This window comes from Pseudomonas luteola NBRC 103146 (assembly GCF_002091675.1).
Taxonomy (GTDB): domain Bacteria; phylum Pseudomonadota; class Gammaproteobacteria; order Pseudomonadales; family Pseudomonadaceae; genus Chryseomonas; species Chryseomonas luteola.
This window is the reverse complement of the sequence record NZ_BDAE01000009.1, coordinates 1-115,343: the sequence shown is the minus strand read 5'-3', so window position 1 is coordinate 115,343 and position 115,343 is coordinate 1. Positions and strand designations below refer to the sequence as shown.

Sequence of the window (115,343 nt, the reverse complement as noted above, 5' to 3'; positions counted from 1 at the left end):
GAGGCACTTTGAAAAAGAGTCAACTTCCAGTCAAAACTTGCCCAGTGTGTGGTTTACCATTTGCCTGGCGCAAAAAGTGGGAGCGCTGCTGGGAGGACGTACGCTACTGCTCAGAGCGTTGTAGGAGGCATAAGCGTTCGGAGCACTAAGCCGCTGAGCCGGACAGTTGAGGTTGTGGTGGTTTAAACACATCTTCAAAAGGCACGACAGCCAGACAAATCGCTTTTCATAGAAGCTTAGCAAACTAACGCAGGGGAGAGCGTTTAAGAGCTTAAATCAAAAGACCAGCGCTATTTCGAGCGCTGGCGGTATGGCTTAGCGCTGAATAATGGTAGCCGCGTTATTGTTACCAGACTGGGTCACGACTGCCGATGCACCATTTAGCTCACTACCTTGGGTAATGTTTGCGTGATTGGCAACACCCAACTGGGTCGCGTTTGCAGTGAAATTGTCAACAAAACCTTGCTGCGCGATATTTAGAATATTCTCATCACCAGACTGAGCGAATATAGCGCTTCCGGTTTCAACTGACTGATCGATATCCACAGTATTATTGTTGCCAAGGGTTGAACCCGAGAGGGTAATTGAGCGCCCACTGGAATAAATATCAGCTTGGTTACCCAAGCCATCCTGTGTCAGTGTGATCTTGCCGAACTGACTGCCCATATATGTGTTGGCGTGATTGCCGTCACCGCTTTGCGTCAGCTCAGTACTGTTATTTCCCATCCTGTACGAGGAGCCTGAAACACTGGCAGTGTTGTTATTACCTGCCTGATTAACTGAGGCGTACGATGACGATCCAAGGTTGACATCAATACCGTTATTATTACCCACCTGGCTCAACGTGGCGCCAGAAATACCACCGGTTACTTCACCGCGAATTGAGTTGTTGTCACCAACCGAAGACGTCGTTACACCTGCTGCATAGCCAGTCACCGTAATATCAAGCGTGTTTGCGTTGCCTTCCTGGTAGGTACTGACACTTGAGCCGAATGTATTCCCACCTCCGTTTTCGCCAATACGGACAGTGGCGTTATTGCTATCACCCCGCTGAGTTATATCAGCGTTGTTATCGGAACCCTGTAGCTGATAAACCGATCCACTATTGCTAGTGCCGTTCTGAAAGATCTCAGCCTGGCTATTCTCTTGGCTGTCCTGTTGAAGATAGGCGTAATTTCCGCTGCCCTGCTGCTCTAGCGAACCTGTATTGTTAGTACCGACTTGCTGTACTTCGGCAGTATTCATCTCCGCGAAAGCTTGGGAGCTGATTATGATCAGGATGGCAGCAGCAAGAGGTTTGATGGTAAGCATATGTTCAGCCTTTTCCTTGACTTAGCAAGCGTGAGAGGTGCGTTTTTGTGATGATTTAAGGTTATGTTCCACCAAGTAAAAGACTGCCGGCACTCCCAAGCTCTAGACGAACATCCACTAATTTTTTAAAAAAGCAATGGCATATAGAGGTGAGGGTGGGTCTTTAGCCTGCTCTTATTTAGCGGTCTAAGCATTGTTAGACACGCTTGATCGCAGCGCTACTAGCTGAAGGATTGATTCTAGAAAAAATAAAGGATTAATTCTGAGGATATTAAGGATTTTATTAGTAATCAGATTGATCTGAGTGCAACCTAAAACTCTTTTTGCTTAGATGTTACTGCTCCATCAAATCTTAAATTGGCTAAAAAAGGGTTTTAGCCAATTTAATCATTAACCAGATGTTCTCGAACCGTCATAGATGGTCCTGGCGCCACCTTCGGCCTAGCTATCTCGCCAACGCTTCAAACATCAGCACGACATAGGACATACGAGAAAGCCTGTCAGTGTTCCTTAGTAAGGATGTCATGGATGACCGGTATACCTTGATTCATACACCATTGATTAAGGTTATTTGATGCCTCGAATTATCGTTGCAACCACGCCCCAGGTAGGTCATGTACTTCCCGTTTTGTCATTGTTGCCGCGCCTGAAAGAGCAGGGGTACGACATCACTTTTATTACGGGGTCTGCATCAAAAGAACGTGTTGAGCAGGAAGGTATCCGGCATGTTACGTTACAAGGTACAGCGGATTATGATGCGCGGGATGTCAACCAAACCTTTCCTGACCGTAAAAAGCTGCGGCCTGGTCCTCAGCTGCTTGACTTCGATTTCCGCGTCCTATTTATCCAGCCATTGGTCGACCAGACCAAGACAGTTCAAGCTGTACTAGGCGAAAGCGATGAGCCTGCTGTGCTCATAACCAATCATATGTTTGCAGGAGGATGGCCATTCCAGCTGCGATCCTCTGGCGCACGACCTGCCGGCTTGATCTCACTCGGGATAACACCTCTAATGCTTAGTGCAGACCATCTGGCACCCTTTGGTAAAGGACTTCCTCCTGCTACTACCGAACACGAAAGACAACGTTATGTACAGTTAAGTCGTGATTTTGGCAGGGAGATGCGGGGCTCAAAAGCAGCCCTTGATGCCGCCCTGGGCACATTCGGTACAAGGCCTATGCCTTATTCCTTTATGGATGCCACCACGCTACTTCCGGACATATTTCTGCAGATGACTGTTCCAGGACTGGAATATGCCGGAGCCTGTCTTCCTCCCTCTGTAAAATTGATAGGTACTGCGCCAAGCCAAGTACAAGCCTATTCTTTACCAGCTTGGTGGGGTGAAGTCGATGCAGCGAAAGCAGAGGGTCGGCCTGTTATTTTTGTCACTCAAGGCACCGTAGCTCGTAACCTGGAGAACCTGGTATATCCAACGCTTGATGCTCTTGCAGCTAGTAACGCGCTGGTAATTGCTACAGCCGGTAAACCAGGGGAGCACACCAAGCCATTTGTTACCCAAAATGCCTACATGGCTGACTATTTGCCTTATGAGCAGATGCTTCCGTACGTCGATGTCATGGTTACCAACGGCGGGTACGGTGGCGTACAACAGGCATTGCGACATGGCGTTCCGCTTGTGATTGCAGGCACCTCGGAAGACAAGGCAGAAGTTGCAGCACGGGTAGCGTGGGCAGGTGCAGGTATCAACCTCAAAACAGATCGTCCCGCCACGCAGGATTTATCAGAGGCCGTCGCAACGGTTTTGAGGGAGGCGCGATTCAAAAGGGCCGCGATGACATTGAGTCAACAGTATAGGGAACTCGATCCTGCCTTAGCACTTAAACAGGCGGTTGATTCTTTTTTCCAGTCTGAGTTATCACTTTCAAGCCCATGACTGATCGAGATCTTTAAACCTAAAAGCTTATCGAAAGAGATAAGGTGGTCAGAGCACTAACAGGGAACGTTACCAACCTTATGTCTGCAGTTGTACGAGGCTCAACCCGCAGAAATTATCAAAAAACCGTTTCGCTGATGTTTACTGTACAGAGATATCAGGTAGAGACCATGGCGAGGTTGATCAGTCGTGAACCTTGGTGGGCAAAACCACCTGAGCAAGAACAAGATGAATTGAGTCTGGAGTGGGGATATCTTGAAATCTATGACAATCTTGAATTCAGGTTTGTCTCGATTAGACCCTCTGACGAAGAGATTCGCCTGCGTAAAGGCTGCCGAGTTATTAGCGAGGCACCATCAGGCTCATCCTAAAAACGTCAGTCATTCATCTTTATGAAGCAGAAATTGATCGCAGGAGTAAGACCTGAATAGTTTGTACTGCAGGTAATGAATTTCCGATTAGTGCTTTAATCGGAAATGAAACACCGGGGAAATGTGTCGATTATGCTCCTATGAGACTTATTCTTAGATTCGCATAATATATCTTATGTTAAATGGAGTATTAGAATTATCAGTAGTACCGGACCTGCGTATAGAGCCCATGTCCGGGAACCCCTCTCACGTCTCCTCTGCTAATCACGTATGACTACTCTCAGTCGCCACCATCCGGTTTCGCCCATTACGTTTGGCTTCATATAAAGCACTGTCTGCACACTCAATCAATGTTTGTCCAGTCAGGACGCCGTCCTCGCCGGGCATATATGTATGAATACCACCGCTGACAGTGACCATGCCGAATGGACTGGTGTGATGCTCAAGCTTTAGCTTACGTATCTGGTCCTGGATACGCTTGGCAACTATCCAGGCGCCTTGCCTGTCGCAGGCTGGCAAGATGGCCGCCATTTCCTCACCACCATACCTTGCCGCAAAATCACCCGATCGTGGGAGACTATGCTTTAGCGCCTGTGCGACCTGTTTCAGGCAATAGTCGCCTGCAGGGTGTCCGTAATGGTCGTTGTAGCCCTTGAAAAAGTCGATATCCAGCATGATCAGGCTTAGCGGTTGCCCCGAGCGTTCTGCCCGCTTGAGTTCCTGATGCAATGCCATATCGAAATAGCGACGATTGGCCAATTCAGTCAGTCCGTCAGACAAGGCCTGCCTTTCCAGCGCACGGTGCGCCTCGATCAGTTCAGCCTTGACTGTATTGGCATGCCCGATCTGGCGCATCAACACCAAGCCGAACAGCGACATCACGATAATGAGGCTGGCGACAATGATGGCTGAGCGTTGCGTATCACCGGTCCAGTCCGACAAGAGCTCTTTCTTGCTCATTGCCACCATTACCAACAAGGAATATTTATCTATCAGCTGGTAGCCATACAGGCGCTCAACCCCATCAATTACCGCTTTGATAGTCACGATGCCGGAAGGCGCCTGAGCCAATGCTGTGGTAATGACGTAGCTCTGGGCAAGGTGTTTGCCCACCAGATATTCGTCTTTGAAGGGGCGTCGACTCAGAATCGTGCCGTCCGGCATCGCCAGCACAATGGCACCTGAAGGCCCCAATTCGATGTGCCTGTAGAAGTCGAGAAAATACTCCATCCTGACCGTAGCCAGCACTACGCCTGCAAAACGCCCTTGTTTGTCGGTAACACGCCGGGATATCGGGATAATCCAATTGCCTGTAGAACGGGAATGAATGGCACGGCTAATGAAGGGGTCTTCAGTTGTGTTCTGATTGTGAAATCTAAAGTAGCCTCGGTCTGAGTTCTGGCCTTTCCATGGCGTTTCACCTAAAGAGGTTGCCCTCCAATTGCCCTGCTCGTCAAAAACAAAAAGGCCCTCGACCTGCTCTAGGGAGCCCGCATATTTTTCAAGCAGCGTATGCAGCGCTTCTGGTTTAAACGATATCTCATCACCCTGCTCCAGCAAGTGCTGAAGGCTCATGAGCGCTACATCCACTTCTTGGAACGAGTCCTCAGCATGTTGGGCCAACGCGCGAGTCAGGTTGAGCGTTGTGCTCTCGGACTGCTGCAGTTGAACGTCTCGCGCATGCCAGCTTTGCCAGAAATCAAACCCTACCAAGGACACAAACACCAAGCCCAGAAAGGCCATCGTTAACGTTTCCAGAGGTAGGCGTTTGAGTTTCTTCGAAACCATTGAATCGGGATGAGACATAAACCTACCTTAGGGCATGGACTGCAACGAGGGCTTACAAACGCCCTTCCATAAAGGACGCATTTATCACATTCCGTTGCGTTACCTAGCCGAAACGTAGGGCAGAACGATGTCTGTTAATCAGCATCATCCTGCCAGTCGGTCACACTCTGAACCGGCGAACCATCCCGCTTAGGTCTCCAGCCAGGCGAGAAAGCTCCTGGCTGGCTGTATGGGTCTGTTCTGCACCCGCGGACGTCTGGATAGACAGATCACGAATACGAACCAGGTTACGATCCACCTCTCGGGCCACCTGTGCCTGCTCCTCAGCAGCGCTGGCAATGACCAGGTTACGCTCATCGATACCGTTAACCGCATCGTTGATTGTGCCTAGTGCATGGCTTGCCGCCTCAGCCTGCTCCTGGGTTTGCCTGGCCTGATCTGCACTGGTCAGCAAGGCGTCTACGGTATGAGTAGTCCCCTGCTGAATGCTGCCAATCATGGCCTCGATTTCTCGGGTAGAATCACTGGTCCGGTGTGCCAGTGAGCGTACCTCGTCTGCTACAACAGCAAACCCGCGACCCGCGTCCCCTGCTCTGGCCGCCTCGATTGCAGCGTTCAGCGCCAGCAGGTTGGTCTGCTCCGCTACGGACCGGATGACATCCAGCACCTGGCTGATGTTGCGTGTCTGTTCGGCCAGCTGACGTGCCTGCTCAGAAGCGCTCAGAACGTTGTCCGTCAGGACACCAATAGCACTGAGGGTATCGTTAAGCTGACGCTGCCCTTGGCGCGCGGTTTCGGCTGCTGCCTTGGAGGCGACTGACGTCGACGTCGCGTTACCCGCTACTTCTTCAACGGCCTGGCTCATCTCGGTGACTGCAGTAGCTGCCATCTCAATTTCGCTGTTCTGCTGTTGCAGTCCCTGCGTACTTTCGCTCATGACTGCGCTCATTTCTTCAGTCGCAGCAGCCAGCTGCTCAGCCGACCGGTTGATCTGCTCAAGCGTATCGCGCAGATTGCCCTGCATTTTTCCCATAGCTTTGAGCAGCTGAGCGGCCTCATCTGTACCGGTTGTTTCCAGCCGGTGGGTTAGGTCACCCGACGCGATGGCCTCCGCGGCCTGCACAGCTTCGAGAATAGGCTTGGACAGACTTAAGGTCAGACGCCAGGCGAGCAGAATCGTAAGGCCCAAGGCGCAGCCGATAACCGTCAGGGTAATGGATACGGAGCTGCTATACACTGCCTGTGCATCTTCGCCAAAGGCTTTGGCAGCTTGCTGGTTCAGGGTACGCAATTTCTCGGTCTGCTCGTTCATGCTCAAGCCAAGGCTGGCCATGCCACCCGTGACCTGCTTACGGGCATCATCGATCCGGCCGCTGACCATTAATGCTACAAGCTGATCCGTATTGGTCATGTAATCACGGTAGATAGCCTGCAATTGCTGTAGCGCCTTGCCCTCTTCCGGCGTACTGACCAGAGGCTCATAGCGCTTGAAGCCAGCGTCAACCAACTGTCCTAGATCCTTAATTTTCTGCTGAGTCTTCCGCAGTATTTCAGCATCTGGCAAGGCAATCAGGCGCAACGCCTCTATACGAATACGGGCCATTTGCAGGGCCAGATTGTCACTTTCAACAATACTGGGCAATGAGTTCAGTTCCACTTTCCGAGACTGATCCTGGATATGAGACATCTGTGCCAGGCTGAACACCCCCAGCCCGGTCAGGATGACCGCGATAACGCCAAAGCAAAACAGGCTCCGGTATGCAATTTTCAGGGAGCGAAGGCTCATAGACATAACCTTGATAAGGGGGCCAGAGAGGACATGCAAAGTGATACGTATTGAAGCGGCATCAGTGCGGAATTCTTGAGTCAAAAGTTGCCGGATGGTCTGTTGATCCGCCCGGTTGTGCCTCACATCGCCTGAACCGGATTATTTGCTACAGCGGCGAGAACGGAAGCCGATATAAAACAACCTGATAGCAGATTATCGAATCGCCTCCCTGACCATGCCTATTTCTCCGCCCCCGCCAGCCATGAAAAAGGACGAGCCGTTTCGTTCACAAAGCCACACTGAGCTGACCCGTCGCTCTGTGTTGATGTTTACCGTCCTGATGTTGAGCCTGTTCGCCCTGGCAGGCGCCGTCACGAGCTATATCGCCTGGTCGTTAGATAATAAGGCCATTACCAGTGGTGAGCAGGCCTTGCGCAATGCTATCGATACCCGTAAGAAGTCCACAGTGGCGACACTCATGGACTATGCCCGCTGGGAGGAGAATTTCATGCACCTCTATCCTGCGGTCGATACGAAATGGGCGCGTGAAGAAGATAAGCTGGCCGGCTCGCTGCTGTCGCAGTATGGGCTGGACGCCGTCCTGGTTGTCGACGGCTCGCAAAATACCCGTTATGCCTTTTTAAAGGATACGGTCGACCCCAAGGATGCACTCCAGTGGATCGAAGGCGACTTGCCGGCAATGCTGGACCGACTCCGGAGCGAGCCTCCGCTTACGTATGTTCAGGGGTTTTATCAGGTTGATGGCGTACCGGCGATTGTTTCGGCAGCTTTGGTTCAACCCATTCAGGTGGCGTATCTACCCAGGCGAGACCAGCTCCCTATCATGCTCTTTGTTGAACGGCTGGATCAGCAGAAGCTGGCGTCGATGGGTACGGCCTCTGGCATTGTCAATTTAAAAGCCGGGCCGGCAGAAAAGGATAGCGCCAGCCTTATCATAAGTGAGGACTATGGCGTTCCTTTTCTGCTCAGCTGGCAGGCAGAGCGTCCTGGCGGTGTACTGCTAAGCGTAATGCTGCCTCTGCTGGTACTTACAGCATTTGCCCTGTATCTGGTTTTAATCAAACTCAAGCGCCGATCACTGCGCGCGGCTGCATTGATCGACAGCAGCCATGAAGCCCTGGAGCATAGCGAGGCTCGTTTTCGGGATGTTGCCGAGGCTTCTTCAAACTGGATCTGGGAGACGAATGCCCGACGTGAGCTGACCTATCTTTCTGACCGGTTCGCAGTCAGCACCGGCTTTAGTGTTCACGAGTGGCTGGGGAAGCCGCTACAGGAGCTTATTGATTTCAGCGAAACGGACTTCCAGGAAAGCGCCCAACAAGATCAGGAATCAGCAGGTACCCCAAAAGCCCTGGAATGCTTTTACATGGACCGCGAAGGACATAAACGTGTGGGGCATCTTTATCTTCGGTCTGTTTGGACGGAGGGCGTCTTATCCGGATATCGCGGGACCCTTAGCGACATTACAGACGAAATGGAAGCTCAGGCCCATTACGAGCATCTGTCCAAGTATGATCCGCTGACGCAGCTCCCCAACCGGACATACATGTATCGGTATCTCAAGGAGCACTTGGGAAACGGACCGACACCAGAGAGTCCTTTAACCGTTTTTTATCTGGACCTGGATGACTTCAAGCACGTCAACGATACTCAGGGGCATGAGTTTGGTGACAAGGTCCTTATCGAAGTGGCCAACCGATTCAAGCGATGTATGGACAGCAGCGTATTCATTGCCCGGCAGGGCGGCGATGAGTTCGTTCTTGTTCTTACTGGGCCAATGCAGCCAAACACTTCTGTATTGGCAGAGTGTCTGCTGGCCTGTCTTTCTACTCCGATCACGATTGACGGACTTGAGGTTCATGTCAGCGCCAGCATTGGTATCGTGCAGGCGCCTGCACATGGGGTTATCAAGAACGAGCTGCTTCGGTTTGCGGACATTGCACTTTATGAGGCCAAGGGGGCAGGCCGTAATACGTGGCGGCTGTACGACAGCGCGATGAACGAGCGGCTGCTTCAACGCCAGCAGATCGAGGAAGACCTGCGGGCCGCCCTGCAGCGCGATGAGTTACGACTCGTCTTCCAGCCGCGCTTTAGTATCCAGAACGGAAAAATCATTGGCGCAGAGGCACTGGTACGCTGGAGCCACCCTACCCGCGGTTTGCTGAGTCCTGCTGTATTCATACCGGTTGCGGAGCAGAGCGGGCTTGTAGTTCCGCTGAGCGACTGGGTTCTGCGCAAGGCATGTCGCGAGGCGCTCGAATGGAAAGGCCCCATTTTCGTGTCGGTTAATCTGTCCTGTATCGAGTTCCAACGCAATGATCTGGTAGAGCGTATCCGCCAGGTACTGGAAGAAACGCAACTTGAGCCCGCACGGCTTGAGCTGGAAATTACCGAAAGCGTGATGTTGGATAATGCTGAGAGCGCTTTGGCCCTGATGCATGAACTCAAGGCGCTGGGTGTGAAGCTTTCCATGGATGACTTTGGAACAGGCTATTCCTCGCTCAGCTACTTGAGCCAGTATCCATTCGACGGCATCAAGATTGACCGCAGCTTCATTATGAGCTTGAGCGAGGGTGGCCATAGCAATCAGGCCATCATCAAGGCCATTGTTGCTCTGGGCAAAGCGCTCTCGATGTCCGTGACCGCAGAAGGTGTCGAAACAGCCGAGCAGCTTAATGCACTAGGTATCCTGAGCTGTGATCAGGCGCAGGGGTTTCTGTTGGGCAGACCGGTTCCGGTGGAACGCCTGGTTGAGCAGTTGAATGAGCAGCTTACCCCGGAGGGCAAATCTCAAAGCTGATGCGATTCCAGTCGCGCCTCCAGACGGGCGATCTGCCTGATTAGGTCCTTGCCGGTGGCGCGCTCCAGATCGAGTTGACGGGCCAGGTCATCCAGATGCCGGGCCTGTGTGGTATGCAAGGCCTGGAGTCGCTCATTATCCCGAATCAGTTGGATGTTCTGCTCCCGCAAAGAGGCATTCTCGGCCAGAACCGCTTGATGCTGGTTGCGTAAGTCACTGACGGCGGAATCCGACTGCACCTGATCCTGTAGCCGCTGGCGCTGCATCACCTCCTGATAACCTTCCAACGCATCCCGTGCCGTCTTGAGTTCAGCGCTTAGCGTTTCGATACGCTGGGCACGGGCAGCCGACTCACGCTGGCTATGAGTCAGGTCTACCGCCTGCCTGGCTAGCTCGTTATTGGCTGCGTTGTATCGGTTTGCGTAATCTCCTGCGAGTGCTTCGGCTTTCGCTAGTCTGGCTTCCAGGTCCTTGATACGCTCTTGCTGGGCGTTCGCACGCTCATCGGCAAGTTGGAGCTTTTCATTTATCGACTTCGCCTGAACCGCGAGCGTCTGCTCGGCCTCGTCTATTTCCAGCTGGGCCCTCTCCAGCAACTTGCGTTCGAGTTGTTCGATCAGTGCCAGCATGTCCGCCCTGATCCGCCCGCTCGGTCCTGAAAGGCTTTGCTCGTCAGCTTCGATTTCTTTTTTATAACGTTGAATAGTTGTAAACGAGCCTCCTGTCAGCGCCCGGATTTCAGGTACAGAGGCAGACCGGCCCGCTTCCTTTAGCTGCCGAATGGCAGTGGCCACCCTCTCCTTGTCTACACCGTTACGGCTCATGGCTACTCGCTTTACGTAAAGAATAAAAATCGTAAGGCTAATCGTAGCGCAACTCTGTGCTCATCCCAAGCAGGGGATGGCGTAGCCAGAAAAAGGCAGGACTATATTTAACACCTTGATTTACAGCGCTTTTCGCCAGACGGTGCTCTCCTGCGCATCACGATGTCAGCTATGATGGAGTGAAATCAACTCAGGAGCGCCCATGGCTACCAACATTGAACGGTTCGATAATCTGGTCGGTCGGCTTTTTGGTGAGTTGTACGAGGCCTTCCCTATTCCGCGTAATCTCTTTTGTACCGATATGCAAAAGCACATCGAGGCGGCGGGCCTGAATGAAATAGATGACTTTAATCCCTGTGCGGATGAGGCTCGATTCTTTACCGCCTCGGTCAGATGGCTTGGCAATGCAGGCTTGATCGAACATGGCGATGTAGTGGCTGGAACCGCTCATGATTGTGTCCTCACTGCCAAGGGGCTCGAGATCTTGAAGGCAACGCCTGCATGCCTTGAAGGTGCTCTGGGTGATCGCCTTGTTCAGGCAGCGAAACACGACGCTGACGAGGAGCTTCGCCAACTGACCGGGCAGGCCTTGAGCTATGGGATATCCCTCGCGCTTCATAAATTCTGAGCCATTACAAACCTTTGCACGCTTGCAGATAAACCGCTTTCGCTGTGGTCCAAGTAGTAGCGCGTTTGATAACTGAGAAGCCTTTTAAAGGCAGTGTTCATCCGACGAAAGGTCAGGCAGCTCGGGGCTTTCAGCTTGGTTTTAGCCCGCTTGCCCCCATATAGGATGGACTGCCTGAAACACCTCTTTAAACCCTTCTCATCAGTTCTCGACGTTCACCCCTGTCCCGTCGGTAAGGGGTATGTTGCCTTGGAGATATCTGTATGAAAATGTCAGAAAACATCGACGCCCTTGCCAAGGCCCTGGCCGCCGCACAGGCTGAGATTGAAAACGCCACAAAGGGAAGCATTAATCCGCACTTCAGAAGCAAGTATGCGGATCTGGCTGAAGTATTGAATACAACCCGACCGATTCTGAGTAAGTTCGGCCTTTCGATCGTCCAAATGCCGGGCTTTGAAGATGGCAAAGTCAGTGTCGAAACGGTACTGATGCACGAGTCGGGTCAGTGGATCAGCAATACCCTGCTGGGCCCCTGCATGAAAATGGACCCTCAAGGGGTTGGTAGCGCGATTACGTACTATCGCCGTTATTCCCTGGCAGCCTTTGCAGGTATTGCCCAAGAGGATGACGATGCCAATGATGCTTCTCAGACCAATGCCAACCGCCAGCCTGCCGTTTACATTAACAAGAGTCAGCTCAAGCGTATCGAAAATGCGGTAAGCGAGTGCAGCCCGGCCGTTCAGAAGAAGTTTGAAACGGATTACCCGGACGCCAGCAAGATGACCGTTGACGTCTATGACAGCATTGTCAGCAGTCTCGAGTCAGCCGCCAAAAAGTACCAGGAACGCAAGAACCAGGACAACGCGGCATGATTTCCCTCACCTATCCATTGGCAAGCCTGCAGGGACGCTTGGCTTAGCTCTAACACTAAAAAATAGCAGACTGATTTTTACTAGCCCGCATCAAATGCCCTTTTGGCTATCCAATGAGCCAGCACCGCTTAGACGGTATATGCAGCTTCTACGGTAGCCTGTCCGTTTTCCTTGGTTATAGTGATGCTGTTACGAATCCAATCGCGTAGATCCGTATGGCTGATAACCAGGACCGTTCCCTTGTCATGGGACTTTTCCTCCAGCAAAAACATTAATCGCTCAAGACCGGCCTCATCAAGGGCCTGATCAATCTCGTCTGCCATAAACAACCTGATGGGTTTACTGGCTCGCGATGCGACCAGATCTTGCAGTGCCATGGCGGTTGCTAACCTGACTTTACGCTTTTCTCCTCCTGAGAGACTTTTAAAGGTTTCACCCCCGGTTGCGCTGACCACATCGATAGAGAACTTCTCGCGTAACTCTCCCTTGGCCGTTAATGCAATGGTAGACCACACTGCGGTCACGTTTCCGTCCGTCAATGTAGACAAATAGTGAGCCGTCCGAGCATTCAGGTAGGGGGTTACGTTATCCAGAATATGCGCACGAACGCCTGACGGGCTGAATACCCGGGCGGCTTCTTCCGCCAGTGCAAGCCGTTGCTGCGCTGCGCTCAATGTAGCCGTCAAGGCTTCTTGTCTCACCCTTGCCTGTACCAACTGCTCACGTGCACGCTGTATGGCTGAATCGTGCGGATTCTTTGCTGATTCGAGCTGCGCGATGCGCTCCTTCAGCACCTGTAGCTGCCTGGCCTGTTCCTGCCAGGCGTGCTGTTCAGCCTGGGTTTTTCGTCTTTGCTGCTCAAGCGCTTCCAGGGTTGCACTCTGCTCGGAAACATCAGTCATTTGCTGGCGATAATTCCGTAGGCTGTTTTCCAACTGGTCAAGCGCCTCTTTCGCTGTCTTCGCTTGATCTTGTAGCGCAAGTACCTTTTCCTGCTGCGTTTTCACGGATTGCCGGGTCATGTCTCGTGAGGCATCAAGATCCTGTGGTTCGATGACATGACCGCATTGAGAACACGTAGTACCTACTTGATCGTCAATGTGCTCCAACGTGTGAGCGAGCCGCTGGGTCTTGGCTTGTTCACGCTCTAGGGTCTGTTGGATTGCGGCATAAGCAAGCTCCGCCTCCCGAAGCGCCTTGGCATGGATACGCTCCTGCCGGCGTTCCTCATCGGACGCGGTGATCCTGCTACGAACGGCCGCGGCCTGCTCGTCCAGGCTTTTCAAGCGTGCCTGAAGATACTCTCCCAGGCTTGTATCAAACGCATCCCGAACGGCATGGTAGTGCTGGGTAGCGGTCTGGACGGCGGCGCTCTGCTGACGTATCCACGCCTCGCGATCCTGCTCAGCCGCCTCGACATTGGCGGTAAAGGTAGTGATGGCTGTTTCCAAGGCCTTGGCCTGAGTGGTGAGCTCTCCTACCTCGACCTTGCATTGATTAAGTCGGGCCCGAGCGATCTCATAAGCCTGTTGCAACTGATGGATACCTGCGGCCTCCTCTACCAGGAGCTTGAGGTTTCGGTCTGTCATCCCAGGTAGGTCGGGCATAGCCTCCTGACCCAGATAGATCGCGTTAACGAACACTTCGCGCGAACAGCCCATGACCTTATCGACCAGCACCTGGGTCAGCTTATCCGAGCCCTTGGTCAGGTCCTGCCATTCGCCCTCCATGAAATGCTCAAGGCGCAATTGATTCTTGTATTGGCGATGCTTGCGATGACGACTGATGCGATAGCGTGCGCCCGTCTCGTCAAGCAGCTCAAGTCTGACCTCTGTACCCTTTCCTGCGGTACGGTTGATCACCGCATCACCAGACTCCTGACGAGCGGTTTCGCCATACAGGGCCCAGCACAGTGCGTCGGCAATTGACGACTTGCCAGCGCCGTTACTCTTTTGGCTCGTATCATCCAGGTTCTCGCCCTGGATCAGTACCAGACCTTTGTCGTTCAGGGGAAGCGACTCGACATGTCCAATCGCCATGAAGTGAGTAATCGAAAGGCTCTGTATCCTCATGGATCGATCGCCTCGGCTTCGCTGAGTATGTCGTTGCACAGTGCTACCAGCGCGTCACCATGCGTGCTGTTTTCCTCCACCCACCCGCGGATCGATTCGCGTAGTGTCGGTGCGCTGGAGACCGGCGAGCGACGCTGCATAACAGCAGAGCGTGGCAAGGGGATGGCCTGTACCAGGCTTCCCAGCGCACCCCATGTCTTGAGCTGATCACGAAGGTGGGAAATCTCCTCCTCGGTCGCCTCGCCCAGCCGTGCCCGCACATAATTACCTTTGCACTGCTCCCTGGCTTCGTGCTCATCCCAGCGAATATCCAGATCCATGAAGCGGGGCGCAGAAGAGGTACGAAATACCACGTCGGTATCGCTGACCAAGAGATAGCCTGCCCGGGTCCCTATATCGTTCCAAGTCTGATGGGTGGTGGCGCCTACGCTATAGACCTCACCCTTGAAGCGCTTATGGTTATGGTAGTGCCCACTAAAAACGCGCTTGAACCCGTATCGGGCCAACTCTGCTGCGTTAAAGCCATGGTCTGGCAAGCCGGTTAGAACACCATTGACTGGCGCATGAATCATCAGGGTCCATGCGTTGGGGGCTTCCCCTTTTGCATTCAAATCTGTCAGGCAAGCGTCGATATGCCGGCGGACATCATCGAGTCGGTCATACCAAGGCACCATGACAACATGGTCATCCTCGAACAACGTTGGCGTTGAAATCACTTCAATACCAGGAATGGTACGCAAGCTCTCGCAAGCATTGCCCAGCGCGCTACTGTCACGGGACTCAAGGTCATGATTACCTGGTAACACACGAATGTTCAGATCCAGGTCTTTCGTAAGCCGTGTGAACAGGTCGATAGTTGGATTAAGAACCGTGGGCGAAACGGAGCCACGTACATGAAAAAGATCACCTGTAATGTAGAGCGTATGTCCTCCTGCCGCACGAAGGTCATGCGCCGCCACCTGAATCTGATCCAGAATATGACCGAGACGGCTATTGAGCCCATTCTTGTCGACACGGGAAAACGCTGACCAATTATGCAAATGTGCATCCGAGCAGATGCCATAGACGAGGCTCATAGGCTGTCAGATCCTGCTGTAGGCGATAATACGTTTGACGTCGAGAAGAGACAGAGGTTGAACACCTCTACTGTATTACAGCGCCAACGGTGCAACGGCACGCAGCGGTAATGGAATCAAGATGGGGGCAACGGCAAAAAAATAAACGGTAGCAGGTGATCTGATGAGCCTTTAGCGAGACACCTGCCCTACGGGCGTTCCTACCAGGTCGTCTATTTGCAACTGCGCCTTCTGCTTGTTGTGTTTGAGCAGCTCATGCTCTATATCGTCCAGCAGCGTCTGGAACAGCGCACCATTTTTCAAATACCGGGCGGAAAAACGCCAAGTATAAGGCTCGCCTCCATCAAGAGGCTCTGCGGTAATCGTCAGGCTACCCTCTTGGTCGATGATGCCTTTAAGAGCAAATGAGTCAGCAAAAATGTAGGTAAGGCGAGACAGACACTTCATGATGCAAGCAGAACCAGGCAGTAGTGTTTGTTAGAGGCAGCGTTTTGCTATTTATTCGCCACTACAGCGTGCCGTCTGTCTAAAGGGATAAACGGTTAGCAAAAAAATCATCTTTTTTAAAAAGTTGCTCAAGTTATTGATTTGGCAGCCGATGAAATAGGCAGGCAGACAGGATACCCTGCCTAGCTGAGCATGCTGCCCCAGGGACGGGGCCCTTTCTTCCCGCCCAGTCCCTTCATTCCCATGAACATCTTCGGGTTTCGATGTTCAATGTCATCGTGGTGCTATCGCTGCCGTTGCAGTCGATACTGCCTTTTCGGAAAGTCTACCAAGCTAACGCAATGATCTTGGCTACACTTGCCACAAGCCGGAATCGCCCGCTGCGCTGAGGGGCGTCATGGTTGTATCACCTTGTCCCACTGCTACAAGGAAGGCTGTTATGGAATTCAAATGGCTACTCCGTGAGCTACAACGAGATCCCAACGACCAGGACTGGGTCAAAGGCTGGGGAGTTTATCGGAACACTCCATGGCATTTGGCTTGCGTTTACAACAGCGAGGCGGTAGCTGTCTCCGAGGCGGTAAGGCTTGGCCAGGGCTACGCCGTTTCCTGGGGAGCACATAAGCTCGGCACCAATCAATTCATTATTACTGAAAAATCCTGATCTCCCTGCCTGGGTGCGATATGGCTCTGCCCAGTCGCACCGATTCATCTGACAGACAAGCGCTTCATATACCTGCCTATAAATTCCAGATCGTTTCGCAGTGTCATATTTCTGCTACCTGCTACCCGTACAAATATGTAACGAGTTGTTCCGGCTAACCACCTCAGCACGTACAGGGAGCGAACGAGTCATGCCTTCTCTCACCCGCAGAAATCTATTGCAGGCAGCGGCCGTCGGGTCGGCCATCGCCATGCTACCCGCCTCGATCCAACGGGCATTGGCCATTCCCGCCCACAACCGTACCGGTAGTATTCAGGACGTCGAGCATGTAGTCATCCTGATGCAGGAGAACCGATCAATCGACCATTATTTCGGAACGCTGCCGGGCGTACGCGGCTTTGCTGACCGGCTGACGATCCCATTGCCGGGCGGACGCACTGTCTGGCAGCAGCAAGGTCAAGAGCGCGTTATCCTGCCTTATCACCTCGACAGCCGAAAAGGTAACGCCCAGCGTGTGCATGATACGCCACATTCATGGGCAGACACCCAGGCGGCCTGGGACAGCGGTCGTTTGAGTGCATGGCCAACCTATAAGACGCTGACTTCGATGGGATACTACGAGCGTAACGAGGTGCCCTTTCAGTTTGCCCTGGCCAATACCTTCACGCTGTGTGACGCCTACCATTGCTCGCTGTTAGGTGGAACAGCACCAAATCGCCTGTTTCTTTGGACCGGTACCAACGGCCCCACTGGCTCTAACGTCGCAGCGGTTGTCAACGAGTGGGATGCTCCGGGGCCGCCCGATGAGGGATATGACTGGACGACCTATGCAGAGAGACTTGAGGATGCGGGCGTCTCGTGGAAGGTCTATCAGTACCTGCCGGACAACTTTGGTGATAATGCCTATGCAGGCTTTCGCCAATACCGTGCCGCAAGCGTCAAGGTTGGCAACCCCGCCCAGCCCTCTGCAGACTTTAACGACTTCGTCGTCTATCGCGAAGCGTTGGAGGCCGTCGCCCCGTTGTACAAAGGCAACGGTAATACGATGCCAGCAGCGAACAGCAACGACCTTGAAACCATGTTCGAGAGCTTTAGACGCGACATCCGACAAGGCAAGCTGCCTCAGGTGAGCTGGCTGATCGCACCAGCGGAGTATTCGGAGCACCCCGGTCCCTCCAGTCCTGTTCAGGGAGGCTGGTATACCCAGGAAGTCCTTAATGCACTGACTGAAAATCCAGAGACCTGGAGCAAGACGGTACTTCTCGTCAACTATGACGAAAACGATGGCTTCTTCGACCATGTGCCGCCACCTGCCGCTCCTTCCCTACGCGCAGATGGAACACTGGCAGGTAAATCAACCATTGCTTTCGATGCCGAAGTGTTCCAGCACAAAGCACCTCCTGGCTCGAGGGAACAGCCGGCCCCCGATGGACGTGTGTACGGACCAGGGCCCCGTGTCCCGATGTTTATCATTTCGCCGTGGAGCCGAGGCGGCTGGGTGAATTCGCAGGTCTTCGACCATACTTCGGTACTGCAATTCTTGGAAAAGCGCTTCAACGTAAAAGAGCCCAATATCAGTCCTTGGCGGCGAGCGGTATGCGGAGATCTGACGTCTGCCTTTAACTTTGTCGATCCGAATCAGGAGTTGTTGCCGCCCTTGCAGACTACCTCTCGCCGTGCAGCGGATCAGTTGCGGGAAAAACAGGAGCAGCTACCACAGGTCCCTGTTCCGCCTACTGACCAACAACAAGTCCCTGTGCAGCGACGTCTGGCTCGCCCTTCCCGAGCATTGCCGTATCGGATCGAGGTCGAAGCGGAAGCCAGTCCGGAGACGCAACAGCTAACCCTGACCATGCGCAACACAGGCGTGCAAGGTCTCGTGCTGCATGTATACGATCGGCTGCATCTGGAGGATATCCCTCGCCGTTATACCATCGAGGCAGGGAAGCTGTTGAGTGATGTCTGGGTCCCCACTACTACAGATGATGGCACCTACGACCTGTGGTTGTTGGGGCCTAACGGCTTTCATCGAGCACTGCGTGGCAACCTCAAGGCTCCGCAGCCAGAAGTAAGGCTGCAGCGTGACGGTAAAAGCCACAATCTGGTCATGACAATCACCAATACAAGCCTGCAGGCTATGACCGTTCAGATTGATCGGTGTCCCTATACGTTTGAAAAGCCCCACGAGTTTCAGCTTGGTGCGGGTGCCACACATAAACAGCGTATATCGACGCGCGTGAGTGGTGGATGGTACGACATTACGGTTCGGGCTGATCAGGGCAGCTGGGAACGGCGTCTGTCTGGCAGACTTGAAACTGGCCGCCATTCGATTAGCGATCCCTTGATGGGCAATACCTGACCGTCAGAGGCGTCTCACAGGCATCCTTGAGCTGGATGCCTGCCTTCCAAAACCGGTTACGCCTTAAGCTCGGGAGGAACCGTCCCGTCGTGCTCGGCCAGCTTTTGCATAACGGCCTTGTGTAGCCAGTTGTTCATCTGCTCCGAATCTCCAAGCTTATCGGCAGGACACCCAAGCTCGGCGGCCATTTCCTTGCGTGATTCATAACTGCTGTCCAGGTTAAGTACCTTGAGCAGGTCGACGATAGAGGAGCGCCAGTTCAGCTGATCAGTATGATTAGCAGCCATCGCGTCGAGACGCGCCGAAATATCCATCGAATTTTGCACGCCGGTAGCTGCCGGAGCCTGTAGTTGCTCGGCACGAGCGCTGTGGGCAGCGTTGGTTTCTTCAGAATCGGTAACGATACGTGTAGACGTTTTGCTGGCATCGATAACGCCGACATCAGCCTTTCGCTGCTCTTCGTTACTAACGCCGTCCAAACCAAGCTTGTCAAGAATCGAGCTAAACAGTCCCATGATTGACCCTCGTGATTAAACCTAGAGTACTTATGGACCCTCAGAGAGGGCCTGTGATTCAACGCTTTATGCAGCTGTAAGCGAGGCGATCACAAAAAACCATTTTTGCAAAATAATCTCTATAAAAATCAATAGCTTGAAAACATAACCTAATGTTAATCACTAATTTTAACGAGAAATCACTTTAACTCTCTGATCTTTAACGCATTTTCTAAGATGTAGATGGCTTGGCCTCACGATAAACTGAACGAAGATATCTATCACCTATCAGCATGGATTTTTATATTATAAATCAATGACTTATAAGACTGTCATAAGATTTTACTTTTAATGTAGTGGTTCAACTGTGGGTATGGCTGCTGTTCAGCAACGCACCATTACCGTACTTTGACATCGTTGAGTAACAGAGCGGCCTGAGAAGCCTTCCGCCATTATTGCCGCGCTCAATCGCCTACTGCTCCGTATCCACTCGGGTGCAGAAGCGCAGCGCGCCTTTCTCGATAATATGGCGCACCCGTTGCGCACCCCGCTTGTCGGCTTGCATACCCAACGCCAATGGTTATGCGAACGATATGTGAGCGCTCTTGATTGCAGTCGCACGTTGAGCCTGCGAGCGGATGATTCACTAGACCAATCAACTACTGACCTTGGCCCGAGCCTCAACCTCCCACTTGTATACGTTCGCCCTCACCCCGCTGCGCCTGGACTAACAGGTTGAAGAGGCGGTTCCTCACTACCTGGGCGGCAGATGCTAGACGCCTTGACCTGGGGCTTGAACTGCAACAAGGCAATGCCTTTCTGCTGCGTCAATCTGGTCGACAATGCTATCCGCCATATCCCGCCTGAAGGTTGCACCACAATGCGAGGCAAGCTGTCGGACCAGGCGGTCATCCTAGAAGTAGAAAACAGTGGGCCAGGTATTCCACCGGATGAACGTGAGCGTATCTTCGAACGATTCTATCGGCTTGAGTGGGGTATGGTACGGGCGTTGGAATTGCCATCATGCGAGACATCGCCCATGCCCGTATTCAGCTGAGGATGGAAAAGGGCTTATGGTTCATCTGATATTTTCCTTCGCTACATATTTCGGATTTCCGTCTACGCTCATAAGGCCGGATAACACCGGCCCTGTAATAGCAAAGCGTGTACAGGTCATTACTAGATCGTAGGGATATCCGTCATGTTCAGGTTGAAACCACTCGCACTGCTTATCGGACTACTCGGTACCACCCATAGTTACGCCGCGTCAAATACGGCCGACTTGACTCAGAGCGGTGCGCAGAATACGGCCGCGCTGACACAAACCGGGCAAGGCAACCACAGCGTTCAGGTCCAGCTGGGCACCGACACCCGTCAAACGGTGCTGCAAACGGGCGAACTCAATGCGGCATCGATCTACCAGGGAGAAAGAACTCGCGGGACTATTGATATCGATCAGAGTGGTGAAAGCCACCTGGTGGAGATTTATCAGGACACCCGAGGATGGTCTACCGTGGCGGTTACGCAGCGAGGCAGCGTGAACGAGGCGCGTATCGATCAGGGCAGCAATAACGCCGGGCGTGTCACGAGTTACCAGGAGGGTACTCACAACCTGCACGACTTCCGGTTGGAAAACATGAGTGGGACGCCCAGCCTCAGTGCCCGCACCCTGGGCAATGGCAATACCATGAGGGTTGTGCAGGGCGAGGATGCTCAATACTTCATGGATGCAGACCTTGTGCAAAACGGTGACAACAACCTGATCGACCTGCAACAGCAATGGCGTCGTCAGGAGGCCGAGGTCAATCAGCAGGGTAATGGCAATATCGTTCAGGTGCAGCAGAGCGGCTTGGGGCCTATCGAGGGCGAGCTGAGCGGGTCTCTGATGCAGGCCTCCCAGAATGGGAACGACAACGTTATGAACGTCCGTCAGGGAAGTGACGGCAATACTCTCATCTCCAGCCAGAACGGTGACCGTAATACTCTGGATGTGCAGCAATGGGGGTGGTCTGGCTACCTGACCACCAAGATGACCAACCGCCTGGAAGCTACGGTAAACGGCAACGATAACCGCATGACCGTGGTGCAAATGGGGGGTGCGGGTGCCCATGAGATTACGGCCGAGCAGACCGGTAACAACAATGAGATGAACTTAAGTCAACGAAACACGACTGACAGCTCCCTGGATATGGCGCAGCGCGGGGATGGGCTGGTCATGACAGTGACTCAAATGAATACTCAGAATGACCATTTCGCGCTGGTGCAGGAAGGCACCAACCACACCCTAAGCCTTGAGCGCTCAGGCATAGGTAATGAAGCGATCGTTTCTCAACTGGGTACAGCCAATATGGCCTCGATGATTCAGCAATGATCGCCTGAACCAGGCGGGGTATTCTCCCCGCCTTTTGTTTTACAGACCGGATACAGTAGTACCGTCTTTCAACGGATCACGTGGCCTGTTCAACATGAGTTCCTGGTACGAGCGTCGTGTTTTGCCTTATCTGCTCGATATTGCCTGTGGGATTAAACCCGTACGCCTGCAGCGGCAGTCTCTTATACCTCTGGCGTATGGTCAGGTGCTGGAAATTGGCATCGGGACCGGGCTCAACCTTGAGCACTATGACAGGTCTCGGGTAGAGCGTATCGTCGGGCTGGACCCCTCCCTGGATATGCACCGGCTGGCTCGGTCTCGTGCTCAACGCGCAGGCCTTGACGTCGAACTGGTTGGCCTGTCGGCCGAGCGGATTCCCTTTGAGAATCACTCCTTCGACACGGTTGTGGTGACCTATTCGCTGTGCACGATTCCAGATCCGGCCGCTGCACTCAAAGAGATGCATCGCGTACTCAAGCCGCAGGGACAGCTCCTGTTCTGCGAGCATGGACAAGCCCCCGATGAAGCGGTGCGTGTATGGCAAGATCGGATGACGCCGCTCTGGTCCCAAGTAGTGGGCGGCTGCCACCTGAACCGGGAAATAAGCAAACTTATCCATGACGCCAAATTCGAAATGATTGAATTCAAAACGTTTTATTTAACGGGCTTACGCCCATTAACGTACCATTATTGGGGCGTTGCCCGTCCCTTAGCCTGAGTCTTACAACGAGAAAACCTGCTGATCGCTACGGCGTTTGAAGAACAGGCCCAAGTAGCCCGGGCCGTTGACTACAATCTGCTCAGCATCCGTGAATTGTCGATACAGACGTCCGCAGGTGCCAACCAGACCGCTACGGCCAGCGCGGAACTGTCTCGCCTAGCTGTGGATATGAACCGACTTGTGATGCGGTTTGCGACGCAAAGCCAGATAGAGAAAGCCCCGGAACACCGGGGCTTTTCCTTTTCAGTCCACCAGCACAACCTGAAAATGACGCTTCTTGCCCAGGCTCAATCGGCTGCCCTCCAGCGTGGGAGACAAGGGCTCGTCCGGATTCTGGACCTGCACGTCGTCCAGGCGTAGCCCACCGCCGTCCGCGAGTCGGCGCACGGCACTGCGCGAACCCTGTAGTCCGCTAGCCACTAGAAGATCGGTCAGGGTGAGGCCCGTTTGCAGTGCGGCGCGGCTGGCTTCCACTTTGGGTAGTGTGTCGCTCTGGCTGCCCTCACTGAACAACGCCCGTGCCGCTGTCTCCGCGTCACGCTGGGCCGCTTCGCCATGGCACAAACGGGTCGCCTCGTTGGCCAGAACGATTTTCGCCTCGTTAAGCTCTGCACCCTGCAATGCGCCTAGGCGACGTACTTCGTCCATAGGCAGTTCGGTAAACAGTGCCAGGAAACGCTGTACGTCCCGATCATCGCAGTTGCGCCAGAATTGCCAGAAATCATAGGCAGATAGCTTATCGCCGTTGAGCCATACCGCGCCTTGTGCCGACTTGCCCATCTTCTTGCCGTCACTCGTGGTCAACAGCGGCATCGTAAGCCCGTAGAGCTGCGGGCCATTCTGGCGACGTGACAGCTCAACGCCATTGATAATGTTGGCCCACTGGTCAGCGCCGCCCAACTGCAGAGTGCAGCCATACCGATGGGCCAACTCGACGAAATCATAAGCCTGAAGCAAGGTGTAGCCAAATTCCTCGAAGGACAGAGAGTGCTCACGATCCAGGCGATTGCGGATGGCATCGAACGTGAGCAGGCGGTTGATCGAGAAATGCCGTCCTACGGTATTGAGGAAATTCAGGTAACTCAGCCCATCAAGCCACTCGGCATTGTCTACTACCCGGGCTTGCCCGTCCGTATCGCCCACTTCCAGGTAGGTCGTAAATGCCTTGGCAATACCGGACATATTCTGAGCGATCTGGGCGTCGTTCAGCACCGGGCGGCTGCTATCCCGAAAGCTGGGATCGCCAATGCGCGTCGTGGCGCCACCGATCAAAAGCAGGATCGGATGCCCTGCACGCTGCATCCAGCGCATGAGCATGAGACCTTGCAGATGCCCGACGTGCAGGCTATCAGCCGTTGCGTCAAAGCCTAGGTACGCGGTCACTGGTCCGTTATTGAGCGCTTGGCCAAGACCGTCACGGTCGGTGATCTGATGGATGAAACCACGTTCTTCCAACAGGTGAAGCAGGTCTTGCTGGGGCTTGTTCATTGAGTACGTCTCCTTGGCTTTCTGGCCTGCGGAGACTGGGAGAGGTTGCATTCACCGAGCCGCCACAGGCGGTTCGGAATGCAGCGCAGCACCTACCACCCGAAAGAGTTCAGGTAGTAATAATACGCAGCGATGGGTGTAATAAAGGTATTCATGGGCGACAAAGCTAACCGGTTCAGCAGGAAAGTCAAGCGAAACGGCAAATCACTAGAATTCCTTTCTTTCAACAGCCTATGACTTTTTCTCGTTTGTAGTGAGGGAAGCGGCCGACGCATAGTCTTCACATTATGATTAACGGCAAATCTCCCATGCTTACCTTCAACCCTGTCTTCAAATCGCCACAGGGCTCTCCCATACGAGAGTTGTTCAAGTATCTTTCCGTACCCGGCATGATCTCGCTGGCAGGCGGCTACCCTGCCTCCGATCTGTTTGATGCAGCAGGGCTTGCAGAGGCGATGACAGTGGCCTTTCGCAATTCAGTCGGTTGCCTGCAATATTCCAGCAGTGAAGGCTTGCCGGGCCTACGCGAGGCACTTGCTCAGTTGAGCCACCAGCGTGGTATTCCCTGTGATGCGGACGATCTGATCGTCACGTCTGGCTCGCAACAAGGGTTTGATTTGCTGGTTCGTGTCCTGCTGTCGCCGGGTGACGCCGTTCTGGTCGAACAACCTACCTACCCCGCTACGCTTCAAGCCTTACGGTTGGCTCAGGCCAGAATAGAAACCGTCGCCTCGGATCTGGACGGTATCGATCCTGCGCAACTGGATAGTCAGCTGACCCGCTGTACGCAGGAGCAACGACCGAAGTTTCTCTATCTTTCCCCCACATTTGCCAACCCTACCGGACTTACGCTTGGTCTGGAACGCCGCCGCGCCTTGCTGGAGGTGGCGATGCGTCATGACCTGCTGATTATCGAAGATGATCCGTATGGTGATCTACGCTTTACCGGTGTTGCCATTCCTACGCTGGCAGAGCTGGCTCGCACGCAGCCGGAAACCCGAGATCAGGTAGTCTATTTGTCGAGCCTTTCAAAAATCGTGGCGCCTGGGGTTCGTATTGGCTGGATGATAGGGCCTGCCGAGGTACTCAAACGCTGTACGATCGCCAAGCAAACCGCTGACTTGTGTACCTCCGGCTGGATGCAATCCATTGCCGAAGCCTACTTGAAGCAGGGTTTTCTAGAGCGCCATCTACCGGTGCTTACCGCGGCCTACCATGCCAAGTGCCAAGCCCTGGTGAACGGTCTACAGACACACCTTGGCCAACGGTTCGAATGCCAGATACCGGCCGGCGGGCTGTTTGTCTGGGGGCGTTGGTCAGAGGGGCTGGATGCCAAGGTGGTCCTTGAGCAGGCTATTGAGCATAAGGTCATGTACGTTCCAGGCAGCGCCTTCTACGCCGAAGTCCCTGACCACTCTACGGTACGGCTGTCGTTTGCTGCGCCATCGCTCGAGCAGATCGGCCACGCGGTAGAGCGGTTGGCCTTGGCCGTTCAGGCATTCGGGCGTAAAGGCTAACCGACTATACCCGCCTGCCTCCAGGCGTTGACTCTGGCATCGCCGTGGCCCAGAAGATACCGCAACACCTGCTCGGTATGCTCACCGAGCAGCGGTGGAGGACGTCGGTACTCCACGGGCGTTCTGGAAAGACGTATCGGGCTTGCCACCTGCGGAACGGTTTGTCCCAGCGGATGCGCCATCGTAAAGGCCAGACTGCGTGCCGCTACCTGCTTATCGGCAAAAACCTGGGCCACTGAATTGATCGGACCACAGGGCACACCCACCGCTTCGAGCAGGGCGATCCATTCTTCAGTACGCCTGAAAACGGTAACCTGCCGAATCAGCGGAACCAGTTCCATACGATGGACGACCCTCGCCTGGTTGGTGGCAAAACGAGGATCATTCACCCAATCCAGCCGGTCTGCCACCTCGCAGAACCGGCGGAACTGAGCATCATTGCCAATCGTGAGGATCATATCGCCATCAGCTGTTGGAAAGGCTTGATACGGTACGATGTTGGGATGGGCATTGCCAAGGCGCGTTGGCGACTCACCGGAGACCAGATAATTCATGGCCTGGTTGGCCAAGCAGGCCACTTCAACATCGAGCAACGCCATGTCGATATGCTGCCCTTCACCGGTCTGAGTCCGATGGTTCAGCGCAGCCAGAACAGCAACCGTGGCATACAGCCCCGTCAGGATATCTACCAGCGCAACCCCTGTCTTGACCGGGCCACCGCCCTCGTCATCATCCGGATGGCCTGTCAGACTCATAAGGCCGCCAAGCCCCTGTATCAAGAAGTCATAGCCTGCCCGCTGTGCATAAGGGCCGCTCTGACCAAAACCGGTAATCGAGCAGTAGATCATTTCCGGGTTAAGAGCACTGAGCGAGGCGTAGTCCAGGCCATAGGCTGACAAGCCTCCAACCTTGAAATTTTCTAGCACCACATCGGATTTAACAGCCAGATCCCGAAGGATCTGCTGACCGTCGGGCTGGGTGAAGTCTACGGCTATCGACTGTTTGTTGCGATTGGCTGACAGAAAATAGGCCGACTCGCCCGTGTTCGCCCCTAGCGGGTCTTTTAAAAAGGGCGGCCCCCAATGACGTGTATCATCTCCTCGCCCGGGGCGCTCGACTTTGATGACTTCTGCCCCCAGGTCCGCCAGGATTTGTCCGGCCCAAGGCCCGGCAAGAACCCGTGACAGGTCTAGGACTCGTAAGCCTGCAAGTGCTCCAGCCATGAGCCAGCCTCCCTGAGAGTGATCAAAAGAAGGCCTGGATACCGGTCTGTGCCCGTCCCAGGATGAGCGCGTGCACATCATGGGTTCCCTCGTAGGTGTTGACCACCTCAAGATTAACCAGATGCCGCGCAATGCCAAATTCGTCAGAGATACCATTGCCTCCAAGCATGTCCCGGGCCATACGGGCAACGTCCAGTGCCTTGCCACAACTATTGCGTTTCATGATTGAAGTGATCTCCACAGCGGCCGTCCCCTCGTCCTTCATTCGTCCCAGACGCAGGCAGCCTTGCAGGGCCAACGTGATATCGGTTTGCATGTCGGCCAGCTTCTTTTGAATGAGCTGATTTGCAGCAAGAGGTCGACCAAACTGCTTGCGATCAAGGGTGTATTGTCGAGCGGTGTGCCAGCAGAACTCGGCCGCACCCAATGCGCCCCAGCTGATCCCGTACCGGGCGGAATTGAGGCAGGTAAAGGGACCTTTCAGGCCGCGTATTTCTGGAAATCGGTTTTCCTCAGGGACAAAGACGTTATCCATTACGATTTCTCCCGTTACTGAGGCACGCAGTCCCACCTTGCCGTGAATGGCAGGTGCGGTGAGACCTTTCCAGCCTTTTTCCAGAATGAATCCGCGGATATCACCGGCCTCATCCTTGGCCCATACAACAAACACATCGGCAATCGGACTGTTGGTAATCCAGGTCTTGCTACCGGTGAGGCGATAGCCGCCCTCTACCTTTTTTGCCCGGCTAGCCATTGAGCCTGGGTCAGAGCCATGGTCCGGCTCTGTCAGTCCAAAGCAACCAATCCATTCGCCTGAGGCCAACCTTGGCAGGTATTTCTGGCGTTGTGCCTGAGTACCAAATTCATAGATAGGCACCATGACCAGAGACGACTGAACACTCATCATGGAGCGGTATCCTGAGTCGATCCGTTCTACCTCACGGGCGATCAAGCCGTAACACACATAATTAAGTCCACTGCCGCCGTATTCACTAGGGATCGTGGCGCCAAGCAAGCCTGCCTCCCCCATTTCGCGGAAAATCGACGGGTCGGTCTGCTCATGCCGGAACGCCTCCAGGACACGAGGCGCCAGTTGGGCCTGTGCAAATTGCGCGGCGCTGTTGCGTACCATCCGCTCTTCATCGCTGAGCTGTTGCTCAAGCAGGAGAGGATCTTCCCAATTGAACGGTGCATTGGCTGCCATTGCAGGTCACTCCGGTGATCTTGTTGTGAAGCAAGGCTAGAAGACGCCTAACTGTGCTGCAACCGAGCAATGTGCACAGGGTTGTGCGTAAAACTCACTTCACGCCATGATGATTACCGCTGCTGTAGGCATTTGTCTGTGAGCAAGAGGTACATGTGAGAAGAAAAATACCCAGTACGGCTGCGCTGATTGCCTTTGAGGCTGCTGCCAGACACCAGAGTTTTACCCGGGCCGCAGATGAGTTGGCTCTGACACAAAGTGCGGTATGCCGGCAGATTGCAGGTTTGGAGAGCTTTCTGGGCATTGAGCTGTTTCGCCGTACTCGCCGGGGTGTTCTACTTACTGAAGCGGGATTATCCTATAGCCGGCAGGTAGCCCAGCACCTGGATGCAGCCGAGCGGGACGCTCTGGCTGTTATGGGCAAGCATGGCTCAGGCCGGCTCGAACTCGCGGTAGTACCCACCTTTGGGACACAATGGCTCCTGCCACGCCTTAAGCGGTTTCAAGTACTTCATCCAGACATAACGGTCAATCTGACCAACCGTACCCGCCCTTTTCTCTTTGCCGACACCGATTTCGATGCCGCGCTTTACTGTGGAGACGGTGAGTGGTCAGGCACACAAACCCATTTTCTCATGCACGAATACCCAGTGCCGGTGTGCAGTCCGGCACTGGTCGATCACAAGGATGGCATTACCGCTCAGGCTGTTGCAGCGCTTCCGCTACTGCAACAGACCACACGGCCTTATGCCTGGCGACAATGGTTTAATGCGCAGGGCCTGTCATTCCCCCATGACCTGCATGGTCCGCGTTACGAGCTGTTTTCCATGCTGGCTCAGGCCGCCACCCATGAAATGGGGGTTGCGCTGATTCCGCCGTTCCTTATCCAGAACGAGCTGGAGCAGGAGCGGCTTATCATCTTGAATACCTCTAGCTACCGCAGTGATCGTGCGTATTATCTTGCTATCCCCGAGCGTACGACCACATCTCAAGCATTACAGACCTTTTGCGACTGGCTGCTTGGCGAGGCACAAGAGTACCGCACAGGCAGCTCATCATCAGAACACGGCATGGAAGAGCCAGTACAGCAACCCTGAAAGCATCATCGCGGCGGGTAAGGTAAATACCCAGGCCAGGGCCAGGTTGCGTACCGTAGACATCTGCAGGCCACTGCCATTGGCTGCCATGGTTCCCGCTACACCCGAGGACAAGACATGCGTGGTCGAGACAGGCAGGCCATACAGGTCGGCTGCGCCAATGGTAGCCATGGCGACCAGCTCGGCACTGGCGCCTTGAGCATAGGTCAGGTGCGTCTTACCAATGCGCTCGCCCACGGTAATGACGATCCGTCGCCACCCAACCAGGGTGCCCATACCCAGCGCAATGGCGACTGCCACCTTTACCCAAAGCGGAATGAACCGTGTCGCCTCATCGATCTGGCGCTTGAATTCATTGAGATTGTTGCGCGTGTCGTCGGAAAAGGTATCGAGCTTTTGTTTCTTGAGCAGGCTGATGCTTTCTGAAGTCAGGTACATGTCGTTACGCACGTTCATCATGGCCTGGGCAGGTACGTTGGCCAGCGTGCCGTAACTTTTCACCTCATCGGCGATCAACCCGGTCACTGCACCCAACGCCGGAATGACCTCCTCCGTGGACTTGCGGGTACGTACATATTCCAGAAGTACGCCACGTGGATCGGCCGGTGCAGCGCCAGGTACATCCTTTACAATTCCTTGTTGAGTCACCTGAGCTACAGCAACGAACTGCGGCGTTTGCGTGGCGGGCACTGCACGGTTCAGCGCATAGGCCATTGGCAAGGTACCTACCAGGATCAGCATGATGAGCCCCATTCCCTTCTGACCGTCATTGGAGCCGTGGGCAAACGACACGCCGGTGCAGGTAAGGATCAACATCCCCCGAATCCAGAACGGGGGCGGCTGAGTGCCTTTGGGCTCCTGATAGAGTGCCTTTTGCTTGACCAGCATGCGCAATGTCAGCAGCAGGAGCGCTGCACAGATAAATCCTACCAGGGGTGAGAAAAGAAGCGCATACCCCACCTTCAGCGCCTGACTCCAGTCCACCCCGCTGCTGCCGTCTCGCCCTTCCAGCCAGGCATTGGTCAGCCCGACGCCCAGAATCGATCCAATCAAGGTATGGGATGACGATGCTGGCAACCCAAGCCACCACGTTCCCAAATTCCAGACAATGGCGGCAATCAGCAAGGCAAAGATCATTGCAAAGCCATTGCTGGAGCCGACCTGCAAGATGAGGTCAACCGGCAACAGTGCAATGATGCCGAATGCCACGGCGCCGCTGGAAAGCATCACACCCATGAAATTCCAAAAACCGGACCACACGACAGCGACCTGGGCAGGCAGTGAATGCGTATAGATAACGGTAGCAACTGCATTGGCCGTATCGTGGAACCCATTGACGAATTCGAATCCAAGCGCAATGACTAGAGCCAGGCCCAGCAATGCGAACGGCAACCAGGTGGTAGCCACTGATCCGGCTTCACGGACATCACTGACAATACCGTAGGAACTGATGAGAATGCCGGCAAAAAGCAATGAGAAAAATAGGAAAACACTTCGGCGACTGAACGTCTGGTCCAGCCGGGGACGCGTGGCTGCGGGGGCCGCATCATGAGCCTGGATCGTCGACATACGAGGGAACCTTATAGGACTGTTCACCTCACGCTATGCCCTCTTTGTGACATTTTGTATGCAAATATCGACCGTTTGTCCTTAAAGCGTCATCTTGTCATGAATGTTTCTTCTAGACATTTTGGGTACTGCTCAGCCCCGCCGCCAATGATCGAAACCTAGTGTCAGGTCTTCAGACGCCATTTACTGCAAAAGACGCTAGCCACTTATAAGTCAGGCCTTTCATCAGTAGTGCGTCTGGTAAACCAGGCGGGTCGCTGATCTCAAGCGACCCGCCTTGCCGGCTTATCCAGCCAGCATCTGTTTAGAAGATACTGATTGGGTAGTCGATGAAGATACGCACTTCGTTACCGTCATCGTTGTAGGAGCGGACATTGTTTGACGTGCGCAGGATGGAGTTACGCAGACGTATTGAAAGGTCCTTGGCCGGACCGTTCTGGACAACGTACTTCACCTGATTGAACAGCTCGCGCTCCTTGCCACGCCCATCTCCGGCATCGATATGATCACCGCGAACATAAGCCAGCTGATAGCTCAGGCCCGGAACCCCATAGGTGGAGAAATCCAGCCCATAGCCCAACTGCCAGGAACGCTCGTCCTTGGCGTTAAAGTCCGACCAGTAAGAGTTGGCAAGAAAGATCGTCATGCCACCGTCACCTATGCCGCCCGCGTTCTGATACCAGCCGTAGGGATAGCCAATATCACCCGTGCTGCGCTGGTGCGCCAGAGTGAAGGAGTGAGGCCCTACCGAGTAGGTAGCCGCCAGACTCCAGATCTTGTTGTCGCGGGCATCGGCATCACCTGAATAAGTCTGGGCAAAGCTCTTGTCCAGCCGCGTCTTATAGCCATTGAAGTCAAACGTCAGAGACTGGTCCTTATCGATGGGCAGGACGTAGTTCAGGTTGATGTACTGCTTTTTCAGGACGTCTTTGACATCGGACGCATAAAGCGATGCCATGAACTGATCCGTGAACTTGTAGCTGCCACCGATGACATCGATCTTTTTCAGCCCACCGCTATCATGCCCTTCGGCACTCTTGCGGGACTCCTCGGTGAAACGCCCCACGTTGAAGACAAGCCCATCGATTTCCTTCGAGGTAATCAGCGTACCGGTATAACTTTCCGGCAGTAGGCGTGAGGTGTCCGAGTTCAAGACCGGCAGCGCCGGCATCTGATCACCGTAGGTGATGGTCGTGTTAGAAAAACGTGCCTTGATCGAGGCGCCGCCCTTGGCGATATCGCTGGCCGCCTCACCGCTGTCGCCCTGTTTGAAGAAATCGATACCGCCAGCACCCGAGCGGCCCTTGCCTCCGTCCAGGCGCAGACCGTACAAAGCAAATGCGTCGACGCCAAACCCTACGGTACCTTGTGTAAATCCAGATGCAAAATTGGCCGTTACGCCCTGCCCCCACTCCGCCTTGTCTTGATTACCGTGCTTATAGTCACGGTTCATGTAGGCGTTGCGCAGGAACAGCTTGAGGCTGCTGTCCTCAATAAACCCGTTGGAGGTCTGGGTTTCAGCTGCCAATGCCTGGGTAGCACTCAATACGCCACAAGCAATCAAGGTAATCCGTTTGTTTAACATCTACTGCCGTTCCTTTCTGACTAATACGGTGTGACGATCAGGCTTGTTTCTATAGGTCTTTCCTGACGGACTGGAAGGATTCCCGCACACGTGAATGACAGGAATGCTCATGGCTTACCGGTTGGGTGTCGCCTCGGCGGGTAAGCCTACGCGAGCGCTCCAACGACCTCATAAGGCCTGGCAAATCATGAGCTCTCTCGTGAAAGGGTATATACGAGAGCAGCCACCTCGCACCCGCAAGAAAACAGGTGCCTGTTCTTCTCTACTGGTGATCGCAAAGCGATAGGCCATTGTACTGCCATATCAGGGGGTTATGTAACTGTAAGAAAAGGTTGCCGAACATGAATAGGTTTCAGGTTAACGCCGACGCCAAACGTGCTTGCGGGCGCGTTTGGCCCGGCCATATCAAGCCGTATAAACGGCTCGGTTAGTGCAGCAAGCGTGGAATGTGAATCCTCCTGTGCCAAAAGATGTCTATACCTCATCAAGGGCGCCTGTTCGCGCTTGGAGTTTGGCAATCTGATTATCACGGGAGATACGATGACGGCACATCCAGCACCGGGCATCCTCAATACAATAGAAGGTCAGCGGCTTTCCGGCGTCGATGCCGAGCACTGGCGGAAATGGGGTCCCTACCTGAGTGAACGCCAATGGGCAACGGTGCGTGAGGACTATAGTGCCGATGGCAACGCCTGGAGCTATTTCCCGCACGAACATGCACGCAGCCGTGCCTATCGCTGGGGTGAGGACGGACTGGCCGGTTTCTCCGATGTAGCCCAGCAGTGGTGTCTGGCGCTAGGGCTCTGGAATGAGCGCGACCCTTTTATCAAGGAACGTTTGTTCGGCCTGACTAACGCCGAAGGCAACCATGGCGAAGACGTCAAGGAACTGTATTTCTATCTGGATGGCGTTCCAAGCCACTCCTACATGCGCATGCTCTACAAGTATCCTCACGCCGAGTTTCCCTACGCCGACCTCGTAGAAGAAAACGGTCGCCGTGGGCTGGGAGATGCAGAGTACGAAATTCTCGATACGGGTGTCTTCAACGACAACCGCTATTTTGATGTGACCGTCGAATACGCCAAGAACACGCCGGACGATGTGCTGATGCGTGTCACGGTGGTAAACCGCTCTACCGAGGCGGCACGCCTACATGTCATGCCCCACCTATGGACACGCAACACCTGGGTATGGACCGGAGCGCCGCAGCGACCGCTGCTATCCATCATGGACGACGGAAAAGTCAAGGCAACTAACTACAACTGGGCGGATTATATCGCTACCGCATGGGGTGACGTCACGCCCGAATGGATCTTCTGCAACAACGAAACCAACAAACCAAAGCTGGAGGGCGTCGAGGCGGCCGGTCCGTTCAAGGATGGCATCAACGATTACGTGGTGAGTGGGGATGAGCAGACGATTCGCCGAGACTCTGGCAGCAAGGTCGCTGCACGGTTCGTACTGGATCTTCAGGGAAATGCCCGGTCGGTTATCTATCTGCGATTTGCACCAGAAACCGCTGACCCTCATCTCGATGTAAAAGCAGTCTTCGCCAAACGCCGTGCTGAAGCAGACGCGTTTTATGCAGAGTTGCAACACAACATCATCGATGAGGATGCTCGTAATGTGCAGCGACAGGCCATTGCCGGCCTGCTCTGGTCCAAACAGCTCTACTATTTTGAAGTCAACCGCTGGATTGATGGTGATCCCAATCGTCCTGCCCCGCCCCAGGAGCGTAAGAGCGGGCGAAATACTCAGTGGCGGCATCTCGTCAATTTCGACATCGTATCAATGCCGGATAAGTGGGAATACCCCTGGTATGCCTCATGGGACCTTGCATTCCAGGCGGTGGCCTATGCCATGATCGATCCGGGTTTTGCCAAACAGCAACTTCTTCTGTTAGTCAAAGACCGCTTCATGCACCCCAACGGGCAGCTACCGGCCTACGAATGGAACTTCGAGGATGCCAATCCTCCCGTACACGCCTGGGCCTGCTGGCATGTTTATCAGCAAGAAAAGGCACTGACGGGACACGGTGATCGCGAGTTTCTGGAGCGCGTTTTCCATAAGCTTTTGCTCAACTTTTCCTGGTGGGTCAATCGCAAGGATGCCGAAGGCCGCAATCTCTTCCAGGGTGGCTTCCTGGGCCTGGATAACATCGGCATTTTTGACCGTTCCGCCGTCTTGCCGCCCGGCTCTCACTTGGATCAGGCCGATGGAACTGCGTGGATGGCTGCCTACGCGCTTGACCTGATGCGCATTGCACTGGAGCTGGCCAAGGAAAACCCGGTATACGTCGACATTGGTGTGAAGTTCTTCGAGCACTTCCTGCATATCGCCGGCGCGATCAACGCGGGTGAAGAGCGCCATGATGGACTCTGGGATGAGCAGGATGAATTCTTCTATGATGTGCTGCACCGTGGCGATGGCACCTGTGAGCCGATGCGGCTGCGCTCGATCGTAGGACTCATCCCGCTGTTCGCCGTGCAGGTATTAGAGTCCAAGGAATATGAAGGCCTGCCTGGCGTGCGGGATCGTCTGAAGGAGTTCGTACGGCAACGTCCTGACTTGGCACGACTGGTTTCCCGTTGGACCGAGCCCGGTCAGGGCAACCGATTCCTGCTGGCGCTGCTGCGTGGCCAGCGGACCAAGAGTCTCCTGGCGCGAATGCTGGATGAGAAGGAGTTTCTGTCACCATTCGGCATCCGCTCACTGTCCAAGGTACATGCCGAAGCCCCCTTCGAGATGCGGCAGGAAGACGGCTCCATGCTTAGCGCACGTTATCAACCCGCCGAATCTGACTCCCGGCTATATGGCGGTAACTCCAATTGGCGGGGGCCGCTGTGGATGCCGATCAACTATATGTTGATCGAGTCGCTGCATGAGTTCTACCTGTATTACTCGGACAACTTCTCAGTAGAGTATCCGACTGGCTCCGGCTACCTCGCCTCCCTGGAGGAGGTCGCCAGCGGCCTGAGCGAGCGCTTGACACGCATGTTCCTCAAGGATGAAAACGGCCACCGTCCCAGCATGATGGCCTATCCACAGCTCCAGAATGATCCAGACTGTGCAGACCTTGTGCTTTTCCATGAGTATTTCCATGGTGAGAACGGGCGCGGTCTTGGAGCTTCCCACCAGACCGGCTGGAGCGCACTGGTCGCGCTGCTGCTTCAGCCTCGTTGATGGCGGTGTATGAAAGGCCGGACCTCGTCCGGCCTTTTTACAACCGGCATTTCAATGCAATCCTGCAACCTTTAGTATCCATAGCGATGTGCACGCGCGGTTCCACCGGTTCAATGTGCTACGCCTTATAACAATCCCAACAAGGAGACCTTGATGTTCGCCCGATGGACATTGCCATTTGCTGTAGCGGTATCGCTTTCCACCTCCATGCTTCTGTCCCCTGCACTTACGTTTGCGGCCTCCAATCCTGCCGTGGAGGCCAGGCATGGAATGGTCGTTTCGTCGCAACAGCTGGCTTCACAGGTGGGCGTGGATATTCTCAAGAAAGGGGGTAACGCCATCGACGCCGCTGTTGCTGTCGGTTATGCGCAGGCCGTGGTCAATCCCTGTTGCGGCAATATCGGTGGCGGTGGCTTCATGACAATCCACTTGGCGGATGGCAACGATACCTTTATCGACTTTCGCGAAAAGGCGCCTGCTGCCGCCAGTGCAAATATGTACCTCGACAGCAGCGGCAAGGTCCGTAAAGATGCCAGTCTGTACGGCTATCTCGCAGCCGGTGTACCCGGTACGGTATTGGGTCTGGACACCGCTCACCAGCGGTACGGCAAGCTGACCCGAGAGCAGGTCATGGCACCAGCGATCCGGCTGGCACGGGAAGGCTTTGTATTGACTCGAGCCGATACCGATATCCTCGACACTACCGTTGAACGCTTCAAGCATGATCCGGAAGCCGCACGACTTTTCCTGCGCAAGGACGGCTCTCCACTTCAGCCGGGTGACCGTCTGATACAGACTGACCTTGCCAACACCCTTGCTGCCATCGCCAAAGAGGGACCGAACGCCTTCTACCAGGGACGCATTCCCCAGGCTGTCGAAAAGGCGGCCAAGGCAGGGGGCGGCATCCTGACGGCAGAGGATTTTGCGCGTTACACCATTAACGAAACCGCACCGCTTACCTGTACCTACCGAGGCTACACCTTTGTGTCTGCCCCACCGCCCAGCTCGGGAGGTGTGACCTTGTGCGAAACCCTCAATATTCTTGAAGGTTATGACCTGAAAAGCATGGGCTTCAACTCGGCGGATTATATCCATACCCTGACCGAAGCCATGCGGCAGGCCTACATGGACCGCAACACCTCTCTGGGCGATCCGGCCTTTGTCGATAATCCCATCGAGCAGCTCACCAGCAAAGATTACGCCGCCCAGGTACGTAACCGGATTATTCCCAACAAGGCCACCCCGTCGGCGCAGGTTATTCCAGGCATGGAAACACGAGAAAAGCCAGAGACCACGCACTACTCCATCATGGATGAACACGGAAATGCCGTTTCCACGACCTATACCATCAATGGCCGATTCGGATCAGTCGTTATTGCGCCCGGAACCGGGTTCTTTTTGAATAATGAGATGGATGATTTTACCGTGAAGGTGGGTGAGCAGAACCTGTATGGTCTTGTTCAAGGCACAGCCAATGCGATAGCTCCTGGCAAGCGGCCGCTGTCGTCGATGACGCCCACCCTGATCAACAAAGATGGCAAAACCTTCATGGTTCTGGGCTCACCCGGTGGTTCGCGCATCATCTCTATCACGTTGCAGACCGCCCTTAACGTCATTGATCATGGGATGCCGCCTCAGGAAGCAGTCGATGCGCCACGAATTCATCATCAATGGATGCCGGATGAGGTGTATTACGAGCAACGCGGCGTATCTGCCGATAGCCTCAAGCTCTTGCAGGACATGGGCTATACCATGGTGCAGCAGACACCATGGGGAGCAGCCGAGTTGATCATGGTGGGCCTGCCGGGTGCGCCTGGTGTCATGGCAGATGACTCCGGCAACGACTCGGCAGTATCCGGGCGGGTGCGGGAAGGCTTTCTTTACGGCTCCAACGACGTACGCCGTCCCGCAGGCGCCGCAATCGGCTATTGAACCCTCCAGGCGGCGCTACCAGTCGCCGCCTGCCTCCGGCATCTCGTATTCCCGGTACTGGGTCACTGCCATGCCGATCTCCGGATCGTCATGGAGGGTTGGCTCCTGACTCAGTCGTTCGACCAGAAAATCGATAAACACCTTGAGCTTGGGTTGCAGGTGCCTGGTTGCTGGATAGAGTAGCCAGGCTCCTCCGCAGTATTGCGTCTGGAATGACCACTCAGGCAGCACTTGAACAATCAGGCCCTTGCGTAAGGCGTAGCGCGCGGTGAAATAGGGAAGACTGCCGATACCGATATGGTGCAGCACAGCGTCCAATCGCGCGCCGGTATGATTAGCGGCATAACGGCCGCGAACGTTGACGCTCACGCTCTTGTTGCCTTTTCTGAACCGCCAGCGTGAATCGGCCGGCTCCTGCCCCAGGTAAATGCAGCTGTGCGTTGTCAGCTCCCGAGGATGCTCCGGCGTGCCATGCTCCGCCAGATAATGGGGCGTCGCCGCCAGTAGATGGTCGATCTGCACCAGTTCTCGTCCCATCAGGCCGGGCGGTGGCTGATCCGTAATGCGGATAGCCAGGTCCACATCACCATCGATGAGATCGACATAGTGGTCGCTCAGATTCATCTGCACATCCACATGCGGGTAGAGCCGCAAAAATTCGGGCAGGTGCGGATGAATCAGAAATCGCCCTACTGCCTTCGGTACACTCAGGCGGATAACACCCTCCGGCGTCTGACTGAACTGCCCGCTGACCTCCATGACGGCGCGCGCAGCGTTCACCATGTCGACACAGCGCCGATAGACCTCTTCTCCGCTTTCGCTCAAACGAAGCTTGCGTGTCGTCCGGTTGAGCAGGCGTGTCGCCAGGGCTTTTTCAAGCCGGGCTACACTTCGGCTGGTGGAAGACGGTGTCGTGCCCAACTGACGTGCAGCCTCGGAAAAGCTTCCGGTTTCGACGACCTTGACGAAAACAACCATCTCGCCCATTAGCATGATCGATAGATTTGTGCTCACCGCGCAAAAGTCCTTTGGAATGCAGGCGGATTATCACAATATCACCCCTTCCCTAGAATGGGGCAGGCATCTGCTTTGCAAAGGGCTTTAGACATGACTCAGCGTCTGTATTATTCGAGTGACATTCTGGTCATGGAGGTTGAAGTTACCGCCTGTGCCCCTTGGGAAGATCTCTATGCGGTGGAGTTGGCCGCCACGCCCTTCCATCCCCAGGGCGGCGGGCAACCCAGCGATACCGGCTGGCTGGGCGACACAGAGGTCGTCATGGTCAAACAGGACGGCGAGCGTATCGTCCACTACACACGAGAGCCTGTAACACTGGGCTCCGTGCAAGCCCGTGTCGATGAGAACCGACGTCGACTGCATACACACTTGCATTCGGCCGGTCATCTGATCGGTCATATCGGAGAGGCGTTTGGCTGGCAACCCGTCAAGGCACACCATTGGCCAGGAGAAGGCCGTATTGAGTTCATGCCCGGTCAGGAGGCTCGGCCTCTGGATGCAGAGCAGCTGGAATCCTATTTCGACCAGTACGTGCAACAGGATCTACCGGTCAGCATCACCCTCGATGGCGAAGGCCAGCGTAGAGTTGGCTTTGGCGATTTTACGCCTTACGGCTGTGGCGGCACGCATGTTCGCTCCTCGCGGGAGCTTAACGGACTGAAGGATCTCCTGCTCAAGGAAAAGAAAGGAAAACTCTCCGTTCATTACGATGTGACTTCCCCATGACGTGATCACACGATGGTCAGGGTCTGCGACGTGTAACGACCATACGAGCACACCAGGAAGTCACCCTATCACCCAAGGAACCTGCTCATGATGCTTGAAAAGCAGCGTCTCGAGACGTCGTCCATCAACGCTCTCGCTAACGAAGAGGTCATGGCGATCCACGTCAGGCAGTTCATTCCTCAGGAACTGGCGTCGAAGATAGCCCAGCAAATTCTCGGACAGGGTTTCGAAAGCTACCTTAACGCACTTAACGCACCCAGTATCGGCCGTATCGGCATGGCCTTTTACGAGGCTGAAAATCAGCCGCCCCGGCTGGCGGACTATTTTGAAAGCGTCTACGAAAACATTGAAGAACTGCGACGGCGTTGCCAGCCGTATCTGTCCCCTATCGATCTGCTGCGCTGCACGCTCGATGAAGTCTGGCCTGCGGGCGCCCGGCTGCAAACCCTGTATGGACGCAAGATGTATGTAGGGCTTTCCCGCGTCGTCAAACCGGGCGTTCGCTTCCTTGCCCATCACGACATCTTTGCCAAGGATGCTCCGCAGAGCACCGAGGCCATGAGCCTTGAGGCCCAGATGGCCTGCAACGTTTACCTGAACATGCCAAGCGAGGGCGGCGCCCTGCAGCTCTGGCGAACCGAGCTTACGCCCGATCAGTTCGACGCCCTGCGTGGCACAAGCTATGGGATAGACCCCACCCTGCTGGGACCACCCGATGTTGAAATCCGACCGGAGCCGGGTGACCTCATTCTCTTCAACTCAAGAAAGATGCATGCGGTCACTCCCGGTTCGGACCATTTACGCCTCAGCCTGTCGTGTTTTGTTGGATACCGAGGCGCTGGCAGCCCGTTAACCTTCTGGAGTTGAAATTGACGTCCTCTTACTTCACCGAATTTTTAAGCCTTGCCATCATCCATTTTCTGGCGGTGGTCGCACCAGGGCCCGATTTTGCCATCACGGTACGCCAGAGCGTTCGCTACGGACGTCTGGTCGGGCTGTTTACGGCGTTGGGCATCGGAGCAGGCATTTCGGTACATGTGCTCTATACGCTGCTGGGCATCGGTGCCCTGATGCACGCCACTCCCTGGCTGCTCAGTGTTGCAAAAGTCGTTGGGGGCGCCTACATCCTTTATCTAGGCATCAGCCTGCTCAAAAGCAAGCCGACCCAGGCATTGGATGAAGTGCAAGGCGGCACGGTGGCTGTCGATGAGCAAACCATCGGCAAAGCATTCCGTATTGGGTTCCTCACCAATGCTACCAACCCCAAGGCAACCCTGTTTTTTCTGGCGATCTTTACTACCGTGGTGAGCGCACAAACCCCAATGAAAATCCAGGCGCTGTATGGCTTGTGGATGTGTTGTGTGAACGCAGCCTGGTTCATGATCGTCAGCTTTCTGTTTTCGAGCCCTCGTGTGCGACAACTGTTCCTGCGCATGGGGCACTGGTTCGAACCTACGATGGGGCTAGTGCTGGTGTTCTTCGCCGGCCGGTTGTTGCTGTCGATCATCTAAGTGTTTCACGGCTCGATAGCCACAAGCTGCCGGGCCGTGTCGAAACCTGGCTGGAGCGGTTCACTGCACAGCTGTTTGTCCCTACCCCAGCACGGAGCTGAATAGACTCATGCCACAAGCCATTCGATCCTACTCGACCCGTACCGCCGAAAAATTCGTCCTCCGGCTGCCTGAAGGCATGCGTGAGCGTATTGCAGAGGTTGCTCGCAACCACCACCGCAGCATGAACTCCGAAATCATCTCGTACCTGGAGCATAGTCTGGTGCAGGACGGCCTTCTGGAAGCTGATCCCGACATGCGCATGGACAGCCCGACCCTGAGTCTGCACGAACGGGAACTGCTCCAGCGCTTCCGCCAGCTTTCCGGTCGACAGCAGAATGCCCTTATCTCGCTGATTGCCGATGACCTTGAACGCGTAGGCGAGCACTGAACCAAGGTTCTCCCTCCAGGGCTCCCAACTGCTTTACCAGGCTGCCCAGCACCACCGGGCCAGCCAGGGGCACGCGACTATCCGGCCACCCAATCGTGCTCCAGAGGATATGGAGATGCGCCTGGCGACAGCGTAAAAAGCTGTCGCTTTCTTTAACGTAAGGCCCGCACTGGCGGGCTTTGCTCTACGCTCAGAAGCCTTTGCCTGAAAAGCCAGAAACCCATTCAGGCGAAGGCCATGGCCTCATGATGGATTCTCTTTTCCTTCCCGGACAGGCTGGGTACTGTTGCCATGGGTGAGGAATCGCCTGAACCGATCCATACAATTCATGTTACAACCCGCTACGCCCTGATCCGAACATCTGCAAACCTCATGGGGTCGGACCCCAAGGACCGGCCGTAGGCCAGCATGTATCTGGATCATTAGGACGACTTATGCCGTTGTTGAAGCTGCTGCATTTTCTGGGATTGATTGGGTGGTGCGGCAGCCTGCTCTATCTACCGGGCCTGTTGATGGCCCAGGTTCATGACATACACAAGGCCGACAGACCTTATCGGTCTGGTACAGGCGACATTACTTCAGAGCTAGACGCTCCCGTTCCGGCCCTACAGCTGCTAAGGCCTGAGCTGCTGCGCTATGTATTCACGCTCATTGCCACCCCTTGTGCGTTGGTAGCGATTATCAGCGGAACACTTCTGTTCATCCGTCACAGCCTTTTCGATCCGTGGTTGATCCTGAAGCTCAGCCTGGTAGCCGTCATGGTAGTAGGTCACGCCTTATGTGGTGCGCTGATTCTGAAAAGCGATAACCTGGCGCCCAGGACCATACGGGCATGGAGCATAGGCCTGGCGGTTGCGCTCAGTCTGGTTATCGGGGGCACGCTGTATCTTGTCCTGGCCAAGCCAGGTTGGAGCGGCGCATGACCAACCGATCAGCTTTCCACGTCCACCCCAACCGCATGTTCGTAGACCAGACGGCCCCCCAGATAGCTGGCAAGGGAAATCAGTACAGCAGTAACGCCGGTCAGGTAAAAGCTCCAGAGCACGAGCTCTTCACCCCCCTGATACCGCACCATCCAGTTGAGCGAAGCCAGGGACAACATCATTACGGCCAGAATGGCATGGCACCATGCTGTAATACGTCGGCGTATATCCGCCACGGTAGTAATGTCGATCAGTCCGGCGATACTGGCTACCCAACCACCCGTAGCCCCTACACCTGCCAACCACAGTCCGGCTCGTGCCCAGAACTCATCACCCGTCCACCAGAAGCCGAAATCGGCACCCACCAGTGCGATCAGTGCCGCGACGGGAAAGTGAATCAGCATGGGATGAATCGGGTGGCCCGCTACGGCGGCGCGGCTTTCGATGTTATCGGTCGCAGGCATGCAGGACTCTCCAGTCGATGGCAGACCTTTAAATGGACCGCATGGGGACTGACAGTTCCCCTGGTAACCGGCTGTAGCGGTACACAGTCCATGCTCGACCCCTATGGCCCAGCAGCCCGGGCCGTCGCCTGGACCTGGTGGGCCATGTTTGGTTTCTCCGCCGTCGTCCTGGTAGGTGTAGTAGCGCTCTGGTTGATCGGAATGCGTCGCCCGCCGGCAGCTGTACCGGAGGAAAAGGTTGCGCGCTACAACCGCCGCTGGATTGTCTGGGGAGGCATTGTGCTGCCTTGCGTCAGTATCGTGCTATTGCTCAGCTTTGGCATTCCTCAGGGTAAGCGCATGCTGCCGCTGCCAGTGGAAGGCGTACAGCCGCTCAAAGTTGAGGTGATCGGTCATCAGTGGTGGTGGGAAGTGCGCTATCCCGAAAGCGGCGTGGTAACGGCCAACCAGATGAACCTTCCGGCCGGTCGCCCGCTGGATATTCACGTCAGCAGCGCGGACGTGATCCACTCCTTCTGGATTCCGCGCCTGGGCGGAAAGATCGACATGATTCCCGGCCGTACAAACGTCATCCGTCTGGAAGCGGACCGACCAGCGACACACCGCGGGCAATGCAGCGAATTCTGCGGCATGCAGCACACCCACATGATTCTCTACAGCGAGGTCCAGACAGCTGAGGATTTCGCAACCTGGATCCAGGCGCGACAGCAATGGCAGGCGCCTGCGCCAAAGCCCGAAGCCAGAGGCCTCTTTGAGCGCGAGTGTGCCGCCTGTGGACTTGAGTCGCCGCTTGGAGGGATCACAGGCGAAACGTTGCTGATAGGGCCGGATCTAGGCGACGTAGGTAGCCGCAGCCACCTGGGCGCCGGAGTGCTCAAAAATGAACCAGGCGCCATTCGCCGCTGGCTTTCAAAGCATCAGACCCTCAAGCCGGAAAACCGCATGCCGCCGCTGGATCACCTGGGGGATACGGAACTCGATGTACTTGCCGACTGGCTGGAGACCCTTACCCCATGAGCGACATGACCGCCCACACCTACGGCGAGCAGGCCGAACAGGATCGTCTTCATCAGGATCTTGATCAGGTCTGGGGTAATCCCCGTGGCTGGCGCGCACTCAGTATCGTCAACCACACCACCATTGGGGTGCGCTTTTTGGTGACGGGCCTGTTTTTCTTTCTGGTTGGACTGCTTCTGGCCATGCTGATTCGCACCCAGCTGGCTATCCCGGGCAATACATTTCTGGGACCGGACGAATACAACCAGGTCTTCACCATGCACGGCACGGTCATGATGTTTCTGTTTGCCGTACCGATTCTGGAAGGTCTCGCCATCTACCTGCTACCCAAGATGCTGGGCGCACGCGATATGCTATTCCCACGCCTTTCATCCCTTGGCTACTGGTGCTACCTGTTCGGTGGATTGATCCTGCTGTCGAGCCTGCTATTGGATGTAGCTCCCAATGCCGGCTGGTTCATGTACACGCCCCTGTCGGACCGGGTGTACTCACCGGGACTCAACTCGGACTTCTGGCTGATCGGAATTACCTTTGTCGAGATCTCCGCTATCTCGGCAGGCGTCGAGATCGTCGTATCCATTCTTCGAGCGCGCGCGCCCGGCATGGGACTACACCAGATGCCGATCTTCGCCTGGTACATGCTCGTAGTAGCCATGATGATCCTGATCGGCTTTCCGCCCATGATACTGGCAAGCCTGATGCTGGAGATTTCCCGTGCTGCCGATCTGCCCTTCTTCGACGTGGCCCGCGGAGGCGACCCTGTGCTGTGGCAGCATCTGTTCTGGCTGTTCGGCCACCCTGAGGTTTACATCATCTTTTTACCGGCCGCCGGTATCGTTTCGACCATTCTCCCGGTGTTCTGCGGGCGTCCGCTGGTGGGTTACCGCTGGGTTGTACTGGGTGTGCTAACGACTGGTTTCATCAGCTTTGGTCTATGGGTACACCATATGTTTACCATCGGCATTCCCCAACTGGCGCAACTGTTCTTTTCGGCGGCCAGCATGCTGGTGGCAGTGCCAACAGGGATTCAGGTGTTTTCCTGGATTGCGACCCTGTGGCTGGGTAAGCCTCGATTCGAGCTGCCCATGCTCTGGCTGGTAGGATTTATCGTCATCTTTGTTGCAGGTGGGCTAACAGGCGTGATGCTCTCTCTCGTGCCGTTCGACTGGCAGGTGCATGACACCTACTTTGTCGTCGCCCACTTCCATTATGTGCTGGTAGGCGGCATGTTCTTCCCGCTAATGGCCGGCATCTACTACTGGCTACCGCATTTCTCAGGCCGGATGCCCTCCATGACGCTTGGGCGGTGGGGCTTCTGGCTGACTTTCATCGGCTTCAACATGACCTTTCTGATCATGCACTGGACGGGCCTTATGGGTATGCCACGGCGGGTCTATACCTATGAAAGCGGCCTGGGCTGGGATTTGCCCAACCTGATCTCCTCGATTGGCGGCTTCATCATGGCCTTTGGTGTTGCAACGTTTCTGCTCGACCTGTTCCTGCATTTCCGCTTTGGCGAGAAGGCCGGTAAGAATCCGTGGAAGGCGGATACGCTGGAGTGGGCAACGCAATTGCCACCCACTGCCTATAACTTCATCAGCTTGCCGGAAGTGACGACCCGCCATCCCTTGTGGGACCAGCCGCATCTGCCGGAAGCGATCGCCAATGGCGAATATGGCCTTTCGGTCAGTAGTCATGGTCGCCGCGAAACCTGGGGTGTCGATCCGGTTACCGGACGGGTACGCCATGTGATTCACCTACCCGGCAATTCGATATGGCCCTTTGTGCTTTCGGCTGTACTGGGTGTGATGTGCATCTGCCTGTTAGTCAGTGCCTATACGTTAGCGGGTCTGGGTGCGCTGGCGGCGCTGATCATCTGTCTGCGCTGGAGCTGGGAAAACGGCGCTCATCCCAAGGCAGCGCCTGATGCGCATACCCAGCCGGATGAGCCTCCCTTGCACTCCCGTACGTTTGACGGTCCGGGCCTCTGGGGCATGGGAGCCACATTGATTTCCAACGGCTCCCTTTACCTCTCACTATTGTTCGGCTGGTTCTACCTGTGGAGCGTGTCGCCCAATTGGCAGATTCCTTCGCAGAATCCGCTCAACCATGGACTTATGTTGGCCGCGTTGCTGCCGGCATTCATCGTCACCGGCTGGCTGCGCCGTGTCGTGAGTCAGCTCAGGGAGAAGCACATTACGCACCTAGGGTCTCAACTGGCAGGTATCACTGTGCTTGGCCTGGTGCATACGCTGTTGCTGGTCTTGGTAATCATTGAAGCGCCTTTGAAGCCTACCGAAACAACCCACGATGCCGTGCTGCTGACCATGCTGGGTTACAGCCTGCTCCACGCCGTGGTAGGTGTTCTGGCTACTGCGCTTCAGGCCTTGCGGGTGTATTGGGGGTATGTAGGGATCAATGCACCTTATGAGCCCAAGATCGTGCTGCAGTGGTGGGTTTACACCACAACGGTAGTTGCCATCAGCTACATCGCCACGGTGCTGTTTCCTCTGACCTGGAATCCTTACTGATGCGTCCAGCCCATCCCTTGCAGTTGGTTGCAGGCCTTGTTGTCTGGAGCGTGTGGTTTATCTCTATCTATGGGGGGCTTACAGTAGCCTGCCAGATCACGCCGCCTGCTGCAGAAGCTGGTGCCCTCAATCGTATAAACCTCATGCTGGGTTTGCTTACGCTCGCCACACTGGTTTTTTTGCTATGGAATGCGCGGCGCTGCTGGCAGGCTATTGGCCTAGGAGATTCCGAGGAGGCGCGTCGGCAACGCTTCCTGGCAACGCTGGGCGCCGGACTGCACCTGGTCAGCGCAATCGCCACGCTGTTTGTGGGTATTCCCATTCTGTTGATGCCGCCATGCCTCTAGCCCTGATAATCCTGCTGGGTATTGCACCTTCGGCCTATGGTCATGGGCTACTAGAGGGTCATCTGACCGAACGTCTACCTATATGGGGCTGCGCTGTACTGCTGGCTGCCATGTGGGGGCTCTATTACATAGGGCAGCGCCGGGTTCCGCCTCATCGAGGCGAGGCGCTCTGGTTTCATGCCGGCATGGTCGTCGCAGCCCTGGCAACGTTTGGTCCGTTCGATGGCTGGGCGGAAACCAGTACAGCGATGCATATGGTCCAGCATATGCTCTATATGATTATCGTTGCGCCCCTGTGGGCGCTCGCCAGACCGCTGCCCCAGTGGCAGGCTGCGTTACGTGGACGCGGCCGACGCGTCTGGCATCCTATCCTGAAGGCCGGTCGCTATCCAACGGCTGCAGCCCTGCTCCATGCGCTGGCGATCTGGGGCTGGCATGCCCCTAAACCTTACCAGCTCGCCCTGGATAACCTCTGGTGGCATGTCACCGAACACATCTGCTTTCTTTTTACCGGTTGGTTATTGTGGTGGTCGTGCCTGCATGCCAGTCATGCGCGTGTTCCTCAGGCGTTGCTTGCGCTTCTGCTCACACTCATGCATACCGGATTACTGGGCGCGCTTCTCACCTTCAGTACCCAAACGCTTTACCACGAATCAGGCGACCTGTCTGACCAACAGTTGGCAGGCCTCATCATGTGGGTGCCTGGCAGCCTCGCCTATATGCTGGGTCTGGGCTGGATTGCCTGGCGATGGCTGAGCCGTCAATGGCGACGGACGTCGGAGCGGGCCACCTGAGAGCCTGCCGTCAAGATTGACAGGCTTTCAGGTGCTCACGGCAAGGCGAACACGTACGGAATGCCGCTTGTTTCCTGATCGGTGTTGACAATAGCCATGGGCGGAGGCGGGCTCGCCATGTCTCACATCAACGATGCGGGCTACTGGATCTTCACTAAACTGGCTGGACTGAACGTGGGCGACGGCCTGCGGACCTGGACCGTACTGACCACACTGCTGGGCTCCCTGGGGTTTATCTTGACCCTGTTGCTCTGGCCCTTTGTCTGAACACTCGAAGGAGAGACCATGCCCCGCTTCGCTGCAAACCTGAGCATGCTATATCCCGAACACGACTTTCTCGACCGCTTTGCTGCGGCCGCGGCCGATGGCTTCAAGGCAGTCGAGTACCTGTTTCCTTACGACTACCTAGCTGCCGAACTCAAGGCACGGCTCGACGACTACGGACTTGTCCAGGCGCTGTTCAACGCACCACCTGGGAATTGGGCGACCGGAGAGCGCGGTCTCGCCTCCCTCCCCGGCCGCGAAGCTGAATTTCGGGATAGCATCGCCCGTGCGCTGGACTATGCTGCCGCTCTGGGTAATGACCGCTTTCATGTCATGGCCGGGCTGCTGCCGGCAGGCGCAGATCGCGCAGCACACCGTGAGGTATACCTGCAAAACCTCACCTATGCGACACAGGAAGCGGCCAAGAGTGGCCTGACGGTAGTCATTGAGCCTATCAATACGCGTGATATGCCCGGTTTCTTCCTGAACCGGCAGGATGAGGCTCAGGCCATCTGTTCAGAAGTGGGTGCTGCCAACCTCAAGGTCCAATTTGACTGCTACCACTGCCAAATCGTAGAAGGAGATATCTCTGCAAAACTACGTCGTGACATAGCAGGTATTGGGTATATCCAGATTGCTGGCGTACCGGACCGCCACGAACCAGACAGCGGCGAAATCAATTATCCCTATCTGTTCCAGCTGATCGATGAATTGGGATACACCGGTTGGATCGGCTGTGAATACCGTCCCCGTGGAAATACATCTGAAGGCTTGGCATGGATGCGTCATCTAAGCGCTTAGGTCCTTTCTTCATGTCGGCGGGCGTTTCTGCGTCCGCCTCCTCTCATTACCTCCTTTAACAGCGTTACGCTTGCTCGGTTGCATTGGGCCGACTCCTACAGACCGCTTACGTTCCTGTAAATCTTCTGGTTTTAGACACAGCTCTCAAGCAGTCTAGAACCGGCCCTACCGCTCGTAAGTTTCTCTGAACGAACCGTTCATGACTCACTCCATTTTCACGAAGGGCATGAAAACACCGAGCGAAATCAACAGCAGGATAGACGGATGAGCAACGACCAGTCTGATAGGCAAGCAACCGAAACGATACCTATCGTTGAAGAGCGTGCTGAGCTTCATAAAGAGACTGTCGAATCCGGCCGCGTCCGGATCAACAAGACCGTCGAGTCCAAGGAATACACCGTTTCTGACGCCTTGCGGTATGAGGAAACGGTTATCGAACGGGTCAAATTCGACACGCCAGTCGACCCCGCTCACCTTCCACAGGTGCGGCAGGACGGTGATGTCACCATCATCCCTGTTTTCGAAGAAGTTCTGGTTGTTGAAAAACGCTTGATGTTGAAGGAAGAACTTCATGTCCAACGCGTCACTCGTGAAGCACAACGTACCGTGCCGGTCACATTGAAACGCGAAAACGTGACTGTGGAACGCAGCCACTCTCATCCGGAGTCAGATCACTCCGGTTCCGCGCGGTAATCGCAGTCTGCACCGCCCAATCGAATCGCAGCACAGCTGCCGAAGAGAACGAAAGGTGACCTTATGAAACAGCACATTCTAGTTGCAGCATTTGACCACGTTAACGAAGCAGAACAGGTTAAGCGTGAGCTTTTGTCCAAAGGCGTATCCCAAACGAACATCCGTATGGCCGCCTCTAACGAATCCCCCGTGCTCGACGGCACGACAGATACTTCCATGCGGTCCGACACCCGTACTCACGACGATGAATCAATGACCGACAAGATCGGCGGCTTCTTCCGCTCCATCTTCAGCGATAGCGATACCCATAACAGCCGCTACGCCGATACTTATCCTGAAGCGGTACGCCGTGGATCCACTGTAGTGACTGTTACCGTCAATGACGACGCACAAGTAGGTGTCGTTGAAGAAATCATGGAGCGCAATGGCGCAATTGATATCGACGAGCGCAGCGCCAATTGGAGCAACCAGGGTGCGATCGGCTCTTCAGCGACCACAATGGGCACCAGCACTGCTACCGGACCGGTATCGAGTGACTACCCCAACACAGCTTCTACACTGGGTGTAGGGTCCACTACCCTCGCTGACCAGACGCCTACTGAAGCGACTGACCGCACGGCCATTCCAGTCATGGAAGAAGAATTGAAGGTCGGCAAACGTGAAAACAGCCTGGGCCGCGTACGAGTGGTATCACGTATGAGTGAGCGTCCCGTTGAAGAAACGGTCAACCTCAGCGAACAGCATGCCGTTATCGAACGTCGCCCTGTCGACCGCCCAGTCTCCACTGACGATCTTTCTGCCTTCAAATCTGGAACGGTAGAGATCCAGGAAACGGCAGAAGAAGCCGTTGTTGAGAAGACCGCTCGAGTTGTGGAAGAAGTCATGGTAGGTAAGGAAACGACTCATCATAACGAAACGGTTCGTGACACAGTACGCCGTACCGATGTAGACATCGAAAATGACAATGTCGCAACCCGGGCTGGCATGCGTGGCACCGATCATATGGACGATGTTGATCCTACCACCCGCACCAAACGCTAATCGTCTGTTTAGCGAAAAGGCCACCTAATGGTGGCCTTTTTGTTTTTACGTTTCTGATTACTTGGTTATATGTATGGGTTTGGTGGCTTTTTTAAACCATTAATAGGGCTGGTATTATTTTGTGATACCGTTATTTGTTTTAAGGAGCAACAACAACCGCGTCCCATTTATGAGTGATAGCCGTCACAATTTATGGGCAATCTGGTAAAGACTCATTAACAGAACATTAATAAACAGCGCTTTTCTTTCCATACAAAGCAAACTAGATCACATAAATAAGCAAATCTGCCGCTTGAAGCGGCGAGCTTTTTTGGCAGGCGCTAAGCATAGGTGCTACACGGGGATATAGGATTTTTCTGTGGCCGAGCGCACAAACGTTTTGGATCAAAATCCCCGTACGCGACGGTGAAAGGCACTTATGCGCGGTCGGTAGTAGATGGCCGCGGTGGATATCAGTGATAGCCATTCATGATGCAGTGCCAAGGAAACCACCCCGCTCTGGCTTGTCGCCGGGCGAGCCCTTGGCCATGGAACGGCGTTGTTAAGAGGATCAGGACGATGCTTTTTAACTCGTTTGCGTTTATAGCCGGATTTCTTCCAGTCGTACTACTAGGCTTTTTTGTATTGGGTGGGACGGGTCGACAACGCCTGGCGATCGTCTGGCTGACACTCGCCTCCCTGGTATTTTATGGTTGGTGGAACCCAGCCAACGTTCCGCTGTTGGCCGCAAGCATGATCTTTAATTACCTGCTGGGTGGCTATCTACTTCGCAACCCTTCCCGCCGGGCCCTGACACTAGGTATTGCCGCCAACCTGGCACTGCTGGGGTACTACAAATACACCGGTTTTCTGCTCGGTACGCTTGATGATGTGCTCGATACAGGCTGGACGGTCAGTGACATCATTCTACCCTTGGCCATTTCGTTCTTCACGTTCCAGCAAATTGCCTATTTGGTCGATGCACACGACGGTGAAGTTGTTGAACATGATTTTCTCAACTACTGCCTTTTCATTACCTTCTTTCCGCACCTGATCGCCGGACCGATTACCCATCACCGTGAGATGCTTGAGCAGTTTCGCGAACGCAACAACTTCAAACCCCGCCTGGATAATCTCACTATTGGCACCACTATCTTCCTGCTGGGGCTATTCAAGAAGGTTGTTATCGCCGACCCGCTGGGTGAAAAGGCTTCGCCGGTGTTTGCATTGGCAGCCGACGGCGTGACGCCCTCTTTCTTCGACGCATGGACCGGCGCGCTTACCTACACCCTTCAGATCTATTTTGATTTTTCCGGCTATAGCGACATGGCGATCGGCCTGGGACTTCTTTTTGGAATAAGCCTACCGGCCAACTTCAACAGCCCGTTCAAGGCACGCAACGTGATCGACTACTGGTCTCGCTGGCACATGACGCTGACACGCTTTCTGACCGCCTATATCTACAATCCCATCGTCATGCGGATTACCCGTGCACGGCTGGCTGCCGGTAAGCCCCTGCCCAAGCGCGGAAAAATGTCGCTTGGTACCTTTGTAGCGCTGGTGGCCTACCCTACCCTTTTCACCATGTTCATTTCCGGCGTCTGGCATGGGGCCGGCTGGCAATTCGTAGCGTTCGGGCTACTGCACGGTTTTTACCTTGTGGTCGCCCATGGCTGGCGCGCCTATAAGGTCAGTAAAGGCTGGAAGCTCGACAGTGATAACCGAATCCATCAGGTCGCTGCGTTGCTGCTCACCTTCACCTGTGTGGTGGTGGCCATGGTGTTCTTCCGAGCCGAAAGCGTGTCCGCTGCCATGGCGATCCTCACCGGCATGGTGGGCCTGAGCGACGTCTCGACCAAGCTCGACAAGTCCGACTTTCTGGCCATCGCTATGTTGCTGGCCTTTGTCTGGACCATGCCCAATATCGGCCAGTGGATGCATCACTTCCGCACTGCCCTGAACTTTCGGCCAAAGGAAAACTGGATCGAACACTGGTTCCCCTTCGTGGCGTGGCGGCCTACGCCAGTGCTAGGCGCTACCTTGGGTGTATTGGGCTTTTTTGCATTGGCCTCTGCGTTCTCTGCGGCCCCGACCGAGTTTCTTTACTTCCAGTTCTAAGTGTCGAAACAGGAGCATTCCATGATGGACCTATTACCCTGGCTTCCCCCTCATCCAGATCTCGGCGCAGCGATCAGCGAGGCCAAGCGAGAGGCAGACCCTGCCAAGCGGCTTAGTCAGGCGGCTTACTTATCTGGATTTCGACGCGACTTCACCCTTACCGCCCGACTGGATAAACTTGCCGCAGAAGGACTGAGTGGTCTCACCACAGCAGGAGATCTGGCAGCCCTGGGTTTGCGTCCCTTGCGCATCGCCCTGCTTTCCTCCCATACCGTGGACCATCTCGTTCCTGCCATTCGGGTCGCAGGTCTCTCCCGGCGTCTGGCCTTGTCCGTGTATGTTGCCCCGTATGGCATGTATCGACAGGCCTTACTAATGGACGACCCTGCGCTATCGTCCTTTGCCCCCCAGGTGATTCTGTTGGCCGTGGATGCAAAAGACACTGCTCTGCAGCTGCCCCTGGATGCATCAGAGGCGCAGGTTTCAAGCGCCGTTGAGACGCGTATCGAGGAGTTACGCCACCTCTGGCGCCTCGCCCGGGAACGTTACGCAGCGCAGGTTATTCAGCAAACGCTTGTCACTGCAGAACCCTTGCTGTTCGGCTCATTCGAAGCCCATGTTCCAGCCGCGCCCTTTGCCGTAATCGAGCGGCTCAACACCGCCATCCGTGCAGCGGCAAAGGAAGAAGGTGTACTGCTGATGGACCTGGCGTGGCAAGCTGCACAAGGGATGTATGGCACCGGTCTGGCTGAGCCTGTGCGGTGGCACCAAGCCAAACAGCTGGTCAGCCCAACGCTGGCCCCCCTTTATGGCGATCAGCTGGCAAGGGTTGCTGCTGCCGGGGTCGGTCTCTCACGCAAGTGCCTGGTTTTGGACCTTGATAACACTCTGTGGGGCGGCGTGATTGGCGACGATGGTGTTCATGGCATCCAGATAGGCCAGGGATCACCGGCCGGTGAAGCGTTTCTGGCATTCCAGCATTACGCAGGGAAGCTGGCCAAACGAGGCATCATTCTCGCGGTCTGTAGCAAGAACGATCTGGCAGTAGCTGAAGCGGCGTTCGACCACCCGGAAATGGGTCTCAAGCGCTCCGATATCGCCGCCTTTGTCGCCAACTGGGAAGACAAGGCCGGCAACCTGCGGCGTATCGCCTCCATGCTCAATATCGGACTCGACAGCCTAGTCTTTGTCGACGATAACCCGGCTGAGCGTGACATTGTTCGCCGTGAGCTACCCGAGGTGGCGGTGCCGGAACTTCCCGAGGATGTAGCCGACTACCCTGCTCGCGTAGCGGCTGCCGGTTATTTCGAGACAGTCTCGTTCACCACAGACGACACTGCACGCAGCCGTCACTACGCCCTTAACGCCGAACGCAAGGTTGCCATGAGCCAGGCAACCGACATGGAAGGTTACCTGCGCGGTCTGCAGATGGTTCTTACCGCTACCACCATCGGCCCGGCAGAGTTGATCCGTACCACGCAGCTGATTAACAAGACCAATCAGTTCAACCTTACGACGCGCCGCTACAGCGAAGCGGAGGTCGAGCGCCTTGCAGCGGATGATCGTGCCATTACCCTTACGGTGCGCCTGAGTGACAAGTTTGGTGATAACGGTCTGATCAGTGTGGTCCTTGCACGTGCAGATACCGCATGGGCTCAGGATGAACTTCTTATCGATACCTGGCTGATGAGCTGCCGCGTTCTGGGCCGTCAGGTAGAAGAGGCCGTACTCGACGTGTTGATCAAACGCGCGACGGCAGCTGGCTGGGCAGCGCTCATCGGCGAATATCGCCCTACCGACCGGAACGGCATGGTTGCCGAACATTATGCAGCGCTGGGCTTTGATCATTGCCCAGCACCTGAAGGCGCTATCCCCAACGCCAGCTTCTGGCGTTATGACCTGCTCTCACCCCGTACTTCCCGCCACTTCATCGAGGTTACTGACGTATGAACGATAAGGACATTCTCAACGCACTGACCCAGGTCTTCCGCGACGTGTTCGATGACGACGACATTGTGCTTGCTCCAGACATGACCGCCGACAACATCGACGGCTGGGACAGCCAGACGCATGTCATCCTGATCGTGGCGGCAGAGCAGCGTTTTGGTATCAAGTTCAGGACCGCAGAGCTTGAGTCACTCAAGAATGTGGGCCATTTCGCTCAGCTGATACAATCCAAACTCGAAGGAGCGGCGGTGTCATGAAGACTTCAGCAGCGGATGACAAGCCCACCTCCAGTTCCGGCAGCAGGATTTCTGCCGGCTACCTGCTTGCACTATTTGGCGGAATGGCGGGTGCCCTCGCGGCGTTCTGGATGCTGCTGCTCGGCCTGCGCGGCACAGATAACCTGCCCCCACCGGCATTTTCCAATAGCCTGTGCGTTGACGAAAAACTCAGCTTTCTACGTGAAAATCCCATCGAATCGCCAGACCTGCTGGTGATAGGGTCATCTGTAGCCTGGCGGCATATCGATGGTGATGCCATCGTCAGGCATTCCCCAGGTACGCGCCCGCTGAACGGCGCCTTCTGTGGTCTGCATGCCAATCAGTCGGTATACGTTGCCAACTGGCTACTTGACCGGGAACCTACCGTCAGGCATGTCCTGATGGTAGTCGACCCCCAGGATTTTGCGGGTTGCTGGCGTGTTTCGGCTGCCGTATTCAATCGCAACGATGTTGATCAGTACGTGTATGAGAAAACGTCACCCTGGCTTTACTACATGCACTATTTCTCCCCCGGCTCGCTGATGCGCAATGCCTTGAAGGTAAAAGATCAGCGCGCCAACCGTATCGAGTTCGATCCCTTAGTGTTCAATCGCTACGGGGACGGCCCGCTCAATACGGTGAACAGTCGTGAATTGCTTTATGGCCGCCCGGAAGCGCTGGATTCAACCTGTTTCAATGCCCTGCAAACTCTGGCTACCCGTTTGTACCAGGAGGGACGGCAATTAACGGTCGTATCCACGCCATTACATCCTGACTGGAAAGCCCAGCAAGATCCAACAGGTGTATTTCTGGCTAATTTCGACCAGCAGCTTGCTACCGCCCTGGCGCCAACCAAGGCCCAGTATTGGAATGGCGACAAGGAATGGATTACCGCCAAAACATCCTTCATAGATGCAATCCACCTGCGCTGGTCAGCCGCCCAGAAGTTTTCCGAGGCCATGGTGCAAGAGATCCGAATCGCCAGAAATGACGTCGCGCCTGGAACCTGAGCGTTCTGAAATACGCCGACACGGAGGTCGGCAAGTCTCATGCTCACCACCTTGCAGCCATCTGCGATATACACTATGTCTTGATACTGGTGCGGCACCAATAAATAGAGGCATTTGTGGATTTACTATTTCTGGGCACGTCCGCTGGCGTACCGACCAAGAAACGCAACGTAACCGGGCTTGCCCTTCAGGAAGAGATGGGCAGCGACTGGTTTTTGGTCGATTGCGGCGAGGCCACTCAGCACCGGCTACTGCGTACACGTCTGTCGCTGCATGATCTGCAGGCCATCTTCATTACACATGTCCATGGTGACCACTGTTATGGCTTGCCAGGCCTCCTGGCCAGCGCAGGCATGTCAGGCCGAAAGAAGCCACTTCCCATCATTGCCCCGTCGGGCATTGCCGAATGGTTTAACGCGACTCGACAATTCACCCAGCTGTACCTGCCCTTTGACGTAGAGTTTCTGCCGGCTGAGGCGCTGGGGCAGTGGGCATTTCCACGGTGGACGGTCGATGCTACGCCCCTCTCCCATCGCGTGCCCTCTTTCGGCTATCGGTTTACCGAAACAGCCCGTGAACCTCATCTAAACACTGAAAAATTGAATGCCGAAGGTATTGCACGCGGCCCAATCTGGGGACAGCTGCGTAAAGGCATTGATGTGGTACATGAAGGCCAAACGTTTAAAAGCGCCGATTATGTGTACTACCCCCATGCGGCTCGCTGCCTGGTCGTCTGCGGTGACAACGATCAGCCCGAGCTGCTGCGGACCTTTTGCCAGCCAGCTCAGGTACTTGTTCATGAGTCGACATATACACAAGATGTTGCAGACAGGGCTGGCGATACATTCGGACATAGCTCAGCGGCCGGGATTGCGAGCTTTGCCCAATCCTGCGGGCTGCCCAATCTTGTCCTGACGCACTTTAGCGCCCGCTATCAAGCCAATCCGGAGCAGTCTCCCTCCATTGAGGATATCCGTAGTGAGGCTGCATATCATTACCAGGGCTCGCTGTTTCTGGCAGAAGACCTTGCTCGATATCGACTAGCCAAAACAGGGGTACTAAGCCTTGTTTCTGTGTGATCACTGGGTAGATGAGACCGGTAGCATCGTATGCCCTTGAACGCTCACGCCATTGACTCACTGCTTACGTCCAACGTCGACGGCGAGTAGCAGCTGTGATCCGGGACTAAAGCTTACCTGTTTCAGCTGCGTGGTCGTATATAAAGATTGATGAGTGTTTCAAGATATTACAGGATTAAGACGTAACAGATAGGTCCATGGTTATACACGTACAATTTTCATGTAGAAGATTAAAAAGCAAATCTGCACAATTGCGCCGTTCCAACGAAGCGCTATCTTAATCAGCGTCTGGTATCTACTTAGCAAAACTTGTATTTGAATAAAGTTCAAAGAATTTAATAACTTAGCAATTCTGCAACTTATCTTTCACCCAGCTTTCCATTGAATACAGGTTGTATTTGAACCTGTTCTGTAGTGATGTCATAGCTCATGAAGTGTGCTCCTCTGTATCGCCGCGTTTAGTGTGTTGGCGAAGTTGTTGTACTCGCGGCGATACAGTTTTTTATTCCCGTTGTTTTTCCGTCTGTACGCAGCCGCATACGGAGCGTGAGGGCAGTAAGCCGGAGTTACCTTTTCATCAGGACATGCTTTCACAGCGTTTTGCATGAGAAGTTTAAGATGAGCTCAATCAACAACATTGTAGTTATTACCTCCCCCCTTCCTGGTCTTAGAGCCTTATGCCAGCTCGCCAGCACGTTTCCTTCTCGCCTGGAAACCTGTGTCGTTGTGATGCTTCGTGTAGCAACCGACAGTCCTGTAGAGGCGCTCGTAACGCTTATGGGACGCTATACCTTCCTTCCCGTAAAAGTATGCACACCCGGCGAGCTACTCGTGGCGGGCTGCGTCTATCTCACTCCGCCTGGGTATCAAGTCACTATAGAGCCCAAGGGCATGATCAGGCTTAAACGGCTTGATTCCGCAAGGCATGAGCATGCCTCAGCAGATGAACTGTTCACCTCTGCAGCCAAGGTATTTGGGCCGTGTACAATAGGCGCGGTGTTATCAGCATCGGGACGAGACGGCGTCGAGGGCTTGCGCGCTATCAAAGGCGCCGGGGGGATCTGCATCGTAGAGGATCAAAGACAGGCTATTAGCTCGACCACGGCTATTCATGAACTTAGCGCCTGTAACCCGAACTACTGCGTGCCGGTAAAAGAAATGGGGCTTTTGCTTGCCCAACTAACGACTCAGCACTAACCCGCTTCATGTGACATCGCGACGGATCGTATTTAACCGTTTTTGCTTAATGATCAATGCTGCAAGAGGTGTCTTATGTCCGTGCCTGAGTTTTCTGACAAGGAAATCCTCACCTACACACTGGATGTCTTGAGAGAGCAGATTTGCCTGTATCGCGAACAGGTACCTGCCCCACTGCTTAACAATATCGAACAGGTTCTGGGTGGGCCGGTATGCAAGCCAGCCGAAGAACTCGAACAGCTGCGTTTCAACCAGTGGCTAGCATTGCACGCGTTCGATGCTCCTCTGGATGTTCATGAGAGAAAATGGTTATGGAAGGGCTGGCTGGCTCGAGCCAAATATCCTGAAAGTACTACATGAAGACAGCCATAGTTAGGCCAAGCAGCTGTCTGGCCTAACTATGGGACAAACATCAAAGCAGGCTCAGCCAAGCCGATCCCAATAACAGCAGGCCCATGAGACGGTTGAAGTATCTGACACGGGTGGCAGAATCGAGCCAGCGCGAAACGCTTGAGCCCAGCACCGCCCATGCCGTCAGACATGGAATCGATATCGCAAAGAATACAGATGTCAGCTGTACCACCTGCGCGGCCTTGTCTGACCCGGCTTGCGTAAACACGCTGATAACGGCGATCGCCATCATCCAGGTCTTTGGATTTATCAGCTGCAACCCGGCCGCTCCGCCAAACCCGACGCGCTTGTCATTGGCCATGGACTCACTCATCTCATTCAATGGCGTGGCTGGGCTGCTAAAGATCTGCCAGGCCAGATAACTCAACCACAGCACGCCGGCAGTGCTCATCACGAGCTGGATCAACGGGTAGCTCGTCAGGCTTTCGCCAATCCCCACGCCTGTTACCAGCACGATACCGGCCGCGCCCGCACACCCGCCCAGCACAATAGGTAATGCCTTCCAGAATCCATAGCGGGCACTGTGACTTAGCACCAGGATGTTGGTAGGCCCTGGAGTGATGGAGGCTACCAGAGAGAACAGAATGAACGGCACAGAAATCATCATATCGACTCCACAGTTATACGGCTGAAGTCGATTGTGGTGTTAGCTGCGTGAGGCGTCTGGAAGATTTGAGCAGCGCTTGCGGTAGCTGGCTGGAGTCAGCCCATAGGCGCGGCGGAACCAACGGCCCATGTGGCTCTGATCCGCAAAACCGAGTCTCATGGCAACCTCGGCCGGTTGATCGCCTTTCGCCAACATAAAACGAGCCTTGGCGAGTCGCAGCTGGATGAGGTAAGCATGCGGTGCCAAACCAAAGGCGGCCTTGAAGGCTCGGGTCAAGCGAAATCGATCCACACCTACGGTATTAGCAAGCTCATCCAGGCCTACATCGTCCTGCATGTGAGCGTGAAGATAATCTCGAACGCGATAAGCCACCAACGGAAGTCTGGGATCATAAGCTCCCCGCATTCGCCATTTCACATGGTCGGTCAGCTTGATCAGCAATTGATCCAGCGCGGTCTGCCTTACTATTCTCAACTCATTGTATTCGAGCGCCTTGAACGCATCGGCAATAGCGATCATGAGTTCGGTCTGATCGGTCAGTGTCGCGCCAAAACTGGGAAGGCATTGTACAGGCGCATCCTCATGCAACATCCTCAGCTCACGCTCGATCCACTGCGGCTCCAGATAAAGCATGGAGTAGGTAAACCCACCCTCTGCCGGCGCATGGCCATCGTGAATCTCACCCGGCTCAAGCATGAAGACCTTACCAGGGGTGCTGACGTGCAGCGCATTGCGGCAGCTGAACTGCTGCACGCCTTGCTCGGTAAACCCTACAAGATAGCTGTCATGCCAATGGGGATCATAGGCATGACCCTCAAAATGAGCACGAATGGTCTCGATGCCGGTTTCGGCGTCCTGGTTCAGGTGAACCCAGCTTTTCCTGTCGTCTGTCATAGTTAGGACTTTCGCCTTGATATCATGGACGGCAACAAACAGATCGTCTTGGGATCGTATCAGCCTCTTTCCGATTGAATCTGGAACATTTGTGCAATCATATTGAGCGTTGACTTAATTGGCGCAGCCAGGACCAGCCCAGGAATATGTTCAAACGACATGCGTGCAGACCAACATCCCGCTTGTTTCTTGGAACAGTAACGGTTAGATCTCGAAGCGATTTAACCCGGTTTCTCGAGCCAGACTTTCCGTCTGAAAAGAGCACCATTGAAGAACACCTTGCCAGATGCTTACGGGACGTACTGGTACTTACACCTATACAACAGATCACTGATCCTGGGGAAAACGATCTAATTATAGATGTCTGCGTCAAGGATTTTCGCTGGGGAACAGTCTTGTTACCTAATATGGGAGCGATTGACTGTCTGCTTCTCTGGCCTCCCAAAATTGCATTGGAGGCAACGCTATATAGCGTAATACCAGGCGCCCCCAGGACTGTCTTTTTTGCGGAAGAAATAATGACGTGGAGATCATACTTGCGTCTGCGGCTTTCCTGGAAAGCTGTTTTAAATCTTAAGCCAGCGGTAGGACGACAAGAGCTTGAGGGCCTATTGTATCTAGCCTGTAACCGACTTTTGCTTCAGGTTAGACCGTATCTGTAGTCCATAGACACACCTCATTATCGATGTCTCAAATAGGGCCGCGCTCAAACCGGTACACATCCATCGCCAATATCTGATGGTTTATCTCGCTGAACCATACGTGTGCCTCGCTCTGCTCACCCGCTGCACCCAATGCAACGAAAAGAGGTAACAAGTGCTCATCACTCGGGTGAGCCTGAACGCCCTCCAGTGACTGCCCACGGTAGTCCAGCAGAGCGGCTATATCTCGAGTCTTCAAGCGGTCTTGCATCCACGCCTGAAAGTCTGTGACGTAGCGGGGAACGGACCGGTGCGGCCTGCGAAAATCGCCCAGGTTATGTGTCAGACTGCCTGACGCGATAAGAAGTACGTCGTCAGCCAATGATGACGCTAATGCCTGACCGAGCTGGTAGTGATAGGCAGGACCCTTGTTTTCATCAATGGACAGGTTGACGACTGGAACATCGGCATCAGGATACATGTAACGCAGTGGCACCCACGCGCCATGATCCAGCCCGCGATTAGGATCAATACGTACCGGCAACCCTTGAGCCTGCAACGCCTCTGCCAGCTGAAAAGCCAGGTCAGGTTCACCCGGCGCGTTGTAGCGCAGCGCATAAAGCGCCTGAGGAAATCCATAAAAGTCATGGATAGTGTCATGCTGCGCGGTCGTTCCGAGCACTGGATATGGCGCCGAAAAATGAGCGGATACCATCACAATGGCTCGCGGACGTGGTAACACCGCGGCAAGCTCCGTCCAGGCCTGCCCTGCCCGCCCTGCATCCAATGCCTCCATTGGCGAACCGTGGGATATGAAAATCGTGGGAAGTCGGCTCATGGTGTTCTCCTCAAGGATGCAGCGCGGTTTAGAACATTAATCCTTACGAAACGATGGCTTCAGAGCCAAGGCACCGGGTCCCAGGAGTGCCAACGCAGCGGCCGTGACCGCCAGAAAAACAGGATATTCCCAGCCGCCATCAGCTGCGGTAAATGACCAGCCGTTTCCAAAGTGTACGGAAGAGGCTGCCAGTAATTGTACTGCCGCAACGGCTGCAACCCAGCGAGGCAGGATGCCCAGTATCAGCATTGCACCCGCCAGAATTTCGAAGAACGTAACCGGATAGGCCAGCACGCCTGGAAAACCAACCGATTCAAAGAACTGTGCGGTACCCGGCAAGGTAAAAACGAACAGCTTTGTAAGGCCGTGGGCCAGAAACATGATACCTAGCGCTAAGCGCAACAGGAGCGCGGCATAGGGAGCGGTACGAGTATCCATCGTTAAATCCTTAGAAAAAAGTGCGGTCGGTCAGATACCGCTATTCTTTGTATTTCCCTTTTAGAGATAAATAGGGTAAATAAAAATGAATTATTTACATTTTAGAAATTGATATGGATACGCTTTCTGCGCTATCTGCCTTCGTCAAAGTAGTGGAACTAGGGTCATTCGCTGCGGCCGCTGATCGACTTGAACTGTCCCGCTCGGGACTTACGAAACTGATCGCCTTTCTTGAGCGTAAATACGATGCGAGACTGCTTAACCGGACGACACGCAAGCTAAGCCTTACCGATGCGGGTCGTGCACTCTATGAGCGGATTCTTCCGTTACTGGCCGAGTTTGATGACCTGGAAACAGCCCTGCAGTCTGATGTCCAGCATCCGCGGGGGCGGCTACGGGTCAATGCCCCGTTCTCCTTTGGTATCCTGCAGCTGGCCCCGGTAATTGCCCGATACATGGAGCAATACCCAGAGGTATATGTTGATCTTGAACTGAATGACCGAGTCGTTGACCTTGTAGAGGAAGGTTTCGATCTGGCAGTACGTATTGGTCAGCTCGACGACTCCAGCTTAGTCGCACGTCAACTGGCCGTACTCGACGTAGTGGTGTGTGCCTCACCGCTCTACCTGAAACAGCATGGAACGCCAGCGCATCCACTGGAACTCAGACAACACCGCTGCCTCAACTATACGTACGCGCGCCAGGGTAATGAATGGCTCTTTCAACGCGACGAAGAAGAAGTACGAGTCAAGGTATCCGGGATGTTTCGGGCCAATAACGGCGATGTTTTGCGAACTGCAGCCTTGGCAGGTCATGGAATTATTCTGCAGCCAAGCTTCATCATTGGCGATGACATAAAAGCTGGCCGCCTGGTGCCGCTACTGCAAGCGTGGAAGACCAGCTACACCCCCATTCTCTATGCTGTTTACCCTCACCGCCGCTTCCTTTCAGCCAAAGTGAGGACATTTATCGAGCATCTGCAACATAGTCTAGGAGGCGGTTTGCCTACAGGTTAGCGATGGATTTCACGACACTGGTCTCTGCAGGTGCAGCGGGTTCTACACGCACTGTTCGGATAGCTTCTACCAGATCCTCCTCCGCTACATGCGCCGCCGTTTCCTGGAGCAAAGAACGCAGATTCTTTTCAATCGTTGTGCACAGACTATCCATGGCGATCTGGTGCTGGCTGTCGGCAAAAGGTGCCTGAAGCTCGGTTCCTATTCGCTCTAATGCGAGCAGCATGAAACCTACCACAGAGGAAACAACAGGGGTGTACCAGCCTAATGTACTGACTAGCCCCATGGGCATGATGATGCAAAAGAGCGTTGTAAAAAGTCTTGGAAAATAGACATAGGGATAAGGTAATGGCGTGTTGTTAATGCGTTCCATGCCGCCCTGGCAGTTGGACATATCCACGAGAGTCGATTCAATTCGTGCCAACCGGATACTATCGAGGCGACCCTGGTTTAGCTCTCTAACCAATAGTTGTGCGGTGCCGTTGAGTATGTCATTGGGGAAATTGCTGCTGCCTTCAGCCATTGATAACTCGTGCCGGGCCAAGTAGGGTCCCGCAGCTTCTGCGCATGAGGTACCCTTCAGATGTGCGCGCAGTGCATTAATATAGGCCATATGACGTAGCAGAAGAACCATCTTTACTCGATTACGCCCTATGCCCACATCATCAATAAGTGTCATCACCTGCCGGCCGAAACTGCGAGAGCTATTGACCATTGCGCCCCACAAGGTACGCGCTTCCCACCAGCGGTTATAGGCACTGCTATTACGAAAGCTGATCAGCACTACCAATGCTGAACAAAGCAATGTCAGGGGCGTGAGTGGCAAGTCAATCGGGTCTTTTACGTACAGCATAGCCTCTGCTGTGACGGCTATGTCCCACACAAGCAGCCAGAACAAAGACCAACCTACATAAAAGAAAGTCTTGCGTAACAAGGCGACTTTCTTATGGATCGACCTGGACATCGGAACACCTTTAGCAGCGCAATGAATGGTTGCCTATCTCTACTGGCTCGCCGCGGACTTGCCGTAAAAGAGTTTTCGAATCAGCAACCTGTTCTATTCAGAACGTGTCGGCCATCTGATTCATAACCTTTGGCAAGGCTCGACGGGTGGTTAGGCTAACTAGCGCGCTAAAAGCGTTTTATAAGGTCTAGCCAGGGCAACGGACCGCCTATCGATATCTCTCAGCTTTCTGATTCACCAGTAATATTCAACCGATAAAACTCATGCAGCTTTTCCTGCAGTAGTTTCTTGTCGGGCAAATGGGTCTGGTATTCCGCCACAAGCGCAGGCGACAAAGAGCGATTCAACGCGTACTCAACGACTTCATCATCCTTGCTGGCACAGAGCAGAACACCAATTGCCGGATTTTCATGCGCCTTGCGTACGGTGCGGTCCAGCGCCTCAAGGTAGAACTCGAGTTTACCCAGATATTCCGGCTCGAATCGGCCTACCTTGAGCTCGATTGCCACCAAGCAGTTCAGCCCCCGATGGAAGAACAGCAGGTCCAACGCGAAATCCCGTCCACCCACCTGTAAGGGATACTCGGAGCCGACGAAGCAGAAATCCCGCCCGAGTTCGATCAGAAAATCCCTGAGTCGCTGCAGCAGTCCGTGGTGCAAATCAGCCTCTGCATGTCCCTCCGGAAGCCCAAGAAATTCGACCATATAGGCATCCCTGAACACACTCAGCGCCTCAGGATGACTTTGTCTCAGCGCTGCCGAGACTTTTGCAGGCTGCGTAACGGAGCGCTCAAACAGTGCAGACTTGAACTGCCGCTCCAACTCACGGCTGGACCACCGTTCCTGCATGGCCAGCCGTAAATAGAACTCACGCTCTTCGGGGCGCTTGCTCTGACTGAGAACAATGAGGTTGTGGGTCCATGGTAACTGCCGTACCAGAGCGGCTAGTGATGGTTCGTTACGGTACGCTTCATAGAACTGGCGCATTCTGAACAGATTGGCGCGAGTGAAACCCCGCAAGCCGGGTTGAGTCTGTGCAAGATAGCGCGCCAACTGATCGACGACCCCGTCTCCCCACTCCGCGGTTTCAAGCTTGGCGCTGATATACGCCCCTACCCGCCAATACAAATCGATCAACTCGATGTTGACGGCCTGAACTGCTCGCTGGCGAGCGGTTGAAATAAGACTGGCTACCTCAGCAAAACGCTTGTCATCCAGAGGCAGATTGGGCGTGGTCTGATCAGACATACCGTGGAGAACGTCCAGGATAATTATTGGAAACGGCGGATTTAAAGTGACTCTTTAGGTTATCTCGACCTGGTAACGAAAGCCTTCTGCCGCACCTCGAGACACTCTGTACTCAATGGGAAGCCGGTCATAGCCCAGCGCGATACGCTCGATCACGACAACCGGTTTGCCCTCCTCGATTTCCAGAATCCGAGCCGTTTCAGCCGAAGCCGATTCCACCGTCAGCGTTTCCTGCGCTGATGCGACATGCTGGCCGCATTGCTGCTCGTAAAAGGGATAAAGCAGATTGCCGAACCTGCCCGGGTCTACGTCTAGAAGCCTGGAAAACTTCGAGCCGGGAAGCCAGATATCCTCATAGAATTTCCGCTGTCCCTCGATAACGCGGACGCGCTCCAGATGTACTACCTGCTCATGCTTCTTGAGAATTAGTGCATGGATCACGGCCTGAGGAGGCTGCTCGAGCGTGCGGCTGAGTACCTGACTGGTCGGCACAGCCTGGCTACCGGACGAATCTATTTGGCGAAAAAAACGAAAGAATGAGGCATTGAAGCTTGGCCGACGAACAAACGTCCCCCTGCCCTGGCTTCGTTCGAGCAAGCCCTCGCTCACCAGCGTATCCACTGCCTTTCTCACCGTCCCGATGGCAACGCCATAGAGCTTGGTCAGTTCAGCCTCGGTGGGAATCGACTGGCCTGGCAACCATTCACCTGACGCAATCCTGGCCAGTATTTCATCACTTAACCGTTGATAGAGCGGTAAACGCTCATCCTGTCCCAGCTTTGCGTTGTTCATATCGTCATCCAAACGACTGGTAGACCTACTTTACCACGAGCATCGTCGGGTGATGCATTGACAGCTAACACGCATCGCTATACGTTCCTCTATTCATATAGATGAATATATGTTTTATGGGCAAGGGCGGTGGTGACCTTTGCCAAAAACACACAACAAGGGTAGTGCCCATGTCTCAGCCATATATGCCTATCACGGGTATCGATACCCATGCACATATTTTTTCCCGTGACCTTCCCCTGACCGAAAACCGCCGCTACAGCCCTGACTACGATGCCCTTGTGGAAAGCTATCTGGCTCATCTGGAGCATTGCGGGCTTTCCCATGGCGTGTTGGTACAGCCCAGCTTCCTGGGGACCAACAATAACTTCATGGTAGGTGCGCTGCGGGTTTATCCGGAACGGTTACGTGGGACAGCGGTAGTCAATCCCGAAGTCAGTGACGCCGAACTCAATGAATTGGAAAAGGCAGGAGTAGTGGGTGTAAGACTGAACCTGGTCGGGCTTCCGCTGGAAGATTACTCACAGCCACGGTGGCAAACCTTTTTTAAGAAGATGGCCGACCGAAACTGGTCGGTCGAAATCCAGCGTGCCATGGAAGACCTCTGCCTTATCGTTCCAACGCTATTGGATGCAGGGGTCAATGTTGTCATCGACCACTTCGGCTTGCCCGCCGGCTGTATAGATCCTGAAACGCCAGAACATCAGGCCTTCCTGTCGCTCCTGCCTGACTCGGCTATATGGGTCAAGCTGTCCGCCACCTATCGAAGCAAGGCCAGTCTAGAGCAAGCCACCCAGATGGTTGATATATTGCGCAACGCCTATGGGCACTCTGATCAACTGTTATGGGGTAGCGATTGGCCTCATACCCGCTTCGAGGACCAGACCGATTATGATGCCCAGTTTTCAATAATGACCTCCCTCCTCCCGGATGCGCTGGAAAGAAGGAAAGTGCTGGTGGACAACCCGGCCAGACTGTTCAAGTTCAAGCCCTGAAAACCAGACAATAACAACAAGGAAAGACAATTATGATGAGTCTGCTCGTCGTGACGGCGATTGCCGTTGCCATTGTTCTCGGGTACAAGACCCGGATCAATATCGGCCTGTTTGCTATCGCCTTCGCTTACCTGATCGGCTCGTTTGTGATGGGTATGAGTCCGTCGGAGGTCATCAACCTCTGGCCACTCAAAATCTTCTTTATCATTTTCTCGGTATGCCTGTTTTACAGTTTTGCCATCGTTAACGGCACCTTGGAAAAACTGTCGGAGCATTTGCTGTACAGCTGCAGAAAAGTGCCCTATCTGCTGCCCTACGCCGTCTTTGTTACTGCCGCCCTGATTGCTGCCTTAGGCGCGGGTTACTATACCGTACTGGCCTTCATGGCGCCGATCACGTTGCTGTTGTGTGAACGTACGGGCATGAGTCTCATCGTGGGCGCGATGGCGGTGAACTACGGAGCCCTCGGAGGGGCCAATTTTGTTTCCAGCCAAAGCGGGATCATTTTCCGCAGCCTGATGGTGAATGCGGGAATTCCGGAAGAAACCGCCTTCATAAACAGCTTTGGTATTTTCGCCAGTACGATCGTGATTCCTTTGCTGGTCATCACCGGGTTTCTCTTGTTCAGCGGGCACAAACAATCCATGCGGGAGGCTGCGTTCAACATCAGTGCACCTACGCCGTTCACGAAAGATCAGAAAACCACGCTGTGGTTGACCCTTCTAATGATGGGGCTTGTCTTGCTGGCTCCTATCGCCCACCTTGTCTTCCCGCAGAATGACACGATCAGCTTTATCAACTCGAAGATGGATATTGGTCTGATCGCCAGTGTTTTCTCCGTGATTGCCCTGCTGCTCAAGCTGGGCGATGAGCGCAAGGTCATGGCTACGCTCCCCTGGTCTACCATCATCATGATCTGTGGCGTAGGCATGCTAATCTCGGTTGCGATCAAGGCCGGCACGGTTGATCTCCTGGCGTCCTGGATCAGCGCCAATATACCGGCCGTCCTGGTACCTGTTGCTTTTGGTGTGATCGCGGCGCTGATGTCCTTGTTCTCAAGTACATTGGGCGTGGTAACACCTGCGCTCTTCCCGATCGTGCCTGCAATTGCCGCTAATCTGTCCATTGATCCGATGATCATTTTCATCTGCATCGTAGCGGGGGCACAGGCAACCTCTATTTCGCCTTTCTCTTCCGGTGGAAGCCTGCTGCTGGGCTCATGCCCCACTGAACAAAGCCGCTCTGCTCTCTTTCCCAAGCTCCTGTTCAAGGCAGCGCCACTCGGCTTCATCGCCGCCCTGGTGTTCAACTTTGTTTTAACATTCTGCTTGTAACATTGGCGTGTTCGCCAAGCCCCGGGTTAAACACCCGGGGCTTTTTCGTCTTGATTACAGAAGTGTCATAGTAGTTTGGTTGCTTTATAATGGGCTGGTATTACTAAGAAAAAATAAGCATTTAATGCAAAACGAAGGCACCAGGGTTGATTCAGTGGTTTAGACGCTTCACTCTAACGTCGAGCCTGTACTCGAGCGGTGAGTCTACTGTCTAACGTCAATTCTTCTCGCGCCCTACGCTGGTTTCGGCGTTTAGGCTGGGCCAGTGTAGTTTTCCTGTTATTGCTGGCATCCGGTTCGCTCGGCTTTGCGTTGTTGATTCGCTCGCTGGGTATTACACACTGGAATCTACAAGGGCTGTATCTGAATACTCACTCGATAGGGTTACAGAGCCTATCGCTTGTCCAAGCCGATAAAGATGGTACAGAGCAGTCACTCAACACCGGGCCACTGATGTTTGAGTGGACCGGGCGTCATCTCAGGATCGATCACGTTGAGCTCGCGCTGGCTGCTATTCCAAACGGTACCAGCGGTGAGCCTATTGGCCCTCTGCACCTTGACGCTCCTCTCGCAATACCGACATGGCTACCCGATCGTCTGGATGCACCTGATTTCACGTTGTCTCTGCCCTGCGCACAAGGCCAGTGCAGGTTGGAAGGCTCCTTGAGTGCAAGCCAGGCAAACAACCAGGCCTTGCCCCTCAGCCTGGAGCTCACGCTTCGTCATGAGGGGCGCACATTACAAACCCTGGCCTTGCTTGAGGGCACACCAGAGGCACCTCGCCTGACAGCCAACCTTGCCATTGATGATCAGCCAAGGCTTGTGCTACGGACTGCGCTAACGCCCCACGGCGACGGAGTGGCTTGGGGCGGTGACCTCCTGATTCCTGCCTTTAATGAAGGCCCCTGGGTTCTGGACTGGATCAACCAGTGGTGGCCAATGCCTGCCGTGAACGCTGAATCCCTGCCGGGTGCTCTTCGAGTACAAGGTAACTGGCAGTTGTCCCTACCTAACACAATTGACGACCTCCAGTCCCTGCTTAATGCACAAGGCAGTATTCGGCTTGATGCGCATTTACCCCAAGCCTGGCCGGTGCCAGGACTGGGATCACTTCAAGGCGATGCCAGCGTGGATGCTACAGTGGATCACGGCTATGTAATGCCTCGAGCCCTGCAAGCCGATCTGCAACTTGCAGTAAGGAACCAACCTTGGCAGCTCCAACTCCCGCAGGGTATACGACCCGACCAACTCCATATCCGGGCGCAGACACCGGCATCTATTGATCAGCCGGACGTGCTGCTCCCCCTCGACTTTACCCTAACCTCCCGTGGCGAAGCGGCTCTGGACCTGAAGGGACGCCTTAAGGTTGCTACTCAGGCCCCCTGGCGTCTCCAAGTGGATGGGCTTGATCTGCATGGAACCGTTCCAAACTTTAAGCAATCCGGCGTTGCCGTTCACACTCTCGACGTCAAACTAAAGGCGCAAGGGAAGATGGATCAGCGCAATGCTGAGCTGACCTTCTCCAATATCATGCTAGGTGCGCGCCAGCTGGACATCGGTAGCGGTACTTCGGGGACACGCCTGGACAACGTATCTGCAACTTCGCCTGAGCTCAACCTGATGGGGCGGCTGGACGATCAGCAGGACGTGCATTTCACATTGAAGGGCAACACTCAGCTCGAGACCAAGCGCATTGCTCACCCGCAGCTCAAGGCTGCCAAATGGAACTGGGATGGACAGCTTGAGTTGACGGATCGGGCGCTAGGTCTAAATGGTACACTCAGGACCGATACAGGCCTCAGCCTCAAGACCCGGCTTCATCAGTCTCCTGATCAGTCGTTCGTCCTAGAAGGCACACTGGACACATTATTCATGCGGGCTGGAAATCCCTTTGCAGCCACATTTACCGCCTGGCCGGCCTTGCTGGAATTCAATACGGGACGTCTTGACGGTCAGCTTGCCCTTCGTATCCCTCAACAAGGCGACATGAACCTGCATATTGATCTGGATGCTCAAGGTCTGGGCGGCATTTACGATCGTCTGGAAATGAATGGCGTTGGTGCAAAGGTTGCGCTTGATTTGAATAAGGATCAGCTGAGCGTAGCATTGCCTGCGTTCAAAGCCGATAGCCTTAACCCAGGGTTTACTCTAGGTCCTCTTGAATTGAGCGGCGCCTATCGCGCTCGGCTGGATGATCCACTGGCCGGCACGCTGTCCTGGCAACAGGCTCAAACGGCCATATTGGGAGGTCGCCTGTGGATACCGCCAAGCCAAGGCAACCTGGGCGACTTCACGCTTGCGCTGCCGGTGCATCTCTCAGGCCTGCAAGTCGCTTCACTATTGGAAGCCTACCCGACCGAGGGGCTCAGCGGCGAAGGTACAATTGACGGGCAGTTACCCCTGCACTGGACGCGCCAGGGTATTCGCGTCGAGCAAGGCGTTGTCAGCGCACGTGGAGCAGGCGTGCTACGCTTCCGCTCGGATCGAATCAAAGCGCTGGGGCGGAGCAATCCCGGGATGAAACTGGTAGCCGATGCGCTCGACGATTTCCATTACGAGGTACTTCGTAGCGGCGTTGATTACCGTGAAGACGGTACACTGATGCTTTCACTCCGCCTGGAGGGCCGCAACCCTGATATTGAAAAGGGCCGAGCGTTCAACTTTGGAATCAACCTTGAAGAAAATATTCCGCAACTACTGACCAGTCTGCAACTGACTGACCGAGTCAGCGACACCATTCAACGTCGTGTGCAGGAACGCCTGCGTCGTGATCAAACTGGCCCCAAAACCGAGGAGAAGCCCTGATGGGGTTGCGCCCACTATTCGGCATGTTGCTCTTATGCCTCCTGACAGCAGCCTGTACACCTACCGTACAGGTCGCGGTTCCAAACGAGCCGATCAACATCAACCTGAACGTAAAAATCCAGCATGAAATCTACATCAAGGTAGACAAGGCACTGGACAACGTTCTCAGCGAAAACAGCGGTCTATTCTAAGGAGCCAGCCATGCGAACCCGTGTTGCCAGTTTAATGCTGGCCTTGCTTTTCACCAGTCCCGCCTGGGCCATGAGCCTCAACGAGGCGATGGCCACCCTGAGCCATGCCAAGGCAAGTGGCCAGGTGGGCGAACAACCCAATGGCTACTTGGGCGCGGTTGATGGGAGCAGCCAAGGTACCGAAATTGCCAATCTGATCAATCAGGCCCGCCGCGATGAGTACCAGCGTCTGGCTCAGCAAAATGGCATCCAGCTGGGTGATGTAGAAGCCATCGCCGGCAAGAAAGCGATCGAGAAGACACCCGCGGGGCAATACATCCAGCTCAATGGAAAGTGGGTCAGAAAATAAACGGTACCTGCATGAAAAGCCAGCATCTTGCTGGCTTTTCTACATCTGCTTACTTGTAAGCTACTCGTTCAGATCCAGGCCTAACGCTTTGGCCAAGCCTGTACGGATACAACAAATTCGCCAATATCATGACTCCGGCTGGCACTTAATCACTCTCTTTGTGTCCATTTCTTCGAACCACATAGGGAATACGCCGAGTCCTCCGAGTACATCCGTTTGACGACGGCTTCTGGCAGATATCTGGAAAAGCACTGACATATGTATAGTCAACAATCGACACAAGGTACCAACCGCACCCCCTCCACTGTTCTCGTTGTAGAAGATGAGGAAGTGATTCGGGAATTCGTCCGTGAGCTTCTGGATGGCGAGGGCTTCAACGTCATGACCGCAGAGTCGGCCGACGTGGCTCATGCCCTTCTGCAGGACAAGGCGGCAGATATCGACCTGCTGATCACCGACATCCGTATGCCAGGCTCGATGGACGGTGCCCAACTTGCCAATCATGTAGGCGCTACATGGCCTCATATCCCGATCATCGTAATGTCCGGTTATGACACGCCAGCCACCGCCAGCATCAAGTACAAGGTCAGGTTTCTGCCCAAACCGTGGTCGATCGGCCAGCTAATCGATATGGTGACGGGTGTTGCGTACTCTGCGACTCCCAGCACCTGACCCTTCTTGAACGGGTTGAACAACACCTCTAGTTGATCAACCCGCTGCGGCACACGATTAAACCACTATCCATGAAGCATGCTCCGTGTTCGCCATAGGTCAGCTTGCGCTGCTGTTTTCCTAGCGCCTTTCGGGCAAATACGCCTGCTCGCTCAACGCTCTAAACAATCTTCACGGGCATATATGCGGACCTATGAGTATTGATACGCCTCCCTACCCCGTTACGCCTGATGGCCGCTATTTCGTGGTACGTGGTCAACTCTGGCGATGCACCAATCCTGCACTTCCAGAGGCGCAACGCAAGGTGCTTACCCACGAGTTGATGACGGCGCGCAGAGAGGTGGGCCAAGCGAAGCGCAACCACGACAAAGCGGCTGAACAGCAGGCGCGCCACCGGGTCGATGAAGCCAAGCGCGCTTTAGGTGAGCGTGGGCCCGTGTGGTGGACAGACGGAGCGCCCGACTATAACCGCCGACAAGTTGCCAACACGCCCTATGCAGGCTGGTTTGAAACATTGACGTCCTGAGAAATACCCAACCATTTCAGGCAATGGGTAGAATCAGCAGTAACCTCTAAAGGGGAATACTATGCTGACGGTTCTGGGAAAGGCGACATCGATCAATGTTCGCAAGGTCATGTGGACGTGCGAAGAGCTTGGCATTCCCTTCACTCTTGAAGAGTGGGGCACAGGGTTCAGGCCAACGGATGATCCGAACTTTCTAGCTCTGAATCCCAACGCCATGGTCCCGGTTATCCAGGACAAGGGATTCGTCTTGTGGGAATCGAATTCAATCATTCGCTATCTGGCGAACCACCATAATGGAGAGGTTCTATATCCGGTAGAGAATAAGGCTCGCGCCATCATTGATCAGTGGATCGACTGGCAGGCCTCTACGCTGAACCCCTCCTGGAGCTATGCCTTCCAAGCGCTGGTGAGGCGGTTATCCAGCCATCAGGATCCAGAACAAATCAGACAGAGTCATCGCCAATGGTCAGCATGTATGGCCATACTTGACGCCCAGCTTCAGAAAACCAAGGGTTATGTAGCAGGTGAAGTCTTTTCGCTTGCGGACATTCCGATCGGTCTTTCTGTGAACCGATGGTTCGAAACGCCTGTAACACATCCCCATCTACCCGCCTTAAACACTTATTATGATCGGCTGGCTGAGCGCTCCGGTTTTCTGGTCTATGGTAGAAATGGCATTCCGTAATTCAGCACGGACCTCATAACTGTAATGTTCAATCTGCTGCATTCTGTATATGGTTGTCTCTGGAGGCATACCGTTAAGGTTACGTTGATTCTCTAACGGAGCCTTGCGCATGTACCTTCCGACCCCTTTCAAGGAAACGGATCCAGCCGTTCTGCATCGCTTCGTCAAGGAGCACCCGTTGGGTGCCTTGGTTATACAGGGAAGTCATGGTTTGTCTGCCGAACATCTTCCGTTTTTGCTGGAAAGCGAGGAGACGGGTCTAGGCATTCTCAAGGCTCATGTGGCGCGTGCCAGCCAGCTCTGGCAGGAAGCGCTTAATGGTCATGACGAAACGCTTGTCATCTTCCAGGGGCCAAGCGCCTATATTTCACCTTCCTGGTATGCCAGTAAACTTGAAACGCACCGGGTCGTGCCGACTTATAACTATGCCACCGTACATGCCTACGGACGGATCAAGGTCAGAGACGATGCCCAATGGGTCAGAGGCCTTGTGGCTCGCCTGACCCGTGCACATGAGGCTACTCAGGACACGCCCTGGAGAATGACCGATGCGCCAGCCGACTTCATTGACGAGCAATTGTCTCGAATTGTCGGTATAGAAATCCACGTTTCCCGCTTGGAAGGAAAATGGAAGATGAGCCAGAACCGCAGCGAAGCGGACCGTAAAGGGGTACTTCAAGGCCTACACCGTGAATCTACACCTCAGGCCACCGAAGCAGCAGCCGAAATGCTTCGCACCTCACCAGAATAAGCCCAAACCCACCCCCTATTACGTCTGCGGACGATACCCTTTTAGAAAGAAGGCTACCGCTCTTTGCACGGCGGGGCCGATCAGGCTCGGGTCAATGGCGGGCTCTAACGCCAGCATAGCCTGCTCATGGAACTCGGCCTCCAGCAAAGCCTTGAGATGTAGCGCCGCTACCCAAGGATCAGAAGGTTCCAATACACCGTTATCCATGGCGTTACGGAGCACCTCTGCCATTCGAGACCAGCCAATCCTGGGTCCGTTCTCATAGTAGATAAGCCCTACCTGGCTGTTTCCGGCACTCGATTGCACCAGGCGTCGGCCCTGCATGATTTCAGGTCGAATAATGGTCTGGACATATTCATTACCAAACCGCTCCAGCATCTCGGGCAAATCGTCGTCTAGCGGAAGGTGCGCAAATATTGGCTCAAAATGCTTGGCAGCATTGGCGCGGATACATTCGGCAAACAGCTCTTCCTTGGAACTGAAATAGTTGTAGAGCGTCGCTTTTGAACCGCCTACGCGGCTGGCAATTTCAGACATGGATGCCTGATCAAAACCCAACTCCATAAAAACCGTCGAGGCAACGTCCACTATTTCGCGGCGTTTGCTTGGGCTTTTCGTTCTCATCCTGCGTCCATGATCACCAACATAATCCTGCCATGCTAAGGCAGATCGTCACACCAGGAAACTTAATAGCGTTTTAATACTCATAGGCCACCAGATAAAAGCAAAGTAATAGCTCTTTGCTTTCAGAAGTGTGAACTTGTCCAATAACTAAACTGAACAGTACGGTTATTTTAGGCGCCCTTCATTTTCCAAATGAGATCAGCCTCACGCTGATTACGTAAATCCTAGGATGGACCCCCACCAACATGCAGAAACCTACTCGTGTTTTTCCTGTGGCCAGCAGATCCTTGCTAGCCGTAGCCTTGGCAAGTGCCAGCTGCGCCTGGGCTGCCCCTCTCAAGCAAGGTCCGGAAGTCGAAAGCAGAGTCGAGTCGATCCTGTCTCAGATGTCCCTGTCGGACAAAATCAGCTACATCAATATCGATAACGGCTACATGATGCGTGCCATGCCCAAGTTTGGCTTGCCAGGCACTCTAGCCCGCGATTCCTCTCTTGGCGTAACCGTTGAAGGCACCATGTTCGGGGTGCAGTACCCTGCCCAGTCCGCGCTGGCAGCAACCTGGAACGTGGACCTGGCCAAAACCTACGGTCTGGCTATTGGCTACGACACTCGCGCATCGGGCGGACAGCAACTGCTCTCTCCCGGCCTCAACATGTACCGTACGCCTTACAATGGCCGCTCTGCTGAGCACCTGACCGGCGAAGATCCCTTCCTGGGTGCCGTGCTGGCGCCTGCTGTCGCCAATGGCATCGAAGCTCAAGGTATCTGGACAGGTGCCAAGCATTTTGTCGCGAACGAGCAGGAGGCCAACCGCCATTACCTGAATGTGAAGGTCGACAATCGCACCCTGCGTGAAATCTACCTGCCCGGCTTCGAGTCTCTGGTCAAGAATGCCAACCCTGCGTCGATCATGTGCGGTTTCAACAAGATCAACGGTGATTATGCCTGCGAAAGCCACAGCATGATCGCCGACATGCTCAAGGGCGAGTGGGGCTTCAAGGGCTTCGTTGTCAGCGACTTCAACTCCATCCAGAACGGCTACAAGGCGGCGATGGCTGGTGCTGATCTAGACATGCCCAGCGGCCTACAGATGAACGAATCTGTTCTGATGCCGTACGTGTGGAGTGGTCAGTTGCCGGTGTCAGTGATCGACGAGAAGGTCCGTCGTAACCTGCGCGCCATGATTGGCTTTGGCTTTGACAAAGGCCTGCCGACCGCATCGCACATAGGCAACGATCCGCGCAGTCTGAGCACGTCCCTTGATATGGCCCGGCAGGGCATCGTTCTGCTACAGAACGAGAAAGCAAAAGGCTCTTCCAATAACCTGCTGCCGCTGCCTAAAACCGCACGCATTGCTGTGATTGGTGATATCGCAAAGCAGCGTCCACCCTACCCCTTCGGTACCGGTTGGTCTGCCGCCAATACCTATACCACCGAGCTGCAAGGCCTGCAGCAACTGGCTCAGGATAAAAGCCAGATCACCTATATCCAGGCACTGTCTCTCGATCCGCAAACGTCGGAGTGGTACACCTCCAGTGACAGCACCGGCTCCACCGAGACCGTAGCAGGTCTGACAGCTGAATACTTCAACAATCCAAACTTCTCGGGCGAGCCCGCCGTCAAGCGTATTGAACCCGGTATAAACTGGGATTTCCTGAAGGCACAGAACGTCACGGCCAATGGCGTCACTACCATTGATGGCTTCAGCCCGGACCAGGATAATTTCTCGGCCCGCTTTACCGGCAAAATCAAACCGACCGTCAATGGCGACCAGGTATTCAAGGTACGTGGTGATGGCGCTTACAAGCTATGGGTAGACAACAAGCTGGTCATCGACTTCGATGGCAAACCATTGTCCAACGACCTGGCGGACTCAATCTCTCACTCGGGCAAGGCATATAACCTCAAAGCCGGCCAGACCTACGACATCAAGCTCGAATATAGCCGCGTCAACGATCACTATATTCCAACGTCGGGTAGCCTGTATGGTCTGCAGATGAGCTGGGCGTCGCTGGCTGCGCCTAAAGACCTGAGCCAATATGACGCTGTCATGGTAGCCGTAGGCTTCAATAGCGAGTACGAAGGCGAAGCATCGGATCATGGATTCGATCTGCCTGAGTACCAGAGCGATCTTATCCAGAATGTCATCAAGGCCAACCGCAACACTATCGTTGTGCTGCATGGCGGTGGCGGCATGAACCTTGAGCCCTGGGTGAAGAAGTCCAAGGCCGTATTACATGCCTGGTATCCTGGTCAGTTGGGCGGTCAGGCCCTGGCGGAAATCTTGTTTGGCGATACCAACCCCTCTGCCAAGCTGCCGATCTCGATCGAAAAACGTATCCAGGATAATCCTGCCTATGCTAGTTACCCGAATCCGGATCTGTACGTGGGTGACAATGCCCAGACCGAGATGACATATTCGGAAGGCGTATATATGGGATATCGCGGGTTGGATAAGCAGCGTACCAAGCCACTCTTCCCGTTTGGTTTCGGTCTGTCATATACCACGTTCAGCTTCTCTGACCTGAAGATTGGTCCAAAGTCGCTGACACCTGGTTCAACCATCGACGTCACCTTTACCGTCACCAACACCGGCAATAAGGATGGCTATGAAACAGCCCAGGTTTATGTCAGCCCCAAAAAGGCTATGATTGACCGCCCGAAGAAAGAACTGAAAGGCTTTACTAAAGTGTTCCTGAAAGCCGGCCAGTCCAAGCAGGTCACCGTTCAGCTGGACGCGCGTTCGCTGGCCTACTTCGATGTGAACACATGGAATTGGCTTGCTGATGCTGGCCGTTACATGATTTCCGTAGGAGACTCTTCGGATAATCTGCCGCTGGAAGGTATGCTGACCAACCTGTACCAACAGTCGCTGCCAACCAATACTAGCAACCCGCTGCCGCCGAAGATGCAGAAGGCCGTACAGGTCGATGCCTCACAGGCGTATTGAGTTAATCCCGCAACAGGAAAAAGGCGCCGCACAGGCGCCTTTTTTGTTGAGGATGGAAGCTTGATCAGAAATTCCATCGCTAGAAATCAAAATGGTCGGCCTCAAGAAACCAATAACGTTCCAGGTAGCCTACCTGCTGTCATGAACGCTCAAGGATTGCCCAAGAATGCCGATCTGCTTATTAGGCAGTAGCCGCTGCCAATATCGCAGACCCAATCCTTGAGTCGTACCCATCATGACCACACACGTTATCAATTTCACTGGCCCCATCAACTCAACCACGTGTGGTCAGCTGATCGAGAAATGCTCCAATGCCTTGCAGCAGGACGCCTCTAGCCTGCTCATAAAGATTGCGACCATGGGTGGCGACTGCAGCTACGGCTTCTCAATGTACAATTTCCTGGTATCGCTTCCGATTCCGGTCCATACGCACAACCTCGGGACCGTCGAGTCCATGGGTAACATTCTGTTCCTGGCGGGACGCCACCGCACAGCCTGTCGCCACAGCAAGTTTCTGATTCATCCATTTCACTGGAGCTTGCATGGGGCAATTGACCATGCGCGGATGTCTGAATATGCCATGAGTCTGGATTATGACCTGGACCTCTATGCCGAGATCGTCATGGAGCGCACTGCGGGTGCGAGCGAGCGAATGGACATTCGTAATTATCTGAAGGCCTCTCCCCGTATCCTTAACCCCGAAGCGGCGTTGGCTACAGGCATGATCCACGCCATGGATGACGTCGCCATGCCTGTTGAAGCCGTGCACAGCTGTATTCATCTATAAGAGGTTTCACTGTATGCAACCAGGCGCGGTTTAATAGATCGCTCCTGGTTACCACAAGAGGGCGATCAGACACGTTTTTTGCGCTTTTCGTTAGTGGAACAGAACAGGGCCAGCGTCTCGCATGAAGATTTCCAACGTCTTTGGCCCAACGCCCTTGAAGGCTAACAGACGCTTTTCGAAATCCGAACGGCCTTCGCTTTTATTCTTGATATCCATGATGCTGCCACCGTATTCAACTTGAAGTATCTGGCATACCTCCAGTAGCCGCGTGGCGGCAGACTCGTCATAGCGCGTGTAACGTCCCTCCCGTAACAGCCTTACCAAGCCGTGCCAACCACACGCCAATACTTTTAGCGGCGTATCATGGCCGTGAGACTTGAACATCAAACGCCATGTCTGAGCGGCAATCGTTTGCGAAATACGCTTGCCAAACAGATAACTGGCCAGAAACCAGCCAAACAGCGCTTTCTCATCTCCACTATATAGATCCAGTCCCAGCTCCTTAGCTGAAATCTCGCTTTTCATCTCGACGCCTTCTTCAGTCTTACCTTCTTGCGACTGGCATCAGACAGGTACGGTTCATCATGGAGGCCTTATACGGTCAATATCGAGACACGTTTTTACAAGTGTTTTCATGGATCTGCTTGGGATTGGGAACAACTCGATTGGGATGTCAGTCACAACCAGTAGGCTATATAAGCCCAGCATCATCGGAGATGAGATTAATTGCTAGTGCTGCCTCGCCAGGCACACCAAGCGATCCGGTGTTTTTTAAAGCTAGATCAGGAGAATCACCATGAGCCCAGCACTGCCAAAAAAATTTGCCTTCACGTGCGCCCTTTTGCTGTCAATGGGCACGGCGACTGCCTTTGCCCAAAACGCTACCCATGCTGATAGCGCACACGGCACCTCCGGCCATGCACAGTCGGCTGATACCAAGAAAGCTGAGGCCATGTCGCCTGAAGATTTCGTAGACGATGCTTCGGCCAAAGGCATTGCTGAGATTGAAACAGCCAAGCTGGCGCTTGAAAAGAGCCAGTCCCAAGACATCAAGACCTTTGCTCAGTCAATGATCGATGATCATACCAAGATGAATGAGCAACTCCAGCAACTGGCCCAACAGAAGAAACTGGAAGTCGCTGATAACGCCAAACTGATGGATATGGCCAAGAAAATGATCCTTCAGGTACGCGATGAGTCGTTCGATGCTGCCTATGCCAATAATCAGGTTGTCGCCCACGAACAGACTATCGAGATTTTCCGTAACGAAGCCAACACTAGCAAAGATCCGGAGCTGAAGGCTCTGGCACAAGCTGCTCTGCCCAAGCTGGAAATGCATCTTGAGCATGCCAAGGCGCTCCAAAGCAAGTATGCCAATAAGCAGTAACGGCATAGTCACAAAAAGGCAGCCTGAAGGCTGCCTTTTTTTATGCATGGTTGCTTAAAGGTGCCTGATCATTATCCAGCGCAACTCTTGATATGTTCTTACCATGAATGGTTCATATTCTTGAGGCTCAAGTACACACTCAGCCATTCAAGCTGACGCGAGACGGCACCACTAATAGTTATGTGTGGCTGGCAATCAATAGGGGCAAAATGTTGGCTGAATGCCCGCCTTAACAGGCTGGCGAAATCATATGAAAACAGGAATAGCGCTTGGTCGCCTTGGCTAATCAGGGTATATATCGACGGCGATGTACGCTATGACCGCCGCAAAACGCGGCTTAAATAGAGACAGGTTACCTGTCGTCGTCACTTACAGGCGTATTGCTGATCATGATGTCTTTCGTGATCAGATCAGCTCACCCAATGCCTCCTTCAATAAGGCAATGCTCGCCTCGTTACGCTTGTAGTATGTCCAGGGACCTATACGCTGAGAGGTAACCAGCTGGGCGCGCTGCAAGGTGCTCAAGTACAGCGAAACCGTAGGTTGGGAAAGCCCAGCTTTGTCCTGGATAATACTTACACATACCCCAGTAGTTTCAGGATCAACTTCCTGGCTTGGAAAGTGCCGGCGAGGCTCTTTCAGCCAATTCAGGATCTTGAGACGGGTAGGATTATCGAGCGCTTTAAGCGCCAAGCTGACATCGATACTCATTGCTGGTATCCGGTAACGGTTCCTTTATAGTAAACAGCCAGTCAATGTTATCACAGCGGAACCCCTTGGCATTTTTACCAAGGGGTATTTGAACAATTTCTCAGGACTCGTATCGAGAATAGTCTATGTAGCCGACCTCTGTGCCCCCATACATCGAGGCAGGATCCACTGGAGTCCACGGCCAATCATTGGCAATCCGTTCAGGCAGATCGGGGTTGGCAATAAAAGGACGGCCAAACGCAATCAGATCGCCCCACCCGTCCTTTAGCACTCGCTCCGCACGCTCCAATGTATAGCGTCCCGCATAGATGATACGGCCCTTAAACGTGTTGCGGACCGCCTTGCGGAAATCATCGGGAAGCTCTGGTGCGTTATCCCAGTCTGCCTCGGCAATTGACAGGTAGGCTATTCCTACATCTTGAAGCACTTTAACGGCTTCCAGGTAGGTTTCCTGAGGATTTTCCTCAACCAGCCCCAGATACACCCGCGCCTCATCCGTTGTCTCAAAGAGCGGAGCAAAACGTACGCCCATTCGATCCTTGCCAACCACTGCAGCAACTGCTTCGGTAACTTCCCGCAGGAAACGCAAACGATTGTGCAGCGAACCGCCATACTCATCGGTACGCTGGTTACTGTGCGCCGAGATAAACTGATTGATCAGATATCCATTGGCGGCGTGTATTTCAACTCCGTCGAAACCAGCGTCCAATGCATTACGGGCTGCCTGCGCGTAAAACTGGACCAGCTCTTTTACCTCAGCCGTACTGAGCTCACGAGGCGTTGAAGGTGCACTGAGGACTCCAGTCCCAGGGCCGGTTTCGATGAATACGCTGACGTTCTCAGCGGCTATGGCTGAGGGCGCAACAGGCGCGGCCCCTTCTGGCTGCAACGATGTATGCGATACACGGCCTACATGCCAGAGCTGAGCGAAGATAATACCGCCTGCCTTATGCACCGCGTCGGTTACCAGTCGCCATCCCTCGATCTGCTCAGGTGAGTATATGCCCGGCGTCCAGGCATAACCTTGGCCACGAGGCTCGATCTGTGTTCCCTCAGTGACCATGAACCCTGCGCTAGCCCGCTGCTGGTAATAGGTTGCCATTAGCGTGTTGGGTATGTTGCCTGGCTGGGTGCTACGCGAACGAGTCAATGGCGGTAATACAATGCGACTCTTAAGTGTATAAGGGCCTAGCGTGGTAGTTTGCAGTATGGATTTGCTCATTTAAATACTTCAATATCAATGAATAAATGTGACGCTTCGTCAAAAGCCTAAGCTCACGGCTGCCCAAGTGAATCTACAGAATGGCAACCATGAGCCAATGAAGTAACTACTCTACGCATCATATTTATAGATTTCAATATTAGGATGTCTAGTGCGCTGGCTTTAGTTCTTGAATAGCTACTCTTGGCTCTATACGAAAAGTACCTGCGCTCGGTGATGCTTGATTAAAAAACCGATTTGGAATGCTCATTTACAACACGTAAACTCCGCCTCCTTACCGATTCCTGCCTCGCCTGACCTTCGCTCGAAGACTTTTCGTACAGAGCTTAGCGCCTTAACCTGCTTACTATACTAACGATGAAAAGCCCCGCGCCAATGACACAACGCGGGGTGGTCCATAAACCTTTCCTAAAGCTGAGCCTCTTGAGTCCAGCCTTATGTTGATGCGCTATTTTTGACAGTTGGCTCGGGCTGCTGACTGTTGCATTGTTCATTGAACAGTTTTTGTAGCTTCAACATACAAGCCTGCGCATCCTGGGCGCTGTCACAAAGCTTTGCTACCTGAGGTGCAGAATGCATGACGCACTGCTCCACCGCACTGGATGAAACAGGTACCTTTTGATTTGGGGATGATTCGCGTGTAGCAAGGCCTACAAGACCGCCCATAACAATAAAGGCAGCAGTAATCAGGATCAGTCGAATGACTTTAGAAAAATCGTTGCGTCGCCAGTAAGCAACCAGCGCATCGAATGGGGTACTCCCGGCTGGCAGGCGTACAAAGCAGGCGCAAGTTACTAGCCCCATGATTCCAAGTGCAATAAGCCCGGCCTTTTGCCCCATAAATAAGGCCATAACGGCTAGGGGAATACCGTTGCGTAGCAGCGTCCAGCGCGAGGCTTCTGGGTTGAATAACCGCCCAGGTAGCACCTTATAAGTGAGGATCAAATCGAGCGGTTCTAGCCATTTGGCTACCGGTCGCCACAAGCGCGTGAGTAGTTTGGTTACCCATACGGCAACAAGCGGCCAAAGCGTCAAGGAATAGAACAAGGTAAATATGTCAAGACGCCCTTCCTGCCACCGCTGTGGCAAGGTATAAAGAAGTGCAAATAGAGCAGCGCCTGCCCATACCCAGCCATACGAAAGTGGCTTGCCTTCTTTAGGTTCTATCTTGACAAACGCATCGAGTCGCGCATCTGGAAAACGCTGCTTCAAACCAGGGTAGCGATGATTCAGACTATCCCTTAGGGTCTCACGCGCCGCTCTGTCTTCTGGCTTGAAAGCCTTGGCGAGACGAATCTGCTCGGAATGAGAGATAGGCCCCAGCAACAGATGAGCAGCCCTTCCTTCAGGGGTTGTCGGCTCTGCATTGAGGAGCTGTTGCAGGCGGAGGGCATAAGCCTCCTGCTCACAGCGCTCTACCAGGGCACACCATGTCTCGTACGGCGCAGGTACAATGCCCTTCCGGTCATCCCAGCCAAACAGGCAACATACGCCCTCGAACAATGAAGGGGTAAGATAGTCGGCCTCGTCCAGCATCTCCAGCACCCAACCCTGCAGTTGTTGCTGTCTGTCGAATGAATTCGCCCAAGGTTGCTTGCTCAGTACCCTGAGCTGCGCTAGAAAGCCTAGCTCGTTACCTGCTTCGCCAAGGTCATCGAGATGCTCACGCTGATGTCCCAGAAGCTCTGCAGTCAGATATGCTTCCTGACCGGCGCTGAGCACGACACTCTGCCAGGGTGTCAGCCACTGCAGCAGTTCAACCGCAGCGAGCAGAAGGGCGGTTTCATCGTGCCTAAGACAGCGTTCGAGCAGTCCCGCCTGGAATGGAGCTGCGCAGTTCAACTCCTGTGCCTGAGCCCATTGCTGACGTAGGTTCTCGGCAACGGTTTCCTCCAGCAGACGCCTGGCATGATGTCCGGCCAAGGCCTCGGCATTCAGAGCCGGTTCGGGATAATCAGGCGCTGGGCGAGGCCGAGGTGCATCACCTGGAAAGAATGCCGGCTCTTCAACCTCGTCCGAGCCATGAGCCTGGGTTGCTTGTAGCCAGACACTATTGTCTTCAGGCAGCACGGGCTCAACGGCCGCATCGGAAAAGGTTTCTGGCGTGCGTATGGAGGGCCAAGGGGCATCCTCGACCTCCTCGACGGTTCGCTCTCTGGCCCAGCTCAGGGCTTCCTCATACGCTTCGCGCAGCCGCTGAAACGCCTCGGCATCATCATCGGGGCGATGCACCTTGAGCAGCTTGGCGTACTGCCGCTTGATAGTACGCTCATCGGCCTCATCATCGAGACCCAGAATTTCCCAGCAGTCCATAGGGCTTACCATGTCCCCCGCTCAAGCCTGTCGAGCTGCTCTGCAATCTGCTTGCGCACTTCACTGATCTTGCGCTCGTCCTGCGTTTCCAGGATCTGTTGAAACTGGGTAGCCAGATACCCCGCGGTCTCGCGCTCGTCGCCCAACAACTCTTGGTACAGACGTTCCAGACGCGCCACCATATGGGTATTTACCTGCTGGTCGCGCGGGTGAATCTTGAGTTTTTCCAGGGCTTTGAGACGCTCTTGAATCTCATCGGGGCTCAGAACGCCGGGGTTGTTTTCAATGACCAGCCGATGGTTGGCACCCGTCAACGGAATGGTGACATCGGTTTCCAGAATACCGTTGTTATCGTAGGTAAAACGCACGTCAATGCTGACCTCGCCTGCCTTGCGAGGAGGAACATCAATCTCGAGTTCGCCCAACTTGATATTGTCCTTCACCAGTCGGCTTTCGCCCTGAAAGATCCTGAACAGGACCTTGCTCTGGTTGTCATGGAGCGTTTGTACCGACCTGACACGGCTGACAGGCACTACGCTGTTGCGCTCGATAATCGGCAGGTAATGCCCGCTTTCACTCTGCTGACCAAACGTGATTGAGGTTTCGATGCCAAGCGTATAAGGGCAGACATCGGTCAGGACAACCTCCTCAAGGGCTGCGTCACGACTTTTGAGGGCCGCCTGAACGGCTGCTCCCTGAGCAACGACCTCATCAGGGTTGAGGCGGATGGAGGGGAAACGGCCAAACAGCCCTGCTGCCAGCTTGCGTACCAAGGGCATGCGGGTCGTACCGCCGACCAGCAGCACTTCATCAAGGTCAGCCACACGGATTCGCGCATCCCGCAGTGCACGCTCAATCGGGCCCCGCAGGCGCTCCAGCAGCGGAGCGAAGAGTTCGGCAAGCTGTGCCTGAGTAAACGTCTGGCGCCACTCCTGCTCGTTATACCGCAGGACAAATTCGCTACTGGATTCCTGCGCCAAGGTTTTACGTACGCGCTCCGCCTCACGGCGCAGCGGCTGGCGGACCTGCTCCAGAGTAGGAAAGCCGCTCTGCTGGCCTTGAAGCGCGACGAAACATTCCATGAGCATGAGATCGAAGTCTTCTCCACCCAGGAAGTTATCGCCTGCACTGGCGCGTACTTCCATGACTCCGTCGTATAACTCAAGAATGGAGACATCAAAGGTGCCGCCGCCGAGGTCAAAGATCAGAAATGAGGTTTCGCTATCTTTCTGGTGAAGCCCATACGCCAAGGCCGCGGCTGTCGGCTCGTTGATCAACTTTTCGACCTTGAGTCCTGCCAGCTCGCCCGCGATGCGGGTAGCCTTGCGCTGTGCATCGCTGAAATAGGCCGGAACACTGATGACCGCTTCGGTCACCGGCTCGCCGTATTGACGCTCGACGTCAGCCTTCAGGCTTTTAAGCACCAGTGCGGACAGCTCTTCCGGCCGGAAGGTGCGCTCACCCAGGCGAACCTCCTGCGCGCTTCCCATGTACCTTTTGAACAAGGCGGCCGTTCGTGTGGGGTGGGTATGCAGCCGCTCACGTGCTGTCTTACCCACCAGTATCTGCCCCTCATCGTCGAGGCCGACTACACTAGGCGTCAGCGTATCTCCCAACGCATTCCTGACCAGCTCCGGCGCACCCTCACGCCAGACGGCGACCAGACTATTGGTGGTTCCCAGGTCTATACCAACGATCATACCAAGCGAGCTCCCTGCTAGAGGCCCTTTCCCTTGCGTAGCCGAAGCGTCGGCACTCAGGAGACAAGACCCAAGACACTATCCCTATAAATGGGCGTATTGAAATGAATGGCTATTGTAGCGAGACCACTGCGCGCAGGCATCTCTTTGATACAGAGATCAACCAGGGCGTGACAGACGCCCGCAGCTGGGTAGTCACCCTGGCTGTAAAGCCAACAGCGCTGAGCTGGATATGTCCGCTTGGAGAGTCAGTGCACGGCGAGTACCGTGCACTGAGGAGAGGATCAGACGCGGAAGCGGCTGACCATGGATTGCAGCTCATTACCCAGGCGCGCCAGCTCAACGCTGGAGGCCGCGGTTTCTTCGCTTGCCGCCGCCGTCTGCTCGGACACATCGCGAACATTGACGATGCTGCGATTGATCTCGTCAGCCACGGCGCTCTGCTGTTCAGCCGCCGCCGCAATCTGCAGGTTCATCGACTGGATGTTGGATACCATCTGAGTGATGTTTTCCAGCGAGCCGCCTGCCTTGCGGGCAAGCTCGACGCTGCTATCAGTCAGCTTGCGGCTATCGTTCATCATAGACGCGACCTGTTGCGTACCAACCTGCAATCCAGCCACCAGCCCTTCGATTTCCTCTGTAGACTTCTGAGTACGCTGAGCCAAACCGCGAACCTCATCCGCCACCACCGCAAATCCACGACCGGCTTCACCAGCACGCGCAGCCTCGATAGCAGCGTTAAGCGCCAGCAGGTTGGTCTGCTCAGCGACAGACTTGATGACATCCATCACGCTGCCGATCTTGTCACTTTCCTTCTGCAGATTGGTCATGGCCTCGGAAGAACGGTTTACTTCAGAAGCCAGACGCTCGATTTGTACAATCGCCTCGTTGACTACCTTGTCACCCATGCGGGCCTGCTTGTCCGCCTCGCTGGCAGCCGTGGACGCATCACCGGCATTACGGGCTACTTCCTGTACGGTCGCGGCCATTTCATGCATGGCGGTAGCCACCTGATCAGTTTCGCTCTTCTGGCCGTTTACACCTGCGCTGGTCTGCTCGGTCACAGCGGAAAGCTCTTCTGCAGCACTGGCAATCTGGGTCACACCATCGCGGATACCGGTAATCAGCTCACGCAGTGTATTGCCCATGTTCTGGATACCCTGCTGAAGAACACCCAGCTCATCGCGGCGGGTAACACGGGCAGAAGCCGTCAGGTCACCCGAGGCAATACGCTGAACTTCACCCAGTGTTTCTTTCAACGGCTGGGTAATCTGGCGGGTAATCACCCAGGCAGCCAGTACACCCAACAGCAGAGCCAGAATCGTGCTGCCGATCTGCAGCTGACGCGCATGGCTGCTTTCAATTGCCAGACGATCCAGCTGGAACTGATACAACTCCTCACTGATCTTGACGATCTCATTGCCCTGATCGGTCATTTCCTTACGAGCCTGAGCAATATCCGCATTGGCCTTCTTGTAGCCGGCGACAGCCGTGCTATAGCGATTCAGCGAGTCCTTTACCTGCTGGGCCGTATAACTCAGCTCATCCTTGAACACGGACATCATGTGATCAATGCCCTTGCCCGTTGTCTCGATCTGAGCCAGCAGTGCCTGTTCATTCTCGGACGTTGAATTAGCGGCATAGACACTGACCAGGAACTGCGTTTTCAGCAAGTCTTCCTTGGTCTTTGAGATAGTCTGAAACTGGGAGAAGCGACGGTCATCATAGCTGGGAAGCAGCAGGACGCTATTGGTCATCTTGTCGATCAGCTTGGCCGCGTCAGCCGACTCGCTCTTGATCGTCTCACGAGCCGAATTCGCAACCTTGTATGCGTCACGCATGTTGCCCAGGGACTTCTGATAATCGCCGTTGATGCCGTCCTGCTTTTTCAGCAGCGCAACATTGGCCGGGTTGGTAAAGCTACCCAAGAGCTTCTTTTGCTGCTCAAGGTAGATACCCAAGTTCTTCTGCAACCGCTCGGTGCTGGTTTCATCCCCATTTGCCAGCATGAACTGCAGACGTGCAATACGCAGGTCTGTCAGCGTTCTGTTCAGCTTGGAAATCTCCGTCATCCAGAGGCTTCGCTGAATGACGCTTCCCAAACCACTCCAGCCGCTCCAGGCAAGAAATAGCGTCAATGCCAGTACCACACCGAACCCCAGCGTAAGCTTGCGCGTAACGCTGATATTCCCAAACCAGCTATTCATAAGTCCTTCCGTCAAATGTCGTTTCGAGTCATTCAGCTGGTGTGCTTGTTCTTCTTAGGGCCAGCCTATCTATCTATGCGGAAGGGCTATCGGCAGCTGCTTGGATAACTGAAGAAGGAAATACCATAAAAAATCTGACGGAATGCGTCAGGGGCAACGCCTACAGTGATATTTCGATACCGCCGCTTAGTAGTCGCGCCTGCTCAGCTGCACGTCCGTTAGATCGACACTGGGTGACAGAACCATGTGTCGATCAATCACTTGCCTGTCGAGTTCTTGAGGGAATAACCCATAAGCACTCTGGCCATAAGGCCTGTGCACTGCAGACAAGCGTAAAAAATTAGCTTTAATAGATCTGCTATTTGCTAATTAACTGAGCAAGAACATAAATCAGTTACGACAGCATAAACTTATCCATTTATAAAGCTCTTTTCTTCTACCCATACAAGCCTATCGTTCATAACGAACATTACACGCTGCTTTGTTTAGCGTTCTTTCAATTGATTTTTTATTCATTAAGTGACCACTCAGTCATCTGGATATAATCCAAACCAAGTCAAAAAATATTAAAAAGAATTAATGCCGTTTATCGGATTTTTTAGCCATACGTTATACTGATCCGTTCATACAAGAGAGCCAATCAAATTATAAATCCATTATTTATCAATAACTTATAATTAACATAACATGCGCTCATGCCATCATATTTTTTCATTTTGAATCTCAATTCAATATCACAAGAATGGCATTTAAAGAGACACCTCAAGCAAACAGTCAATACACCTGATTTAAAAAACGAGACGTTAATTCTATATTCGTATCAGGAAAAACGAATCTGGGCGTATCGTTAATCCTGCCTGGCTAAATCTCTAGATAAAGCGAAGGACCGGAATAATGCTCTCATCCAAACAACCTGTTTTTTTATTAGTTTCACTTTTTGCAGGGGGAGTCTGCGGTATTGCATACGCTGCCGAAGACACTGCATCGTCACAAGCCGCACAAAATGTTCAGAACGGCAGCGACCCACTGTTCATTTACCAGTGGCATTTACGCAATAGAGGGCAAAAGGTAATCGGTGATGTCACACCACTTGCCGGCGTGGATCTGCGGATGGGTGTATTGCATGAGCTGGGTATACGAGGGAAGAACGTCATTGTCGGGGTGGTGGATGATGGCTTGGAAATACGTCATGAAGACTTGTCAGGTAACGTCGTGCCAAATGGCTCGAAGAACTTCGTAAACGGATCAAACGATCCGACGCCGAGTGTCGATACCGATGAACACGGTACCTCGGTGGCAGGCATCATTGCCGAAATGGGATGGAACGGAAAAGGAGGACGAGGCATCGCACCCGAGGCGAAGCTGAAGGGCTTTAACTTCCTGGCCAGCGATGCAGACCCGGCAAGCCAGGATGCAAACATTCTGTACGCCTGGGGCAGCGGCAACGAATCCAAGGATGTAGCCGTCTTCAATAATAGTTGGGGCAGCAGTACACCTTACTATCCTGCATTTTCTACTAACGAGCAGGCCGCCTGGGAGCGTTTGATGCAGTCCACGCGTAATGGCAAGGGCGGAATTTATGTCAAGTCGGCCGGCAACTCCTTCAAGGAGTTCTTTACCTATACTGCGTTTGGCCGAGTCAATATCTGTTCTGAAAAGGCAGCCGAGCTAAATGTGACTTGCGCGTCTTCAACAGTTGATCCCAACAACAACCTGATCACGATTATTACCGCCGCCGCCGTGAATGCTCGGGGGCTCCGCTCGTCTTACTCCACAGCCGGATCGTCGGTGTGGATCTCAGGCTTTGGTGGCGAATTTGGCAATCAGAGGGCCTATAACCCTGACCTTACCAATGTACGGGAAGCGATCAGGCCGACCTACTATTCCCCTGCCATCGTAACCACTGATCTAATGGGCTGTTCCCGGGGAGCCAATACCGCGAATACTGTTTCCAATGCCTTGGAAGGCAGTCAGTCGTCTATCGACAACTCCTGCAATTACTGGGGACGCATGAACGGCACCTCTTCTGCCGCGCCCACGGTGTCGGGTGTGGTTAGCCTGATGTTGGGCGCTAATCCCAAGCTGACTCAACGCGACGTGAAATATATCCTGGCCAGCACCGCGCGACCGCTTGATCCTTATCAGCCGGTAGTGAGCTACGGCGGCACAGTGATCGAGCCGGGATGGATCACCAACGCGGCAGGCCATCACTTCAGCAACTGGTATGGGTTTGGATTGGTGGATGCAACCGCGGCCGTCAATAAAGCCATGAGCTTCAAGCTACTGCCAGCGATGAAAGATACGCAGTGGAAAGCCTCCAATGATCCTGCCAGCCCGATTGGCGGTGTGAATGCTCCAGCAACATTGCGCGTGCGGATCAATCAGAGTATCAAGGTCGAGGCGGTACAGCTCAGTTTCCAGACCAGCCATATGAAGCCGTCAAACCTGAAGGCCGTTCTAACCTCGCCAAGCGGTACCAAAAGCTATGTCATGACGCCTTTCTCGACGCTATCGGATGTTACGTCCGGGACCGGGTTCACCGTTTCACTGGCGGCGAGCAACGCGTTTCTGGATGAGCCGGCGACGGGTGACTGGACGCTTTCGTTAACGGATGTGGTTGATGCGGGGGGTAATGCCGCCAAGCTGCAAGACTTCAAACTTCGCGTGGTGGGGCACTGATCATGAAAATAGCCACTTTATTCTTCTTAACCGTTACCCTGGCTGCAACACCTCTGGTACAGGCGCAGACCACAGACGCGGCTCGTCTTCAGCAGGCGGCAACCGGGGCCAGCTTCAATGTCGGAAACACCCCGTTTCGCCTCGTGCCCAACGCAACGGTTCAGCGTATCGACTCCACTGCCTCTGCTCAAACGCCGTCAACCACGCAAAGCCAGAGCCGCCAGCAGACGCTACAGGCAGACAGTAATGTGGTGGGACAGATAGGGCCGTATGCGATCAGGCTGCCGCAGGGTAATCAGGCTCAGCTCAAGTCGCAATCCGCGGCGGCAGCCAGCACTGCCTCAGGTCCGAGCGAGATGGGCGTCGCAGTGAACCTGACCTCCGGGCAAGCCGTGCTCGTGCCTCCGCGCCTGAAGGTATTTGTACAGGATGCGTCTGTTATTGATCAGGTTGCAAAAGCTACTGGCGGTACGATGGTTCAAGCCTCTTCGGCGGCAGGCATGGGCGTCATCCGTTACAGTTCGGTAGACGCTGCTCAGTCAGCCCTGAGCAAGGTAAAGGGCATGCAGGGTGTGAACGACGTGTCACTGGACATCATCCAGGGCTTCATTCAAAAGCAGTAAGTTCATGATAAACACCGCGCTGTCGTCGAGAGACGTTCAGCGCGGCATTTATTTTCATGGTTAAACGTTACTGCTGGGTAATTGTTGCGCGATTTGCCGTACCTGTTTGCGTAATGCCTGCAGTGTTGCCATAGAAGGTATCGCCACCCTGAGTAATCAGCGCCTGGTTGGCGATGCCGTTCTGGGTAAGCGACACTGAGTTTTGTGTCTGATATCCCACCTGATCGATCTGAGCAATATTCAGGTCCCCGGTTTGGCTGTAGTTGATAGTGCTGGTGTCACTGTACTGGCTGATTTCAACGTCGTTATCATTGCCAACGGTGGAGCCAGAAAGGTTGGAGCCTCGTGTCCCTTGCACGACATAAAGCTCGTTATTCGAGCCTTCTTGTGAGACACCCAGACCGCCAAACATATTGCTCTGTCTGACAGAGGCAAAATTGTTATCACCCGACTGGGATATCCCACCGTTGGCGAACTCACGCGTGGACTGTTCCAGCGAAGCGCTGTTGCCATTGCCATATTGGCTAATGCCAGCACCGCCACCGCCTGACTGTCTGAAGTAAGCCGTATTGTTATCGCCTTCCTGAGTAACACTGCCTGATGTGGTGCCGCCGTACTGCACAGCTTCGACCCAGTTGTTATTGCCACGAGAAGTAACACCGAGCACTGTATCAAACCCGTTTTGGGTTACGTGCATAGTATTGCCTGTTCCTTCCTGGGTGGCTCGCAAATCAGCGACTTGCGCTATTCCGCTACCCTGATTCAGCGTGGCCAGGTTCGAATCGCCCCGCTGCTCAAGCGCCACACTGTTATCTTGGCCGCCGCCCCCCTGGTAGATCTGCCCTTCGTTGGCAGAACCTTCCTGAGTAATTGATACCTGACCGTTATTGACCTGTTGCTGTTGGATAACCCCAATATGACTGCTTCCCAGCTGATTGATAGAGGCCTGGCTATTGATAGCGGTACCAGCCTGTTCAAGGGTTGCCGTGTTGTTTTCTCCGTCCTGCATAACGTCGGCAGTATTCATTTCAGCCCATGAGGGCGTGGCGAAGGCCAGCAGGATGGCAGCAGCGAGTGGTTTCAAGCGGGACATACGATTTCCTTTCCTTGTATCCATAGGGGTCGCTAACTGGCGACCCGGTTAATCGACCAGATCAGCACCGGTTGGCGTGCTGAAGAATGGCGTGTTCCTGGCTATCCGTAACGCGGTATTGCCCTGCGGTAGATGAACCTTGTGCATGGCTTCCACCTGCGAGTGCATCACCAAGACGCCGGTCGATTCTTCAAGGAAAAGGCTAAATATAAAATCGATCCAAAGGATGTAAACGAACCGCTTTTGAGCCTTCTGGTATTAATTCCTGTTACGGCACCTTTGAGATGCATGGCTATTTGAGACTTTCGAACAGAACATGCATCTCGATAGGTGACTGTGCCGCCCAAGGGACCACAGCGAGCTGTTGGCGACTACGCAACGGTGGCGCTAGGTTGATAGCTGAGTCGCCGCGGCATAAAGCCGAACTCCAGCCGCGAAGGCTCTTTGAACATGGAGGCCAGGTTCTTTTCGATATTGCTGCACAGCGAGTTCATCTGGATCTGGTGCTGGCTGTTGGCAAACGGGGTTTGCAGATCGGTCCCGATCCGCTCGATCGCCAGCAACATGAAGCCTACGACGGTAGAAACCAGTGGCGTATACCACCCCATAGACGACACCAAGCCAACCGGAACGATCAGGCAGAATAGCGAAATGAACAGCCGCGGGAAATACACATAGGGAAAGGGTAATGGCGTGTTGGCAATACGCTCCATTCCACCCTGATGGTTCGAAATCTCCACGAGAGTAGATTCCATACGGGCCAGACGTATGCTGTCCAACCTACCCGCCTGGTACTCCTGCGCCACAATCGCTGCGGAGGCGTTCAGGATATCGTTGGGAAAGTTATTGGTGTCATGTCGGCGGGCAAACTCATCGGCAGGTAGCAGCGTCGCGACATCCGCGGGGCAAGCTTGGCCCTTGAGGTGAGCGGAAAGCGCCTTGAGGTAGGCCACGTGTCGGCGAAACAGCAGCGCTTTGATTGGATTTCGCCTATCGTCTTGATCATCGATCAAGGTCAATACCTGGCGACCCAAACTCCGTGAACTGTTTACCATGGCACCCCATAAGGTACGTGCTTCCCACCACCGGTTATAGGCGCTTGTATTGCGAAAGCTGATCAGGACGACCAGTGCTGAACAGAGCAGCGTCAGCGGCATAAGAGGCAGGTTTAGCCGATTGTTCATCAGCAACATCGAATCGGCCGTAACGATGACATCCCAGATAAACAACCAGAACAGCGGCCAGCCGACATAGGAAAAAACCTTGTGCATCCAGGTCAGCGTTCTCGAAATCCGAGCAATCATGAAACGACTCCCTTGGTGACTGATCTGGAGATCAGTGGCTGTATATCGTTCAGAACGGCGTTAACGCAGCTGCTGCCGGGTTTTCCGCGTGTCGTCAGCAAAAGCCAGGACCCAAGTTGTCCAGATAGATATAGGTGATCTCATGTGATGCATCCTCAATGCAGCTTTTGATGTGATCACGCTAACGAGGCTGGCTTAATTCTTCCTTAAAGGTTGCAAAATGTTTTAAATCAGGATGAGTAGTCGTTATCCAATGGACATAAGAGGCATGCATCCACATGGCGCCCACTGCGTTCTTGAACGGCCTGAACTTCTTTCTTGCGGATGTTCGTGACGGGCTTGGCCCATTCCTTGGAATCTTTCTTCAGCAACAGGGCTGGACCGCGGACCGAATAGGACTGGTCATGACACTAGGCGGGTTAGCCGGCTTGCTCCTGACCACACCGCTGGGAATGCTGGTGGACGCACTACAGGCCAAGCGCGGTATTGTTGCATGGGCTGCCTTGTGCATTCTTGTGGCCTGCGCCCTCAATTATTTTCTACCTACTTTTCTCTTTACCAGCATCGCGCAGATGGTTGCCGGTATAGCCGGTGCCGCTATTCCACCCGCCATTGCAGGACTTACCCTGGGCCTTGTAGGAACACGAGGGTTCGACCATCAGCTAGGTCGAAATGAAGCGTTCAACCATGGTGGTAATGCCTTTGCTGCAATCGGCGCTGGCGTATTCGGCTACTGGTTTGGCCTGGGCGCTGTATTCGTCCTGATGGGCGTTCTGACATTGGCCGCCTTGTATATGCTAGCCAGGATACGGGCTGACCAGATTGATCACGAGGCAGCCCGCGCTGGCTCGCCGGATCATGCGCAAAAGCTTTCCTGGTCAGCCCTTTTCCGCAACCGCCCCCTTCTAACCGTGGCAGTTACAGTGCTGCTCTTTCACCTGGGCAATGCGGCAATGCTCCCGTTGCTGGGCCAGGCAATGGTAGCGCGCGGCACCGCTGGCGACCCCAGTGCCTATACCGCGGCTACGGTAATCGTGGCTCAGGCCACCATGATCGTCATGGCACTGCTGGCGGCCAGATTGGCCCAGACCAAGGGCTATTACATCGTGTTTATACTGGCACTGTTGGCCTTGCCTCTTCGCGGCCTGCTGGCCTCATTCATCCAGGCACCCTGGGTTCTGATCCCTGTCCAGTTACTCGACGGTATTGGTGCGGGCTTGCTGGGCGTAGCCGTACCGGGGTTGGTAGCCCGCATTCTGGAGGGTTCCGGGCGATTCAACACCGGCCTTGCTGCCGTCATGACAGTACAGGGCATCGGTGCTGCCTTGAGTACCAGCCTGGGCGGATTTTTCGCAGCCCGTTACGGCTATGCTGAAGCGTTTAAAATACTGGCGCTGGTCGCCAGCGCAGGTGTGCTGTTGTGGCTCTGTGCGTCTTCCTGGATGTACCCTCTCTGCACGCAGCAAATAGCGCCTCGTGGTGCCAGGCAATGAGTCCGTCCGGCTGCTCAATCAGAGGGGTCATAACGTGTTTCACATTCGCAAGGCAAACCGCGCAGACACGGCGGACACCTGGACAGTCCGCTGTGAGGCCATTCGGCATCAATGCCCATCGTCCTACAGTGACGAGCAGATCCGGATCTGGACCAGTGGCACCTTTACGCAAAGCTATGAAAATGATGTCGAGGACCATTTCCATGTCCTGGTCTCGGATGAGCGCATCATCGGAACAGGTATGGTTGACCTGACATCCGGCAAGATCGACGCAATCTTTGTATTACCCCACTACATGGGACAAGGGGCTGCGCGCCAGATGCTGGAGCATCTCGAAACGCTTGCCGTTCAGGCAGACCTGGACTACCTTCACCTGGATGCAACCCTGAACGCGGCGCCGTTCTATCGAAAGTGTGGTTTTGTAGGTGAAAAGGTATCCACTTACCATTCGCCTCGTGGTCTTACGCTGGACTGTATACCGATGTACAAGATGCTTCGGCCAACCGGAGATATCCCTCGGTAAAGCCACAGATAAAGTCTGCCAACGCACCACAACAGAGATCGTCCACGCATGTTAACCGTTCGACGTGCACAACCTGACGATGCCGGCTACCTCCAACGGCTATACAGCCAACTTGTGGACAGTGCGTTCATTACTGTGCTTCCGGCTCGTCTGGAGGAACTTCAGCATGATCCTGTCCATGAGCTTTTAGTGGCCGAATATGGCGGCACCTTTATCGCCAGCGCGTTGCTGATCTTCTGCAAGGATGCAATGTTTGGTTTTCAACCGTTTGCGGTGGTAGAGAATGTAATCGTTGACGAGGCGCAACGCGGAACGGGCGTCGGCAGGCAGCTGATCAGGGCCATCGAGCAACGCTGTATCGACAAGGACTGCTCCAAGATCATGTTATTGAGTTCAGCCCACCGGACTCAGGCCCACGCCTTCTTCGAGCGGGCAGGCTTCAAGGGTGACAGCAAGCGCGGCTTCGTCAAATATCGGCGAGACTTGCTGGCATCTGGCTTGCCACCTGACTAGTCAAGCCAGACGCAGAATCATTGCCCCGATAGCCATGACACATACCGCTGCAATTCGATCCCGACTCATGCGCTCTTTCAGAACAAGCACGGAGATGAGCGCCGCAAATATAATCGAGGTCTCTCGCAAGGCAGCGATAACGGCCACAGGCGCCAGGGTCATCGCCCAAAGCGCCAAGCCATAAGACGCCAATGTTCCAGCTCCCCCTACCAGTCCCACCAGCCATTGAATGCGGAAAAATGATACGAAGGCATGGGCATTGCGCCAAAGCATCCAGACCGTCATAACCGCGCCTGTCAGAAGAAAAATCCATAAGGTATAGGCCAGCGGTGCGCCCGATACTCTGACGCCCGCCCCGTCTACCAACGTATAAGTAGCAATAACCAGGGCGTTAAGTAGCGCCAGACCAACCCCTGCCCCGCGCCTGGATGCACGTTGGCGCGCCATCAATAAGATACCCAGACAAAGCGTGCCGATACCCACCCAGGCCGTCGTGCTCAGATGCGCGCCTAATCCCACCGTGCTGATGACCGCTACCAGCAGCGGCGCCGTTCCCCGCATCAACGGGTATGTCAGGTTCATTTCAGCGACGCGATAAGTCTGTGCCACCAGGTTGTAATACACCACCTGCAGTACAGCAGATGCTCCAATGAAAGCCCAGCTGGGCGCTGCCGGCGGAGGGACAAATGGCAGGATCAAGGCTGCTATCAATGCCGCTGCAGCGGTAATCACTGCAGTGATAAGGATCTTGTCGCTTCCACTTTTGACGATTGCATTCCAAGTGGCATGCAAGGCCGCCGCGAACAAGACGACACCATAAACGGTTACAAGCATCTGTACCTCTGCAGGGTGATTGGGCCTGTCGCACCAACGACTCAACCGCTTCAGGCGTAACGTTCACGCGCGGCGCTTTTGATTGCCTCCAGAAATGCACGCACTCGCTGGGGCAGCTGGGTACTGGCATAAACGGCATGTATCTGTGGGTCATGCCCGGTTGAGGAGGTCAGTCGATAATGGCTGCATACCCGGACTAAACGTCCCGCCTGCACCGCCGGTTCTGCAAGCCAGTCCGCCAGCCGGCAGATACCAAGACCTTGGACAGCAGCGTTATATAACGCTACGCCTGAACTGAGACGGTAACGGGGCTGGGCCTTGTAACGGACCTGAACATCGCCCTGCCTGAAATACCAGTCCTTGAGAATTCTTGGGGAGGTATGCATCAGCAGGTCATGCTCGACAAGCGCCTCGGGCGCTTCAGGCACGCCACGTATGGCGAGATATGTCGGACTTGCATAGAGGTAACGCCGATAGCTCCACAATGGCGCGCCGATCAGCTCGCTAGGGTAGGCAAAGCCACCACGAATAGCAAAATCCAGTTTGTCTGCAATGGGATCATGTGCCGCATCGCTTACCTGTATATCGATGCTGATCTGAGGGTTCCGCCGCCCAAACTCCGCCATGACGCTGGGCAAGAAATCCATCATCAGGCTTTCAGGGGCGGAGCAGCGAATCCACCCTTGCGCCAACGTACCCTGTACCGAGAGTGATTCCTCTGCCTCGGCCTGCAGTGACAGCATCTGCCTGGCGTAGCCATAGTATGCCTCCCCCGCCTCGGTCAATCGGACCTGCTTTTGTGAGCGCTGCAAAAGCTCATGCCCCAGCTGCGCCTCAAGGCTCTGTATGGCGCGCGTCACTGTACTGGGAGAGCGTCCCAGCAGGCGCGCCGCACTCACAAAACTATGGCGATCCACTACTGCGCAAAAGGCCTGTAGTTCCCATAACTGACCCAGTGACATACCGCCATCCTTGTTGCGATTTCTGCAATACCACATTGCAACACAAAACCCAGCGTTGCTCTATCGTATCCGTCTCGTGTCATCAAAGGATGTTGAAATGGATGTAGTGTTGGATCCCACCTTTCTGCTATTACTCGGGCTGGTTGCCTTTGCAGCAGGCTTTATCGATACGCTGGCAGGCGGCGGCGGGCTGATTACCGTGCCTACCCTAATGCTGGCTCAGATCCCACCGGTACAAGCCATTGCAACCAATAAACTCCAGAGCACCTTTGGGGCGCTAATCGCCACATTGACCCTGCTTCGTAAACGCAAGATCGCCTGGGCAGATGTCAAAAAGCCCTTCTTGACCTCCTTTATTGGCGCAGCCGTGGGCGCCGTGGTTATTCAGCGTGTAGATGCCTCCGCTCTTGAAGTCTTGGTGCCTTTCATATTGGGTGGTATTGCGTTGTACTTCCTGCTTGCCCCAGGCGCAGGTACTGTTGAGCGCAAGCCGCGAATGGGGGAGCGGCTGCACCGTCTCCTGGTTGTCCCCCTTATCGGGTTTTACGACGGTTTTTTCGGTCCTGGCACGGGCTCATTCTTTTCACTCAGCGAGGTAGCCTTGCGGGGCCGCGACCTTATAACCGCTACGGCAACTGCCAAGTCCCTTAACCTGGCGAGCAACCTTGCATCCCTTGCAATCTTCATCATGGGCGGCAAGGTACTTTGGCTGGTAGGTGGCATCATGGCAGTCGGACAGCTTGCGGGTGCCTATCTGGGCTCACTGGCCGTTATCGGTGGCGGTGCCCGACTGATCAGGCCTCTCATCGTAGCCATCTGCTTTGTAATGATTGGCCGTTACCTTTATCAAAACGGTTACCTGTCTTCTATAGCGCATGTATAAGATCGCACTCAGAGACCATGCAGAGCGAGCCCAGCCATGATGAGCAACAGGATTCCGCACAGGGCATGGCTGGCTCTATGCCAGTTTGGTGAGCTGGCACGCCGGAATCCCTCAACAAGCGCTGCCGTCAGAAAGCAGCACAAAATAGAGGCACTCATGACTCCGCCAAAGAACATCGCTGTGTTTGCAATACTGGGAGTGTCGCCTGTTATACCCGACAAGGCGCTTCCCAACGCGCCCCAATACACAATGTTTTTTGGATTAGTCAACGAGATGGCAGCACCCGCCATCAAGGCGCCCTGCTGCGGTTGACCTGATTCACTTGTACCGACCGGCAGGCGCCACGCATCCTTGAGACTCTGAACGCCTAGCCAGGCCAGATAAACCGCACAGAGTAGCGTTAGGGGTATGCGAATCGGCTCATGGCCCAGCAGGACTGACAGCCCTACCAACCCTAATACAGCCCACACGGCATCGCCCAACAAAGATCCTACCTGAACCATTAGGGCCGGCCTGAAACCATTGGACAAGCCACGCCGCAACGTTTCAGCCAGGACAGGTCCAGGCGACAGGCAGAACGCAGCGCCAAACAAAAAGGCCGATAGGAAGATTGTCAGCATATCAGGCGTCTCGAAAAGAAAGGGCGATCAGTATGGGTTGCCCCTGCTCAATAATCTTGAACAGGATTGCAGGACCTGTAGAGGCGTTGATATTGGCCAGGCGGTATTCCATAAGCCGAACGAAAGTGGCGACTCAAGTGGCTCTGATCAGCAAAGCCAAGCGTATAAGCAACATCCGTGGCGGGCATACCCTGCCGCAGCAGTCCCCGTGCTCGCCGCGCTCTCAGCTGCATGGCCCATTGATGTGGGCTTAACCCCGTTTCCTTTTGAAATGCTCTCAGCAATTGATACTTGGATCTCTGGGTCAAAAGGGCTAGTTCGTCCAAAGTAGGCATTTGCGCCAAGGAGTCGGCAAGACACTCCTGAATACGAAGAACCACCTCTGGCTCGGCTGAATGCGTGGTCAGTGCAACACCACTCAGCTCCGTGATCTCTGCGAGTAACAGGATCAACGCCTGATGAACGTGTGGGTTGCTCGTGGAGCTGCCTTGTAATGCCATTTGCACCACGCAGGCAAAGCGGTTTGCAATGGCTGGCTGATAAAGCAAAGGACGCTCGAACTCAACTTGATTGACCCCAAGGCTTTGGGCCAGCCAGTCCGCCGATACATAAAGCCCTACGTAGCGCCAGAAGGCTCCCTCATGGGCCCCGCCGCCTTGTATTTGGCCGGGGTTATACAGAGTGATGGATCCCTTGCCGGCATTGAATATCCTGCCATCCAGCCAGATGTGCTCCTCGCCTTCCAAATTGACTCCAATTACACACTCATCATGGCTGTGCTTGGCGAATCGGTGACCCGTACCGCTGGCATCCACCAGCTCAACGGGACCTGACCAGGCATGCCGCAGGGTAAGCACGTCTTATAGCCTCTCATCCGATTTGAAGAGACTACAGTTTAAGCCAAACGAACGTACGATAGGTTGATTGGATACCCGCTCGCGTTCGGACCTACTGTTTCAGCTGATGTTCGGGGTTCTCGCTTTCTGCCTGCTCACCCCCGGTTGCATTGAACGTATCCCAGTCTTCACCAAACAGCTCAACCGGATGCATGGTACGGCTGGCGCCATTACCGCAGGCTAACGAGTTTGCAGGACAATACATATCGCACCCCCAACAGATGCGCTCCGGATGCTTAGGCTGCAGAGGAAATTTCTTGGCCATCCGAGACTCCTGAACGTATGAGGTGAACCCCTAACGTATCGAAATTTGGATAAACGTTTTTGATCTCACTCAAGTGTTACGACGATTATAGCGGTGTTGATACCCACCCAATGATATAACCCTACTGTGTGACTTGTAGCAGCTTGGCATGCTACGACTGTCTAAGGACTCATCGCACCCCAGCGAACAGCCATACATTTTGTTCGATAGAAGTCGATGCTGACGATGTATCAATGGATTTAAACGTTAAGACAATAGGTTTGCACGAGGGAATGCATACGTGCCCACTTCATAGGCAAACGCTGACTTATCAAATGCAACCACAAACTATGTAGTGATCGTTTTGAGAGCCAGGATCTGGTTATGAAGCCACACGCTAGTAAACCTTTAAAGGTAACATTTACACGTTATAATCCTGAACGGTTTGTCAGAACTATTACACAACTGTCTGACTTTTTAGTCTGGTTGAGTCAGCCGCATGTACGATAGATCCACGATGCCTGCCGGTATACCTAACCAAGCAATAGCGGCTATTTCAATGCTCAGGTTGCCAAACCTTAAAAGATACGCCAACCATGGTACTTCACTGATTCAATACCTTCGACATATCTAAGTGATTGAAAAGCTGAATTTTCCAACTATTACACACTGGTCACTTATCTGGAATGAATGATAGCGCTTTTACTGTAGCGTCAAGTTGACTTCATCTGTAAACTTGCTGTCCACCTTGAAGCTATGGACTGGCTTCTGTGAAAGATTATGGATGGTCTGGGAAAGATTTCTCTTGCATTGCTTGCTCTCATGACAAATAGCGGCTCTGTGCAATCATCTATTCTTTTACTGATTCCCTGTCCTGAACTTCATTGTTTTTTAGGATGCTGGCGTTTTACGCCAGGCTTGTATAAGGAAGATGTAACACATGGAATGGTATCTCTCGGTAGTCAGTAACTACGTCAAGTTTGATGGCCGTGCTCGACGGAAAGAATATTGGATGTTCGCCCTGTTCAGCGCGATCATTACTGTTGTACTTGCCGTTGTAGATGGAGTAATTGGCTGGGGCCCTTGGTTATGTGGTGTCTATACCCTGGCTATGATTCTTCCAAATGTGGGCGTCACTATCCGACGTCTTCATGATACCAACCGAAGCGGTTGGTGGGCTCTTATCAGTGGCGTTCCAGCAGTAGGCGGAATCATTTTCCTGGTGCTTATGTGCCTTGAGGGAGATCTTGTCGATAACCGCTTCGGGCAGAGCCCTAAAAACGTCTAAGCCTAATAGAGGGTTATGCAATTGAAGTTTTGAAAACCGCTCATTGCGTACCAGATCGGACATGAATTGATCATGTCCGATTATGCTCCATCTACTTTTCTTGATTGCTCGTCAAAAATATTCCCTGCTAAATAACAGGCACCTCATGCGCAGATAAGAACAGTCTTATCTTCCAAGGTTATTTAATTCACGAGTAGCAACAGTGTTGAAAACGATAGCGCTTACACTAATGGGTGCGTCTTGATAGGCAGGCTTGTTGGTGGTGCGTTTCTATGGGTTGGACGCCAGCCCAGGGTATCGGCGGTAAACATTCAAACCCCAGGCGGCCAGTTAGATATAAGCCGAGATTACGCTTACTTAAATTCCACGACGATTATTGATTGCCGTCAGCCCTTTCACGATTCGATAAATCGTCCAGATTGCCCAGCCAAGCAGCACGAACCATCCGATGATAAGCAGGGTTGAAGCAAACCCCAGTACAAGCCACAGAAGTCCCCACCAGAATGTACGGATCTGATAATCCAGGTGCGAACGAGAAATCGGATCTGCCGTATCTCTGTTGACATAGGCCAGGATAAGTCCAATCAGCGCGGTAACGCCGTTGAAGAAACCTACAATGTACAGAACATAGACGATGCCAGCCATATTCGAATTGCTGACAATCGGCTGCTGCAATGGAGCAGGCTGGACGGTTTGATTGATATCGGTCATGGCTAAGTCCTTTTAATGAGCAGGTGAAACGCGCACTCCAAATGCGCCTGTGCACATGATAATACGTTCCAGGACATCAAACTACCCTGGCCTCTGTATTAGCAACCTGAAGAGTTGTTCTCGGAACATTTGACGGCCGTATTGAGGCGTCTTAACAAGCGATGGCGTCAGCCGGAACGCCTACCCTTTTACGGAAAGGCTGAACTTAAAACGGCAATGTCATTGATCTTGGTCCGGGCTTGACAGTAGCGCATGTACCTTTCGTACGACTCAATGTTCTTTGGCTCCTTATGTGTTCTTTAAACGGTAAATAAACAACCCTAAGCGCAAATAACCACACAAAAAAAGCGTGTAATTACAAGAGCCTAGACGTATCTATCTTCCAACGTCCTCAAGTGCACGCTTGCCACAAAACGTGCCAACTTGCATCGCGCAGCCCATACCGCTTATCGGAATTAAACACTCCTATTCGCGAAGCCAAAAAGTCGTTGCTAGGCTCGAAAGGACCGAGATAAGGGAGCCGACGTTTTGAGCCAGTTCGTTGATCGACTACTGTTCTTCAAAAAGTACAAGGGATCTTTCTCGGAAGGTCATGGAGTAACCACTGACGAAAATCGCGCCTGGGAGGACAATTATCGGTCCCGCTGGCAAAGCGAGAAGATTGTGCGATCTACCCATGGCGTCAATTGCACAGGCAGCTGTAGCTGGAAGATCTATGTCAAAAATGGATTGGTGACCTGGGAAACTCAGCAGACCGACTACCCGCGGACCCGTCCTGATCTTCCCAACCATGAGCCGCGTGGCTGTCCTCGTGGCGCCAGTTATTCCTGGTATCTCTACAGCAGCAACCGCATCAAATATCCGATGGTACGCGGCCGCCTTCTTGCGCTTTGGCGCGAAGCACGCAAGACGCTTTCCCCTGTTCAGGCCTGGGAATCCATCCAGGGCGATGCTGCCAAACGGCGGAGTTACCAGGAAGTGCGAGGCTTGGGTGGCTTCGTACGAGTGGATTGGGATGAGATCAACGAACTTATCGCCGCTGCCAACATTCACACAATCAAGGCCTGGGGGCCTGATCGGGTGGTCGGGTTTTCACCGATTCCCGCCATGTCGATGATCAGCTATGCGGCCGGCACACGCTACCTCAGCCTGATCGGAGGCACGTGCCTGTCCTTTTACGACTGGTACTGCGACTTGCCACCCTCATCACCTCAGACCTTTGGCGAGCAGACAGACGTTCCGGAAAGTGCAGACTGGTACAACTCTGGCTATCTGCTGCTCTGGGGCTCCAATGTGTCCATGACACGGACGCCCGATGCTCACTTCTACACCGAAGCCCGGTATCGCGGGGCCAAAAGTGTGGTGATCGCGCCAGACTTCATCGAGGTGGCCCGCTTCGCCGACTTGTGGCTACATCCCAAGCAGGGCACCGACGCGGCCCTTGCCCTGGCCATGTGTCATGTAATCCTCAAGGAGTTCTTCGTCGACCGGCAAGTGCCTTACTTCCAGGAATACGTCCGTCAATACTCCGACTTGCCCTTCCTGATTGTGCTCGAACGTCATCCCGAAGGGCTCGTTGCTGGCCGCATGCTTCGTGCCGCCGACTTTGCCGATAACCTCGGCCAGGACAACAATCCCGACTGGAAACCCGTTGTGATTGACGAAACGACCGATGCTATCGTAGCGCCACAGGGCAGCGCCGGGTTCCGCTGGGGTCAGAAAGGCAAGTGGAATCTGGAACCCAAGGATGGCGCCAGCGGAGCAGAGATCTCCCCGCGCCTAACGCTGCTAGGCGAGGCGACTGCAACCGTTGCTTTCCCCTACTTTGGCAGCGAAGGCAAGTTTGGTCTTACTGACCATGCCCCTATTCAGAAACGCCGGATACCTGTACGTCGTGTGACGCTCAAGGACGGACGCGAGGTCGAAATCACGACTGTGTTCGACCTGATGCTTGGCAGCTATGGCGTCAGTCGCGGACTGGGCGAGGACGGCGCAAGCAGTTTTGACGAAAATATTCCAGGAACGCCCGCCTGGCAGGAGTCGATCACAGGCGTTCCGCGGGATCGTTGCATTGCCGTAGCTCGTGGTTTTGCAGCCAATGCCGAAGCGACCCAAGGACGTTCCATGGTGATCCTCGGTGCGGGCTTGAACCACTGGTACAACATGGACATGACCTACCGCGGCATCATGTCGATGCTCATCCTGTGTGGTTGCGTAGGGAAGTCCGGAGGCGGCTGGGCGCATTACGTCGGGCAGGAAAAGCTGCGGCCTCAAGCCGGCTGGCTGCCGGTCGCGTTTGCGACAGACTGGTCGCGTCCCCCACGACAGATGAACGGGACGAGTTTTTTCTATGCCCACACTGATCAGTGGCGCTATGAGCGTATGGAGTTACGCGAGCAGATCTCGCCACTGGCAGATCCCACGGCGTGGTCTGGAACCATGCTCGACTGCAATGTTCGAGCCGAGCGCATGGGGTGGCTGCCCAGTGCGCCGCAGCTCAAGACCAATCCCTTGCATGTGGCGCGTGCCGCACGCGCTTCAGGCCAAGACCCGGCTGCGTATGTGGCCGACGCCCTTCATGCAGGGTCCCTGCAAATGGCCTGCGAAGATCCAGACGCGCCCGAGAATTGGCCACGCAACCTGTTCGTCTGGCGCTCCAATCTGCTCGGCGCTAGCGGCAAAGGTCATGAGTATTTTCTGAAACACCTGTTAGGTGCACGCAACAATGTACTTAACGAGGAAAGCGATCAGCGGCCCGAAGAAGTGGTTTACCGAGAGCAGGCTCCCGAGGGCAAGCTTGACCTGTTGGTTACCATCGATTTTCGCATGAATACCACTACGCTCTTCAGCGATGTGGTCCTGCCAACTGCCACCTGGTACGAAAAGGCTGACCTCAACACCTCCGACATGCATCCCTTTATCCATCCACTGCAAGCCGCGGTGGACCCGGTTTGGGGCGCACGCACGGATTGGGCCATTTTTCGAGAACTGGCTAATACGTTTCAGCGGCTTGCGCCTGGTGAACTGGGCGTTGAGGAAGACGTAGTGCTGACCCCAACCCTGAAAGATACGCCATCCGAACTGTCCCAGCCCTATGGAGGGCAAGACTGGAAGCAGGGAGGACCGGCTGGCATTCCAGGACGCACCATGCCTGCTATCACCTTGGTTACCCGCGACTACCCCGCGACTTACGACCGCTTTGTCAGCGCGGGTCCCCTGCTTGAGGAACGCGGGAACGGTACCAAGGGCATGGTGTGGGATACGAAGGCGGAGGTAGCACACTTGCGTGATGTCAATCTACCTGACCCCGGCGCAAACAATCGTCCACGTATGCGGTCGGATCTCGACGCGATCGAAACGGTGCTGGCGCTGGCACCTGAAACCAACGGACAGGTAGCCTATAAAGCCTGGCAGGCCCTCTCGGAGGTAACCGGCCGTGATCACACTCACCTGATTGAACGACGTGCCGGTGAAAAGATTGAGTTTCGCGACATCGCTGCCCAGCCTCGCCCCATCCTGACATCACCGGTCTGGTCCGGCATCGAAAGCCACGAGATCTCCTACAACGCTGGCTGGACGAACGTGCACGAGCTGATCCCATGGCGAACACTAACCGGACGCCAGCAGCTCTATCAGGATCACCCCTGGATGCGGGATTTTGGCGAAGGCTTCGCCACGTATCGCCCTCCGATCGATACGCGCTCGGCGTCTCTTGAGCTAGCTCAGGCGCATGACAACGGCAATCCGCCGCTTGCCCTCAACCTCCTCACACCTCACCAGAAATGGGGCATCCACAGTACCTATACCGAAAACCTGATTATGCTGACCTTGGCGCGGGGTGGGCCCATCGTCTGGATCAGCGAGCGTGATGCCGCCAAGGCAGACATTGAAGATAACGACTGGATTGAGGCGTTCAACCGTAATGGTGCACTGGTCGCACGTGCGGTCGTCAGCCAACGCATACCTGAAGGGGCCGCGTTCATGTATCACGCGGCCGAGCGTACGGCAAATGTGCCGGGCAGCGAGGTTACGCAGAATCGCGGCGGCATACACAACTCCGTCACCCGTGTTGTGCTTAAGCCCACACACATGATCGGTGGTTATGCCCAGTTGTCTTGGGGATTCAACTATTACGGCACCGTTGGATCGAACCGGGACGAATTCATCGTGCTGCGCAAGATGAGAAACGTCGACTGGCGCGATCGACCGCTGTCCGAAAAGATCGCCGTGATGAAAACCGAAGAGGAATCTCGCGTGGAAGGGCAGCGGACATGAAAGTCAGGGCGCAGATCGGCAAGGTTCTCAATCTCGACAAATGCATTGGCTGCCACACCTGCAGCGTGACCTGTAAACAGGTCTGGACGACCCGTCAGGGAATCGAGTACGCCTGGTGGAACAACGTAGAAAGCAAACCGGGCATTGGCTTTCCTAAGGACTGGGAAAACCAGGAGCGCTGGCGTGGTGGTTGGGTGCTTGGCAAGGGCGGTGAACTGCGACCGAAGACCGGCGGCAAATGGCGGATTCTGTCCAAGATATTTGCCAATCCGGAGCTGCCGGAAATCGATGACTACTACGAGCCGTTCGATTACGAATATTCCTATATTCATGGCGTGGGTGAAAGCGAGGCTGCCCCAACGACTCAGCCGGTTTCGATTGTGACTGGCGAGCGGATGGAAAAGGTCAGCTGGGGACCCAATTGGGAGGAATCACTCGGTACTGAGTTTCACAAACGCTCGCAAGACTACAACTTCAAGGAAGTCGAGAAAGCGATCTATGGAGAGTTTGAAAACAGTTTTCTGATGTTCCTCCCTCGTCTGTGTGAGCATTGCCTGAACCCTACTTGCGTTGCCGCGTGCCCGTCAGGGGCTATTTATAAGCGCGAAGAAGATGGCATTGTCCTGATTGATCAGGAGAAGTGCCGCGGCTGGCGCATGTGCGTAACCGGGTGCCCTTACAAGAAGGTTTATTACAACTGGCATACGGGCAAGTCCGAGAAGTGCATCTTCTGTTATCCGCGCATCGAGAGCGGTCAGCCGACCGTGTGTTCGGAAACCTGCGTGGGCCGTATTCGCTACCTGGGTGTGATGCTATACGACGCCGACCGGATTCTTGAGGTTGCCTCTCAGGCCAATGTTCAGGATTGCTATCAGGCGCAGCTGGACATCTTTCTTGATCCGCACGACCCGGCCGTAATCGAGCAGGCCCGTAAGGACGGCGTATCGGATAACTGGATCGAGGCGGCCCAGCGCTCGCCCGTTTATAAAATGGCCTGTGAGTGGAAGGTAGCCTTCCCGCTTCACCCTGAATACCGAACCGTTCCGATGGTCTGGTACATCCCTCCCCTGTCGCCGATTCAGGAGGCGGCCGATGCAGGCGCCCTGGCTACCCTTGAAGGCATCCCGGACGTAGATAGCCTGCGTATCCCGGTCCGCTACCTGGCCAACCTGCTGACGGCGGGAAAAGAGGAGCCCATCCGCGACACGCTACGCAAGCTGCTGGCGCTGAGAGCCTACATGCGTCGGCGCAATATCGAAGGGATTGTCGATACCACCGCGCTCGATGCGGTCGGTCTGACAGAGCGACAGGCCGAGGAGATGTACCGCGTAATGGCAATTGCCAACTACGAGGACCGGTTCGTGATCCCGACCTCGCATAAGGAAGTGGCCGAAAATGCTTACGACCAGCGCGGCATTGCCGGCTTCCATTTCGGGCAGATGACTTCCGAAGGGAACAGCCGTTTCATGCTGTGGGGCCAGGACACCCGCAAGACCCGGGGTGAGCGCTTCCCTCTCGACAGGAAGTAACGTGATGATAACGTGCAAGGCACTTGCCGGACTGTTGCTTTACCCCGACCAGGCCCTCATGGAGGCCTTGCCGGATATTCGATATATCCTGAATGACTCACCGCTGCCCGCCACACAACGTGACCAGGTCATCGCTTTTTGCGACCATCTGGCAGCGTCTGATCCTTTACAGGCGCAAGGGAATTATGTGTCGCTGTTTGACGGTGGCTCACGCGCCCTCTCGCTCTATCTATTCGGTCATGTGCACGGCGACTCACGGGATCGGGGCCAGGCCATGGCCAACCTCGTCGAAGATTATCGAGCCGTTGGGCTAGAGCTGTCAGGCGATGAGTTGCCTGATTTTCTACCGGTCTTTCTGGAATACGTTTCGTGTCATGCACCTTCCGACGCCGCCGTCCTGCTCGGTGAGATTGTAGAGATCGTTGCGCTTCTGGCCAGTCGTCTCGAGAAACGCGGAACACCGTATGCTGCAGTGCTGCGCGCTATCGAGGCGTTAGGCTCACGGCCAGCAGACACCGAGGTAGTCGCCTCCAGACTGGCCGAGGGAGAACAAGAGGATACCCCTGAAGCACTGGATGCCCGCTACGAAGAAGCACCTGTCAGCTTCATGGAGCCCGCAGTTGCCGATAGTGCCTGCTCGAACGCAGCCGCCCTGGTTGCACAGTTCGAACGCGATGTGCAGGTTTCACCCATCCGTCTCATAGAACGCTAGAGGTATGCCGCATGAATTGGCTCAACCAGTTCCTGTTCGGGTTTTACCCGTACCTGTGCATGATCTGTTTTTTTCTGGGCAGTTGGGCACGATTTGACCGCAGCCAATTCTCTTGGCGAAGTCAGTCAAGCCAGTTTTTGAGACGTCGCCAGTTGGTTTGGGGCAGTAATCTTTTTCACATCAGCATTCTAGGCCTTTTTGTCGGGCATACTGCGGGGTTACTTACGCCGCCTGAGGTCTACCATGCCCTCGGCCTGACCGTGAAAGCCAAGCAGATCCTGGCTATCGTGACGGGTGGTGCGCTCGCCGCCCTCGGCGTAGTGGGCGGAATTTTGTTGATCCATAGGCGCCTGACGGATGCCCGCATTCGCCAGACCAGCAAGCCGACCGATATCTTCATCCTGCTCTTCATCTTCTTCCAACTCTGCCTCGGGATCAGCACGCTGCCCGAATCGTCGCAAAATCTGGACGGCACCTACATGCTGGTGCTTGCCGAGTGGTCTCGCAGCATTCTCTTGTTCCGCCCGGGCTCGGCGCAGCTGGTGGCCGACGTGCCTTGGGTCTATAAGCTGCATCTGGTTTGCGGTATGACGCTGTTCCTTCTTGTGCCTTTTACCCGGCTCGTCCATGTCTGGTCTGCGCCTGTCTGGTACCTGGGCCGCCCTGGATGGCAGATCGTTCGCAAGAACGCCAACATTTCCAAGGAGGGCGTATGACGCCTTCCCAGCATATGCTCTGGCTGTTATCCGGTGTTCTGTTCATGGAGGCAGCCCTGGCAGCGGGCGCTGCCGATGATGTAGCGCCGCAGCCGGGGATCGCGCCATTCGGGGATCAGATTGCCGAGCAGCGATTGCCGCTTTACCACCGTGTTGCGCCGCTGGTGGCTATCGCTGGACCGATTGAGGACGAGGGTGTGGTTGAAGCCAAGCGCGTAGGTTTCGCCATGATTGTGGATCTGAGGCCAGCGGAAGAAATCGCATCCGAAAAACAACATGCGGAATTCGCACGCATCCGCTACGCCAACCTTCCCGTTCAGGACCTGCCGACACAGGAGCAGGTCAAGCAGTTTTCGGACTTGCTGGCCGATCGCAGTAACCTACCGCTGTTACTGCACGGAGGAACCACCGACCAGCCCGGTGCCATGTGGGCCTTGTACAGGGCCTCGCTCGGCGTTCCGCCCAACATTGCGCTGGACGACGGCATAACAGCCGGACTACAGCAGAGCACTTCTGCTGTCCGTACCCGGCTCGACGAGCATAAAAAAAAGTAGGGACATGACAATGATCACCGTTGACGGTATTGCCATTACTGATGACCTACTTTCGCTGGAGGCCCAACTGCAGGATGCCGATGACCCAGCCGCTGCCTGGGAACAGGCCGCACGTGCACTCGTCGTTCGAGAGCTGCTTTTGGCCGAGGCTACACGCCACGGTATCACCGGTCAGGATGCTGAGCCCGGTGAGGAGGCCGACGAGGCCGCCATCAGGCGTCTGCTCGAAACTGAGCTGAAGCTTCCAGAGCCAACCGAGACAGAGCTGGAGCGCTGGTACCAGCACAACCTTGATCGTTTGAAGCGTCCTGACCGTTGGCAGGTCCAGCACTTGCTGATCGCAGCGAACCCCGGTGATGAACGTGCCATTGGGGCGGCACGGGAAAAGGCAGAAACGATGCTTGCAGAAGTGCTTGATGACCCGACAGCCCTGACCGTGTTGGCGGGCCGCTTCTCTGACTGTCCTTCAAGAACGCAGGGTGGCGATCTGGGATTGATCGAGCGTGGAAGCACAGTGCCGGAATTCGAAACCCACCTTGCCGGACTGGCAGCAGGTGAGGTATGCCCCACAGTCGTTCAAAGCCGATTCGGCCTGCATATCATCCGTGTGCTGGCTTGTCATAAAGGACGGGTACCGCCACTGCAGGCAGTACGCCCGCGAATTATCGCCTTTTTGCAGGAAACCAGTTGGCGGCAGGCCGTGCAGGGCTATATCGCCTCACTGGCCGCACGCGCCAGCATCAAGGGCTTCGACCTTTTTGCAGGCGAGAGCGCCCCTGCTCGACCCTCAGCGTGGCCGGCAGGATCATCGTGCACCGCAGCGGACGGCTCCGCTGGCCACGGCCCGAACCGAGACCCTGTGATCATTCCCGCGAGGAACTGCTCTTGAAAACCGGATCGGCAGCAATCGCATCCTCAACCAGCACCCAGTCCTTGCGTGTGCTGGTGATGAGCACCTTGGCATTTCTGATCTCCTTTGCCGTCTGGATGATGTTTGGCGTGATCGGCATCCCTATCCAGACCTCCCTGGGCCTCAGTGCATCTGAGTTCGGCCTGCTTACCGCCACGCCAGTCCTGACCGGCGCCATTTTCCGGTTGCCGCTGGGTATCTGGACAGACCGCTTCGGTGGTCGAACAGTGATGACCCTGCTGCTTCTGACGTGCACCGTTCCTCTCTGGCTCGCCTCCTACGCAAACCAACTCTGGCAATTCCTGTTGTTGGGGCTGGCACTCGGACTTGTGGGAGCCTCATTCTCGGTTGGAACGCCCTACGTGGCTCGCTTTTTTCCCAGCGAGCGCAAAGGATTTGCGATGGGGGTATTCGGGGCAGGTACCGCTGGCGCCGCCATCAACATGTTCCTGGCGCCCACCCTTGTTGCCCGCTACGGCTGGGAGAGCGTGCCGCGTGTGTATGCCGTGGCGCTTCTCGTGACGGCGGTTCTGTTCTGGATAATTGCCGCACCGGATACCAGAGCCCCTGGACGCTCCGTTCCGGTTAGACAGCAGCTGGCTGTTCTGCGGGATGGGCGCGTCTGGAAATATTGTCAGTATTATTCCGTTGTATTCGGGGGCTTTACAGCGCTCTCGATCTGGATGCCACAGTATTACCTGAACGAATACGGTCTCTCGATTGCTCAGGCTTCACTGCTGGCAGCCTGCTTCTCCCTTCCTGGAGGTGCCCTTCGAGCGCTCGGCGGCTTGCTGTCAGATCGGCTTGGTGCTCATGCTGTAACGTGGTGGGTATTGTGGATCGCGTGGATCAGTCTGTTTTTACTCTCCTATCCACAAACCGATTTTACCGTTCAAACTGTCCGGGGACCGATGAGCTTTCATCTTGGCCTTCCGGTTTGGGGAGCAACAGCACTGCTATTTATTCTGGGTATCGCTTTTGCCTGCGGCATGGCTTCTACCTTCAAATACATCGGCGATGATTTTCCACAAAACATGGGCATCGTTTCAGGCATCGTCGGCATGGCGGGAGGACTGGGAGGGTTCCTGTTGCCTATCCTGTTTGGCACACTGCTCGACTTCCTGGGTATCAACTCAAGCTGCTTCATGCTGCTCTACGGCATCGTATGGGTGTCACTGATCCTGATTTACATCACCGAAGTACGACGATCACCTCCATTGGGAACCTCCTCTAAAGAGCAGACCCATCATTCGTAGCCGGGCAAAGGGCGGTTCACCTCTGCCCCAACGCAGTAACAGGTCCGTCTTGCGAGTGCGCCTGATTACTCAAATAGCAGGTAATCAGGCGATTGCACTGCTGGCATCCGCCAGGCGTATAGTCACTGGGAGCAACCCTAGCCACTACGCGCCTTCAATGACAGCTAATGGGCAGAAGCAGCGGCGTTAGCACGTACTGTATGCAGTTTCTTATAGCTGTCGATCAGTCGCAGGTGTCTATCCAGCCCCTCCAGCTTCATGCTGGTGGGCGTCAGGCCAAAGAAGCGGATGCTTCCATCCACTGAGCCCAGCACTGCATCCATGCGCGGATTGCCGAACATCCTGCGAAAGTTGACTTCATAGTCGGCCAGCTCCAGCTCCTCGTCCAGCGACACCTCAAGTACTGCATTCAAAGCCTGATAGAACAGGCCACGCTCAACGGTATTGTCGTTGAACTGCAGGAAGGCACCGACCAGTTCATGCGCTTCCTCGAACTGCTTCAGTGCCAGATAGATCAGCAACTTCAATTCAAGAATCGTGAGCTGTCCCCAAACTGTGTTGTCATCAAATTCGATGCCGATCAGGGTAGTGATATCGGTGTAATCATCCAGCTCGCAGTTTTCCAGGCGCTCAACCAATGCTTCCAGAGCGGCGTCATCCAGACGGTGCAGATTCAGAATATCAGCGCGGAAGGACAGCGCCTTGTTGGTGTTATCCCAGATCAGATCCTCTACCGGATAAATCTCCGAATAGCCCGGCACCAGGATACGGCAAGCCGTTGCCCCCAGGTCCTCATATACCGCCATGTACACTTCCTTACCCATATCCTCGAGGATACCGAACAGGGTCGCGGCTTCCTCAGCATTGGCATTTTCACCCTCGGCTGAAAAATCCCATTCGACAAATTCGAAATCCGCCTTGGCACTGAAGAAACGCCACGACACCACACCGCTGGAATCAATGAAATGCTCAACGAAGTTGTTCGGCTCGGTCACGGCCTGGCTTTCAAACGTAGGCTGAGGAAGATCATTGAGACCTTCGAAGCTGCGCCCTTGAAGCAGTTCTGTGAGGCTGCGCTCAAGCGCTACCTCCAAGCTTGGATGCGCGCCAAACGAGGCGAATACGCCGCCGGTACGTGGATTCATCAAGGTGACGCACATCACCGGGAACTCACCTCCGAGCGATGCATCCTTTACCAATACCGGGAAGCCCTGCTCTTCCAGTCCTTGGATGCCAGCCAGAATAGCCGGGTATTTTGCCAGCACGTCCTGCGGTACGTCAGGCAGGGCAAGCTCCCCTTCCAGGATTTCACGCTTCACCGCGCGCTCGAAAATTTCCGACAGACATTGCACCTGCGCTTCAGCCAGCGTGTTACCAGCACTCATGCCATTGCTCAGGTACAGGTTTTCGATCAGATTGGACGGGAAATACACCACCTCGCCGTCCGACTGACGTACAAAGGGCAGCGAACAGATGCCGCGCTCGACGTTGCCGGAGTTGGTGTCATACAGATGCGAGCCGCGTAGCTCCCCATCAGGGTTGTAGATTTCCCGGCAGTATGCATCGAGAATTTCAGATGGCAATGCATCCTTACGGCCTGGCTTGAACCATCGTTCGTTCGGGTAATGCACGAACTCTGCATTGGCAATGTCTTCACCCCAGAACTGATCGTTGTAGAAGAAGTTACAGTTCAGACGCTCGATAAACTCGCCCAAGGCTGACGCCAACGCGGCTTCCTTGGTGGCCCCCTTGCCATTGGTAAAGCACATCGGCGAATGAGCGTCGCGTATATGCAGCGACCACACGTTGGGAACGATATTTCGCCATGAAGCGATTTCAATCTTCATGCCCAGGTCGGCCAGAATCCCCGACATGTTGGCAATAGTCTGCTCAAGCGGCAGATCCTTGCCTGCAATAAAGGTGCTCGTGTCAGAGGCCATGCTCGGTATCAGCAGCGCCTGGGCATCGGCATCTAGGTTGTCCACTTCCTCAATGACAAATTCCGGGCCGGTTTGCACCACCTTCTTTACCGTACAACGGTCGATGGAGCGCAAAATGCCCTGCCGGTCTTTGTCAGAGATATCTGCCGGCAACTCGACCTGAATCTTGAAAATCTGCTGATAACGGTTTTCAGGATCAACAATATTGTTCTGCGAAAGACGAATGTTGTCGGTAGGGATATTGCGTGTCTGGCAATACAGCTTCACGAAATACGCAGCACATAACGCTGATGAAGCCAGGAAATAATCAAAAGGCCCAGGCGCCGAACCGTCCCCCTTGTAGCGGATAGGCTGATCGGCTATGACCGTGAAGTCATCGAACTTAGCCTCAAGCCGAAGGTTATCGAGAAAATTGACCTTGATTTCCATGCAAAACTACCGAAACGTGAATAAGCGAATTGGCTGCCATTATCCCGCATCTCGACAAGAAGTTTTTGCTTTTGGACGAAAGCGAAAATAGATCATGAAAATATTCAAGAAATATCGAGCCGGATAGGCGAAAGCGCCAGAATGGTCTCGCCTGAAAGCCAGATTTCTGACTGCCCAAGGGGTCCCTTCTTGACCAGGCACTGCCTACTCGACCTGAAAAATCAAACCCGATAAACGGTCTTCCTGCTGAAAGCATTGCGCCATCAAGTATTTAGCAAAGCTATCAGGACTTTAATCCTAAATGTTTCCTTATATGTAAAGGTTTTGGCACGTCACTTGTAATCAAGGGCACAAGCGTCAGGATGCGCCTCTTGGTATCTCCTAGTACCAAGACCTCATTACTTTTTATTTAGGGCAGCCCCCTCGTATTCATGGACGCGAGACCTAGCCCATCACTAGCAGAGCAGTATGGTGATTATGAGCACGTCCATTCATTTTTCTAAGCGATTCTTCAAGAGCCTGCCCCTTCTCGTAGGTCTTACCTTTGGCTCGGTAGCCGCCCAAGCCGAACCGGTCGATCTGGTTAGTCTGAACCTGTCCGGTGCGGGATTTGCTCCCCATGTTCTACCTGGAATCAATGGCACCAACTATATTTTTCCGGTGGAATCCTATTTCCAGCAGTGGAGCGCCAGGGGTATCAAGACCTTCCGCTTCCCCATCATCTGGGAGCGCCTGCAACCCAAGCTGGGCGGTCCTCTTGATCCTACCTATGTAGCCCTGATAGACCGCACCTTTGGTTATGCGCAAAAGCACAACATCAAGATCATTCTGGACCTGCATAACTATGCACGCTATCGCGGCCAGGTGATTGGG

99 protein-coding genes and 4 pseudogenes are annotated in these 115,343 nt (G+C 54.5%); 64 read left to right on the top strand and 39 right to left on the bottom strand.

Features of this window, described 5'->3' with window-relative positions; genetic code table 11:
• Positions 1-8 precede the first annotated feature (8 nt).
• Complete coding sequence (locus PLU01S_RS12340; RefSeq protein WP_074826164.1) at positions 9-149, top strand: DUF2256 domain-containing protein; 141 nt, start codon at positions 9-11, stop codon at positions 147-149.
• A 166-nt stretch (positions 150-315) separates the two neighbouring features.
• On the opposite strand, the gene PLU01S_RS12335 is transcribed toward PLU01S_RS12340, so the two are convergent.
• Positions 316-1,311: a hypothetical protein gene (locus PLU01S_RS12335; protein ID WP_074825751.1), complete on the bottom strand. Its 996-nt coding sequence runs from the start codon at positions 1,309-1,311 to the stop codon at positions 316-318.
• Positions 1,312-1,885: 574 nt separating this feature from the next.
• Here PLU01S_RS12335 and PLU01S_RS12330 point away from each other — a divergent pair.
• Together PLU01S_RS12330 and PLU01S_RS26140 are read left to right on the top strand one after the other, a co-directional pair.
• Positions 1,886-3,205, top strand: a complete 1,320-nt coding sequence (locus tag PLU01S_RS12330; protein ID WP_074825749.1) for a nucleotide disphospho-sugar-binding domain-containing protein — start codon at positions 1,886-1,888, stop codon at positions 3,203-3,205.
• 170 nt (positions 3,206-3,375) lie between these two features.
• Positions 3,376-3,576 carry a hypothetical protein gene (locus PLU01S_RS26140; protein WP_074826162.1) on the top strand — a complete coding sequence of 67 codons (201 nt, stop codon included), beginning with the start codon at positions 3,376-3,378 and terminating at the stop codon, positions 3,574-3,576.
• A 264-nt stretch (positions 3,577-3,840) separates the two neighbouring features.
• On the opposite strand, the gene PLU01S_RS12320 is transcribed toward PLU01S_RS26140, so the two are convergent.
• Both PLU01S_RS12320 and PLU01S_RS12315 read right to left on the bottom strand, forming a co-directional pair.
• Positions 3,841-5,382 (bottom strand): sensor domain-containing diguanylate cyclase, encoded by a 1,542-nt coding sequence (locus tag PLU01S_RS12320; protein ID WP_074825747.1) that lies wholly within the window; start codon positions 5,380-5,382, stop codon positions 3,841-3,843.
• A 142-nt stretch (positions 5,383-5,524) separates the two neighbouring features.
• A complete protein-coding gene (locus PLU01S_RS12315) occupies positions 5,525-7,150 on the bottom strand; it encodes a methyl-accepting chemotaxis protein (RefSeq protein ID WP_074825745.1) in 1,626 nt (541 codons plus the stop codon).
• A gap of 217 nt (positions 7,151-7,367) precedes the next feature.
• On the opposite strand from PLU01S_RS12315, the gene PLU01S_RS12310 reads away from it, so the two are divergent.
• Positions 7,368-9,953, top strand: coding sequence for a bifunctional diguanylate cyclase/phosphodiesterase (locus PLU01S_RS12310; protein WP_083397897.1), 2,586 nt, complete (start codon positions 7,368-7,370; stop codon positions 9,951-9,953).
• Here PLU01S_RS12310 and PLU01S_RS12305 read toward each other — a convergent pair.
• Positions 9,944-10,777 (bottom strand): coiled-coil domain-containing protein, encoded by an 834-nt coding sequence (locus tag PLU01S_RS12305; RefSeq protein WP_074825743.1) that lies wholly within the window; start codon positions 10,775-10,777, stop codon positions 9,944-9,946. The genes PLU01S_RS12310 and PLU01S_RS12305 overlap by 10 nt on opposite strands.
• A gap of 202 nt (positions 10,778-10,979) precedes the next feature.
• Between PLU01S_RS12305 and PLU01S_RS12300 the strand changes: the two genes are divergently transcribed.
• Entirely contained in the window at positions 10,980-11,405 is a 426-nt protein-coding gene (locus tag PLU01S_RS12300; protein WP_010798481.1) for a hypothetical protein, read from the top strand.
• A 263-nt stretch (positions 11,406-11,668) separates the two neighbouring features.
• Positions 11,669-12,277: an ERF family protein gene (locus PLU01S_RS12295; RefSeq protein WP_074825742.1), complete on the top strand. Its 609-nt coding sequence runs from the start codon at positions 11,669-11,671 to the stop codon at positions 12,275-12,277.
• A gap of 128 nt (positions 12,278-12,405) precedes the next feature.
• Here the strand turns inward: PLU01S_RS12295 and PLU01S_RS12290 are convergent, their stop codons facing one another.
• The 3 genes from PLU01S_RS12290 to PLU01S_RS12280 all read right to left on the bottom strand — a co-directional run bounded on the left by PLU01S_RS12290 (position 12,406) and on the right by PLU01S_RS12280 (position 15,872).
• The gene (locus PLU01S_RS12290) at positions 12,406-14,349 is read right to left on the bottom strand and encodes an AAA family ATPase (protein WP_074825739.1); all 1,944 of its coding nucleotides are present in this window, start codon (positions 14,347-14,349) and stop codon (positions 12,406-12,408) included.
• A complete protein-coding gene (locus PLU01S_RS12285; protein WP_074825737.1) occupies positions 14,346-15,425 on the bottom strand; it encodes a metallophosphoesterase in 1,080 nt (359 codons plus the stop codon). Before PLU01S_RS12285 ends, PLU01S_RS12290 begins: the two co-directional genes overlap by 4 nt.
• Before the next feature lie 171 nt (positions 15,426-15,596).
• Positions 15,597-15,872, bottom strand: a complete 276-nt coding sequence (locus tag PLU01S_RS12280) for a hypothetical protein (RefSeq protein WP_019367104.1) — start codon at positions 15,870-15,872, stop codon at positions 15,597-15,599.
• Between the two features lie 439 nt (positions 15,873-16,311).
• Here PLU01S_RS12280 and PLU01S_RS12275 point away from each other — a divergent pair, with 439 nt between their 5' ends.
• Positions 16,312-16,536 carry a hypothetical protein gene (locus PLU01S_RS12275; protein ID WP_010798486.1) on the top strand — a complete coding sequence of 75 codons (225 nt, stop codon included), beginning with the start codon at positions 16,312-16,314 and terminating at the stop codon, positions 16,534-16,536.
• A gap of 190 nt (positions 16,537-16,726) precedes the next feature.
• Entirely contained in the window at positions 16,727-18,895 is a 2,169-nt protein-coding gene (locus PLU01S_RS12270) for a phosphocholine-specific phospholipase C (protein WP_074825736.1), read from the top strand.
• Between the two features lie 56 nt (positions 18,896-18,951).
• On the opposite strand, the gene PLU01S_RS12265 is transcribed toward PLU01S_RS12270, so the two are convergent.
• Positions 18,952-19,410, bottom strand: coding sequence for a DUF3597 domain-containing protein (locus PLU01S_RS12265; protein ID WP_074825733.1), 459 nt, complete (start codon positions 19,408-19,410; stop codon positions 18,952-18,954).
• Positions 19,411-20,158: 748 nt separating this feature from the next.
• On the opposite strand from PLU01S_RS12265, the gene PLU01S_RS12260 reads away from it, so the two are divergent.
• The 4 genes and pseudogenes from PLU01S_RS12260 to PLU01S_RS26135 all read left to right on the top strand — a co-directional run.
• A complete protein-coding gene (locus PLU01S_RS12260; RefSeq protein WP_074825730.1) occupies positions 20,159-20,446 on the top strand; it encodes an ATP-binding protein in 288 nt (95 codons plus the stop codon).
• A 144-nt stretch (positions 20,447-20,590) separates the two neighbouring features.
• Positions 20,591-21,760, top strand: coding sequence for a hypothetical protein (locus tag PLU01S_RS12255; RefSeq protein ID WP_083397896.1), 1,170 nt, complete (start codon positions 20,591-20,593; stop codon positions 21,758-21,760).
• A 94-nt stretch (positions 21,761-21,854) separates the two neighbouring features.
• Positions 21,855-22,478 (top strand): class I SAM-dependent methyltransferase, encoded by a 624-nt coding sequence (locus PLU01S_RS12250; protein ID WP_074825728.1) that lies wholly within the window; start codon positions 21,855-21,857, stop codon positions 22,476-22,478.
• A gap of 15 nt (positions 22,479-22,493) precedes the next feature.
• Positions 22,494-22,676 (top strand): annotated as a pseudogene (locus PLU01S_RS26135) (methyl-accepting chemotaxis protein); the annotation flags it as partial.
• Between the two features lie 48 nt (positions 22,677-22,724).
• Here the strand turns inward: PLU01S_RS26135 and tyrS are convergent.
• Complete coding sequence (tyrS, locus tag PLU01S_RS12240; protein ID WP_074825726.1) at positions 22,725-23,969, bottom strand: tyrosine--tRNA ligase; 1,245 nt, start codon at positions 23,967-23,969, stop codon at positions 22,725-22,727.
• A gap of 308 nt (positions 23,970-24,277) precedes the next feature.
• On the opposite strand from tyrS, the gene PLU01S_RS12235 reads away from it, so the two are divergent.
• Positions 24,278-25,486, top strand: a complete 1,209-nt coding sequence (locus tag PLU01S_RS12235; RefSeq protein ID WP_074826157.1) for an aminotransferase-like domain-containing protein — start codon at positions 24,278-24,280, stop codon at positions 25,484-25,486.
• Here PLU01S_RS12235 and PLU01S_RS12230 read toward each other — a convergent pair.
• Positions 25,483-26,709 (bottom strand): CaiB/BaiF CoA transferase family protein, encoded by a 1,227-nt coding sequence (locus tag PLU01S_RS12230; protein ID WP_074825725.1) that lies wholly within the window; start codon positions 26,707-26,709, stop codon positions 25,483-25,485. The genes PLU01S_RS12235 and PLU01S_RS12230 overlap by 4 nt on opposite strands.
• A 22-nt stretch (positions 26,710-26,731) precedes the next feature.
• Positions 26,732-27,913, bottom strand: a complete 1,182-nt coding sequence (locus tag PLU01S_RS12225) for an acyl-CoA dehydrogenase (protein WP_074825723.1) — start codon at positions 27,911-27,913, stop codon at positions 26,732-26,734.
• Positions 27,914-28,068: 155 nt separating this feature from the next.
• Here PLU01S_RS12225 and PLU01S_RS12220 point away from each other — a divergent pair, with 155 nt between their 5' ends.
• Entirely contained in the window at positions 28,069-29,010 is a 942-nt protein-coding gene (locus tag PLU01S_RS12220) for a LysR family transcriptional regulator (RefSeq protein ID WP_074825722.1), read from the top strand.
• On the opposite strand, the gene PLU01S_RS12215 is transcribed toward PLU01S_RS12220, so the two are convergent.
• Together PLU01S_RS12215 and PLU01S_RS12210 are read right to left on the bottom strand one after the other, a co-directional pair.
• The gene (locus PLU01S_RS12215; RefSeq protein ID WP_010798497.1) at positions 28,972-30,579 is read right to left on the bottom strand and encodes an inorganic phosphate transporter; all 1,608 of its coding nucleotides are present in this window, start codon (positions 30,577-30,579) and stop codon (positions 28,972-28,974) included. The genes PLU01S_RS12220 and PLU01S_RS12215 overlap by 39 nt on opposite strands.
• A gap of 304 nt (positions 30,580-30,883) precedes the next feature.
• Positions 30,884-32,164, bottom strand: coding sequence for an OprD family porin (locus PLU01S_RS12210; protein WP_074825720.1), 1,281 nt, complete (start codon positions 32,162-32,164; stop codon positions 30,884-30,886).
• 540 nt (positions 32,165-32,704) lie between these two features.
• Here PLU01S_RS12210 and PLU01S_RS12205 point away from each other — a divergent pair.
• Together PLU01S_RS12205 and ggt are read left to right on the top strand one after the other, a co-directional pair.
• On the top strand, positions 32,705-35,347 hold the full coding sequence (locus PLU01S_RS12205; RefSeq protein ID WP_074825718.1) for an MGH1-like glycoside hydrolase domain-containing protein: 2,643 nt from the start codon (positions 32,705-32,707) through the stop codon (positions 35,345-35,347).
• A gap of 153 nt (positions 35,348-35,500) precedes the next feature.
• Positions 35,501-37,279 (top strand): gamma-glutamyltransferase, encoded by a 1,779-nt coding sequence (gene ggt / locus PLU01S_RS12200; RefSeq protein WP_074825715.1) that lies wholly within the window; start codon positions 35,501-35,503, stop codon positions 37,277-37,279.
• A 15-nt stretch (positions 37,280-37,294) separates the two neighbouring features.
• Here the strand turns inward: ggt and PLU01S_RS12195 are convergent, their stop codons facing one another.
• A complete protein-coding gene (locus PLU01S_RS12195; RefSeq protein ID WP_026004127.1) occupies positions 37,295-38,293 on the bottom strand; it encodes a LysR family transcriptional regulator in 999 nt (332 codons plus the stop codon).
• Between the two features lie 93 nt (positions 38,294-38,386).
• On the opposite strand from PLU01S_RS12195, the gene PLU01S_RS12190 reads away from it, so the two are divergent.
• The 5 genes from PLU01S_RS12190 (at position 38,387) to PLU01S_RS12170 (ending at position 41,886) form a co-directional block, all read left to right on the top strand.
• Positions 38,387-39,022 (top strand): alanyl-tRNA editing protein, encoded by a 636-nt coding sequence (locus PLU01S_RS12190; RefSeq protein ID WP_074825713.1) that lies wholly within the window; start codon positions 38,387-38,389, stop codon positions 39,020-39,022.
• An 87-nt stretch (positions 39,023-39,109) separates the two neighbouring features.
• Entirely contained in the window at positions 39,110-39,889 is a 780-nt protein-coding gene (locus PLU01S_RS12185) for a 2OG-Fe(II)-dependent halogenase WelO5 family protein (RefSeq protein WP_074825711.1), read from the top strand.
• A 2-nt stretch (positions 39,890-39,891) separates the two neighbouring features.
• Positions 39,892-40,533, top strand: coding sequence for a LysE family translocator (locus tag PLU01S_RS12180; protein ID WP_074825709.1), 642 nt, complete (start codon positions 39,892-39,894; stop codon positions 40,531-40,533).
• Positions 40,534-40,642: 109 nt separating this feature from the next.
• Positions 40,643-40,963 (top strand): Arc family DNA-binding protein, encoded by a 321-nt coding sequence (locus tag PLU01S_RS12175; protein ID WP_010798506.1) that lies wholly within the window; start codon positions 40,643-40,645, stop codon positions 40,961-40,963.
• A 434-nt stretch (positions 40,964-41,397) separates the two neighbouring features.
• Positions 41,398-41,886 carry a hypothetical protein gene (locus PLU01S_RS12170; RefSeq protein WP_074825707.1) on the top strand — a complete coding sequence of 163 codons (489 nt, stop codon included), beginning with the start codon at positions 41,398-41,400 and terminating at the stop codon, positions 41,884-41,886.
• An 8-nt stretch (positions 41,887-41,894) separates the two neighbouring features.
• On the opposite strand, the gene PLU01S_RS12165 is transcribed toward PLU01S_RS12170, so the two are convergent.
• Positions 41,895-42,350, bottom strand: a complete 456-nt coding sequence (locus PLU01S_RS12165; protein WP_074825705.1) for a DUF2231 domain-containing protein — start codon at positions 42,348-42,350, stop codon at positions 41,895-41,897.
• A gap of 90 nt (positions 42,351-42,440) precedes the next feature.
• Between PLU01S_RS12165 and coxB the strand changes: the two genes are divergently transcribed.
• The 15 genes and pseudogenes from coxB to PLU01S_RS12090 all read left to right on the top strand — a co-directional run bounded on the left by coxB (position 42,441) and on the right by PLU01S_RS12090 (position 57,785).
• Positions 42,441-43,367 carry a cytochrome c oxidase subunit II gene (gene coxB, locus PLU01S_RS12160; RefSeq protein WP_074825704.1) on the top strand — a complete coding sequence of 309 codons (927 nt, stop codon included), beginning with the start codon at positions 42,441-42,443 and terminating at the stop codon, positions 43,365-43,367.
• 5 nt (positions 43,368-43,372) lie between these two features.
• Entirely contained in the window at positions 43,373-45,898 is a 2,526-nt protein-coding gene (ctaD, locus tag PLU01S_RS12155; protein WP_074826154.1) for a cytochrome c oxidase subunit I, read from the top strand.
• Entirely contained in the window at positions 45,898-46,245 is a 348-nt protein-coding gene (locus PLU01S_RS12150) for a hypothetical protein (protein WP_074825703.1), read from the top strand. The genes ctaD and PLU01S_RS12150 overlap by 1 nt, the downstream gene beginning before the upstream one ends.
• The gene (locus tag PLU01S_RS12145; RefSeq protein ID WP_073450519.1) at positions 46,236-47,039 is read left to right on the top strand and encodes a cytochrome c oxidase assembly protein; all 804 of its coding nucleotides are present in this window, start codon (positions 46,236-46,238) and stop codon (positions 47,037-47,039) included. Before PLU01S_RS12150 ends, PLU01S_RS12145 begins: the two co-directional genes overlap by 10 nt.
• A 78-nt stretch (positions 47,040-47,117) precedes the next feature.
• Positions 47,118-47,306 (top strand): annotated as a pseudogene (locus PLU01S_RS12140) (GntT/GntP/DsdX family permease); the annotation flags it as partial.
• Between the two features lie 18 nt (positions 47,307-47,324).
• On the top strand, positions 47,325-48,104 hold the full coding sequence (gene otnI / locus PLU01S_RS12135; protein WP_074825702.1) for a 2-oxo-tetronate isomerase: 780 nt from the start codon (positions 47,325-47,327) through the stop codon (positions 48,102-48,104).
• A 249-nt stretch (positions 48,105-48,353) separates the two neighbouring features.
• Positions 48,354-48,797 (top strand): annotated as a pseudogene (locus PLU01S_RS26390) (YsnF/AvaK domain-containing protein); the annotation flags it as partial.
• A gap of 63 nt (positions 48,798-48,860) precedes the next feature.
• Positions 48,861-49,838 (top strand): YsnF/AvaK domain-containing protein, encoded by a 978-nt coding sequence (locus PLU01S_RS12125; protein ID WP_074825699.1) that lies wholly within the window; start codon positions 48,861-48,863, stop codon positions 49,836-49,838.
• A 558-nt stretch (positions 49,839-50,396) separates the two neighbouring features.
• Positions 50,397-51,935, top strand: coding sequence for an MBOAT family O-acyltransferase (locus PLU01S_RS12120; RefSeq protein WP_074825697.1), 1,539 nt, complete (start codon positions 50,397-50,399; stop codon positions 51,933-51,935).
• Positions 51,936-51,959: 24 nt separating this feature from the next.
• Positions 51,960-53,885 (top strand): HAD-IIIC family phosphatase, encoded by a 1,926-nt coding sequence (locus PLU01S_RS12115; protein ID WP_074826152.1) that lies wholly within the window; start codon positions 51,960-51,962, stop codon positions 53,883-53,885.
• Entirely contained in the window at positions 53,882-54,139 is a 258-nt protein-coding gene (locus PLU01S_RS12110) for an acyl carrier protein (protein ID WP_019363858.1), read from the top strand. The genes PLU01S_RS12115 and PLU01S_RS12110 overlap by 4 nt, the downstream gene beginning before the upstream one ends.
• Positions 54,136-55,149, top strand: a complete 1,014-nt coding sequence (locus tag PLU01S_RS12105) for a hypothetical protein (protein WP_019363859.1) — start codon at positions 54,136-54,138, stop codon at positions 55,147-55,149. The genes PLU01S_RS12110 and PLU01S_RS12105 overlap by 4 nt, the downstream gene beginning before the upstream one ends.
• 116 nt (positions 55,150-55,265) lie before the next feature.
• Positions 55,266-56,228, top strand: a complete 963-nt coding sequence (locus PLU01S_RS12100; RefSeq protein WP_074825692.1) for a ribonuclease Z — start codon at positions 55,266-55,268, stop codon at positions 56,226-56,228.
• A 618-nt stretch (positions 56,229-56,846) separates the two neighbouring features.
• Positions 56,847-57,425, top strand: coding sequence for a chemotaxis protein CheB (locus PLU01S_RS12095; protein WP_074825690.1), 579 nt, complete (start codon positions 56,847-56,849; stop codon positions 57,423-57,425).
• Positions 57,426-57,500: 75 nt separating this feature from the next.
• The gene (locus tag PLU01S_RS12090) at positions 57,501-57,785 is read left to right on the top strand and encodes a hypothetical protein (RefSeq protein ID WP_019363862.1); all 285 of its coding nucleotides are present in this window, start codon (positions 57,501-57,503) and stop codon (positions 57,783-57,785) included.
• A 52-nt stretch (positions 57,786-57,837) separates the two neighbouring features.
• Here the strand turns inward: PLU01S_RS12090 and PLU01S_RS12085 are convergent, their stop codons facing one another.
• From PLU01S_RS12085 to PLU01S_RS12070, 4 genes are all read right to left on the bottom strand, one after another.
• On the bottom strand, positions 57,838-58,443 hold the full coding sequence (locus PLU01S_RS12085) for a LysE family translocator (RefSeq protein ID WP_010798524.1): 606 nt from the start codon (positions 58,441-58,443) through the stop codon (positions 57,838-57,840).
• Positions 58,444-58,482: 39 nt separating this feature from the next.
• The gene (locus PLU01S_RS12080; protein WP_010798525.1) at positions 58,483-59,337 is read right to left on the bottom strand and encodes an AraC family transcriptional regulator; all 855 of its coding nucleotides are present in this window, start codon (positions 59,335-59,337) and stop codon (positions 58,483-58,485) included.
• 690 nt (positions 59,338-60,027) lie between these two features.
• The gene (locus PLU01S_RS12075) at positions 60,028-60,816 is read right to left on the bottom strand and encodes a dioxygenase family protein (protein WP_074825689.1); all 789 of its coding nucleotides are present in this window, start codon (positions 60,814-60,816) and stop codon (positions 60,028-60,030) included.
• 36 nt (positions 60,817-60,852) lie between these two features.
• Positions 60,853-61,254 carry a DoxX family protein gene (locus PLU01S_RS12070; protein ID WP_074825687.1) on the bottom strand — a complete coding sequence of 134 codons (402 nt, stop codon included), beginning with the start codon at positions 61,252-61,254 and terminating at the stop codon, positions 60,853-60,855.
• A 113-nt stretch (positions 61,255-61,367) separates the two neighbouring features.
• Here PLU01S_RS12070 and PLU01S_RS12065 point away from each other — a divergent pair, with 113 nt between their 5' ends.
• Positions 61,368-62,270: a LysR family transcriptional regulator gene (locus PLU01S_RS12065; RefSeq protein WP_010798542.1), complete on the top strand. Its 903-nt coding sequence runs from the start codon at positions 61,368-61,370 to the stop codon at positions 62,268-62,270.
• Here PLU01S_RS12065 and PLU01S_RS12060 read toward each other — a convergent pair.
• The 3 genes from PLU01S_RS12060 to PLU01S_RS12050 all read right to left on the bottom strand — a co-directional run bounded on the left by PLU01S_RS12060 (position 62,260) and on the right by PLU01S_RS12050 (position 65,273).
• On the bottom strand, positions 62,260-63,234 hold the full coding sequence (locus PLU01S_RS12060; RefSeq protein WP_074825685.1) for a bestrophin family protein: 975 nt from the start codon (positions 63,232-63,234) through the stop codon (positions 62,260-62,262). The genes PLU01S_RS12065 and PLU01S_RS12060 overlap by 11 nt on opposite strands.
• Before the next feature lie 221 nt (positions 63,235-63,455).
• On the bottom strand, positions 63,456-64,481 hold the full coding sequence (locus PLU01S_RS12055) for a PDDEXK nuclease domain-containing protein (RefSeq protein WP_074825682.1): 1,026 nt from the start codon (positions 64,479-64,481) through the stop codon (positions 63,456-63,458).
• 54 nt (positions 64,482-64,535) lie between these two features.
• Positions 64,536-65,273 carry a GntR family transcriptional regulator gene (locus PLU01S_RS12050; RefSeq protein ID WP_074825680.1) on the bottom strand — a complete coding sequence of 246 codons (738 nt, stop codon included), beginning with the start codon at positions 65,271-65,273 and terminating at the stop codon, positions 64,536-64,538.
• 170 nt (positions 65,274-65,443) lie between these two features.
• On the opposite strand from PLU01S_RS12050, the gene PLU01S_RS12045 reads away from it, so the two are divergent.
• The 9 genes from PLU01S_RS12045 (at position 65,444) to PLU01S_RS12005 (ending at position 73,581) form a co-directional block, all read left to right on the top strand.
• On the top strand, positions 65,444-66,268 hold the full coding sequence (locus PLU01S_RS12045; RefSeq protein WP_074825678.1) for an amidohydrolase family protein: 825 nt from the start codon (positions 65,444-65,446) through the stop codon (positions 66,266-66,268).
• Between the two features lie 32 nt (positions 66,269-66,300).
• Entirely contained in the window at positions 66,301-67,602 is a 1,302-nt protein-coding gene (locus PLU01S_RS12040) for an SLC13 family permease (RefSeq protein WP_074825677.1), read from the top strand.
• A 198-nt stretch (positions 67,603-67,800) separates the two neighbouring features.
• Positions 67,801-70,407: an intermembrane phospholipid transport YdbH family protein gene (locus PLU01S_RS12035; RefSeq protein WP_139208778.1), complete on the top strand. Its 2,607-nt coding sequence runs from the start codon at positions 67,801-67,803 to the stop codon at positions 70,405-70,407.
• Positions 70,407-70,598, top strand: a complete 192-nt coding sequence (locus PLU01S_RS12030; protein ID WP_019363875.1) for a YnbE family lipoprotein — start codon at positions 70,407-70,409, stop codon at positions 70,596-70,598. Before PLU01S_RS12035 ends, PLU01S_RS12030 begins: the two co-directional genes overlap by 1 nt.
• 10 nt (positions 70,599-70,608) lie before the next feature.
• Positions 70,609-70,947 (top strand): YdbL family probable chaperone protein, encoded by a 339-nt coding sequence (locus PLU01S_RS12025; protein WP_074825674.1) that lies wholly within the window; start codon positions 70,609-70,611, stop codon positions 70,945-70,947.
• 258 nt (positions 70,948-71,205) lie between these two features.
• Complete coding sequence (locus tag PLU01S_RS12020; RefSeq protein ID WP_019363877.1) at positions 71,206-71,619, top strand: response regulator; 414 nt, start codon at positions 71,206-71,208, stop codon at positions 71,617-71,619.
• 193 nt (positions 71,620-71,812) lie between these two features.
• Positions 71,813-72,145 carry a hypothetical protein gene (locus PLU01S_RS12015; protein ID WP_074825673.1) on the top strand — a complete coding sequence of 111 codons (333 nt, stop codon included), beginning with the start codon at positions 71,813-71,815 and terminating at the stop codon, positions 72,143-72,145.
• Positions 72,146-72,206: 61 nt separating this feature from the next.
• Positions 72,207-72,830 (top strand): glutathione S-transferase family protein, encoded by a 624-nt coding sequence (locus PLU01S_RS12010; protein ID WP_074825671.1) that lies wholly within the window; start codon positions 72,207-72,209, stop codon positions 72,828-72,830.
• Between the two features lie 109 nt (positions 72,831-72,939).
• Positions 72,940-73,581 carry an FMN-binding negative transcriptional regulator gene (locus PLU01S_RS12005; RefSeq protein WP_074825669.1) on the top strand — a complete coding sequence of 214 codons (642 nt, stop codon included), beginning with the start codon at positions 72,940-72,942 and terminating at the stop codon, positions 73,579-73,581.
• A gap of 18 nt (positions 73,582-73,599) precedes the next feature.
• On the opposite strand, the gene PLU01S_RS12000 is transcribed toward PLU01S_RS12005, so the two are convergent.
• Entirely contained in the window at positions 73,600-74,205 is a 606-nt protein-coding gene (locus tag PLU01S_RS12000) for a TetR/AcrR family transcriptional regulator (RefSeq protein WP_074825667.1), read from the bottom strand.
• Between the two features lie 245 nt (positions 74,206-74,450).
• Between PLU01S_RS12000 and PLU01S_RS11995 the strand changes: the two genes are divergently transcribed.
• Both PLU01S_RS11995 and PLU01S_RS11990 read left to right on the top strand, forming a co-directional pair.
• A complete protein-coding gene (locus PLU01S_RS11995) occupies positions 74,451-77,156 on the top strand; it encodes a beta-glucosidase (RefSeq protein ID WP_074825664.1) in 2,706 nt (901 codons plus the stop codon).
• 235 nt (positions 77,157-77,391) lie between these two features.
• Complete coding sequence (locus tag PLU01S_RS11990; RefSeq protein ID WP_074825661.1) at positions 77,392-77,943, top strand: ATP-dependent Clp protease proteolytic subunit; 552 nt, start codon at positions 77,392-77,394, stop codon at positions 77,941-77,943.
• 90 nt (positions 77,944-78,033) lie between these two features.
• On the opposite strand, the gene PLU01S_RS11985 is transcribed toward PLU01S_RS11990, so the two are convergent.
• On the bottom strand, positions 78,034-78,468 hold the full coding sequence (locus tag PLU01S_RS11985) for an HhH-GDP family DNA glycosylase (RefSeq protein ID WP_074825658.1): 435 nt from the start codon (positions 78,466-78,468) through the stop codon (positions 78,034-78,036).
• A gap of 271 nt (positions 78,469-78,739) precedes the next feature.
• Here PLU01S_RS11985 and PLU01S_RS11980 point away from each other — a divergent pair, with 271 nt between their 5' ends.
• The gene (locus tag PLU01S_RS11980) at positions 78,740-79,330 is read left to right on the top strand and encodes a DUF4142 domain-containing protein (RefSeq protein ID WP_233432155.1); all 591 of its coding nucleotides are present in this window, start codon (positions 78,740-78,742) and stop codon (positions 79,328-79,330) included.
• Positions 79,331-79,735: 405 nt separating this feature from the next.
• Here PLU01S_RS11980 and PLU01S_RS11975 read toward each other — a convergent pair whose 3' ends face one another.
• The 6 genes and pseudogenes from PLU01S_RS11975 to PLU01S_RS26600 all read right to left on the bottom strand — a co-directional run.
• Positions 79,736-80,041 carry an ArsR/SmtB family transcription factor gene (locus PLU01S_RS11975; RefSeq protein ID WP_010798560.1) on the bottom strand — a complete coding sequence of 102 codons (306 nt, stop codon included), beginning with the start codon at positions 80,039-80,041 and terminating at the stop codon, positions 79,736-79,738.
• Between the two features lie 100 nt (positions 80,042-80,141).
• A complete protein-coding gene (locus tag PLU01S_RS11970) occupies positions 80,142-81,263 on the bottom strand; it encodes an alkene reductase (protein WP_074825654.1) in 1,122 nt (373 codons plus the stop codon).
• A gap of 435 nt (positions 81,264-81,698) precedes the next feature.
• Positions 81,699-83,576: a J domain-containing protein gene (locus PLU01S_RS11965; RefSeq protein ID WP_159435099.1), complete on the bottom strand. Its 1,878-nt coding sequence runs from the start codon at positions 83,574-83,576 to the stop codon at positions 81,699-81,701.
• 5 nt (positions 83,577-83,581) lie between these two features.
• Positions 83,582-85,276, bottom strand: a complete 1,695-nt coding sequence (locus PLU01S_RS11960; protein WP_074825650.1) for a molecular chaperone HscC — start codon at positions 85,274-85,276, stop codon at positions 83,582-83,584.
• Between the two features lie 284 nt (positions 85,277-85,560).
• Positions 85,561-86,424: a methyl-accepting chemotaxis protein gene (locus tag PLU01S_RS26605; RefSeq protein WP_371106396.1), complete on the bottom strand. Its 864-nt coding sequence runs from the start codon at positions 86,422-86,424 to the stop codon at positions 85,561-85,563.
• A pseudogene (locus PLU01S_RS26600) lies at positions 86,416-87,348 on the bottom strand (methyl-accepting chemotaxis protein); the annotation flags it as partial. The gene PLU01S_RS26605 and the pseudogene PLU01S_RS26600, both read right to left, overlap by 9 nt.
• 1,029 nt (positions 87,349-88,377) lie before the next feature.
• On the opposite strand from PLU01S_RS26600, the gene PLU01S_RS11950 reads away from it, so the two are divergent.
• Positions 88,378-90,162: a S8 family serine peptidase gene (locus PLU01S_RS11950; RefSeq protein ID WP_074825646.1), complete on the top strand. Its 1,785-nt coding sequence runs from the start codon at positions 88,378-88,380 to the stop codon at positions 90,160-90,162.
• A 2-nt stretch (positions 90,163-90,164) separates the two neighbouring features.
• Positions 90,165-90,785 carry a hypothetical protein gene (locus tag PLU01S_RS11945; RefSeq protein ID WP_074825645.1) on the top strand — a complete coding sequence of 207 codons (621 nt, stop codon included), beginning with the start codon at positions 90,165-90,167 and terminating at the stop codon, positions 90,783-90,785.
• A gap of 67 nt (positions 90,786-90,852) precedes the next feature.
• Here the strand turns inward: PLU01S_RS11945 and PLU01S_RS11940 are convergent, their stop codons facing one another.
• The gene (locus PLU01S_RS11940; protein ID WP_074825644.1) at positions 90,853-91,878 is read right to left on the bottom strand and encodes a hypothetical protein; all 1,026 of its coding nucleotides are present in this window, start codon (positions 91,876-91,878) and stop codon (positions 90,853-90,855) included.
• A 371-nt stretch (positions 91,879-92,249) separates the two neighbouring features.
• On the bottom strand, positions 92,250-93,182 hold the full coding sequence (locus PLU01S_RS11935) for a bestrophin family protein (protein WP_074825642.1): 933 nt from the start codon (positions 93,180-93,182) through the stop codon (positions 92,250-92,252).
• 278 nt (positions 93,183-93,460) lie between these two features.
• Between PLU01S_RS11935 and PLU01S_RS11930 the strand changes: the two genes are divergently transcribed.
• Genes PLU01S_RS11930 through PLU01S_RS11920 form a run of 3 tightly spaced genes read left to right on the top strand, consistent with a single transcriptional unit; the run spans position 93,461 to position 95,711 of the window.
• Positions 93,461-94,675 carry an MFS transporter gene (locus tag PLU01S_RS11930; protein WP_074825640.1) on the top strand — a complete coding sequence of 405 codons (1,215 nt, stop codon included), beginning with the start codon at positions 93,461-93,463 and terminating at the stop codon, positions 94,673-94,675.
• Between the two features lie 34 nt (positions 94,676-94,709).
• A complete protein-coding gene (locus PLU01S_RS11925) occupies positions 94,710-95,198 on the top strand; it encodes a GNAT family N-acetyltransferase (RefSeq protein ID WP_010798570.1) in 489 nt (162 codons plus the stop codon).
• 48 nt (positions 95,199-95,246) lie between these two features.
• The gene (locus PLU01S_RS11920; protein WP_074825637.1) at positions 95,247-95,711 is read left to right on the top strand and encodes a GNAT family N-acetyltransferase; all 465 of its coding nucleotides are present in this window, start codon (positions 95,247-95,249) and stop codon (positions 95,709-95,711) included.
• On the opposite strand, the gene PLU01S_RS11915 is transcribed toward PLU01S_RS11920, so the two are convergent.
• Both PLU01S_RS11915 and PLU01S_RS11910 read right to left on the bottom strand, forming a co-directional pair.
• Positions 95,712-96,545, bottom strand: coding sequence for a DMT family transporter (locus PLU01S_RS11915; RefSeq protein WP_074825635.1), 834 nt, complete (start codon positions 96,543-96,545; stop codon positions 95,712-95,714).
• A gap of 50 nt (positions 96,546-96,595) precedes the next feature.
• Positions 96,596-97,507 (bottom strand): LysR family transcriptional regulator, encoded by a 912-nt coding sequence (locus PLU01S_RS11910; protein ID WP_074825633.1) that lies wholly within the window; start codon positions 97,505-97,507, stop codon positions 96,596-96,598.
• Between the two features lie 97 nt (positions 97,508-97,604).
• Here PLU01S_RS11910 and PLU01S_RS11905 point away from each other — a divergent pair, with 97 nt between their 5' ends.
• Entirely contained in the window at positions 97,605-98,390 is a 786-nt protein-coding gene (locus tag PLU01S_RS11905; protein ID WP_074825631.1) for a TSUP family transporter, read from the top strand.
• 8 nt (positions 98,391-98,398) lie between these two features.
• Here PLU01S_RS11905 and PLU01S_RS11900 read toward each other — a convergent pair whose 3' ends face one another.
• The 3 genes from PLU01S_RS11900 to PLU01S_RS11890 all read right to left on the bottom strand — a co-directional run bounded on the left by PLU01S_RS11900 (position 98,399) and on the right by PLU01S_RS11890 (position 100,171).
• Positions 98,399-99,010 carry a LysE family transporter gene (locus tag PLU01S_RS11900; protein WP_074825629.1) on the bottom strand — a complete coding sequence of 204 codons (612 nt, stop codon included), beginning with the start codon at positions 99,008-99,010 and terminating at the stop codon, positions 98,399-98,401.
• Positions 99,011-99,057: 47 nt separating this feature from the next.
• Positions 99,058-99,867 (bottom strand): AraC family transcriptional regulator, encoded by an 810-nt coding sequence (locus tag PLU01S_RS11895; protein WP_083397894.1) that lies wholly within the window; start codon positions 99,865-99,867, stop codon positions 99,058-99,060.
• A 91-nt stretch (positions 99,868-99,958) separates the two neighbouring features.
• Positions 99,959-100,171, bottom strand: coding sequence for a DUF3079 domain-containing protein (locus tag PLU01S_RS11890; protein ID WP_074825628.1), 213 nt, complete (start codon positions 100,169-100,171; stop codon positions 99,959-99,961).
• A gap of 919 nt (positions 100,172-101,090) precedes the next feature.
• On the opposite strand from PLU01S_RS11890, the gene PLU01S_RS11885 reads away from it, so the two are divergent.
• Positions 101,091-101,438: a DUF805 domain-containing protein gene (locus PLU01S_RS11885; protein WP_074825627.1), complete on the top strand. Its 348-nt coding sequence runs from the start codon at positions 101,091-101,093 to the stop codon at positions 101,436-101,438.
• A 357-nt stretch (positions 101,439-101,795) separates the two neighbouring features.
• Here PLU01S_RS11885 and PLU01S_RS11880 read toward each other — a convergent pair whose 3' ends face one another.
• Positions 101,796-102,149: a DUF4870 family protein gene (locus tag PLU01S_RS11880; protein WP_010798579.1), complete on the bottom strand. Its 354-nt coding sequence runs from the start codon at positions 102,147-102,149 to the stop codon at positions 101,796-101,798.
• A gap of 528 nt (positions 102,150-102,677) precedes the next feature.
• Between PLU01S_RS11880 and PLU01S_RS11875 the strand changes: the two genes are divergently transcribed.
• Genes PLU01S_RS11875 through PLU01S_RS11845 form a run of 7 tightly spaced genes read left to right on the top strand, consistent with a single transcriptional unit; the run spans position 102,678 to position 112,101 of the window.
• A complete protein-coding gene (locus PLU01S_RS11875) occupies positions 102,678-106,424 on the top strand; it encodes a nitrate reductase subunit alpha (protein WP_074825626.1) in 3,747 nt (1,248 codons plus the stop codon).
• Positions 106,421-107,953, top strand: coding sequence for a nitrate reductase subunit beta (gene narH / locus PLU01S_RS11870; protein WP_074825624.1), 1,533 nt, complete (start codon positions 106,421-106,423; stop codon positions 107,951-107,953). The genes PLU01S_RS11875 and narH overlap by 4 nt, the downstream gene beginning before the upstream one ends.
• Positions 107,954-107,957: 4 nt before the next feature.
• Positions 107,958-108,665: a nitrate reductase molybdenum cofactor assembly chaperone gene (gene narJ, locus PLU01S_RS11865; protein ID WP_074825623.1), complete on the top strand. Its 708-nt coding sequence runs from the start codon at positions 107,958-107,960 to the stop codon at positions 108,663-108,665.
• An 11-nt stretch (positions 108,666-108,676) separates the two neighbouring features.
• A complete protein-coding gene (gene narI / locus PLU01S_RS11860; RefSeq protein ID WP_010798583.1) occupies positions 108,677-109,381 on the top strand; it encodes a respiratory nitrate reductase subunit gamma in 705 nt (234 codons plus the stop codon).
• Complete coding sequence (locus PLU01S_RS11855; protein WP_074825621.1) at positions 109,378-109,935, top strand: fused DSP-PTPase phosphatase/NAD kinase-like protein; 558 nt, start codon at positions 109,378-109,380, stop codon at positions 109,933-109,935. Before narI ends, PLU01S_RS11855 begins: the two co-directional genes overlap by 4 nt.
• 4 nt (positions 109,936-109,939) lie before the next feature.
• Positions 109,940-110,824 carry a peptidylprolyl isomerase gene (locus tag PLU01S_RS11850; RefSeq protein WP_083397892.1) on the top strand — a complete coding sequence of 295 codons (885 nt, stop codon included), beginning with the start codon at positions 109,940-109,942 and terminating at the stop codon, positions 110,822-110,824.
• Between the two features lie 59 nt (positions 110,825-110,883).
• Positions 110,884-112,101 carry an MFS transporter gene (locus tag PLU01S_RS11845; protein WP_083397914.1) on the top strand — a complete coding sequence of 406 codons (1,218 nt, stop codon included), beginning with the start codon at positions 110,884-110,886 and terminating at the stop codon, positions 112,099-112,101.
• A 164-nt stretch (positions 112,102-112,265) separates the two neighbouring features.
• Here the strand turns inward: PLU01S_RS11845 and PLU01S_RS11840 are convergent, their stop codons facing one another.
• Positions 112,266-114,470 carry an OsmC domain/YcaO domain-containing protein gene (locus PLU01S_RS11840; protein ID WP_074825617.1) on the bottom strand — a complete coding sequence of 735 codons (2,205 nt, stop codon included), beginning with the start codon at positions 114,468-114,470 and terminating at the stop codon, positions 112,266-112,268.
• Between the two features lie 468 nt (positions 114,471-114,938).
• Between PLU01S_RS11840 and PLU01S_RS11835 the strand changes: the two genes are divergently transcribed.
• Positions 114,939-115,343 (top strand): cellulase family glycosylhydrolase (locus PLU01S_RS11835; RefSeq protein ID WP_483407187.1); only part of this gene is annotated, 405 nt, incomplete at its 3' end.

Excerpts from the sequence above, each read along its gene's own strand:
- PLU01S_RS12250 (WP_074825728.1), top strand. The coding sequence starts at position 21,855 with ATGAGTTCCTGGTACGAGCGTCGTGTTTTGCCTTATCTGCTCGATATT.
- PLU01S_RS11985 (WP_074825658.1), bottom strand. The coding sequence starts at position 78,468 with ATGAAAAGCGAGATTTCAGCTAAGGAGCTGGGACTGGATCTATATAGT.
- ctaD (WP_074826154.1), top strand. The coding sequence starts at position 43,373 with ATGACCGCCCACACCTACGGCGAGCAGGCCGAACAGGATCGTCTTCAT.
- PLU01S_RS12015 (WP_074825673.1), top strand. The coding sequence starts at position 71,813 with ATGAGTATTGATACGCCTCCCTACCCCGTTACGCCTGATGGCCGCTAT.
- narH (WP_074825624.1), top strand. The coding sequence starts at position 106,421 with ATGAAAGTCAGGGCGCAGATCGGCAAGGTTCTCAATCTCGACAAATGC.
- PLU01S_RS11890 (WP_074825628.1), bottom strand. The coding sequence starts at position 100,171 with ATGGCCAAGAAATTTCCTCTGCAGCCTAAGCATCCGGAGCGCATCTGT.
- PLU01S_RS12120 (WP_074825697.1), top strand. The coding sequence starts at position 50,397 with ATGCTTTTTAACTCGTTTGCGTTTATAGCCGGATTTCTTCCAGTCGTA.
- PLU01S_RS12025 (WP_074825674.1), top strand. The coding sequence starts at position 70,609 with ATGCGAACCCGTGTTGCCAGTTTAATGCTGGCCTTGCTTTTCACCAGT.
- PLU01S_RS11920 (WP_074825637.1), top strand. The coding sequence starts at position 95,247 with ATGTTAACCGTTCGACGTGCACAACCTGACGATGCCGGCTACCTCCAA.
- PLU01S_RS12125 (WP_074825699.1), top strand. The coding sequence starts at position 48,861 with ATGAAACAGCACATTCTAGTTGCAGCATTTGACCACGTTAACGAAGCA.
- PLU01S_RS12190 (WP_074825713.1), top strand. The coding sequence starts at position 38,387 with ATGACTCAGCGTCTGTATTATTCGAGTGACATTCTGGTCATGGAGGTT.
- PLU01S_RS12210 (WP_074825720.1), bottom strand. The coding sequence starts at position 32,164 with ATGTTAAACAAACGGATTACCTTGATTGCTTGTGGCGTATTGAGTGCT.
- PLU01S_RS12050 (WP_074825680.1), bottom strand. The coding sequence starts at position 65,273 with ATGAACAACGCAAAGCTGGGACAGGATGAGCGTTTACCGCTCTATCAA.
- PLU01S_RS12115 (WP_074826152.1), top strand. The coding sequence starts at position 51,960 with ATGGACCTATTACCCTGGCTTCCCCCTCATCCAGATCTCGGCGCAGCG.
- PLU01S_RS12105 (WP_019363859.1), top strand. The coding sequence starts at position 54,136 with ATGAAGACTTCAGCAGCGGATGACAAGCCCACCTCCAGTTCCGGCAGC.
- PLU01S_RS11905 (WP_074825631.1), top strand. The coding sequence starts at position 97,605 with ATGGATGTAGTGTTGGATCCCACCTTTCTGCTATTACTCGGGCTGGTT.
- PLU01S_RS12335 (WP_074825751.1), bottom strand. The coding sequence starts at position 1,311 with ATGCTTACCATCAAACCTCTTGCTGCTGCCATCCTGATCATAATCAGC.
- PLU01S_RS11930 (WP_074825640.1), top strand. The coding sequence starts at position 93,461 with ATGGCGCCCACTGCGTTCTTGAACGGCCTGAACTTCTTTCTTGCGGAT.
- tyrS (WP_074825726.1), bottom strand. The coding sequence starts at position 23,969 with ATGAACAAGCCCCAGCAAGACCTGCTTCACCTGTTGGAAGAACGTGGT.
- PLU01S_RS11855 (WP_074825621.1), top strand. The coding sequence starts at position 109,378 with ATGACGCCTTCCCAGCATATGCTCTGGCTGTTATCCGGTGTTCTGTTC.
- narI (WP_010798583.1), top strand. The coding sequence starts at position 108,677 with ATGAATTGGCTCAACCAGTTCCTGTTCGGGTTTTACCCGTACCTGTGC.
- PLU01S_RS12285 (WP_074825737.1), bottom strand. The coding sequence starts at position 15,425 with ATGAGCCTCGTCTATGGCATCTGCTCGGATGCACATTTGCATAATTGG.
- PLU01S_RS12000 (WP_074825667.1), bottom strand. The coding sequence starts at position 74,205 with ATGAGAACGAAAAGCCCAAGCAAACGCCGCGAAATAGTGGACGTTGCC.
- PLU01S_RS12280 (WP_019367104.1), bottom strand. The coding sequence starts at position 15,872 with ATGAAGTGTCTGTCTCGCCTTACCTACATTTTTGCTGACTCATTTGCT.
- PLU01S_RS11910 (WP_074825633.1), bottom strand. The coding sequence starts at position 97,507 with ATGTCACTGGGTCAGTTATGGGAACTACAGGCCTTTTGCGCAGTAGTG.
- PLU01S_RS12080 (WP_010798525.1), bottom strand. The coding sequence starts at position 59,337 with ATGACAGACGACAGGAAAAGCTGGGTTCACCTGAACCAGGACGCCGAA.
- PLU01S_RS12150 (WP_074825703.1), top strand. The coding sequence starts at position 45,898 with ATGCGTCCAGCCCATCCCTTGCAGTTGGTTGCAGGCCTTGTTGTCTGG.
- PLU01S_RS26605 (WP_371106396.1), bottom strand. The coding sequence starts at position 86,424 with ATGGGCAATACACTGCGTGAGCTGATTACCGGTATCCGCGATGGTGTG.
- PLU01S_RS11980 (WP_233432155.1), top strand. The coding sequence starts at position 78,740 with ATGAGCCCAGCACTGCCAAAAAAATTTGCCTTCACGTGCGCCCTTTTG.
- narJ (WP_074825623.1), top strand. The coding sequence starts at position 107,958 with ATGATAACGTGCAAGGCACTTGCCGGACTGTTGCTTTACCCCGACCAG.
- PLU01S_RS12260 (WP_074825730.1), top strand. The coding sequence starts at position 20,159 with ATGCTAGACGCCTTGACCTGGGGCTTGAACTGCAACAAGGCAATGCCT.
- PLU01S_RS11885 (WP_074825627.1), top strand. The coding sequence starts at position 101,091 with ATGGAATGGTATCTCTCGGTAGTCAGTAACTACGTCAAGTTTGATGGC.
- PLU01S_RS12070 (WP_074825687.1), bottom strand. The coding sequence starts at position 61,254 with ATGGATACTCGTACCGCTCCCTATGCCGCGCTCCTGTTGCGCTTAGCG.
- PLU01S_RS12045 (WP_074825678.1), top strand. The coding sequence starts at position 65,444 with ATGTCTCAGCCATATATGCCTATCACGGGTATCGATACCCATGCACAT.
- coxB (WP_074825704.1), top strand. The coding sequence starts at position 42,441 with ATGCTCGACCCCTATGGCCCAGCAGCCCGGGCCGTCGCCTGGACCTGG.
- PLU01S_RS12275 (WP_010798486.1), top strand. The coding sequence starts at position 16,312 with ATGGAATTCAAATGGCTACTCCGTGAGCTACAACGAGATCCCAACGAC.
- PLU01S_RS12170 (WP_074825707.1), top strand. The coding sequence starts at position 41,398 with ATGCCGTTGTTGAAGCTGCTGCATTTTCTGGGATTGATTGGGTGGTGC.
- PLU01S_RS12065 (WP_010798542.1), top strand. The coding sequence starts at position 61,368 with ATGGATACGCTTTCTGCGCTATCTGCCTTCGTCAAAGTAGTGGAACTA.
- PLU01S_RS11850 (WP_083397892.1), top strand. The coding sequence starts at position 109,940 with ATGACAATGATCACCGTTGACGGTATTGCCATTACTGATGACCTACTT.
- PLU01S_RS12310 (WP_083397897.1), top strand. The coding sequence starts at position 7,368 with ATGCCTATTTCTCCGCCCCCGCCAGCCATGAAAAAGGACGAGCCGTTT.
- otnI (WP_074825702.1), top strand. The coding sequence starts at position 47,325 with ATGCCCCGCTTCGCTGCAAACCTGAGCATGCTATATCCCGAACACGAC.
- PLU01S_RS12290 (WP_074825739.1), bottom strand. The coding sequence starts at position 14,349 with ATGAGGATACAGAGCCTTTCGATTACTCACTTCATGGCGATTGGACAT.
- PLU01S_RS12235 (WP_074826157.1), top strand. The coding sequence starts at position 24,278 with ATGCTTACCTTCAACCCTGTCTTCAAATCGCCACAGGGCTCTCCCATA.
- PLU01S_RS12205 (WP_074825718.1), top strand. The coding sequence starts at position 32,705 with ATGACGGCACATCCAGCACCGGGCATCCTCAATACAATAGAAGGTCAG.
- PLU01S_RS11880 (WP_010798579.1), bottom strand. The coding sequence starts at position 102,149 with ATGACCGATATCAATCAAACCGTCCAGCCTGCTCCATTGCAGCAGCCG.
- PLU01S_RS11935 (WP_074825642.1), bottom strand. The coding sequence starts at position 93,182 with ATGATTGCTCGGATTTCGAGAACGCTGACCTGGATGCACAAGGTTTTT.
- PLU01S_RS12165 (WP_074825705.1), bottom strand. The coding sequence starts at position 42,350 with ATGCCTGCGACCGATAACATCGAAAGCCGCGCCGCCGTAGCGGGCCAC.
- PLU01S_RS12295 (WP_074825742.1), top strand. The coding sequence starts at position 11,669 with ATGAAAATGTCAGAAAACATCGACGCCCTTGCCAAGGCCCTGGCCGCC.
- PLU01S_RS12110 (WP_019363858.1), top strand. The coding sequence starts at position 53,882 with ATGAACGATAAGGACATTCTCAACGCACTGACCCAGGTCTTCCGCGAC.
- PLU01S_RS12055 (WP_074825682.1), bottom strand. The coding sequence starts at position 64,481 with ATGTCTGATCAGACCACGCCCAATCTGCCTCTGGATGACAAGCGTTTT.
- PLU01S_RS12315 (WP_074825745.1), bottom strand. The coding sequence starts at position 7,150 with ATGAGCCTTCGCTCCCTGAAAATTGCATACCGGAGCCTGTTTTGCTTT.
- PLU01S_RS11915 (WP_074825635.1), bottom strand. The coding sequence starts at position 96,545 with ATGCTTGTAACCGTTTATGGTGTCGTCTTGTTCGCGGCGGCCTTGCAT.
- PLU01S_RS12330 (WP_074825749.1), top strand. The coding sequence starts at position 1,886 with ATGCCTCGAATTATCGTTGCAACCACGCCCCAGGTAGGTCATGTACTT.
- PLU01S_RS11975 (WP_010798560.1), bottom strand. The coding sequence starts at position 80,041 with ATGAGTATCGATGTCAGCTTGGCGCTTAAAGCGCTCGATAATCCTACC.
- PLU01S_RS12185 (WP_074825711.1), top strand. The coding sequence starts at position 39,110 with ATGATGCTTGAAAAGCAGCGTCTCGAGACGTCGTCCATCAACGCTCTC.
- PLU01S_RS12230 (WP_074825725.1), bottom strand. The coding sequence starts at position 26,709 with ATGGCTGGAGCACTTGCAGGCTTACGAGTCCTAGACCTGTCACGGGTT.
- PLU01S_RS12075 (WP_074825689.1), bottom strand. The coding sequence starts at position 60,816 with ATGAGCCGACTTCCCACGATTTTCATATCCCACGGTTCGCCAATGGAG.
- PLU01S_RS12215 (WP_010798497.1), bottom strand. The coding sequence starts at position 30,579 with ATGTCGACGATCCAGGCTCATGATGCGGCCCCCGCAGCCACGCGTCCC.
- PLU01S_RS12255 (WP_083397896.1), top strand. The coding sequence starts at position 20,591 with ATGTTCAGGTTGAAACCACTCGCACTGCTTATCGGACTACTCGGTACC.
- PLU01S_RS12175 (WP_010798506.1), top strand. The coding sequence starts at position 40,643 with ATGCCACAAGCCATTCGATCCTACTCGACCCGTACCGCCGAAAAATTC.
- PLU01S_RS11990 (WP_074825661.1), top strand. The coding sequence starts at position 77,392 with ATGACCACACACGTTATCAATTTCACTGGCCCCATCAACTCAACCACG.
- PLU01S_RS12305 (WP_074825743.1), bottom strand. The coding sequence starts at position 10,777 with ATGAGCCGTAACGGTGTAGACAAGGAGAGGGTGGCCACTGCCATTCGG.
- PLU01S_RS12005 (WP_074825669.1), top strand. The coding sequence starts at position 72,940 with ATGTACCTTCCGACCCCTTTCAAGGAAACGGATCCAGCCGTTCTGCAT.
- PLU01S_RS12020 (WP_019363877.1), top strand. The coding sequence starts at position 71,206 with ATGTATAGTCAACAATCGACACAAGGTACCAACCGCACCCCCTCCACT.
- PLU01S_RS12265 (WP_074825733.1), bottom strand. The coding sequence starts at position 19,410 with ATGGGACTGTTTAGCTCGATTCTTGACAAGCTTGGTTTGGACGGCGTT.
- ggt (WP_074825715.1), top strand. The coding sequence starts at position 35,501 with ATGTTCGCCCGATGGACATTGCCATTTGCTGTAGCGGTATCGCTTTCC.
- PLU01S_RS11965 (WP_159435099.1), bottom strand. The coding sequence starts at position 83,576 with ATGGACTGCTGGGAAATTCTGGGTCTCGATGATGAGGCCGATGAGCGT.
- PLU01S_RS12095 (WP_074825690.1), top strand. The coding sequence starts at position 56,847 with ATGAGCTCAATCAACAACATTGTAGTTATTACCTCCCCCCTTCCTGGT.
- PLU01S_RS12225 (WP_074825723.1), bottom strand. The coding sequence starts at position 27,913 with ATGGCAGCCAATGCACCGTTCAATTGGGAAGATCCTCTCCTGCTTGAG.
- PLU01S_RS12030 (WP_019363875.1), top strand. The coding sequence starts at position 70,407 with ATGGGGTTGCGCCCACTATTCGGCATGTTGCTCTTATGCCTCCTGACA.
- PLU01S_RS11970 (WP_074825654.1), bottom strand. The coding sequence starts at position 81,263 with ATGAGCAAATCCATACTGCAAACTACCACGCTAGGCCCTTATACACTT.
- PLU01S_RS12060 (WP_074825685.1), bottom strand. The coding sequence starts at position 63,234 with ATGTCCAGGTCGATCCATAAGAAAGTCGCCTTGTTACGCAAGACTTTC.
- PLU01S_RS11945 (WP_074825645.1), top strand. The coding sequence starts at position 90,165 with ATGAAAATAGCCACTTTATTCTTCTTAACCGTTACCCTGGCTGCAACA.
- PLU01S_RS11940 (WP_074825644.1), bottom strand. The coding sequence starts at position 91,878 with ATGTCCCGCTTGAAACCACTCGCTGCTGCCATCCTGCTGGCCTTCGCC.
- PLU01S_RS12090 (WP_019363862.1), top strand. The coding sequence starts at position 57,501 with ATGTCCGTGCCTGAGTTTTCTGACAAGGAAATCCTCACCTACACACTG.
- PLU01S_RS11995 (WP_074825664.1), top strand. The coding sequence starts at position 74,451 with ATGCAGAAACCTACTCGTGTTTTTCCTGTGGCCAGCAGATCCTTGCTA.
- PLU01S_RS12040 (WP_074825677.1), top strand. The coding sequence starts at position 66,301 with ATGATGAGTCTGCTCGTCGTGACGGCGATTGCCGTTGCCATTGTTCTC.
- PLU01S_RS11950 (WP_074825646.1), top strand. The coding sequence starts at position 88,378 with ATGCTCTCATCCAAACAACCTGTTTTTTTATTAGTTTCACTTTTTGCA.
- PLU01S_RS11845 (WP_083397914.1), top strand. The coding sequence starts at position 110,884 with ATGAGCACCTTGGCATTTCTGATCTCCTTTGCCGTCTGGATGATGTTT.
- PLU01S_RS12300 (WP_010798481.1), top strand. The coding sequence starts at position 10,980 with ATGGCTACCAACATTGAACGGTTCGATAATCTGGTCGGTCGGCTTTTT.
- PLU01S_RS12145 (WP_073450519.1), top strand. The coding sequence starts at position 46,236 with ATGCCTCTAGCCCTGATAATCCTGCTGGGTATTGCACCTTCGGCCTAT.
- PLU01S_RS11960 (WP_074825650.1), bottom strand. The coding sequence starts at position 85,276 with ATGATCGTTGGTATAGACCTGGGAACCACCAATAGTCTGGTCGCCGTC.
- PLU01S_RS12085 (WP_010798524.1), bottom strand. The coding sequence starts at position 58,443 with ATGATGATTTCTGTGCCGTTCATTCTGTTCTCTCTGGTAGCCTCCATC.
- PLU01S_RS11840 (WP_074825617.1), bottom strand. The coding sequence starts at position 114,470 with ATGGAAATCAAGGTCAATTTTCTCGATAACCTTCGGCTTGAGGCTAAG.
- PLU01S_RS11900 (WP_074825629.1), bottom strand. The coding sequence starts at position 99,010 with ATGCTGACAATCTTCCTATCGGCCTTTTTGTTTGGCGCTGCGTTCTGC.
- PLU01S_RS12010 (WP_074825671.1), top strand. The coding sequence starts at position 72,207 with ATGCTGACGGTTCTGGGAAAGGCGACATCGATCAATGTTCGCAAGGTC.
- PLU01S_RS12320 (WP_074825747.1), bottom strand. The coding sequence starts at position 5,382 with ATGTCTCATCCCGATTCAATGGTTTCGAAGAAACTCAAACGCCTACCT.
- PLU01S_RS26140 (WP_074826162.1), top strand. The coding sequence starts at position 3,376 with ATGGCGAGGTTGATCAGTCGTGAACCTTGGTGGGCAAAACCACCTGAG.
- PLU01S_RS12270 (WP_074825736.1), top strand. The coding sequence starts at position 16,727 with ATGCCTTCTCTCACCCGCAGAAATCTATTGCAGGCAGCGGCCGTCGGG.